General features: G+C 52.1%; 113 protein-coding genes (2 of these 113 cut by a window edge). 58 read left to right on the top strand and 55 right to left on the bottom strand.

Annotated elements, in window-relative coordinates; translation table 11 throughout:
• The 5 genes from DXV75_RS12610 to DXV75_RS12590 form a co-directional block, all read left to right on the top strand.
• Window positions 1-85, top strand: the final stretch of a protein-coding gene (locus tag DXV75_RS12610) for a M23 family metallopeptidase (RefSeq protein ID WP_245953206.1). Its footprint begins 710 nt before the window's first position; 85 of the gene's 795 nt are visible here — the last part of the coding sequence; its start codon lies off the left edge, out of view; it ends in the stop codon at window positions 83-85.
• A gap of 189 nt (window positions 86-274) precedes the next feature.
• Window positions 275-715 (top strand): type II 3-dehydroquinate dehydratase, encoded by a 441-nt coding sequence (gene aroQ / locus DXV75_RS12605; protein ID WP_115593769.1) that lies wholly within the window; start codon window positions 275-277, stop codon window positions 713-715.
• 12 nt (window positions 716-727) lie between these two features.
• Window positions 728-1,183, top strand: a complete 456-nt coding sequence (gene accB, locus DXV75_RS12600) for an acetyl-CoA carboxylase biotin carboxyl carrier protein (protein ID WP_115593768.1) — start codon at window positions 728-730, stop codon at window positions 1,181-1,183.
• Between the two features lie 14 nt (window positions 1,184-1,197).
• Complete coding sequence (gene accC, locus DXV75_RS12595; protein ID WP_115593767.1) at window positions 1,198-2,541, top strand: acetyl-CoA carboxylase biotin carboxylase subunit; 1,344 nt, start codon at window positions 1,198-1,200, stop codon at window positions 2,539-2,541.
• A 321-nt stretch (window positions 2,542-2,862) separates the two neighbouring features.
• Window positions 2,863-3,954, top strand: coding sequence for a Gfo/Idh/MocA family protein (locus DXV75_RS12590; protein ID WP_115593766.1), 1,092 nt, complete (start codon window positions 2,863-2,865; stop codon window positions 3,952-3,954).
• Here DXV75_RS12590 and DXV75_RS12585 read toward each other — a convergent pair.
• Window positions 3,951-6,080: an exonuclease domain-containing protein gene (locus DXV75_RS12585; RefSeq protein ID WP_115593765.1), complete on the bottom strand. Its 2,130-nt coding sequence runs from the start codon at window positions 6,078-6,080 to the stop codon at window positions 3,951-3,953. The two genes, DXV75_RS12590 and DXV75_RS12585, sit on opposite strands and share 4 nt — an antisense overlap.
• Before the next feature lie 177 nt (window positions 6,081-6,257).
• Between DXV75_RS12585 and DXV75_RS12580 the strand changes: the two genes are divergently transcribed.
• The 10 genes from DXV75_RS12580 (at window position 6,258) to DXV75_RS12535 (ending at window position 15,650) form a co-directional block, all read left to right on the top strand.
• Window positions 6,258-6,449: a zinc ribbon domain-containing protein gene (locus DXV75_RS12580; RefSeq protein WP_115593764.1), complete on the top strand. Its 192-nt coding sequence runs from the start codon at window positions 6,258-6,260 to the stop codon at window positions 6,447-6,449.
• 261 nt (window positions 6,450-6,710) lie between these two features.
• Window positions 6,711-7,004 carry a high-potential iron-sulfur protein gene (locus tag DXV75_RS12575; protein ID WP_115593763.1) on the top strand — a complete coding sequence of 98 codons (294 nt, stop codon included), beginning with the start codon at window positions 6,711-6,713 and terminating at the stop codon, window positions 7,002-7,004.
• A 210-nt stretch (window positions 7,005-7,214) separates the two neighbouring features.
• On the top strand, window positions 7,215-8,096 hold the full coding sequence (prmA, locus tag DXV75_RS12570) for a 50S ribosomal protein L11 methyltransferase (protein ID WP_115593762.1): 882 nt from the start codon (window positions 7,215-7,217) through the stop codon (window positions 8,094-8,096).
• Between the two features lie 205 nt (window positions 8,097-8,301).
• Window positions 8,302-9,300 carry a tRNA dihydrouridine synthase DusB gene (dusB, locus tag DXV75_RS12565; RefSeq protein ID WP_115593761.1) on the top strand — a complete coding sequence of 333 codons (999 nt, stop codon included), beginning with the start codon at window positions 8,302-8,304 and terminating at the stop codon, window positions 9,298-9,300.
• 33 nt (window positions 9,301-9,333) lie between these two features.
• Entirely contained in the window at window positions 9,334-9,627 is a 294-nt protein-coding gene (gene fis, locus DXV75_RS12560; protein ID WP_018982332.1) for a DNA-binding transcriptional regulator Fis, read from the top strand.
• 79 nt (window positions 9,628-9,706) lie between these two features.
• The gene (gene purH, locus DXV75_RS12555; protein WP_115593760.1) at window positions 9,707-11,305 is read left to right on the top strand and encodes a bifunctional phosphoribosylaminoimidazolecarboxamide formyltransferase/IMP cyclohydrolase; all 1,599 of its coding nucleotides are present in this window, start codon (window positions 9,707-9,709) and stop codon (window positions 11,303-11,305) included.
• Window positions 11,306-11,448: 143 nt separating this feature from the next.
• The gene (locus DXV75_RS12550) at window positions 11,449-12,261 is read left to right on the top strand and encodes a class I SAM-dependent methyltransferase (RefSeq protein ID WP_115593794.1); all 813 of its coding nucleotides are present in this window, start codon (window positions 11,449-11,451) and stop codon (window positions 12,259-12,261) included.
• A 17-nt stretch (window positions 12,262-12,278) separates the two neighbouring features.
• Window positions 12,279-13,571 carry a phosphoribosylamine--glycine ligase gene (purD, locus tag DXV75_RS12545; RefSeq protein WP_115593759.1) on the top strand — a complete coding sequence of 431 codons (1,293 nt, stop codon included), beginning with the start codon at window positions 12,279-12,281 and terminating at the stop codon, window positions 13,569-13,571.
• 85 nt (window positions 13,572-13,656) lie between these two features.
• A complete protein-coding gene (locus tag DXV75_RS12540) occupies window positions 13,657-14,649 on the top strand; it encodes an ion transporter (protein WP_245953202.1) in 993 nt (330 codons plus the stop codon).
• Between the two features lie 98 nt (window positions 14,650-14,747).
• Window positions 14,748-15,650 (top strand): phosphoribulokinase, encoded by a 903-nt coding sequence (locus DXV75_RS12535; RefSeq protein WP_115593758.1) that lies wholly within the window; start codon window positions 14,748-14,750, stop codon window positions 15,648-15,650.
• 3 nt (window positions 15,651-15,653) lie between these two features.
• On the opposite strand, the gene DXV75_RS12530 is transcribed toward DXV75_RS12535, so the two are convergent.
• A complete protein-coding gene (locus tag DXV75_RS12530; protein WP_115593757.1) occupies window positions 15,654-16,337 on the bottom strand; it encodes a hypothetical protein in 684 nt (227 codons plus the stop codon).
• 91 nt (window positions 16,338-16,428) lie between these two features.
• Window positions 16,429-16,605, bottom strand: coding sequence for a hypothetical protein (locus DXV75_RS17120; RefSeq protein WP_181898418.1), 177 nt, complete (start codon window positions 16,603-16,605; stop codon window positions 16,429-16,431).
• A gap of 45 nt (window positions 16,606-16,650) precedes the next feature.
• Here DXV75_RS17120 and DXV75_RS12525 point away from each other — a divergent pair, with 45 nt between their 5' ends.
• From DXV75_RS12525 to envZ, 3 genes are all read left to right on the top strand, one after another.
• Window positions 16,651-17,721 carry an ArsB/NhaD family transporter gene (locus tag DXV75_RS12525; protein ID WP_115593756.1) on the top strand — a complete coding sequence of 357 codons (1,071 nt, stop codon included), beginning with the start codon at window positions 16,651-16,653 and terminating at the stop codon, window positions 17,719-17,721.
• A 98-nt stretch (window positions 17,722-17,819) separates the two neighbouring features.
• Window positions 17,820-18,545, top strand: coding sequence for an osmolarity response regulator transcription factor OmpR (gene ompR, locus DXV75_RS12520; protein WP_115593755.1), 726 nt, complete (start codon window positions 17,820-17,822; stop codon window positions 18,543-18,545).
• A 20-nt stretch (window positions 18,546-18,565) separates the two neighbouring features.
• On the top strand, window positions 18,566-19,888 hold the full coding sequence (gene envZ, locus DXV75_RS12515; protein ID WP_115593754.1) for a two-component system sensor histidine kinase EnvZ: 1,323 nt from the start codon (window positions 18,566-18,568) through the stop codon (window positions 19,886-19,888).
• Window positions 19,889-19,909: 21 nt separating this feature from the next.
• Here the strand turns inward: envZ and DXV75_RS12510 are convergent, their stop codons facing one another.
• The 4 genes from DXV75_RS12510 to DXV75_RS12495 all read right to left on the bottom strand — a co-directional run bounded on the left by DXV75_RS12510 (window position 19,910) and on the right by DXV75_RS12495 (window position 24,431).
• A complete protein-coding gene (locus DXV75_RS12510) occupies window positions 19,910-21,076 on the bottom strand; it encodes an MFS transporter (RefSeq protein ID WP_115593753.1) in 1,167 nt (388 codons plus the stop codon).
• A gap of 207 nt (window positions 21,077-21,283) precedes the next feature.
• On the bottom strand, window positions 21,284-22,858 hold the full coding sequence (locus tag DXV75_RS12505; RefSeq protein ID WP_245953201.1) for a phosphoenolpyruvate carboxykinase: 1,575 nt from the start codon (window positions 22,856-22,858) through the stop codon (window positions 21,284-21,286).
• A gap of 242 nt (window positions 22,859-23,100) precedes the next feature.
• Window positions 23,101-24,000, bottom strand: coding sequence for an Hsp33 family molecular chaperone HslO (gene hslO / locus DXV75_RS12500; protein WP_115593752.1), 900 nt, complete (start codon window positions 23,998-24,000; stop codon window positions 23,101-23,103).
• Window positions 24,001-24,026: 26 nt separating this feature from the next.
• Entirely contained in the window at window positions 24,027-24,431 is a 405-nt protein-coding gene (locus DXV75_RS12495) for an RNA-binding S4 domain-containing protein (RefSeq protein ID WP_115593751.1), read from the bottom strand.
• Between the two features lie 126 nt (window positions 24,432-24,557).
• Here DXV75_RS12495 and gspC point away from each other — a divergent pair, with 126 nt between their 5' ends.
• From gspC to DXV75_RS12435, 12 genes are read left to right on the top strand one after another with little or no spacing between them, the layout of a single operon-like run.
• Complete coding sequence (gspC, locus tag DXV75_RS12490) at window positions 24,558-25,484, top strand: type II secretion system protein GspC (protein ID WP_115593750.1); 927 nt, start codon at window positions 24,558-24,560, stop codon at window positions 25,482-25,484.
• Between the two features lie 22 nt (window positions 25,485-25,506).
• Complete coding sequence (gene gspD / locus DXV75_RS12485; protein ID WP_115593749.1) at window positions 25,507-27,549, top strand: type II secretion system secretin GspD; 2,043 nt, start codon at window positions 25,507-25,509, stop codon at window positions 27,547-27,549.
• A gap of 2 nt (window positions 27,550-27,551) precedes the next feature.
• Entirely contained in the window at window positions 27,552-29,117 is a 1,566-nt protein-coding gene (gene gspE / locus DXV75_RS12480; RefSeq protein WP_115593748.1) for a type II secretion system ATPase GspE, read from the top strand.
• A gap of 3 nt (window positions 29,118-29,120) precedes the next feature.
• Window positions 29,121-30,341, top strand: a complete 1,221-nt coding sequence (gene gspF, locus DXV75_RS12475) for a type II secretion system inner membrane protein GspF (RefSeq protein ID WP_115593747.1) — start codon at window positions 29,121-29,123, stop codon at window positions 30,339-30,341.
• Window positions 30,341-30,775: a type II secretion system major pseudopilin GspG gene (gene gspG, locus DXV75_RS12470; RefSeq protein WP_115593746.1), complete on the top strand. Its 435-nt coding sequence runs from the start codon at window positions 30,341-30,343 to the stop codon at window positions 30,773-30,775. The genes gspF and gspG overlap by 1 nt, the downstream gene beginning before the upstream one ends.
• Window positions 30,776-30,804: 29 nt before the next feature.
• A complete protein-coding gene (gspH, locus tag DXV75_RS12465; RefSeq protein ID WP_281268919.1) occupies window positions 30,805-31,434 on the top strand; it encodes a type II secretion system minor pseudopilin GspH in 630 nt (209 codons plus the stop codon).
• Complete coding sequence (gene gspI / locus DXV75_RS12460; protein WP_281268918.1) at window positions 31,431-31,826, top strand: type II secretion system minor pseudopilin GspI; 396 nt, start codon at window positions 31,431-31,433, stop codon at window positions 31,824-31,826. Before gspH ends, gspI begins: the two co-directional genes overlap by 4 nt.
• A complete protein-coding gene (gene gspJ / locus DXV75_RS12455; RefSeq protein WP_115593744.1) occupies window positions 31,826-32,464 on the top strand; it encodes a type II secretion system minor pseudopilin GspJ in 639 nt (212 codons plus the stop codon). The genes gspI and gspJ overlap by 1 nt, the downstream gene beginning before the upstream one ends.
• A complete protein-coding gene (gene gspK, locus DXV75_RS12450) occupies window positions 32,461-33,444 on the top strand; it encodes a type II secretion system minor pseudopilin GspK (protein ID WP_281268917.1) in 984 nt (327 codons plus the stop codon). The genes gspJ and gspK overlap by 4 nt, the downstream gene beginning before the upstream one ends.
• A complete protein-coding gene (gspL, locus tag DXV75_RS12445; protein WP_115593743.1) occupies window positions 33,444-34,643 on the top strand; it encodes a type II secretion system protein GspL in 1,200 nt (399 codons plus the stop codon). The genes gspK and gspL overlap by 1 nt, the downstream gene beginning before the upstream one ends.
• Window positions 34,640-35,119 carry a type II secretion system protein GspM gene (gspM, locus tag DXV75_RS12440; protein ID WP_115593742.1) on the top strand — a complete coding sequence of 160 codons (480 nt, stop codon included), beginning with the start codon at window positions 34,640-34,642 and terminating at the stop codon, window positions 35,117-35,119. The genes gspL and gspM overlap by 4 nt, the downstream gene beginning before the upstream one ends.
• Window positions 35,116-35,871: a type II secretion system protein N gene (locus DXV75_RS12435; protein ID WP_115593741.1), complete on the top strand. Its 756-nt coding sequence runs from the start codon at window positions 35,116-35,118 to the stop codon at window positions 35,869-35,871. Before gspM ends, DXV75_RS12435 begins: the two co-directional genes overlap by 4 nt.
• A gap of 55 nt (window positions 35,872-35,926) precedes the next feature.
• On the opposite strand, the gene yjjX is transcribed toward DXV75_RS12435, so the two are convergent.
• Together yjjX and yrfG are read right to left on the bottom strand one after the other, a co-directional pair.
• A complete protein-coding gene (gene yjjX, locus DXV75_RS12430) occupies window positions 35,927-36,484 on the bottom strand; it encodes an inosine/xanthosine triphosphatase (protein WP_115593740.1) in 558 nt (185 codons plus the stop codon).
• Window positions 36,484-37,176, bottom strand: a complete 693-nt coding sequence (yrfG, locus tag DXV75_RS12425; RefSeq protein WP_115593739.1) for a GMP/IMP nucleotidase — start codon at window positions 37,174-37,176, stop codon at window positions 36,484-36,486. The genes yjjX and yrfG overlap by 1 nt, the downstream gene beginning before the upstream one ends.
• Before the next feature lie 70 nt (window positions 37,177-37,246).
• Here yrfG and nudE point away from each other — a divergent pair, with 70 nt between their 5' ends.
• From nudE to DXV75_RS12410, 3 genes are read left to right on the top strand one after another with little or no spacing between them, the layout of a single operon-like run.
• Window positions 37,247-37,810, top strand: coding sequence for an ADP compounds hydrolase NudE (gene nudE / locus DXV75_RS12420; RefSeq protein ID WP_115593738.1), 564 nt, complete (start codon window positions 37,247-37,249; stop codon window positions 37,808-37,810).
• Between the two features lie 4 nt (window positions 37,811-37,814).
• Complete coding sequence (gene cysQ, locus DXV75_RS12415; RefSeq protein WP_115593737.1) at window positions 37,815-38,642, top strand: 3'(2'),5'-bisphosphate nucleotidase CysQ; 828 nt, start codon at window positions 37,815-37,817, stop codon at window positions 38,640-38,642.
• A 4-nt stretch (window positions 38,643-38,646) separates the two neighbouring features.
• Window positions 38,647-39,216 (top strand): YceI family protein, encoded by a 570-nt coding sequence (locus DXV75_RS12410; protein WP_115593736.1) that lies wholly within the window; start codon window positions 38,647-38,649, stop codon window positions 39,214-39,216.
• Window positions 39,217-39,279: 63 nt separating this feature from the next.
• Here the strand turns inward: DXV75_RS12410 and mdoH are convergent, their stop codons facing one another.
• Window positions 39,280-41,244 (bottom strand): glucans biosynthesis glucosyltransferase MdoH, encoded by a 1,965-nt coding sequence (gene mdoH / locus DXV75_RS12405; RefSeq protein WP_115593735.1) that lies wholly within the window; start codon window positions 41,242-41,244, stop codon window positions 39,280-39,282.
• The gene (locus DXV75_RS12400) at window positions 41,225-42,859 is read right to left on the bottom strand and encodes an OpgD/OpgG family glucan biosynthesis protein (RefSeq protein ID WP_245953200.1); all 1,635 of its coding nucleotides are present in this window, start codon (window positions 42,857-42,859) and stop codon (window positions 41,225-41,227) included. The genes mdoH and DXV75_RS12400 overlap by 20 nt, the downstream gene beginning before the upstream one ends.
• A 410-nt stretch (window positions 42,860-43,269) precedes the next feature.
• Between DXV75_RS12400 and DXV75_RS12390 the strand changes: the two genes are divergently transcribed.
• Window positions 43,270-43,719 (top strand): outer membrane beta-barrel protein, encoded by a 450-nt coding sequence (locus DXV75_RS12390; RefSeq protein ID WP_115593733.1) that lies wholly within the window; start codon window positions 43,270-43,272, stop codon window positions 43,717-43,719.
• 56 nt (window positions 43,720-43,775) lie between these two features.
• Here the strand turns inward: DXV75_RS12390 and DXV75_RS12385 are convergent, their stop codons facing one another.
• From DXV75_RS12385 to DXV75_RS12370, 4 genes are read right to left on the bottom strand one after another with little or no spacing between them, the layout of a single operon-like run.
• Window positions 43,776-44,000, bottom strand: a complete 225-nt coding sequence (locus DXV75_RS12385; protein WP_115593732.1) for a YheU family protein — start codon at window positions 43,998-44,000, stop codon at window positions 43,776-43,778.
• A gap of 9 nt (window positions 44,001-44,009) precedes the next feature.
• Window positions 44,010-45,014 (bottom strand): hydrolase, encoded by a 1,005-nt coding sequence (locus DXV75_RS12380; RefSeq protein ID WP_115593731.1) that lies wholly within the window; start codon window positions 45,012-45,014, stop codon window positions 44,010-44,012.
• Between the two features lie 43 nt (window positions 45,015-45,057).
• The gene (locus DXV75_RS12375) at window positions 45,058-45,522 is read right to left on the bottom strand and encodes a TIGR02444 family protein (protein ID WP_115593730.1); all 465 of its coding nucleotides are present in this window, start codon (window positions 45,520-45,522) and stop codon (window positions 45,058-45,060) included.
• On the bottom strand, window positions 45,500-47,407 hold the full coding sequence (locus DXV75_RS12370) for an ATP-binding cassette domain-containing protein (protein WP_115593788.1): 1,908 nt from the start codon (window positions 47,405-47,407) through the stop codon (window positions 45,500-45,502). The genes DXV75_RS12375 and DXV75_RS12370 overlap by 23 nt, the downstream gene beginning before the upstream one ends.
• 144 nt (window positions 47,408-47,551) lie before the next feature.
• On the opposite strand from DXV75_RS12370, the gene DXV75_RS12365 reads away from it, so the two are divergent.
• Window positions 47,552-47,758: a YheV family putative zinc ribbon protein gene (locus DXV75_RS12365; protein WP_115593729.1), complete on the top strand. Its 207-nt coding sequence runs from the start codon at window positions 47,552-47,554 to the stop codon at window positions 47,756-47,758.
• A gap of 50 nt (window positions 47,759-47,808) precedes the next feature.
• Here the strand turns inward: DXV75_RS12365 and DXV75_RS12360 are convergent, their stop codons facing one another.
• A complete protein-coding gene (locus DXV75_RS12360; protein WP_115593728.1) occupies window positions 47,809-48,042 on the bottom strand; it encodes a SlyX family protein in 234 nt (77 codons plus the stop codon).
• Window positions 48,035-49,030, bottom strand: a complete 996-nt coding sequence (locus tag DXV75_RS12355) for a WD40 repeat domain-containing protein (protein ID WP_115593787.1) — start codon at window positions 49,028-49,030, stop codon at window positions 48,035-48,037. Before DXV75_RS12355 ends, DXV75_RS12360 begins: the two co-directional genes overlap by 8 nt.
• Before the next feature lie 142 nt (window positions 49,031-49,172).
• Between DXV75_RS12355 and fkpA the strand changes: the two genes are divergently transcribed.
• Entirely contained in the window at window positions 49,173-49,961 is a 789-nt protein-coding gene (gene fkpA / locus DXV75_RS12350; protein WP_115593727.1) for an FKBP-type peptidyl-prolyl cis-trans isomerase, read from the top strand.
• 280 nt (window positions 49,962-50,241) lie between these two features.
• Here fkpA and DXV75_RS12345 read toward each other — a convergent pair whose 3' ends face one another.
• The 3 genes from DXV75_RS12345 to DXV75_RS12335 form a co-directional block, all read right to left on the bottom strand.
• The gene (locus tag DXV75_RS12345) at window positions 50,242-50,505 is read right to left on the bottom strand and encodes a hypothetical protein (RefSeq protein ID WP_147291830.1); all 264 of its coding nucleotides are present in this window, start codon (window positions 50,503-50,505) and stop codon (window positions 50,242-50,244) included.
• Window positions 50,506-50,697: 192 nt separating this feature from the next.
• Window positions 50,698-51,189, bottom strand: coding sequence for a transcription elongation factor GreB (gene greB, locus DXV75_RS12340; protein WP_115593725.1), 492 nt, complete (start codon window positions 51,187-51,189; stop codon window positions 50,698-50,700).
• 77 nt (window positions 51,190-51,266) lie between these two features.
• Window positions 51,267-51,752 carry a hypothetical protein gene (locus DXV75_RS12335; RefSeq protein ID WP_115593724.1) on the bottom strand — a complete coding sequence of 162 codons (486 nt, stop codon included), beginning with the start codon at window positions 51,750-51,752 and terminating at the stop codon, window positions 51,267-51,269.
• Window positions 51,753-52,005: 253 nt separating this feature from the next.
• Here DXV75_RS12335 and DXV75_RS12330 point away from each other — a divergent pair, with 253 nt between their 5' ends.
• A complete protein-coding gene (locus DXV75_RS12330; protein ID WP_115593723.1) occupies window positions 52,006-54,321 on the top strand; it encodes a Tex family protein in 2,316 nt (771 codons plus the stop codon).
• A 10-nt stretch (window positions 54,322-54,331) separates the two neighbouring features.
• Here DXV75_RS12330 and DXV75_RS12325 read toward each other — a convergent pair whose 3' ends face one another.
• The 4 genes from DXV75_RS12325 to bioH all read right to left on the bottom strand — a co-directional run bounded on the left by DXV75_RS12325 (window position 54,332) and on the right by bioH (window position 56,909).
• Window positions 54,332-55,240 carry a putative metalloprotease CJM1_0395 family protein gene (locus DXV75_RS12325; RefSeq protein WP_115593722.1) on the bottom strand — a complete coding sequence of 303 codons (909 nt, stop codon included), beginning with the start codon at window positions 55,238-55,240 and terminating at the stop codon, window positions 54,332-54,334.
• Window positions 55,241-55,244: 4 nt separating this feature from the next.
• The gene (locus tag DXV75_RS12320) at window positions 55,245-55,577 is read right to left on the bottom strand and encodes a hypothetical protein (RefSeq protein ID WP_115593721.1); all 333 of its coding nucleotides are present in this window, start codon (window positions 55,575-55,577) and stop codon (window positions 55,245-55,247) included.
• A 97-nt stretch (window positions 55,578-55,674) separates the two neighbouring features.
• Window positions 55,675-56,076, bottom strand: coding sequence for a hypothetical protein (locus DXV75_RS12315; protein ID WP_115593720.1), 402 nt, complete (start codon window positions 56,074-56,076; stop codon window positions 55,675-55,677).
• Between the two features lie 38 nt (window positions 56,077-56,114).
• Complete coding sequence (gene bioH / locus DXV75_RS12310) at window positions 56,115-56,909, bottom strand: pimeloyl-ACP methyl ester esterase BioH (RefSeq protein ID WP_281268916.1); 795 nt, start codon at window positions 56,907-56,909, stop codon at window positions 56,115-56,117.
• Window positions 56,910-56,968: 59 nt separating this feature from the next.
• On the opposite strand from bioH, the gene DXV75_RS12305 reads away from it, so the two are divergent.
• Window positions 56,969-57,673: a ComF family protein gene (locus DXV75_RS12305; RefSeq protein WP_115593718.1), complete on the top strand. Its 705-nt coding sequence runs from the start codon at window positions 56,969-56,971 to the stop codon at window positions 57,671-57,673.
• Here the strand turns inward: DXV75_RS12305 and DXV75_RS12300 are convergent, their stop codons facing one another.
• On the bottom strand, window positions 57,674-60,232 hold the full coding sequence (locus DXV75_RS12300; RefSeq protein WP_245953199.1) for a M14 metallopeptidase family protein: 2,559 nt from the start codon (window positions 60,230-60,232) through the stop codon (window positions 57,674-57,676).
• A 212-nt stretch (window positions 60,233-60,444) separates the two neighbouring features.
• On the opposite strand from DXV75_RS12300, the gene nfuA reads away from it, so the two are divergent.
• Window positions 60,445-61,023 (top strand): Fe-S biogenesis protein NfuA, encoded by a 579-nt coding sequence (gene nfuA / locus DXV75_RS12295; RefSeq protein ID WP_115593717.1) that lies wholly within the window; start codon window positions 60,445-60,447, stop codon window positions 61,021-61,023.
• The gene (locus tag DXV75_RS17235) at window positions 60,983-61,321 is read left to right on the top strand and encodes a hypothetical protein (protein ID WP_245953208.1); all 339 of its coding nucleotides are present in this window, start codon (window positions 60,983-60,985) and stop codon (window positions 61,319-61,321) included. Before nfuA ends, DXV75_RS17235 begins: the two co-directional genes overlap by 41 nt.
• Here DXV75_RS17235 and DXV75_RS12285 read toward each other — a convergent pair.
• Window positions 61,290-62,612, bottom strand: a complete 1,323-nt coding sequence (locus tag DXV75_RS12285; RefSeq protein WP_245953198.1) for an MATE family efflux transporter — start codon at window positions 62,610-62,612, stop codon at window positions 61,290-61,292. The two genes, DXV75_RS17235 and DXV75_RS12285, sit on opposite strands and share 32 nt — an antisense overlap.
• Window positions 62,613-62,648: 36 nt before the next feature.
• Here DXV75_RS12285 and DXV75_RS12280 point away from each other — a divergent pair, with 36 nt between their 5' ends.
• Window positions 62,649-63,737 carry a polysaccharide deacetylase family protein gene (locus DXV75_RS12280; protein WP_245953197.1) on the top strand — a complete coding sequence of 363 codons (1,089 nt, stop codon included), beginning with the start codon at window positions 62,649-62,651 and terminating at the stop codon, window positions 63,735-63,737.
• Window positions 63,738-63,758: 21 nt separating this feature from the next.
• Here the strand turns inward: DXV75_RS12280 and DXV75_RS12275 are convergent, their stop codons facing one another.
• From DXV75_RS12275 to DXV75_RS12250, 6 genes are read right to left on the bottom strand one after another with little or no spacing between them, the layout of a single operon-like run.
• Entirely contained in the window at window positions 63,759-64,361 is a 603-nt protein-coding gene (locus DXV75_RS12275; protein WP_115593716.1) for a GNAT family N-acetyltransferase, read from the bottom strand.
• A gap of 14 nt (window positions 64,362-64,375) precedes the next feature.
• A complete protein-coding gene (locus tag DXV75_RS12270; RefSeq protein WP_115593715.1) occupies window positions 64,376-65,020 on the bottom strand; it encodes an SCO family protein in 645 nt (214 codons plus the stop codon).
• Window positions 65,017-65,937, bottom strand: a complete 921-nt coding sequence (cyoE, locus tag DXV75_RS12265; RefSeq protein WP_115593714.1) for a heme o synthase — start codon at window positions 65,935-65,937, stop codon at window positions 65,017-65,019. The genes DXV75_RS12270 and cyoE overlap by 4 nt, the downstream gene beginning before the upstream one ends.
• Window positions 65,930-66,916: a COX15/CtaA family protein gene (locus DXV75_RS12260; RefSeq protein ID WP_115593713.1), complete on the bottom strand. Its 987-nt coding sequence runs from the start codon at window positions 66,914-66,916 to the stop codon at window positions 65,930-65,932. Before DXV75_RS12260 ends, cyoE begins: the two co-directional genes overlap by 8 nt.
• Window positions 66,917-66,920: 4 nt before the next feature.
• Window positions 66,921-67,490 carry a hypothetical protein gene (locus DXV75_RS12255; RefSeq protein ID WP_115593712.1) on the bottom strand — a complete coding sequence of 190 codons (570 nt, stop codon included), beginning with the start codon at window positions 67,488-67,490 and terminating at the stop codon, window positions 66,921-66,923.
• A complete protein-coding gene (locus DXV75_RS12250; RefSeq protein ID WP_115593711.1) occupies window positions 67,465-68,202 on the bottom strand; it encodes an SURF1 family protein in 738 nt (245 codons plus the stop codon). Before DXV75_RS12250 ends, DXV75_RS12255 begins: the two co-directional genes overlap by 26 nt.
• 27 nt (window positions 68,203-68,229) lie before the next feature.
• Between DXV75_RS12250 and DXV75_RS12245 the strand changes: the two genes are divergently transcribed.
• Window positions 68,230-68,439 carry a DUF2909 domain-containing protein gene (locus DXV75_RS12245; RefSeq protein ID WP_115593710.1) on the top strand — a complete coding sequence of 70 codons (210 nt, stop codon included), beginning with the start codon at window positions 68,230-68,232 and terminating at the stop codon, window positions 68,437-68,439.
• 14 nt (window positions 68,440-68,453) lie between these two features.
• Here DXV75_RS12245 and DXV75_RS12240 read toward each other — a convergent pair whose 3' ends face one another.
• The 5 genes from DXV75_RS12240 to lexA all read right to left on the bottom strand — a co-directional run bounded on the left by DXV75_RS12240 (window position 68,454) and on the right by lexA (window position 73,773).
• Window positions 68,454-69,332 (bottom strand): cytochrome c oxidase subunit 3, encoded by an 879-nt coding sequence (locus DXV75_RS12240; RefSeq protein WP_425451708.1) that lies wholly within the window; start codon window positions 69,330-69,332, stop codon window positions 68,454-68,456.
• A gap of 28 nt (window positions 69,333-69,360) precedes the next feature.
• Window positions 69,361-69,951 (bottom strand): cytochrome c oxidase assembly protein, encoded by a 591-nt coding sequence (locus tag DXV75_RS12235; protein WP_115593708.1) that lies wholly within the window; start codon window positions 69,949-69,951, stop codon window positions 69,361-69,363.
• Between the two features lie 9 nt (window positions 69,952-69,960).
• Window positions 69,961-71,568: a cytochrome c oxidase subunit I gene (gene ctaD, locus DXV75_RS12230; protein ID WP_115593707.1), complete on the bottom strand. Its 1,608-nt coding sequence runs from the start codon at window positions 71,566-71,568 to the stop codon at window positions 69,961-69,963.
• A 9-nt stretch (window positions 71,569-71,577) separates the two neighbouring features.
• Window positions 71,578-72,699, bottom strand: a complete 1,122-nt coding sequence (gene coxB / locus DXV75_RS12225; protein WP_115593782.1) for a cytochrome c oxidase subunit II — start codon at window positions 72,697-72,699, stop codon at window positions 71,578-71,580.
• Between the two features lie 447 nt (window positions 72,700-73,146).
• Window positions 73,147-73,773, bottom strand: coding sequence for a transcriptional repressor LexA (lexA, locus tag DXV75_RS12220; protein WP_115593706.1), 627 nt, complete (start codon window positions 73,771-73,773; stop codon window positions 73,147-73,149).
• A 151-nt stretch (window positions 73,774-73,924) separates the two neighbouring features.
• On the opposite strand from lexA, the gene DXV75_RS12215 reads away from it, so the two are divergent.
• Together DXV75_RS12215 and plsB are read left to right on the top strand one after the other, a co-directional pair.
• Entirely contained in the window at window positions 73,925-74,395 is a 471-nt protein-coding gene (locus DXV75_RS12215) for a GNAT family N-acetyltransferase (RefSeq protein ID WP_245953196.1), read from the top strand.
• Between the two features lie 115 nt (window positions 74,396-74,510).
• Entirely contained in the window at window positions 74,511-76,955 is a 2,445-nt protein-coding gene (gene plsB, locus DXV75_RS12210) for a glycerol-3-phosphate 1-O-acyltransferase PlsB (protein WP_115593705.1), read from the top strand.
• Window positions 76,956-77,045: 90 nt separating this feature from the next.
• Here the strand turns inward: plsB and ilvA are convergent, their stop codons facing one another.
• From ilvA to DXV75_RS12195, 3 genes are read right to left on the bottom strand one after another with little or no spacing between them, the layout of a single operon-like run.
• Window positions 77,046-78,575 (bottom strand): threonine ammonia-lyase, biosynthetic, encoded by a 1,530-nt coding sequence (gene ilvA / locus DXV75_RS12205; protein ID WP_115593704.1) that lies wholly within the window; start codon window positions 78,573-78,575, stop codon window positions 77,046-77,048.
• A complete protein-coding gene (gene ilvD / locus DXV75_RS12200) occupies window positions 78,572-80,419 on the bottom strand; it encodes a dihydroxy-acid dehydratase (protein ID WP_115593703.1) in 1,848 nt (615 codons plus the stop codon). Before ilvD ends, ilvA begins: the two co-directional genes overlap by 4 nt.
• Window positions 80,420-80,440: 21 nt before the next feature.
• Complete coding sequence (locus DXV75_RS12195; RefSeq protein ID WP_115593702.1) at window positions 80,441-81,373, bottom strand: branched-chain amino acid transaminase; 933 nt, start codon at window positions 81,371-81,373, stop codon at window positions 80,441-80,443.
• A 498-nt stretch (window positions 81,374-81,871) separates the two neighbouring features.
• Here DXV75_RS12195 and DXV75_RS12190 point away from each other — a divergent pair, with 498 nt between their 5' ends.
• Entirely contained in the window at window positions 81,872-83,389 is a 1,518-nt protein-coding gene (locus DXV75_RS12190) for a YifB family Mg chelatase-like AAA ATPase (RefSeq protein WP_115593701.1), read from the top strand.
• On the opposite strand, the gene ilvY is transcribed toward DXV75_RS12190, so the two are convergent.
• The gene (gene ilvY / locus DXV75_RS12185; protein ID WP_115593780.1) at window positions 83,371-84,234 is read right to left on the bottom strand and encodes an HTH-type transcriptional activator IlvY; all 864 of its coding nucleotides are present in this window, start codon (window positions 84,232-84,234) and stop codon (window positions 83,371-83,373) included. The genes DXV75_RS12190 and ilvY overlap by 19 nt on opposite strands.
• 152 nt (window positions 84,235-84,386) lie before the next feature.
• On the opposite strand from ilvY, the gene ilvC reads away from it, so the two are divergent.
• Window positions 84,387-85,865, top strand: coding sequence for a ketol-acid reductoisomerase (gene ilvC / locus DXV75_RS12180; RefSeq protein ID WP_115593700.1), 1,479 nt, complete (start codon window positions 84,387-84,389; stop codon window positions 85,863-85,865).
• Between the two features lie 497 nt (window positions 85,866-86,362).
• Complete coding sequence (locus DXV75_RS12175; RefSeq protein ID WP_115593699.1) at window positions 86,363-86,695, top strand: hypothetical protein; 333 nt, start codon at window positions 86,363-86,365, stop codon at window positions 86,693-86,695.
• A gap of 34 nt (window positions 86,696-86,729) precedes the next feature.
• Here the strand turns inward: DXV75_RS12175 and DXV75_RS12170 are convergent, their stop codons facing one another.
• The 3 genes from DXV75_RS12170 to DXV75_RS12160 form a co-directional block, all read right to left on the bottom strand.
• The gene (locus DXV75_RS12170; RefSeq protein WP_115593779.1) at window positions 86,730-87,962 is read right to left on the bottom strand and encodes a multidrug effflux MFS transporter; all 1,233 of its coding nucleotides are present in this window, start codon (window positions 87,960-87,962) and stop codon (window positions 86,730-86,732) included.
• A 200-nt stretch (window positions 87,963-88,162) separates the two neighbouring features.
• Window positions 88,163-90,049 (bottom strand): alpha/beta hydrolase family protein, encoded by a 1,887-nt coding sequence (locus DXV75_RS12165; protein WP_245953195.1) that lies wholly within the window; start codon window positions 90,047-90,049, stop codon window positions 88,163-88,165.
• 126 nt (window positions 90,050-90,175) lie between these two features.
• Window positions 90,176-92,173, bottom strand: coding sequence for an alpha/beta hydrolase family protein (locus DXV75_RS12160; RefSeq protein ID WP_115593697.1), 1,998 nt, complete (start codon window positions 92,171-92,173; stop codon window positions 90,176-90,178).
• Between the two features lie 241 nt (window positions 92,174-92,414).
• Between DXV75_RS12160 and DXV75_RS12155 the strand changes: the two genes are divergently transcribed.
• Together DXV75_RS12155 and DXV75_RS12150 are read left to right on the top strand one after the other, a co-directional pair.
• On the top strand, window positions 92,415-94,175 hold the full coding sequence (locus DXV75_RS12155) for an autotransporter assembly complex protein TamA (RefSeq protein ID WP_245953194.1): 1,761 nt from the start codon (window positions 92,415-92,417) through the stop codon (window positions 94,173-94,175).
• Window positions 94,172-97,891: a translocation/assembly module TamB domain-containing protein gene (locus DXV75_RS12150; protein WP_115593695.1), complete on the top strand. Its 3,720-nt coding sequence runs from the start codon at window positions 94,172-94,174 to the stop codon at window positions 97,889-97,891. The genes DXV75_RS12155 and DXV75_RS12150 overlap by 4 nt, the downstream gene beginning before the upstream one ends.
• Window positions 97,892-97,924: 33 nt before the next feature.
• Here DXV75_RS12150 and DXV75_RS12145 read toward each other — a convergent pair whose 3' ends face one another.
• The 3 genes from DXV75_RS12145 to proB form a co-directional block, all read right to left on the bottom strand.
• Window positions 97,925-98,857 carry a D-2-hydroxyacid dehydrogenase gene (locus tag DXV75_RS12145; protein WP_115593694.1) on the bottom strand — a complete coding sequence of 311 codons (933 nt, stop codon included), beginning with the start codon at window positions 98,855-98,857 and terminating at the stop codon, window positions 97,925-97,927.
• The gene (locus DXV75_RS12140; protein ID WP_115593693.1) at window positions 98,858-99,295 is read right to left on the bottom strand and encodes an acyl-CoA thioesterase; all 438 of its coding nucleotides are present in this window, start codon (window positions 99,293-99,295) and stop codon (window positions 98,858-98,860) included. It lies immediately after the preceding gene.
• A 68-nt stretch (window positions 99,296-99,363) separates the two neighbouring features.
• Window positions 99,364-100,500 (bottom strand): glutamate 5-kinase, encoded by a 1,137-nt coding sequence (gene proB / locus DXV75_RS12135; RefSeq protein ID WP_115593692.1) that lies wholly within the window; start codon window positions 100,498-100,500, stop codon window positions 99,364-99,366.
• A gap of 242 nt (window positions 100,501-100,742) precedes the next feature.
• On the opposite strand from proB, the gene DXV75_RS12130 reads away from it, so the two are divergent.
• The 6 genes from DXV75_RS12130 (at window position 100,743) to DXV75_RS12105 (ending at window position 106,997) form a co-directional block, all read left to right on the top strand.
• A complete protein-coding gene (locus tag DXV75_RS12130; RefSeq protein ID WP_115593691.1) occupies window positions 100,743-103,208 on the top strand; it encodes a M1 family metallopeptidase in 2,466 nt (821 codons plus the stop codon).
• Entirely contained in the window at window positions 103,198-103,734 is a 537-nt protein-coding gene (locus tag DXV75_RS12125) for a DUF6702 family protein (RefSeq protein ID WP_181898416.1), read from the top strand. The genes DXV75_RS12130 and DXV75_RS12125 overlap by 11 nt, the downstream gene beginning before the upstream one ends.
• Before the next feature lie 75 nt (window positions 103,735-103,809).
• On the top strand, window positions 103,810-104,082 hold the full coding sequence (locus DXV75_RS12120) for a hypothetical protein (protein ID WP_115593690.1): 273 nt from the start codon (window positions 103,810-103,812) through the stop codon (window positions 104,080-104,082).
• An 8-nt stretch (window positions 104,083-104,090) separates the two neighbouring features.
• Complete coding sequence (locus tag DXV75_RS12115) at window positions 104,091-105,404, top strand: ABC1 kinase family protein (RefSeq protein WP_115593689.1); 1,314 nt, start codon at window positions 104,091-104,093, stop codon at window positions 105,402-105,404.
• 173 nt (window positions 105,405-105,577) lie between these two features.
• Complete coding sequence (locus DXV75_RS12110) at window positions 105,578-106,429, top strand: DUF3014 domain-containing protein (RefSeq protein ID WP_115593688.1); 852 nt, start codon at window positions 105,578-105,580, stop codon at window positions 106,427-106,429.
• Window positions 106,416-106,997 (top strand): DUF1285 domain-containing protein, encoded by a 582-nt coding sequence (locus tag DXV75_RS12105; protein WP_115593687.1) that lies wholly within the window; start codon window positions 106,416-106,418, stop codon window positions 106,995-106,997. The genes DXV75_RS12110 and DXV75_RS12105 overlap by 14 nt, the downstream gene beginning before the upstream one ends.
• Here DXV75_RS12105 and DXV75_RS12100 read toward each other — a convergent pair.
• The 4 genes from DXV75_RS12100 to rph form a co-directional block, all read right to left on the bottom strand.
• Entirely contained in the window at window positions 106,989-108,536 is a 1,548-nt protein-coding gene (locus DXV75_RS12100; protein WP_115593686.1) for a methyl-accepting chemotaxis protein, read from the bottom strand. The two genes, DXV75_RS12105 and DXV75_RS12100, sit on opposite strands and share 9 nt — an antisense overlap.
• 275 nt (window positions 108,537-108,811) lie before the next feature.
• A complete protein-coding gene (gene tusA / locus DXV75_RS12095; RefSeq protein ID WP_115593685.1) occupies window positions 108,812-109,078 on the bottom strand; it encodes a sulfurtransferase TusA in 267 nt (88 codons plus the stop codon).
• Entirely contained in the window at window positions 109,068-109,709 is a 642-nt protein-coding gene (gene pyrE, locus DXV75_RS12090) for an orotate phosphoribosyltransferase (RefSeq protein ID WP_115593684.1), read from the bottom strand. Before pyrE ends, tusA begins: the two co-directional genes overlap by 11 nt.
• A 14-nt stretch (window positions 109,710-109,723) precedes the next feature.
• Window positions 109,724-110,437 carry a ribonuclease PH gene (gene rph / locus DXV75_RS12085; protein ID WP_115593683.1) on the bottom strand — a complete coding sequence of 238 codons (714 nt, stop codon included), beginning with the start codon at window positions 110,435-110,437 and terminating at the stop codon, window positions 109,724-109,726.
• A gap of 292 nt (window positions 110,438-110,729) precedes the next feature.
• Here rph and DXV75_RS12080 point away from each other — a divergent pair, with 292 nt between their 5' ends.
• Both DXV75_RS12080 and DXV75_RS12075 read left to right on the top strand, forming a co-directional pair.
• Window positions 110,730-111,593 carry a YicC/YloC family endoribonuclease gene (locus DXV75_RS12080; RefSeq protein ID WP_115593682.1) on the top strand — a complete coding sequence of 288 codons (864 nt, stop codon included), beginning with the start codon at window positions 110,730-110,732 and terminating at the stop codon, window positions 111,591-111,593.
• Between the two features lie 82 nt (window positions 111,594-111,675).
• Window positions 111,676-112,146, top strand: a complete 471-nt coding sequence (locus tag DXV75_RS12075) for a nuclear transport factor 2 family protein (protein WP_115593681.1) — start codon at window positions 111,676-111,678, stop codon at window positions 112,144-112,146.
• A gap of 30 nt (window positions 112,147-112,176) precedes the next feature.
• Here DXV75_RS12075 and DXV75_RS12070 read toward each other — a convergent pair whose 3' ends face one another.
• Window positions 112,177-112,818: a YiaD family glycine zipper/OmpA-like lipoprotein gene (locus tag DXV75_RS12070; RefSeq protein ID WP_115593680.1), complete on the bottom strand. Its 642-nt coding sequence runs from the start codon at window positions 112,816-112,818 to the stop codon at window positions 112,177-112,179.
• Between the two features lie 200 nt (window positions 112,819-113,018).
• The gene (locus DXV75_RS12065) at window positions 113,019-113,363 is read right to left on the bottom strand and encodes an MGMT family protein (protein WP_115593679.1); all 345 of its coding nucleotides are present in this window, start codon (window positions 113,361-113,363) and stop codon (window positions 113,019-113,021) included.
• Window positions 113,364-113,395: 32 nt separating this feature from the next.
• Between DXV75_RS12065 and DXV75_RS12060 the strand changes: the two genes are divergently transcribed.
• A complete protein-coding gene (locus DXV75_RS12060; RefSeq protein WP_181898415.1) occupies window positions 113,396-113,974 on the top strand; it encodes a tRNA-uridine aminocarboxypropyltransferase in 579 nt (192 codons plus the stop codon).
• Here the strand turns inward: DXV75_RS12060 and DXV75_RS12055 are convergent.
• The gene (locus tag DXV75_RS12055; RefSeq protein WP_115593677.1) at window positions 113,971-114,570 is read right to left on the bottom strand and encodes a glutathione S-transferase family protein; all 600 of its coding nucleotides are present in this window, start codon (window positions 114,568-114,570) and stop codon (window positions 113,971-113,973) included. The two genes, DXV75_RS12060 and DXV75_RS12055, sit on opposite strands and share 4 nt — an antisense overlap.
• A 53-nt stretch (window positions 114,571-114,623) precedes the next feature.
• A protein-coding gene (locus tag DXV75_RS12050) for a hypothetical protein (RefSeq protein ID WP_115593676.1) crosses the window boundary here: on the bottom strand, window positions 114,624-115,343 show its 3' portion. Its footprint extends 228 nt past the window's final position; only the last 720 of its 948 coding nucleotides appear in the window; its start codon lies off the right edge, out of view — the gene reads right to left on this strand; the stop codon is at window positions 114,624-114,626.

Raw genomic sequence — 115,343 nt, 5'->3', positions numbered from 1 at the left:
TTCGCTGCCGCATTTGCATTTTGGCGTTTATCGGGCCAAACCCAATGGCAGCTACGAATCAGTAGCGTTCGATTTCACCAAATAGGCCTTAAGAACTTTGCGGCGAAATCCCCTGATTAGACCAGTATTTTGCTGCTAAATAGATTTCAATCGCTATAATCGGGCAATAAATCGAAAAGTCACGGTGCGAACTGGCTTTTTTTCGTGCAACTGCATGCATTTTTTGTTGAAATGACATTTAACCCTACAGTTACCGGAAGATAGCAGCATTTTAATGAATATTTTGTTACTGAATGGCCCTAACCTGAATATGTTAGGCAAGCGCGAACCGGCGACCTACGGTCACCAAACGCTCAACGACATCGTTGACCAACTGAGCCAGTGTGCTCAGCAACAGGGTGTCACGTTAACGCATTTTCAGTCTAATGCTGAGCACGCTCTGATCGATCGCATCCATGAATCCATGGGCAGTATCGATGCCATCATCATTAACCCCGGTGCTTTCACGCACACCAGTGTAGCACTGCGTGACGCGTTGTTAAGCGTTTCGATTCCTTTTTTTGAAGTGCATTTGTCGAACGTTCACGCCCGTGAGCCGTTCCGACATCATTCATATTTATCTGACGTTGCGGCTGGCATCATTGTTGGTGTAGGTGCCTTGGGCTACCAACTGGCGCTGACCGCAGCAATCCAATTACACAAACCGAACAGCTAACAGAGACCTATCATGGATATCAGAAAAATTAAAAAACTCATCGAACTGGTAGAAGAGTCCGGCATTGCCGAACTGGAGATCACAGAGGGTGAGGAGTCAGTTCGAATTCACCGTGGTCCTTCTGCTGCATCAGCACCTCTCAACTACAGCTTTGCGGCACCCGCAGCTCCTGCCCCGGTAGCGGCTCCGGCTCCGGCTGCGCCTGCTGAACCGGCCGCACCAACAGTGCCAGCCGGGCATACCGTGAAGTCGCCAATGGTAGGGACTTTCTACCGTTCATCTTCACCCACATCCAAACCGTTCGTTGATGTCGGCCAGCGCGTTAAAGTGGGTGACACCCTGTGTATTGTTGAAGCCATGAAAATGATGAACCAGATCGAGTCTGACAAAGACGGGGTCATCAAGGAAATTCTGGTCGAAAATCAGGATCCGGTAGAGTTTGATCAGCCTCTTTTCATCATTGAATAAGCGAGCAGAGGGTTATGTTAGATAAGGTTCTTATTGCTAACCGGGGTGAAATCGCACTGCGAATTTTGCGTGCCTGCAAAGAGTTAGGCATCAAAACCGTCGCGGTTCATTCCACCGCCGACAGAAACCTCAAGCACGTTTTGCTCGCCGATGAATCCATCTGTATTGGCGGCGCTTCGGCTACTGAGAGTTATCTGAATATTCCACGCATCATTGCCGCAGCCGAGGTAACCAACTCAGTTGCCATTCACCCAGGTTACGGATTTTTGTCTGAAAATGCCGCCTTTGCTGACGCAGTAGAGAAGAGCGGCTTTATCTTCATCGGTCCAAAGGCAGAAACCATCAACCTCATGGGTGATAAAGTTTCGGCAATTAATGCCATGAAGAAAGCTGGCGTACCCTGTGTTCCGGGTTCTGACGGGCCACTGACCGACGATGCGGAGCGCAACAAGAGCATTGCCAAGCGCATCGGCTACCCGATTATCGTTAAAGCAGCGGGTGGTGGCGGTGGCCGCGGTATGCGAGTAGTGCGCAGCGAGGAAGAGCTGATCACGGCCATCGAAACCACGCAGGCCGAAGCCGGCGCGGCATTCGGTAACGCGACTGTTTATATGGAAAAATTCCTCGAAAATCCACGCCACGTGGAAATTCAGGTATTGGCTGACGGCCAGGGCAATGCCATCCACCTAGGTGAACGTGACTGCTCAATGCAGCGTCGCCACCAGAAGGTGGTCGAGGAGGCTCCGGCTCCGGGCGTATCCGAACAGATGCGCAATAAAATTGGCGACCGCTGCCGTAAAGCCTGTATTGAAATTGGTTATCGCGGTGCCGGAACGTTTGAGTTCCTGTACGAAAACGGCGAATTCTATTTCATTGAAATGAACACCCGTATTCAGGTGGAGCACCCGGTGTCGGAAATGATCACCGGTGTCGATTTGATCAAGGAGCAATTGCGTATTGCTGCGGGCCAACCACTATCAATTGACCAGTCACAAGTGCAGATTCGCGGTCATGCCATCGAATGCCGAATCAACGCTGAAGATCCGGACACCTTCATTCCAAGCCCCGGTCTGATTGACATGTTTCATTCCCCGGGAGGACTGGGAGTACGTTGGGAATCCCACATCTATGCGGGTTATGCGGTTCCACCGTATTACGATTCGATGATTGGCAAGCTGATTACTTACGGTGATAGCCGCGATGAAGCCATTGCCAGAATGCGCCACGCGCTGGATGAGTTGGTTATTGATGGTATTAAAACCAACATCCCGCTACAGCGCAGAATAATGGCGGATGAAAACTTCTCTGCTGGTGGAACCAACATCCACTATCTGGAGAAAAAACTGGGCATGTCCTGACAATCCCAGACTCGCTGTAACAGAACCCGGATTTTTCCGGGTTTTTTATTGCACGCAAAAAAAAAGCCCATCTCCATGACGGGCTAAACAGCAAGAACGCGTACACACTTATTGGTGCATGATTGATTACGCTCAATTGCGCCACGAGGTTTAAAAAAAATGCATTTTCTTTTTTTCAACGTTTCCTGCCCTTCGACTGGCTTCAACACGGCTAAATTAAACCCTGCGTTGTGGTAACCCAATATTCTCGCCTACGCTGTATAGACTCTCTATTGCATTTTTGGTGTATCCCCGGCCCCTGTTATTATCAAGGAGACTGCCATGCCAGATAACAGCCGACGCCAGTTTCTGTCTTTACTCAGCGCAGGCTTCGCTGCCAGTGCGTTGCCCGGCTGGGCAACCACACCGCCACTTCCTGCACGAAAAATTGGTGTAGCGCTGCTGGGGTTGGGTGGCTACAGCAGCAACCTGTTGGCCCCGGCTTTGGAGCATACCCGTTACTGCGAACTGCGCGGCATTGTTACCGGCAGCCAGGAAAAAATTCCACGCTGGCAGGCCCGTTACGCCATCCCCGACACCAATGTTTACAGCTATGACGATATGCACCGAATTGCTGACAACCCCGACATTGACGTTGTCTATGTGGTGGTGCCAACAGGCTTACATATGCATTACGCTGTAAAAGCGGCTAACGCTGGCAAACATGTGTGGTGCGAAAAACCGATGGCCATGAATACCAGTGAGTGTCAGGCCATCATAGAGGCATGTAAGAAGAATGGGGTTAAACTCTCTGTCGGTTACCGTATGCAGCACGAGCCTAATACCCAATTGATGGCTGGGTACACGAAAAACCAACCGTTCGGCCCCATTAAGGCAGTCAGCAGTTTCGCAGGCTACGGCGGCAATGGATTACCGGCAAACAACTGGAGAATGAAAAAGAATATGGGCGGTGGGGCCCTCTACGATATGGGAGTGTATCCCATCAATGGAGCACGGTTTATTACCGGCCTTGAACCCGTCGCGGTTACAGGCAGACACGAAAAAACCCATGCAGATATTTTCACCGAAGTGGACGAAACCACGTATTTCACCCTCGAATTTGCCAACGGCCTGGTCGCAGATTGCGGCACCAGCGTGGTAAAAAGCTTCAATCGCCTGAGGGTGGATTGCGAGGATGGCTGGTACGAGTTGTCTCCCATGCAATCCTATTCCGGAGTAACGGCCACCAACAGCAATGGGCAGCGTTTTGGCGCCATATCCGGTATGCAGCAAACCCTGCAAATGGACAATGACGCTCTGGCCCTGCTAGGGCAAGGCCCAATCCGGGTGCCGGGAGAGGAGGGCATGAAAGACATTCAACTCGTCAATGCCATATTCCAGTCAGCCAGCAGCGGCCAAAAGGTAACACTCTAACCCGAGGTTTCCTGCTGCTGGGCATACCTGAGCAATTCTGCCGCTGCCAGTGCGTCTGAAAGGGCACGATGGTGGCGTTCCATGCGAATATTAAAATGCGCTGTCAGGTTTGCCAGTGAGTAGGAAGCCAACCCGGGCTCCACACGACGCATTTCTCTTACGGTACATAATTTTGGGCGCCGAAAATCCCGCTCCAGCCGGGCAAACTCCTGTTTAATAAAACCATAATCAAAGTTCACATTGTGCGCCACAAACACACTATCACGGGTGAATTCTTCTATTTCATCGGCTACTTCTGCAAATACGGGAGCGTCTTCCACCAGGCTGTTATCAATGCCCGTAAGGCGGGTTATCGCTGCTGGAATGTGCCGCTGAGGGTTGATCAGGGACTGCCAGCGCGCTACCTCCTGCCCGGCTACCAGTTTGACCATGCCGATTTCGGTAATGCGATGGTACCGGCTCTGCCCTCCGGTGGTCTCAATATCCACCACCACGTAAGGTTGCAGAGGATCGCGCACCCACTCCACCTGAGTCACCTGAACGCAGAACCCGGCCTGCTGAAGCTTTTGAATGCTAACCCACTGATTGCGTCGAATTTGATCACCGGGCGCTTTGATTTCTTCGAACCTGAGCTGCTCGTTTTCCAGTACCATAATATCCGGAAAGCCATCACTCAAACCGTCAAAATCTTCACTCATGGCCTTTAGAATAGTGCTCACAGCGGGGTAGGGCGCGTATTTGAGCAATACCCCGAGCAACTCCAAAAGATCAGAATTCCACATGAACAGGCTGTTGACCTTACCAAAATGCCTGGCCGCCACAGCACTCACATGCCCAAACAGAGCCTCTGCGCTACTGAATTGCTGTAACAGTGCATCAATCTCTTTGCGGTATGACGCGTAAAATCGATTTTCCTTCAGGCACACGGGACGCCGGTCAAATTCGTTGACCAGAGCACTTTTTTCATAAAGTAATGGCCAGAATGTCAGCCCGAACAAACTGCGCCACAGGCGATTTTCAGTGCGCCACGCTGCCACATTACGGCGCCTGTACCATCCAATCACGGCTTGTTCCACGTTGTCGTTCTGGCTGATATCCAGCTGCACTGAACGGCTGGCACTTCGCAGCATGTCTGTCAGCAAGCTGGTGCGCTTTTGGTGGAACTTGCGCTGATAAAAATCTTCTGCAAACACGCTCAGATTCTCTGAATCCGGTGAATCCAGAATGGCCTCCAATGCAACCTTCACCTCATCCCGGTGACCGTCTTTATAGCGCTCGCGGATCCAGCGTTCCCGCGCAGCGTCACTGCCTGACCGCAGCAACAACCCCAAGGCCAGCTCCCGTTGCTCAGACAACAATTTCAGCGCCAGTTTGTACAAAAAACTGCTCCTGAGCATAAAAGCCGCTTGCCCATCTGCTTCAGGAAAGCCCGCACGGGCCAAAGCTTCAAGTTCAGAAAGGTTGAGACAGGGTAAATCGTCAATCCGGGAAGCGTAGTAAAACGCCACTATTGCCTGCTCGTGCGACTCGAATCGAGCCTGGGGCGTGCTGGCATCAGCCCGGGTGCGCATGACGCCCAAATCCCGCATGGAAAACTGGTTTAGCCGGCCACGTGTATGGCCAAAGTACAAAAACAGCAAGAACCTGAGTACATCATCAAAAGCCCGCACGAAAAAACGTTCAGACTGAAATTCCTCCGGCCATCCTTGCTGAACCACCCAGCTTTCCAGGCGGGCTGCCAAGTCAGGTTTTGTTAAGCTCGACAGGCCTTTGGACGGTTCATAGTATGTCAGCAATTCCAGCAAGTCGGCTTTGGTAAGCACGCCCGCTACATCTCTGATGTGCGCCTGTTGCAATGGTGAAAGCCAGCCTGCTTCGCGCAGTTCATCAATATGCTGTTGAGGTTGGTTTATTTCCGCGTAATTAAACTGCTCGCGATTGATGATGGCGTATTTACGGTTGGCTGCGCGGGCAATAATGCATTGGGAATCGTCATTCAGTTTTTGAAATTGCTGAATAAACTGCAATTCCCGCTCACCCAGCAGAGCCTTGCTGGGGCCCTCAAAGAAAGCTAAAAACTCATGAAAATGGGCCAGATAGTAACGCTCAGGAAGAATTTTTTTCATCGTAAGGCCCATTTAACTCAATCAATGACAGTGTATATTTATACAGCTAAATTATTCAAGCCTGAATTGATTGCGCCCCACGCAGGTCATTTTGACCATTTAATCAGCACAGCAACCTGTCAACCAGAATAGAAAGTACTACAGTTAGTACACAAGCGTGAGTTAAAGAGGTGCGTGATGAGTCTGACTCGCCCTATGCTGTTTGATTGCCCTTATTGCATGGCCCATAACGAGGTGGAAGTTGATGAGATGAACGACCTTGGCCAGGCTCAGATTGTGGATTGCCAGGTATGCTGCCAGCCTATTGAACTGAGCGTAGTTGCCCAGGAAGATCGCATCACGATCGTGGCCAGCAGGGAAGATGACTGAAAAGGTAGAATTCGCGGTAACGAAGTGTTCAATCCTCGACCCAGATCAATACCTGCAGTTTAAATGTTGGTAAATTATGGATTTAGCGGTATAAGTAGGCGGTACGAATTCCGTTAGTGGTTTAGGTAAGCCCTGGTGCACGCAAAAAACTGTTAAGGGAATTCGTACTGACCTTATAAACCTGCCTTTTGGCAGGTTTTTGCGTATTAAGGGTACGTTAAAAAAGAATTGTTATCATTCACTAAACAACGGGAGTGAATTATGAAAGCAGTAAATCGCCGGGACTTTCTCAAACTTTCCGGCACCACACTGATTGGTGTCACACTGGGTGGCACCAGCTTGCGTGCGCTGGCACAAGAACAATTACAGGCTGACGATCCAACGGCAAAAGCGTTGCAGTATACCCCTGCTTCCACTGTTGAAGGTTCCACCTGCGGCAACTGCATGTACATTCAGGGAGAGGACGGCGAAGCTCATCGCCCCTGTGCCATTTTCCCTGGCAAACTGGTCAATACCAATGGCTGGTGTAGTGCCTGGGTGAAAAAGCCAGGCTAGCAGGCCATTTTCCATGATCTTAAAACAGGCCCGTGCCCCCATCAGGGCCTGTTGTGTTTTGATTGCGGCAGTTTCATATAGAAGCGAAAAGTCGGGTATCAACTGGCACGGCGCTGTCTTGTGAATAAAGCCAAATCAAACTCGCTTTCCCATCACACTTACCTATAAATTACGTTAAGCTATGCGCGATTTTTATTGCGGACAACGACTATGGCCTGGTTACAACTCAAAATTGACAGCAGCGCAGAGAATGCGGAATCCATTGGCGAAATGCTCAGCGCCAATGGCGCTCAGGCAGTAACCTTTCTGGATGCTAAGGATACCCCAATATACGAACCCAAGCCGGGTGAAGTCATACTTTGGCCGGACACCCAGGTTGTCGGCCTGTTTGACGCCAGCGACGATATGAATGCCATTCTCAGTCGTCTCAGCAAGGCCAAACTGCTGGGTAAAGATTTCCGTTACAAACTCGACCCTCTGGAAGACAAAGACTGGGAACGGGAATGGATGGACAATTTCCACCCCATGCAGTTCGGTGAGCGGTTGTGGATATGCCCCAGCTGGCGCGAGGTGCCGGACCCGGACGCAGTCAATGTAATGCTTGACCCCGGGCTGGCATTCGGAACCGGTACCCACCCGACTACAGCACTGTGTTTACGGTGGCTGGACGGCGAAGATTTGAGTGGCAAAACCGTGGTCGACTTTGGCTGTGGTTCCGGGATCCTGGCGCTGGCTGCGCTTAAACTCGGCGCAGCCAAGGTGATTGGTATTGATATAGATCCTCAGGCGCTGCAGGCTTCAATGGAAAATGCCCGTCGCAACCAGGTGGAAGATCGGTTGAGTGTTTACTTACCCGAAGATCAACCCAGCCTGGAAGCGGATGTGGTAATGGCCAATATTCTTTCCGGCCCGTTGCTGGAACTTCGCCCTGTGATCCGGGATTATTGCCGGGTTGGAGGCAAACTGGTGATGTCCGGTATCCTCGCAGAACTCACCCCGCGTATTGAAGAAGCCTACGCCCAGGAATTTGAACTCGATCCCAGCGCCATCGATGGAGAGTGGGCAAGGGTATCCGGCACCCGGGCCCGATAACACTTAGGCCCTTGATACCTCGGCAAAAGCTTCTGGCCGCTCCGGCCGGAAGGCGATTTGTTAGCCAGACCCTTACCACGCTGTCAAGCCCTGACGGTTAAATTTTGTGTGATTTTTAGCCTTTTCAAGCATGCAGAAAACACGTACACTTAGCGCCCCATTTCGGGAAAGTGTACAAAATCTGCGCAACTGTTGGCTGTAAAGTATGCGAATTGGACCTTACATCCTGGAAAACAATTTGATGCTTGCGCCCATGGCAGGTGTGACCGATCGCCCATTCAGACAATTATGTCGCCGGATGGGTGCAGGGTTGGTCGTATCTGAAATGCTATCAAGCAACCCAAAGGTCTGGAATACCGCCAAATCCATGCAGCGCATGGATCACAGTGGCGAAGAAGGCATTCGCTCTGTACAGATTGCCGGTGCCGATCCGGAACTGATGGCTCAGGCCGCCCAGTTTAACGTGGCAAACGGCGCTCAGATTATTGACATCAACATGGGTTGCCCGGCCAAGAAAGTGAATAAAAAGCTGGCGGGTTCTGCATTGCTGCAATATCCAGAACTGGTTGAGTCCATTGTCAAAGCGGTAGTCGCCGCCGTTGACGTTCCGGTTACGCTAAAAATTCGCACCGGATGGGACCAGGATAATCGCAATGGGGTCGACATTGCCCGCATTGCACAGGAAAACGGCATACAGTCTCTGGCGGTTCATGGCCGAACCCGGGCCTGTATGTACAACGGGGAAGCGGAATACGACACCATTCGGGCCATTAAGGCCGCAGTAACCATTCCGGTGGTTGCCAATGGTGATATCACTTCCCCGCAAAAAGCACTTCAGGTGCTTAGCTATACGGGCGCCGACGGCATCATGATTGGCCGCGGCGCCCAGGGTAATCCCTGGATATTCAAACAAATCCAGCACTATCTGGATACGGGTGAACATTTGGGTGAACCGCCTCTGGCTGAGCAACATGAGGTATTGCATGAGCATGTGGCAAACGTGCACGCCTTTTACGGTGTACCTTCCGGCGTAAGAATTGCCCGGAAACACGTAGGCTGGTATCTCTCGGAGCACGATAAGGATCGTCAGTTTCGAAAAACGTTCAATGGCATCGAGGAGGCTTCCGATCAGCTCCGCGCCCTGGACGATTATTTTCAAGCGCTGCAATCGCGGGAAACCCGACAGATTTCTCCAGCAGCATAGTGATGACTACTAACTAAAGAGCAAGTAAGTATTATGTTCGATCAAAATGTGACTTCACCTTTTACCACTACTGTTACCACTCCTTCACAAACTCAGGCTCAAAAGCCTCTGCGTGATTCCGTTAAGCAAGCTGTGAACAAATATCTGAAGCAGCTTGACAACGCAAACATCGACAACCTGTACGAGTTGGTACTGGCAGAAGTTGAAGCGCCGTTGCTGGAAGAAGTCATGACTTACACCCGCGGCAACCAAACCCGCGCTGCAATTATGATGGGTATCAACCGTGGTACTCTGCGCAAAAAGCTGAAGCAGTACGGCATGAACTAAAACTTAAAGGGCGTTGCCCTTCGATAAGAGCACCTCTGGGTGCTCTTTTTGTTTCAACCTTTCGTGAAAAAAAACCACTATGCAAACACCGAAACCCATCAAACGCGCGCTGTTAAGTGTTTCCGATAAAACCGGCATTCTGGAATTTGCCCAGGCTCTGCACCAGGCCGGTGTTGAACTTCTGTCGACAGGCGGTACCGCCAAATTGCTCGCCGAAGCCGGCTTGCCGGTGAAGGAAGTGTCTGAGCACACAGGCCACCCCGAAATTATGGATGGCCGGGTAAAAACCCTGCACCCCAAAATTCACGGCGGCATTCTGGGCCGGCGTGGGCTGGACGAAGCGGTGATGGCTGAAAACAACATTGCCCCTATTGATCTGGTTGCCGTCAACCTGTACCCCTTTGCAGCAACCGTAGCGAAAGACGGCTGCACACTGGAAGACGCCATCGAAAACATCGATATTGGCGGCCCTACCATGGTACGTGCAGCAGCCAAAAACCACAAAGACGTCACCATTGTGGTCAATGCCAGTGATTACAGCCGGGTGCTGAATGAAATGCAGGCCAATGGCAATTCTCTGAGTTACCAGACGCGCTTCGACCTGGCGATAAAAGCCTTTGAACATACCGCCGAATACGACGGCATGATTGCCAACTATTTTGGTGCCCGCATCGACTCAGTAGAGTGTGAAGAAGACTGCGAACACCACCACAGCGAGTTTCCGCGCACCTTTAACCTTCAGGTTACTAAGAAGCAGGATCTGCGTTACGGAGAAAACAGCCATCAAAGTGCTGCTTTCTACGTTGAGAACAACATTCAGGAAGCGTCTGTTGCCACTGCCACACAGTTGCAGGGTAAAGAGTTGTCATTCAACAACATTGCCGACACCGATGCAGCACTGGAATGTGTGAAAGAGTTCGATGTTCCGGCCTGTGTTATCGTCAAGCACGCCAACCCCTGTGGTGTGGCTATTGGTGAGAATATTCTGGAAGCTTACGATCGCGCCTACAAAACGGACCCGACTTCAGCTTTCGGCGGTATCATCGCCTTCAACCGTGAACTGGATGCCACCACGGCGCAGGCAATCATTGACCGTCAGTTTGTTGAAGTGATCATTGCCCCTGCTGTCAGTAACGGTGCCATTGAAGTCGTCGCAGCCAAGAAAAACGTGCGTTTGCTGGTATGCGGTGACTGGCAGGGTCAGTTGACCGACGGCTACGACTTCAAGCGGGTTAACGGTGGTTTGCTGGTGCAGGAGCGAGACTTCGGCATGGTGGATATGGACGACCTTCAGGTTGTCAGTGAGCGCCAACCTACGCAACAGGAACTGCAAGACCTGATGTTCTGCTGGAAAGTGGCCAAGTATGTGAAGTCCAACGCCATTGTATACTGCAAAGACGGTATGACCATTGGTGTGGGCGCCGGGCAGATGAGCCGGGTATATTCGGCGAAAATCGCTGGTATCAAAGCCGCCGACGAGAACCTCGAAGTGGCAGGCTCAGTGATGGCTTCCGACGCCTTTTTCCCATTCCGCGATGGCATAGACGCTGCGGCAGCGGCAGGTATCACTGCGGTTATCCAGCCCGGCGGTTCCATGCGCGATGACGAAGTGATTGCCGCTGCCAATGAACACAACATTGCGATGGTGTTCACGGGAATGCGTCATTTCCGCCACTAAAGGTTGAGTGGCAGGAAAGAAAGTTGAGGTTACTGGCGCAATAAAGGCGCTGGATTACGCTTATATCAGCCTGATTACCCGTTAGACTGGTATAAGCTCCAACTTTCATTCCAACCAAAAGGAAGCATGTAATGAACTCTTTGATGCAAAAAGTCGTAACCTTGCTGGGCGCAGCAATGATGACTCTCTCCACCCAGACACTGGCCAGCGATGCCATCAGTGAGGCAGCCGCCTCCGGCAACCGGAGTGCAGAAGCCAAATTGCGGGACGAATACCGGCACCCACAACAAACCCTGCGCTTTTTTGGTATTGAACCAGACATGACAGTGGTGGAAATTTGGCCCGGCGGTGGCTGGTACACCGACATTCTGGCTGAATTGTTGCGAGAGGAAGGTCAGTTAATTGCCGCTCACTTCTTTATTGACGAGTCAGCAAGCAATTATCGTCGCAATGCCTATCAGAAGTTCGAACAAAAGCTCTCCGAGTACGCCCCTTACAAAAACATTAAGCTTACTGCATTTGATCCGGTCAAGGCACTGGAAATCGCTCCCGCCGGTTCGGCTGACGCTGTACTGACTTTCCGCAACGTGCACAACTGGTATATGAATGCCGAAACCAAAGCGCTTGATAACGCATTCAGGGCATTTTATAACGCGTTGAAACCAGGCGGAGTGCTGGGTGTGGTTGACCATGAAATGCCAGAGACTCTGTCTGACGAAGCCATGAAGTCCAGCGGTTACATGAAAAAGTCGCTTATTGTGGCTGCCGCAGAGCAGGCCGGATTTAAACTGGTTGCCGAAAGCCAGGTTAATGCTAACCCATTGGATAATGCGCAACATCCGAAAGGCGTGTGGACATTGCCGCCTTCACTGGATTTGGGCGAGCAGGATCGCGACCAATATCTGGCCATTGGCGAGAGTAATCGTATGACCCTGAAGTTTGTAAAACCCGAGTAACAGAACGGAACGTTTGAATGAACATACTGGTAATTGGCGGCGGTGGCCGCGAACACGCCTTAGCCTGGAAAGCGGCACAGTGTAACGGTGTTAACACCGTATTTGTTGCCCCTGGCAATGCCGGAACGGCCACAGAACCCAAGTTGGAAAACGTCGACATTGGTGTCACCGACATCAAGGGCCTGCTGGCTTTCGCCCAGACCAATCATGTGGCACTGACCATTGTCGGGCCAGAAGCACCGCTGGTTGAAGGCGTTGTCGATGCGTTTGAAGAGGCTGGTGAAATCATTTTCGGCCCCACCCAGGCCGCCGCACAACTCGAAGGTTCCAAGGCTTTTACCAAGGATTTTCTGGCACGCCACAAAATCCCGACGGCGGAATATCAGAATTTCACCGAAATTGAGCCTGCGCTGGCGTACGTGCGAGAAAAAGGCGCTCCTATTGTGGTCAAGGCTGATGGCCTTGCAGCAGGTAAGGGCGTAATTGTTGCGATGACACTTCAGGAAGCTGAAGACGCCATTCGCGACATGCTGGCTGGCAACGCCTTTGGCGACGCTGGCAGCCGGGTTGTGATTGAAGAGTTTCTGGACGGTGAAGAAGCATCATTCATCGTAATGGTGGATGGCAAAAATGTACTGCCTTTTGCAACCAGCCAGGATCACAAACGTGCTGGTAATGGCGATTCCGGGCCCAATACCGGCGGCATGGGCGCGTATTCACCTGCCCCGGTTGTAACGCCAGAAATTCATCAGCGGGTCATGGATGAAGTTATCCTGCCAACTGTGGAAGGCATGGCCGCAGAGGGCAACCCTTACAAGGGCTTTTTGTACGCAGGCCTGATGATCATGGCTGACGGCACACCCAAGGTGATTGAATACAACTGCCGCTTTGGTGATCCGGAGACCCAGCCCATCATGTTGCGTTTGCAATCCGACTTGGTTGCGTTGTGTCAGGCTGCCTGCAAGGGCGAACTGGCTGGCAAAGCCATCGATTTCGACCCACGCGCAGCCGTCGGCGTAGTGCTGGCTGCCGGTGGTTATCCGGGCAATTACAACAAAGGCGATGCCATTGAAGGGCTGGATAAAGCAGCGCAATTGGATGGTAAGGTGTTTCACGCTGGCACTGCGGAAAAAGATGGTCGCGTTGTCACCAGTGGCGGCCGCGTGCTCTGCGCTACCGCTTTGGGCAACAATGTCACCGAAGCCCAGCAAAAAGCCTACGAACTGGTGGGCGCCATCAACTGGCAGGACGTATACTTCCGTACTGACATAGCCTATCGGGCAATCAAGCGGGAAAGCCAGGCAAGCTGATTTAATCCCGTTAGCCAAAAAGCGCAGCCGTGTTTCACCGCTGCGCTTTTTTTGTACTGGCTTTCTTCCTTGCCCGAATCCCCCTATGATGAAATATCAGGTCAGGGAACAGGGCAATACTATGCACCACAACACGCTCAGATCGCGGGTATATCGGATTCTTCGCCCCTATCGGCAGTACACCCAGGGCGAATATATCAGCCGCCTGTTTGACATCATGCTGATCACTCTCATTATCACCAATGCTCTGGCGATGCTGCTGATGACTGTTGAGCCCATCCACCGGCAGTACCGCACTCAACTGCATCAGTTCGAAGTCTTCTCCGTGATCATATTTACCATCGAATATTTTGCCAGAGTGTGGACCTGCGTTGAGGTGGCGCCCAAATCAAGCCGCGAGCGTACCTGGCCTAACTGGAAGCGAAGACTACGTTATATGGTCACCCCGATTGCTATCGTGGATTTGCTCGCCATACTGCCGTTTTATCTGAGTATGTTTGTTGCGGTGGATTTACGCATACTGCGATTGCTGCGACTTACCCGGCTGATTAAGCTCGGCCGCTATTCAACCTCCATGCAGACACTCACCCAGGTGATCCGCGCAGAAGCGCGTACGCTGCTAGCGGCATTGAGCGTACTGATGATCACCATGATATTTGCCGCCACCGGCATCTATTACCTGGAAAAAGACGTTCAGCCTCAAGAGTTCAGCAGCATTCCTGCGGCTATGTGGTGGGCCATGATCACACTGACCACTGTGGGCTACGGTGATGTTGTACCCGTCACCCTGATGGGGCGAATATTTGGTGGTTTGATAACCCTGCTCGGAATTGGCCTTTACGCTCTGCCCGCCGGCATTCTGTCATCCAGCTTCACCGCCCGGGTCCATCTTCGCCAGGAGCGATTTCGTGAGGCCGCAAGCTCCGCCATTGCAGACGGCGACTTGTCTGAACGGGACTTTGAACACCTGGAAAAAATTCGCGGTTTACTCGACATGGACCAGGAAGAAGCCAAATTAATCATAAGGTTGCTTCAACATCGCCACAGCCAAGGCGAGACGGGGGACACAGACACCTGAGCCCCACCATTCCACTGGTCGGCACTATTACATCGCTTGATTATTCCTTCACGGCAGCTTATAACTAGGGGTCCTATTCATCCCCCTAAAGAGCATCCATGTCGGTTAAACATCCCATTATTGCCATAACGGGTTCGTCTGGTGCGGGCACCACAACGACCACCAATGCCATCCGGCATATCTTTCGCAACCTTAGCGTGGACGCAGCGGTAGTTGGGGGAGACAGCTTTCATCGTTTCACCCGCCCTGAAATGGAAGTTGAAATTCGAAAAGCGCAGGAGCAAGGCCGCCACATCAGTTATTTTGGCCCCAGGGCCAACGACTTTGATCTGCTTGAAAATCTGTTTCAGGAATACGGTCAGTCCGGTCAGGGGAAATTTCGCCAGTACCTGCATACCTTTGACGACGCTGTCCCATTTAACCAGATGCCTGGTACATTTACGCCCTGGCAGGATTTGCCGCAAAATACCGACTTACTGTTTTATGAAGGCCTGCACGGCGGAGTAAAAACGGAAGAAAACGATGTCGCCAAACACGTTGATTTGCTGGTTGGCATGGTGCCCATTGTCAATCTGGAATGGATCCAGAAAATCGTGCGCGACACGACTGACCGCGGCCATTCCCGTGAAGCGGTCATGAGCAGCATTGTACGCGGGCTGGACGATTACTTTCATTACATCACCCCCCAGTTTTCCCGCACTCACGTGAATTTTCAGCGCGTACCCACCGTAGACACCTCAAATCCGTTCAGTGCCCGGGAGATACCTTCCCAGGATGAAAGCTTTGTCGTGGTGCGGTTTCGCCGTGAAATGAAAAACGTAGATTACCCTTACCTGTTGCAGATGATCGACGGCGCTTTTATGTCTCGCATCAATACTCTGGTGGTACCGGGAGGCAAAATGGGGCTGGCTATGGAGCTGATCCTTACACCGCTTATTGAAGAGCTGCTGGACAAAAAACGCCGCGCCGGGCACCAGATGGACTGGGTAATAGAGAAGTAAGATTCAACCCTGGGGCTGCTGCATCTCGGCTTTTATGGCGTCCGTCAGGAGCGCACTCAGGTGTTCATATTTACGATTTAAAATGTGATAGCCGTTGACCTGGTGCAAGTTGACGTGACTGAATGACACCTGCATTTCAGGCGGAGTATTACCTTCAATGGAAACCAGTGCGTAATCGTATCTTCCCTGGGAAAACATGCCATACACACTTTGCACATTTTCAATGGTCACCAGATTCGCCTGAAGTTCATCCTGTTTATCAGCCGGCCAGTACTTAAGCTGGGCATTGGTGGCAATAACCGTGTTTTCCGGGTTACTCAGAACCTCTGGTGTACAGGGAGCTGGCTGTTTGCACAGCAGCATCACCTGTGCCGTCAGTAAGGGCGGCTCGAGTATCACTGCATCGCCACACTCAGACGCTGTGGCCGCTGAGCGCATTAATTCTGCGTCAATATTACCTTTCTCCAGCTCCAGCAATGATCGCTGCGAAGACACAATCGCGACAAACTGAATATCGAAACCCAGCCGCTGGTAACTTCGCTCAATAAGGCTTCGATACTTTTCAATCTGATAGTGGGGATAATAGCCGATTCGCAGTGTCGTGTCGGAACAATGTGCCATTGCCGGCCACAATGCCAGAGCAAACAGAAGAAGCTTCACTTTCCCAAAGAAATAACGCGTGTTCATACAACAAACCAGACTACATAACAGGTTTCAGCAAATTGCGCCCCCGGATTCGATTGAATGCAGACCGCAATAGAAATTGAGATGGCACAGATTATCCGCCCCGTATAAATCGCTCACAGGCGCTCGCGACCCAACCCGGATCATCCGATTGCGGATTATGCCACATTTTCAGGATATCCGGGGCAATAAACGCCCATACTGCATGACTTTCCTTAAACGCAACCCGGGCGCTGACTGCGGCGAACCAGGCCTGGATAATTCTGTTCATTCAGGCTCATCGCGGGCCAGAAACCGATGTGGTCCAGCAACATTGATGCACAGCATAACGGAAATCTCCACCCTATGGCTGTTCCTGGTCGCCGCTATGACGTTTGTGGCGTACCTCAATCGCAAAGGCTTTATCCAGAACATGCTTAACGTACTGATACCCAAACGTATCGGCCTCAAGCCACTGCTGTTTTTGTGTGCAGTTTTCTGCTTTTGTTTTTCCTCATTGGCCGACAACATTACCGCCACCCTGGTATGTATTGCCCTGGCTCTGTCCCTCGGCCTGCCGTTCAATCACACCATGCGTTTTGCGGTACTGGTGGTCTTTGCAGTCAACTCCGGCGGCGTTTCTCTCATTACCGGTGACGTTACCACGCTGATGATTTTCATGAACGACAAAGTCACAATCACCCAACTGCTGTGGTTGTTGCTGCCGTCATTTACCGCAGTAATGATTCTGGCAACCATGCTGAGCGTGGGCATGAAAGGCGTTGTGCGGATCCGCAACCAGAAGCACCCCGTCCAGTCGGTTGATACAGTCATTGCCGCCATTTTTCTGTTCACCATCGTGGCCACCCTGATCGGAAATGTGCTGTACGCCATTCCCCCCATGCTCAGCTTTCTGGCTGGCATGGCAATAATGTTTCTGGTTGCTACCCTGATGGGCGAAGAACAGGACCAGGACCCCATACTCGACTACATCCGCTATATCGAGTTTGATACCCTGCTGTTTTTCCTGGTGGTGCTGCTACTGGTAGGAATGCTGGACCACATTGACGTACTGCACTCAATACTGGTGGTGTACGAACTGTTTTCACCTGCCACCGCCAATTTCCTGATGGGGGTAATCTCAGCTGGCATCGACAATGTGCCGCTCACCGCAGCATTGCTGAAAGCCGACATAGAGATGACCACGGTTCAGTGGATGTCGTTCACTTATGCCGTAGGCGTGGGCGGCTCCCTGCTGGTTATCGGCTCAGCGGCGGGCATAGTCGCCATGAGCAAGGTCAAAGGCCTGACATTTGCCCGTTACGGCAAGTACTCTTTGCTTCTGCTAATTGCCTACACCTGTGGATACGCCATGGTGATTGGCCTGTCCCGGGAGCCGTTTGGCTGAAATCATTTGTAACATTCCAAAGGCCTGCGAAACGCATCGGTTCTTTTGAATCTGAATTGAACTGGTTATAGTGCTTAAAAAAAGCATGAGTAAAGGGTATGGGTCAGGAAACCTCAAAAATTCTGGTAGTCGATGATGATATGCGGTTACGCAGTTTGCTGGAACGCTATCTGGTAGAGCAGGGCTTTCAGGTTCGGGCTGCGGCCAACTCGGAACAGATGGACCGCTTGCTGGAAAGGGAAAATTTTCATCTGATGGTGCTCGATCTGATGTTACCCGGAGAAGATGGATTGTCGATTTGTCGCCGATTGCGTCGTTCCGGAAACGAGATGCCCATCATCATGCTGACGGCCAAGGGTGACGAAGTCGATCGCATTATTGGTTTGGAAATGGGGGCTGATGACTACCTGCCCAAACCATTTAACCCCAGGGAGCTTCTGGCCCGTGCCAAAGCGGTATTGCGAAGACAAACTTCTGAAGCCCCGGGTGCACCGTCAAAAGACGAACAGATTGTGGAATTTGGCAGTTACCGGCTGAATCTGGCAACCCGGGAGATGTTTGCCAACGGTGAACCCATGACCCTGACCAGTGGTGAATTTGCCGTTCTCAAGTCACTGGTAAGTCACCCTCGTGAGCCACTATCCCGCGACAAACTGATGAACCTGGCCCGCGGGCGGGATTACAGTGCACTGGAACGCAGTATTGATGTGCAGGTTTCCCGCTTGCGACGAATGCTGGAAAAAGACCCAACCAACCCCCGTTATATCCAGACCGTTTGGGGCTTGGGTTATGTATTTGTGCCTGACGGAGAGGAAACGGCCTGATCCGTTCAGGCCGCGTATTCATGCGAATTTTTCCAAAAAGCGCCTTTGGGCAGACAGTATTGTTGATTGGGGTACTGCTGCTGATCAACCAGGTTGTATCCTACCTTTCCGTCACCTACTATTTTATTCGCCCCAGCTATCAGCAAATCAACAGTTTACTGGCCACCCAGGCCCAAAGCCTGCTGGCTAACGGCATGCTGGCTCCAGATGACCCCAGACTGCCTGCGTTCACCAAACGGACACAGGTGCAGGTGCTGACGGAAGAGGATGCCTTGCACAGCGGGCTGCAAAACGCCACTTACTACGGATTCATTTCTTCGCAGGTTTCGCAGCAGCTTGGGCAACAGGCTGATGTCCGCATAAGCACTCCTGCTCCCGGTGTTGAAAGCCGCCCTTATCAGGTCTGGATAGAGCTGGCCGATTATCCGGGTGCCTGGATTTCAATCCCAATCAATGGCCTGAGTGAAGCCAACATCTCTCCGCTGACCATGTATCTGATGGTCATCGGTATTCTGAGCGTTGCCGGAGGCTGGCTGTTTGTACGCCGGCTTAACCGGCCACTGCAGGCACTGCAAAAGGCCGCATTGCAGGTTGGCCGGGGCAGGATACCGCCACCGCTTCCCGAACAGGGCACCAGTGAAATCATCGAGGTAACCCGGGCCTTTAACCGCATGAATCAGGGTATTCAGCAACTGGAGCATGACCGCACCCTGATGACGGCCGGCATATCCCATGATCTGCGCACCCCGCTGACCCGCATCCGCCTGGCCACCGAAATGCTGCCAGACGGCCACGACTGGATTAAGGAAGGGATCGTGAATGACATTGAGGACATGAATGCCATCATTGACCAGTTTATCGATTACGCCCGTCAGCACGGTACGGAGCACTGGCAGAAAACTGACCTCAACCAGATTATTTGTGACCTTGCTCAGGCCCGCCATGTTGAAGAAAGCCATCATATTGATCTTCATCTTAAAGACTTACCCGAAGTGCTCTTGGGAAGGGTGGCCATCAAACGGGTTCTGGATAATCTGATTGAAAACGCGTTTCGCTATGGCAGTGATCACATACTGATCACCAGCTTTTACGACCACGCAAAAAGGCGAATTTATTGCCGGGTGCAGGACCATGGACAGGGTATACCAGCGGAACAGCTCGAACAGGCGTTCATGCCTTTCACCCAGGGCGACAAGGCGAGAGGCTCGTCCGGCTCAGGTCTGGGGCTGGCGATTTGCAAAAAAATTATCGAAACGCACAACGGTAAAATTGAACTTCGCAACCACCCAAAAGGGGGCTTGGTAGCGGAATTCTGGTTGCCGCTTGCGCCGCAAAACCCATGATTGCCATTGAAGTAAAGCCGGCTAAAGGGCTTTAAGCTCCCGGCTGTAAAGCCACGCTGTCAGCATCAGAATACCGCCACCAATGGGTATTACCCAATAGGCCTGGGTAATAGGCGCGTAGTTGGCCCAAAGCCCAATACTGAAAGAGGCGGTCTGCACTCCAAGCGAGTTGCCGATTATCGACACGCCCGACAACACCGGCCCCTTTTCAGAATCGATGTTCATCGCGGCCGACAGCACCAGAGGGTATAAGCCACCCAAACCAAGGCCAAAAAGCAGATTGCTCACACCAAGCATCAACATGGTTTCACTGGTTGCAATTCCCCAGGTTCCGATACCGGACATGACGGCCATGATTACCGTTAATCGATGCAAACTGAAAATGCGCAGGAAATAGGCAAATACCAGCCGGCTCACAACCATCCCTGCGGTAAAACAGGCGAGTAGATTGCGTGCGGTTTCACCATCAACGCCCCTGCCGAGCTGAGCATAGGTAACAAACCAGTTTGCGTTGCCAAATTCAACCGCGCCATACCCGAAACTTACCAAAGCCAGCAAAACAAACACCGGACGGCGCAGCACCTCCTTGTAGGAAAGGCTTCGCTTTACCTCACGTGGCTGTGTGGCAACCATTGCCCGGCTGCGCATAGCAGCAAAAAAAGTATAAACCGCCAACAATGCCATAAAAATGGTCAGCAGCCGGATAGGCCAGCGCCAACCAGGCAGATAAAAATACACCAGAGTCACGTAAAAAGAGGCCGCCAGGGTTCCGAGGCTGAACATAAAGTCCATGATCCCCATCATGGCAAAACGCTTTTCAACATAGAGCCTTGCAATCAGCGTGTGACCAATAGTGATGATGCAGGAACTCACCACGCCAACCAGAAAAATCACCGCCAACAGCGAAACCCAGTGTTGCATGGCGGAGAATATAAGCAGCAATACTGCGTCTATGCTGGTCAGAACCGCCAGTAAGGCCAAAAAATCGAAACGGCTGACGTACTTGCCGCCGACAACAGCACCAAGCACGGTTCCCAATGAGAATAAGGTAAAGAGCGCACCGCTGACGACTTTATTCATGCCCAAATCGGCAGCGATGTCTGACAACAAAATGCCCCAAAGTAAAAACAGCATGCCGAACAGAAAAAATCCGGCAAAAATAACTATGGTGATTGGGCGGCGGTTCATAGGTTGCTCACAGAAAACATTCATTGCGAAAGCTAAATTCTGCAGCCGACGCTTTCTTTTTTCAGACGGGAAACAGCGCTCGTCTGAACTGACAAGCACAAATGAAAGCCCTGGCTGCAGTCAACCAGAGCAATTAAGCACAAAAATGTTCAGACTCACAAGTTTTTCCCGCCTGTTGAGCTCACACTGGCCGCAATACGGAAGAACTCAGTTGTCGTTCAGGCGCTGCGGGCCAGCCGCCTCAATAACTTCGTTTACGTTATAGCGGGCAAAATTGCGCTGAAACTCTTCCGTCATTTGCTGTAGGGCACAGTCATAGTCCTTACCGGATTGCCAGGTATCCCTGGGCACCAGTAATCGACTTTCAACTCCGGGAACCGCAACCGGAACATCAAGATTCAACCCGTCAATATGGCGGGTTTTAACACCTTCCAGTTTGCCTGAAACAATCGCGTCGATAACGGCACGGGTAAGCGGAATATCAAAACGCTTCCCAACTCCATATGGGCCTCCCGTCCAGCCGGTGTTGACCAGGTACACCCGTGAACCGAATTCCCGCACCCGTTGCATCAGCAATTCAGCATACACGCTGGCCGCTCGCGGAAAAAACGGCGCACCAAAGCAGGTAGAAAAGGTGGACTCAATGGCGGCACTGCTGCCTATTTCTGTCGATCCGACTTTGGCGGTGTAGCCACTTAAAAAATGGTAAGCCGCAGCCTGCTCACTCAATAAGGAAACCGGCGGAAGCACTCCACGCACGTCACAGGTTAGAAAGATCACCGCCCCTGGCTCCCCAGCAAGATTCTCCTCCACCCGTTTTTCAATATGTTTGAGGGGGTAAGCCGCACGGGCATTTTCCGTCAGACGGGTATCGGCATAATCCGGCTGACGCTGGCAATCCAGCACCACATTCTCCAGAATGGCGCCAAACCGGATGGCATCCCAAATCACAGGTTCATTGGTGCGGGACAAGTCGATGCACTTGGCATAGCAGCCACCTTCAAGGTTAAACACGCTGCCACTGGCCCAACCGTGCTCGTCATCGCCAATCAGGTAACGGTTAGGATCTGCCGACAAGGTGGTTTTGCCAGTGCCTGACAAGCCAAAAAACAGTGTAACATCGCCGCTTTCACCCACATTCGCGGAACAATGCATGGGCAGAACGCCATGTTCGGGCAACAGAAAATTCTGCACCGAGAACATGGCCTTTTTCATTTCGCCTGCGTAACGCATACCAGCCAGCAACACCCGGCGTTTGGCGAAACTGATGATCACAGCACCGTCGCTGTGAGTCCCATCCCGATCCGGATCACAGCTAAATCCCGCAACGTTGAGAATATCCCATTCAGCCCGCCCGCCTGGATTGTAGACCTCTGGGACAATAAACATATTGCGGGCAAACAATTGCTGCCAGGCGGTTTGGGTGCGCACCCGCACCGGCAGGGCAAATCGCGGGTCTGCTCCCACCTGAAGGTGGGATAGATATTGGGGTTTACCCTGAAGATACGCTTCAACCCTCTGCCACAGAGCATCAAATCGCTTCGAATCAAAAGGCTGATTTACCTTGCCCCAGTCAATGTCGCCCTGGGTTTCAGGTTCGAGAACAATAAACCTGTCCGCCGGAGAGCGACCGGTTCGGTGACCGGTCTCAACCACCAGGGCGCCATTGTCGGCCAGCCTCCCTTCCTGATTGAGCAACGCCAGTTCGATAAGCTGCGCTGCGCACAAATCCGTGTGAATCTCAGGCACTACTGCGTTATACACTGCGGTGGATGCCATCATCTGAGCCCCCCTTTCAATTAGCCTCAGCCAGTCAGCTGTTGTGGCCGGATGGGAAAGAGGCTGTGTGTCTTTCCCGCTCCCTTAAGTATAGAGTTGTGAAAAGAGAGCGTTATCATCGATGATGATAATCGACATTTTTATTGATCTGGATGGGGTATTTTATTCTGAAGGCTGCACAGGCAGCCCTTCAGAATGTTGATAAAGTCACGCTTTCAGGCTTTACACTGTGCAGACTGGAGCATCTACTGATTGGCCGGAGTGCTGCCGAAATGGCCACCATGAATGGCTTCCACGTCAATCGCATCAAAACGGTATTCGGTGTGGCAATACTGGCAACTCATCTTAATCGCGCCTTCTTCTTCGATGATATGCAGCAGCTCGGCTTTATCAACGTTGCGCAGCGCTTCTGCACTGCGTTCACGAGAGCAACTGCAGGCAAAGCGAATGGTCTGAGGATCGTACAGTTCAACGTTTTCCTGATGATAGAGCCGATAGAGAATATCGTTCACCGGTAAGCTGAACATTTCTTCCTCAGTCAGGGTTTCGGTAAGTTTGCACAAATGATCAAACTCCGGATTACCGTTTGCCTTAGTGGATTCGGCCGAAGTTGGCAACACCTGCAGTAGCATGCCTGCTGCCCGGGCCCTTTCCGGATCGCTGAGGTCGGTCATTAGCATAACCTTGGTCGACAACTGCTCCGACTGCTCAAAATACCCTTCCAGGCATTCGGCCAGGGTTGGCTTGTCGAGAGCCACCACGCCCTGGTAACGCTCGCCGTCCTGGGGAGTGATGGTGATCACCAGCACCGCTTTAGCAACCAAGTCGGTGAAATTTTGTGGCAATACCGGCAGTGACTCATCCCAACGCGCCACGCCGCGCAGGGTTTGCTCGTGCGTAGCGTGAATGACCGCGTATTTCACTGGCCCTTCGCTCTGAATCTGCAGGCCTATCTCACCTTTGAATTTAAGAATGGCCGTCAACAGACAGGTGGCAGCGGCCATTTCACTCAGCAACCCCTGAATCTGCGGAGGGTATTCATAACTGTGCACGATGTGCTGAAGGCTGTCTTCCAGGCGCACCAATTCGCCGCGCACATTGGCCTGATTAAAAACATAACGATTTAACTGATCGAACCCATTCATGATTAAATATCCTGTTGCTGACGGGGTTATTGTTGCTTAAAGCGGATAATCTGGCGACGCTGCTTTTTATCCGGCTTGTGCTCAGGCTTAGGGCTGTGAAACGCACTAAGCTGCCTGGCCTGGCGATTCTCTTCCCGCTTTTGTTCACTGGCTTCGGTTTCCCGATAGAGCTGTTGCGCCAGCGGCGCGCTCAGGCGTTTGTCTGCCAAAGCCAGTACCTCAACTTCCTTGATATCCCAGCCGGAAGGTATTCGGATCATTGCACCGACCTCAACATTTCGTCCCGGCTTAGATCGCACTCCGTTGTAATGCACCTTTCCCGCCTGCACCATTTCCCGTGCCAGCGCGCGGGTTTTAAAAAATCGCGCCGCCCACAACCATTTGTCGAGACGGGGTAATTCCTGAGTTTTACTGGGGTTCTGACTGGCCATGTAATAATTTTGTAACTCTTTGGTTTTAGTGTTGTGACCGCCGCCTTGACTAGGCTATCATGGAGCAGCTAACGTGCGGACGCACTTAACTATTCAACTATAAATAGCGGTTCCAGACCTGGCAGCATGACACTCGACAAACTCAACTCCCACTCGCTGGTGCAAATCTTCAACCGGCACCAAAAACAACTCAACCTGCTTGTTGTCGTTTTGTTGAGCCTGTATTTGATCGCGTTCGTCGCTCAGCTTATCTGGAGAATTATACCTGAACCATCGCTGTCTGCGACACCAACTACCTCATCAAGGCCTCCGGCACAAACAGCTCCCTCGCAAAGTGGGGTCAACCTGACCCGTTTGCAACAGCTGAATCTGTTTGGTGAAGTCAACGCACAAATTATTGTTGAAGCACCTCCGGTAACAGACGCGCCGGAAACAAAGTTAAATTTAACCCTGGCCGGCGTTGTTGCCAGTACCATCCAGAATGCCGGGGCCGCGATCATTGAAAATCGGGGGTCGCAGGCCACTTACGGATTGGGCGAAAAGATTGAAGGTACCAACGCAACACTGGATCAGGTGCTAAGCGACAGGGTGATTATTAAAAATGGCACCCGTCACGAAACCTTGATGCTGGAAGGTGTGGACTACAATGACCCCAAGCGGCGCCAGACACAAACCGCCTCCCGAAGCCGCCCAGAGCCAGAGCCATTGCGCCCGGCCAGGCGTTTAAGTGAGGATGCGGTGGAAGCCACTGAGGCTATTCGCCGTCAGCCGGCCAATTTTACCGACTATTTTTCCATTTCCCCCAAAACCCAGGACGGTCAGCTGCAAGGCTACCAAATCAAACCGGGCAAGGATCCGGCGCTGTTTGAGTCGGCGGGCCTGGTGGCGGGAGACGTAGTGGTTCAAATTAACGGATATGATTTAACCGATACCCAACAGTCAGTGGACGCCATGAACGAATTGCGCAATTCGCAGACCATAGAACTGACCATTACCCGTGAAGGTGAATACCTCACCATTTATCTGGACATTCCGGTCCCCGATACAGAATAAGAACTGACAGGATGAAAGAGATATGAGGCAAGCTGCCCAAAAATTGTTTTCTCAGATAGCCACCGCGGCCTGTGCCGCGCTGCTCAGTGCATCTGTGGCTGCAGCCGAATACATGCCTAACTTCAAAGACACCGACATCAATGAGTTCATTACCATTGTCGGCAAGAATCTTGAAAAAACCATTATTGTAGACCCGAATGTGCGGGGCAAAATCAGCGTTCGCAGCTATGACATGCTGAACGAAGACCAGTATTACCAGTTTTTCCTTAACGTACTGGCAGTATACGACTTTGCCGTTGTGGAAATGCCCAATGGTATTTTGAAGGTGGTGCGCTCAAAAGACGCCAAAACCTCCAACATCCCTGTGGTAGAAGGCTCGCTGCTGGACGGCGACGAAATGATCACCCGCGTAGTGCCGGTATACAACGTACCCGTGCGTGAACTGGCACCGATTTTACGCCAGCTGAACGATCAGGCCGGTGGCGGCAACGTGGTCAGCCATGACCCTTCCAACGTAATGATGCTGACCGGCCGCGCTGCGGTGGTAAACCGCCTGGTGGAAATTATCGAGCGGGTTGACCGCGCCGGTGACGAAGAAGTCGACATCGTGAAGCTGCGTTACGCCTCTGCTTCTGAAATGGTACGCATCGTCGAGAGCATTAACAAATCCCAGGGCAAAGCCAACACCGGGGCCAAATCCGACCCTCGGGTGGTGGCCGATGACCGCACCAATTCGGTGATTGTCAGCGGCGATGAAAAAGCCCGTCAGCGTATCATCAACCTTATCCAGCGTATGGATCAGGAACTGCAGACCAGCGGCAATACACGGGTGGTATTCCTGAATTACGCCAAAGCGGAAGACCTGGTTAAAGTACTCCAAGGGGTTTCGGCCAGCATTCAGGCCGAAGAGCAGGGTGCCAATACAAATGGAGCACGCCGTGGCGGCAACCGCGAGGTCAGCATTGACGCCCACGAGGCCTCAAACTCGGTAGTCATTACCGCCGAACCCGACATGATGCGTTCTCTGGAAGAGGTGATTCGCCAGCTGGATGTACGTCGCGCCCAGGTGCAGGTAGAAGCCCTGATTGTGGAAGTGTTCGAAGGTGACGGTGCCACGCTGGGTGTGCAGTGGATTTCTGAGGATGGGGGCGGTACCCAGTTCAACAACGGGGTGATCCCGGTTGGCGCATTGGGCGTGGCGTTGCGCCAGGCAGAAGATCGCGTAGTTACCCGCTCCACCACCTCAGCGAATGGCGTACCAGTGGAGACTCAGGAAACTATAGAGGGCGACCTGACACCGCTAGCCACCCTGCTGGGTGGTGCCAACGGCCTGATTGCCGGCATTATAGAAGATGGCTGGGGTGCGGTGGTACAGGCGGTGAGCACGGATACCAACTCCAATGTATTGGCCACACCGCATTTGACTACCATGGACAACGAGGAAGCCTTTTTCATCGTTGGCCAGGAAGTGCCAATCATTACCGGCACCACCACGGGCTCCAATAATTCCAACCCGTTCCAGACCGTCGACCGCCAGGAAGTGGGCATCAAGCTGAAAGTGACGCCACAGATCAACGAAGGCGACGCGGTTCAGTTAACCATAGAGCAGGAAGTCTCCAGCGTCAGCGGTGCCACCTCGGTGGATATCTCCATCAACAAGCGTGAAATCAAAACCACAGTGATTGTGGATGACGGCGGCACCATCGTTCTGGGCGGCCTGATTGACGAAGACATTCAGGAAAGTGTGTCCAAAGTGCCGTTACTTGGCGATATCCCGATTCTCGGCCATTTGTTTAAAACCACCTCCACCAGCAAGCGTAAACGCAACCTGATGGTGTTCCTGAAACCCAGCATAGTTCGCGACGGCGTGACCATGAACGAAATCAGCCATCGCAAATACAACTACATTCGCGCCCAACAGCTCAAGCGCCAGCAGGAAGGCATACCGCTAATGCCATTTACCGAAAGCCCCTCCATGCCGGAGTGGGATGATGCCCTGACGCTGCCTCCTTCATTCGAGGAGTACCTGACGGAAAAAGAGAAGCTGGAACAGGGTAACGACTAGTTATGGCCGAGCAAACCGAACACCTGCAGTCTGCCGCACTGGAAGCCCAGGAGGAAGCGCTGGAAGCCATCGTCGGTGATGACGAAGAACAGCACGGTGGTCCGCGCCAGCTGGGTTTCAGTTTTGCCAAGCGCAATCACATTTTGCTGGAAACCAACGAAACACCGGCCGTTTTGTATTACACCAGCGAAACACCGTTTTCGGTATTCGCCGAAGTTCGCCGTTTTTTTGCCGAGCCCTTTTCGGTTAAAGAAATCCCGGTCGACCGTTTTGAACACCTGCTGACCCAGGCATTTCAGCGGGACTCTTCAGCCGCCAAGCAGTTGATGGAAGATTTGGGCAACGAAAGCGACCTGTTTGCTCTTGCCGACGAATTGCCCGACACCGAAGATTTGCTCGACAGCGAAGACGATGCCCCCATCATCAAGCTGATCAACGCCATGCTCGGTGAAGCCATCAAAGAAGGCGCTTCGGACATTCACATTGAAACCTTCGAAAACCAGCTGGTGGTGCGCTTTCGGGTTGACGGCGTATTACGCGAGATCCTGCGTCCGAATCGCAAGCTTTCATCCATGCTGGTGTCACGCATTAAGGTAATGGCGAAACTCGACATCGCCGAAAAACGAGTGCCCCAGGACGGCCGCATCACTCTTCGGATCGCCGGACGTGCTGTGGATGTACGGGTTTCCACCATGCCATCCAGCCACGGTGAACGGGTGGTGCTGCGTTTGCTCGATAAGAACAATGCACGCCTGAACCTCGAAGATCTCGGTATGACCAAGGTGAACCGGGACCACTTTTCAGCATTGATCCGCAAGCCCCACGGCATCATTCTGGTCACCGGGCCAACCGGCTCCGGCAAAAGTACTACCCTGTATGCGGGCTTAACGGAAATCAACTCCAAAGACCGTAACATTCTTACGGTGGAAGACCCCATCGAATTTGACTTACAGGGCATTGGCCAGACTCAGGTCAACCCCCGTGTGGACATGACTTTTGCCCGCGGGCTTCGGGCGATTCTGCGGCAGGATCCTGATGTAGTAATGGTGGGCGAAATCCGCGACGTGGAAACCGCCCAGATTGCGGTACAGGCCAGTTTGACCGGTCACCTGGTGCTGTCTACCCTGCACACCAACACCGCAGCCGGTGCCATCACCCGACTGGAAGATATGGGCATAGAGCCGTTTTTGCTGTCCTCCAGTTTGTTGGCGGTGTTGTCCCAAAGACTGGTACGAACCCTTTGCCCGGACTGCAAAAAAGTGCATTCCCCAACGCAGCAGGAGCTGCAAGTCCTTGGCATCACTGAAGCAATGTCACCGCCTGTGATTTATGCCGCCCACGGCTGTGCAGCCTGTAATCAGACCGGTTACCGCGGCCGTACCGGTATTCACGAATTGCTGATGGTAGACCAGCCTGTACGGGAAATGATGCACGAAGGGCACGGAGAACAGGCGATAGAAAAATACATTCGCACCACCACCCCCAGCATCCGCGAAGATGGCTGCCACAAGGTTCTGGCCGGAATCACTTCGCTGGAAGAAGTGCTTCGCGTTACCCGGGAGGACTAGCGAATGGCGGCATTTGCTTATAAGGCGGTAAACGCCCGTGGGCGCAATACCAGCGGCGTACTGGAAGGGGACAACCCTCGCCAGGTGCGTCAGCAGTTGCGCGAGCAGGGCCTTATTCCTCTTGAAGTGGAGCAGGTATCCGAGCGCACCAGTGCCAACCGCTCCGGTTTCAGCCTGTTCAAACCAAGAATTTCGGCGTCGGATCTGGCACTGCTGACGCGCCAGCTTGCCACTCTGGTAGAATCTGCCCTTCCTATTGAAGAGGCACTGCTTGCGGTTGCTGAACAATGCGAAAAGCCACGCCAGAAAAACATGATGATGGCGGTGCGCTCAAAAGTGGTTGAAGGGCACGGTTTAGCCGATGCACTGTCCGAGTTCCCCAGTGTGTTTGATGAACTCTACCGCGCCATGGTGGCGGCCGGAGAAAAGTCCGGCCACCTGGACACGGTACTCAACCGCCTGGCGGATTACACTGAGCGCCGCCAGCAAACCCGCAGCCAGATCATTCAGGCGATGATTTACCCCTCCCTGATGATGTTTTTTGCCCTGGGCATTGTATTGCTGCTACTCACGGTCGTGGTCCCCAAAATCGTCGGCCAGTTTGATCATATGGGCCAGGATCTGCCTGCTATCACTCAGTTGCTGATCAGCGTCAGCACTTGGCTACAAGATTACGGGCTGTTTTTATTCATGGTTATTGTGATACTGGCAATCATTTTCCATCAACTCGTTCAGCAGCCAGCCATGAAACTGAAGTACCACCAGGCACTGCTCAAAATGCCTCTTGTTGGCCGGGTGACACGAGGCTTGAATACCGCCCGCTTCGCCCGCACTTTAAGTATTCTGACGGCCAGCGCGGTACCGTTACTGGAAGCCATGCGCATTTCCAGCGACGTGTTGGAAAACCAGCATATCAAGAACCAGGTTTCTGACGCAGCAGTGAATGTCAAAGAAGGCAGTAGCCTGCGGGCGGCGCTGGATAAGACCCAAATGTTTCCGCCCATGATGATGCACATGATCGCCTCGGGTGAAAAATCCGGCGAACTGCAACAGATGCTGGCACGCGCCGCCGATAACCAGGATAGGGAATTTGAGGCGCTGATTGGTGTCTCACTTAAGGTGTTTGAACCAATGTTGATCGTTTCAATGGCTGGCATTGTGCTGTTCATTGTTATGGCGATCCTTCAGCCAATTTTAGCTTTAAACGATATGGTGAATATGTAATGAAAACTCTCAACCGTGCCTCCGGCTTCAGCTTAATCGAAGTAATGGTTGTGCTGCTGATCATCGGCATTATGGCGTCGATGGTTGCACCACAGATTTTGGGTAATCAGGAAGAAGCGCAACTGAAGAAGGCCGCCGTTGACATTCAACAGCTTGAAAGTGCGCTGGAAATGTACAAGTTACGCAACAACACCTTCCCAACAACCGAACAGGGTCTGGATGCTCTTGTGAGCGCTCCAACCATCGACCCCATTCCACGCAATTACCCCTCTGACGGATTTATCAAGCGCCTGCCCGAAGATCCGTGGGGCAACCCCTACACCCTGATCAGCCCCGGAGAACTGGGTAAAGTGGATATTTTCTCCAGTGGCCCCGATGGCCAGCCCGGTACTGATGACGACATTGGCAACTGGAACGTCAACGAATACCTGTAATTCGGAGGTTGTGAGCCAGGAGGCCATCTTTGTCTGAACAACGCCGCGCAACACACAGGCCCGAAGCCGGCTTTACGCTGCTTGAGGTGATGCTGGTCCTGTTGTTGATGGGCCTTGCAGCCGGCTATGTGGTGTTCAATGCATTTGGTGTCAGCCAGGTTGATCAGTTAGAGCAGCAGGCCCGCAGGCTACAGGTCATCGTCGATATGGCCAGCGATTACGCGGTTCTGAACCAGCGGGAACTTGGCCTTCGTTTTGAAGAAAAGGACAACAGCTATTTTTTCGTCTATCTGGACGAAGACGACAAGTGGCAACGGGTGGAAGACGAACTGTATCAGGCCCAGACACTGCCCGAGCCATTCACGTTTACCCTCAACCTTGACGACTTGCCCTGGGAAGAGGAAGAGCAACTGTTCGATCGGGAACTGTTTGACGAAAACCTCAGTGTGTCCGAGGATGCCGTGGAGATAGGCAATGAAGAAGACAAGCCAATTCCGCCTCCGCAGGTACTGATCATGTCCAGTGGGGAGATCACTCCCTTCCAGCTGATATTCAATTACGAGCCTGGGTTTGGGGATGACGATCCGGCGTACTTTGTTCTTAGCAACCAGGACATGCCCCCACTGGCTCTGGAAGGTCCGCTGGAGCAACCAGAGTGATAACCTCAGGAATAAGACTCAGTCGTGGCATGACGTTACTGGAAGTCATGGTAGCTCTGCTGATTTTCGCGCTTACCGGAACCGCGGTTCTGAAAGCCGCGTCGAATCACCTCAACAGTGTCGGTCAGGTAGAGCAAATCACTTTTGCCACCTGGGTAGCCAATAATCGTCTTAATGAACTGAAACTCACAAATCAGTGGCCGCCCAAAAATAATCTCAAGGGCAGCATGCAAATGGCTGACCGCACCTGGTACTGGCAACAAACGGTAAAAAAAACCAATGACGACGACTTAAGAGCCATCGACATCATCGTAGGTTTGGACGAACGCTATGAGTCCACCCTGACAACCGTTACTACCTACGTGGCAAAGCCATCGGAGGGCAAAGGGTGATGCCAGCGAACAAGCGAGTTCGGGGATTTACACTGATTGAAATCCTGGTCGCCATGGCCATTTTCACCCTCATTGGGTTAGCCGCAACCGGCGTACTCACGTCTGTAATTGACAGCAACGAATTATCAGAAGAGCGCTTCGAAAAGCTGCAACACCTGCAGCGGGCCATGATGACCATTGAACGCGACATTCAACAGGCCGTGCCACGCCCCGTGCGCCTGAACGCCGAAAAAACCGACGTGGTTATGCGCGGTGGGCAACTGGACGACAGTGAAGACGACGGCATAGCCTTTGTGCGCAGTGGCTGGAATAACCCGCAAATGATGCTGCCGCGAAGTACGTTACAGTTTGTCGCTTACCGCCTGCAGGACGAAAAACTTGAGCGGGTTTACAGCAATTATGTAGACAACGTTGTTGGTTACGAGCCCAAGGTTCGGGTATTGCTGGACGGCGTCAGCGAGTTCAAGGTGGAATTCATGGCCCCGGCCAGTACGGACTCCAACGACCGGGACAACGAACCAGACTGGACCGACAGTTACACCGGCAGCGTTCTGCCCAAAGCCGTGGCATTTGAATTTGTCAGCCAGGACTTTGGCCGCATTCGAAGGGTATTCGCGCTTTCCGGAGCCCAGCTGTGAGCCAGGTAAAACGCCAGCAGGGCGTCGCTCTTCTGATTGTGCTGATGATTGTTGCGCTGGTATCGATCCTCGCTACCGAGATGGGTGCCCGTCTGCAATTGCAGGTTAAGCGTACGCTCAATATCAAGGACAACAATCAGGCCTACTGGTATGCAATGGGAGCCGAGGCATTTGCCAGAAAGTCCATCCGCACTCTATTGGACAATAACGACGATAAGATTTCCCTGGACCAGCCCTGGAATGAAGAAGTGACCTACCCTCTGGATGGGGGCGGCATTCAGGCGCAACTCGAAGACATGCAGAGCTGCTTCAACCTGAATGCCATTTTGCAGGGCGATGCCAGCCAACAAAACCAGCAGGCTACATTCGCAATGGATGCATTCCACCGCATGTTGCTCGAATCAGGCCTTGAAATTGACAGTTACACCGCCGATACAGTGCGCGACAGCCTCGCAGACTGGATAGATGACGACGACAGTATGCGACCTTATGGTGCCGAAGACAGCGAATATGAATCACGGCAGCATCCATACCTTGCAGCCAACGGTTTGATGTCGTCACAATCTGAATTTCGCCTCGTTAATGGTGTGGAACCTTCCTGGATGAATGAGTTGTTGCCACTGATCTGCGTCATCCCCGGAATAGATGCCATGAGCATAAACGTCAACACCATCACCTCGGAACGTGCGGCATTGCTCGCCGGGGTCACAGGGCTCACGCTTCAGCAGGCGCAGAGTGTGATTTCCAGCCGCCCACAGGACGGCTGGAGCGACGTAAACGATTTTCTGTCTGAGCCAGCAATTGATGCCCTGCAACTGCAGCAATCCCAACGTGACTGGTTTAGTATTAACTCAGAATATTTTATCCTGCACACCAAGACCCGATACAATGATGCCACCTTCACCCTTAGCACTGTGTTTCATGCGCCAAAGGGGCAGGAAGTGAACATTCTCAGACGTGAGTTCGGAGGAGTAGATTAATGGAACAACTGCTGGTCAGGCTGGGCTCCCGCCACGCTGACCCCATTCACTGGCTGGTATGGTCCAGTACAGAACAGGAAATCATTGCTTCCGGTGAACTCACCGATGCTGGCCAGTTATCCACACTTTCGGAGCGCGCGGGTCAGCGACCGGTCATCGCCCTAGCCCCCACTTCAGACATCCTGCTCAAATGGGTCCAGCTGCCTCCCCGTGCCGGGCGAAAAGTATTGTCTGCAGTCCCGTTTATGCTGGAAGACGAGCTGGCACTGGACATCTCCCAGCAATTCTTTGCCATGGGGCCCCGAGTGGGCGACCGTCAGGCGGTTGCCGTAGTTGCCCATGCGCAGCTTACGCAATGGCGCGACTGGCTCTCTGATGCCAACCTCAATTGCCAGACGCTGCTCCCCGATGTCCTCGCGGTTCCTCAAAATCCGGCAGGCTGGTCGGCTCTCAAACTGGGTGAACAATGGCTGCTTAGGGAAGATGAGTGGAAAGGCCTGCAGGGCGAACCTTTGTGGGTGATTCCCGCACTGACTCACCTCGCCCGGCAGCAGGAAACTCCTTTGGCGGTGGTTAATTATTCGGAAACTCCGCTTAGCGAGGTTCCTAATCTGCAAATCGAACAGGCTCCGCTGGAACTGCCCATGCTGGTGCTGGCAAAAGAAGCCAGCCAGGCTGGCTTCAACCTGTTTCAGGGTGAATACAAGGTAAAGCACAAAAAAACCGGGCACTGGCAGCAATGGCGGATGGCCGCCGTGCTCGCGGCGCTCGCGCTTACCACCAGCCTGGTCGACAAAGGCGTCAGCTTGTATCAGCTCAAATCCAACAATGCCGAGCTCAGCAACCGGATAGATGAAACCGTGCAGGCCGGATTTCCTCGCATTGGTGTTTATCGCGACGTACGCCGTAAACTGCAATCGGAAATGGCAAAACTCGAGCAGGGGGGAGGCAATGCATCAATGTTGGTGATGCTTGAACAGCTTACTCCAGCCTTTGCAGCTTCAGACGTTAAGCCGCAAACGTTGCGTTTCGACTCCGATCGGACTGAAATTCGAATTCAGGCCCTTGGCCGTAATTTTGAAGCTCTGGAACAATTTCGACGCCAGGCAGAGAGTGCCGGCTTTGTGGTCGAGCAAGGCGCCATTAACAACCGTGACAATGGCGTGGTTGGCAGTGTTGCGATAAGGAGCCAATCATGAACGCAGTTATGGAAAAATATCGCGCACTGACCGAGCGTGAACAGCATCTGGTGTTGGTCTCGGCAGTCTTCGTGGTGATCGCACTGTTCTACTGGGGAGTGTGGACACCTTTGAACCAAAGTCTGGACCAGCAACGTGAACTGCTCTCCAATCAACAATCCCTGCTGGTGTGGGTACAGGAACGGGTCAACCGCGCCCAGCAGTTGCGGCGTTCTGGCTCATCCAGACCGGGCTTTAACGGGTCGCTGCCCCAGGCAGTCAACAGCACCACGAACCGCTTCAACATTGTCATAGCCCGCATGCAGCCCCAGGGCGACGAACTGCAGGTTATGGTAGAAGATGCACCGTTTAATGATGTGTTGTCCTGGCTGCAGGCGCTGGAAGCCATGGGCATTACCATTCTGCAGGCCGATTTTGCTGAAGCCAATGTATCAGGGCACATAAAAATCAGACGTTTACAGTTAGGAAAATCATGAAGTTACGCTTAGGTTGGGCTGCGGGCACAGTTGCTGCGCTGATCTTCTTCCTGTTGAAATATTTACCCGCCAGCCAGGTGCTCGGTCGCGTTGACTTGCCCCGCAATATGGCCATTTCCGGCGTATCCGGCACCATTTGGAACGGTCAGGCCGAACTGGTTTCAGTGTCTGGCCTGTCGGTAACCCCCCTGAACTGGGAAATTCACCCTTTGGCGCTGCTGGTTGGCCGGGTGAGTGCAGACATCAGAGGTGGAAATTTACGCGAATCCGGGCAGGTGGCCTTTCAGGGGCCTCTGAGTATCAGCCTGTTTGACCTTCAATCTGTAAAAGCTGAGGATTTCCTGCTGTTTTTGCCGGTAGACCGTGTTTTGGCCAAAGTCCGTTTACCGTTGCCGGTTAATGCCGGAGGGAGAATTCGCCTCAAACTGGATGCCCTGGAGTTTGGCCCGGAATGCGAACAGTTAATTGGCAGCGGTGACTGGCTCAATGCCACGGTAGCAGGCACCCAGGGGCCGATTGATTTTGGTAGTTACAATGCGCAGCTAACTTGCAGCGAAGGCAAGATTGCTTTGCAGGTTAAAGAGCCCAACAAGCTGGGCCTGACCCTCAACGCCACAGTCAGCGCCGATTTGGCAGACATTAGCGCACAAGGCCAGTTCAAGCTGGATCCCAGCCTGCCACGGGAAGTGCATGACGCAGCAATGCTGTTCAGTCGCCCCGAAGCTGACGGCTACACCCGGTTCAAACTCTAGTCCGGCCAGCAGGCCGGCTGATTCCCGCGGGTTCGAACCCGGAAGTTGCCACCACTCAGCACGGATGTTTTTCCTGAGGATACAAATCGGGATGCATAAATTTCGCCATCGCCAGCGTGAGCGCCAGTTCGTAGACGCTCTGGCGGGTAGCCAGGTGATTGGTGAGCAGCCCGATGGCCCCACCTTTTTGCTTGATGTTGTGAGTCTTAAAGGCTTCGTCCATTACATCCCCCAACTCCTGGCCATTTTTGAGCGCCCGGTAAAATGGTTCCGGCAGAGGTAAATTGGCACTGCGCCCGACAGACCATTGCCCTTGATGACATATCGCGACGTAGGCAAAAGTGGCCGGGCCGTCTTCAAATTCGTCCACGCCCCCTTCTAAAGCCACATACCATGTATCCGAAGCGCTACCTGCAGCGCTCTGTTCAATGCAGGCCTTCACCCGGTTCACCGCTCCGCTGCGGGTTTCTGCCTCACTCATGGGCTGGGCGGCAACGCCGCTGGGCACATCAATACCCACTACACTGTCGAAGGGCTGCTCCATGCATCGGCTTATCGCTTCGCGTGCTGCACCAATCTTGACCGGATTTTTTGAACCGACAATGCACCTCATCACACTACTCCACTGCCTGCAGGATTAGCCCGAATCACGTCTGTCAAATCCCGGTAATCGCTGACGGCCGGAAACTCAGTAATGCTGCGTTCAGGCTGCTTGCTGTCGGGGTTGGTCACGGCAAGCAGATGTGCGATGCCAAACGTCTTTGCCGCCTGCAAAATGGTCAGGCTGTCATCCACAAACAGGGTTCGGGCAGGGTTAAACCTCAAGTGTTGCTGCAACTGCCGCCACAATGACTGGGACTCTTTGGTAACGCCGAATTCATGCGTAGAGATGAGCGTGTCGATGTGTTTATCGAGACGGGTGTGCTCAACTTTCAGCGACAGGCTGTCCGGATGAGCATTGGTCACCAGCACCACCTCGCGGCCACTTTCATGCAGGGCATCCAGGAATGGCAGGGTATCATCACGCAAGGCAATCAAATGCTCAATTTCCCGCTTGGCCGCCACAATATCCATATCCAGTTCTCTGGCCCAGTAGTCCAGACAGTACCATTCAATTTGCCCCGCCACCCGGTCGTACTGCGCCAGCATTTCAGCGCGACAGGTTTCAATATCCCTGCCGTGCTTGCGGGCTAATTTGGCAGGCAAATGGTCGAGCCAGAAATGGTTATCAAAATGCAGGTCAAGCAGGGTTCCGTCCATATCCAGCAGGACGGTATCGATTTCATTCCAGGGCAGAAATGGCAAGCGATTTTCCTTATAATACATTAAGCTTTAGGATTGGAAGTGATGATAGCGAAAGTTGTAGCGAATAAACATGAGTAAAATAGATCCGGCCAAGCCGTTACCCCTGATCCATCGAAGAGAAATAGTGGCGCAAAGCCGTCTGTTCAAAGTGGAAAGGCTGGATCTGGAATTCTCCAATGGTGCTACCCGTCAGTTTGAACGCATGGCTGGCCACAGTCGCGGGGCGGTCATGATAGTGCCGATGCTCGATGCTCACACTCTGGTACTGGTGCGCGAATACGCCGCTGGCACCCATTCCTACCAACTCGGGTTTCCCAAAGGCCTGATTGACCCTGGCGAATCGCCGTTGCAGGCCGCCAACCGCGAATTGCAGGAAGAAGCCGGCTACGCGGCCCGCGAACTGCAAGAAATTCACTCCGTAAGTATGGCCCCGACCTTTTTCAACTCGCACATGTCGATTGTGATGGCCCGGGACCTCTATTCCAGTCATTTGCCCGGTGATGAGCCTGAACCGCTGGAGGTTGTCACCTGGCCCCTAGAGCAAGCAGACGCCCTGCTGGCACGGGAAGATTTTATTGAAGCCCGTTGCATTGCTGCACTGTTTCTCGCACAAAAGTGGTTGAAGGAGCAATAACCCCATGCCCGACGCAGAAGTAGACGAATTACTGCAACTCGCCAAACGTGTTGCTGTAGAAGCCGGTCAGGCCGTTCTGGCTATATATGACAAGGGCGACTTCGAAAGTTACCAGAAAGACGACGACTCCCCGGTTACCAGCGCGGATTATCTCGCCAATGACATCATCAATCAAAGGCTTAGGGAAGCCACTCCTGACATACCCATCCTGTCGGAAGAAAACCAGCACGCCAGTCTGGCAGAACGCCAAACCTGGGACCGCTACTGGCTGATTGACCCTATCGACGGCACTCAGGAATTTATCGCCCGCAGCGGCGACTTTGCAGTGAATATAGCCTTAATCGAGCACAATGAACCTGTGATTGGGGTGATATTCTGGCCACCCGGGCAAAGCCTGTATTACGCCAGCAAAGGGCAGGGAGCTTACAAGGAAAGCCCGGGGGAAAACAGGCGGATCCACGTTCGCAAACTGCAGGACCCCCGGCAAAGTACGGTGATGATTGCCATTAGCCGGCGACAGGCACGCAGTAAAGTTATGAACCGCCTGTGTGCAAAACGGGTTTATCAGACCCTGCCGCTTGGCAGCTGCTCGCTAAAAGCCTGTTTCATTGCCGAGGGCAAGGCGGATGTGTTTATGCGCCTTGGTATCACCGGCGAGTGGGATACCGGCGCATGCCAGTGCATAGTCAGCGAAGCGGGGGGGCAAATCCTGGCGGCTGACTTTGAACCTCTGACCTACAATCAACGGAACTCGCTGGAAAACCCGGATTTCGTGGTGATGGGGGACCAACGGGTGCCCTGGCGCGACATCATTCAATATCACAAGGAATAACCCCATGTTTTTAAGAACCGTTTTGGCCGTATCCGGATTATGTGCAATGCCAGCCCTGGCTGCCTGGCAGTTGGATAAAAGTGCATCCAGCCTGCATTTCCTGACCACTAAAAACGCCCAGGTAACGGAAATTCATCAATTTACCGCCCTGAATGGATCGGTGTCTGATTCCGGCCAGTTAAGCGTGGAAGTGCCGTTGGCTTCGGTAAATACGTCGATCGAAATTCGTGACACACGCATGAAAGAACTGCTGTTTGACGTTGCGAACTTTCCGGTTGCGACCTTCACTGCGCAAGTACCGGAGAGCCTGCTCCGCACTCAAGCCGGCCAGACCTTGCAAGGCACGGTTGAGGGCAAGCTTACCCTGCATGGCACTGCAGCACCGGCCAGTTTCGAAGTTATCGTAAACCGGGTTGATGATGATACGCTGAGCGTAACGACGGTTTCTCCAACGCTGGTACAGGCCAAAGATTTCGCATTGGAAGAAGGCGTTGCAGCACTGCAAAAGATCGCGGGCCTCGATAGCATTACTCTTGCAGTTCCGGTGACCTTCTCGGTAACCTTCACCCGCTGAATGCTCAATCATCCAGATCAAAAAGCCCCGGGTTTACCGGGGCCTTTTGCATTAAAACCGAATTCAGGCAGCCGGAACCGCCAGAGGCCGCATAGGCAGGGGTTGCTGGTTTAGCTCCTGTATCTGCATAGGGTGCCAGTTTTCCTGCGGCAGTGCTGGCACAATGGCCTGCTGATGGCCAAGAGCAAAATTCTTCATCCCTACCCGCACACGCTTGAGTGCCATGTCTTCCCGGATCTCCTGCCCAATCACAAATATGCCAGCGCGTTTACTCCACACCCCGAGCATTTTACTGCTGCTCAGGCAAATCAGAGGAGCAGCCAGGGTCATCCCCAGCAGGACTGGCAACAACCACATAAACAGGGACGGTGTGTAATACCAGGTGGTTACACCCCACGCAACCGCAAGGCAACTCATGATCCGGGTTCGCTTCAGCGCCACTGTCCAAGGGACCATGCGCCCTTCACGGGCCTGTGCTTCCCACTTCACCTGATGACCGATAAATACGCTGATCACAAAAAAGCTGTGATAAAACATCATCAGAGGAGCAATCAGCACGGCCATAAGCACTTCCACCAGCGCCCCTTTTAGCAGCGCAAAAGTGCCACCAAATTCCTGCCTGCGCTGAATCAGCGCCAGCACGATGCCAAGCAGTTTAGGCATAAACAGCAAGGCCGCCGTCCCCCACATGGTCACCACCATCATATCCTGACGGGCAATTTGCCAGGTGGGAAACAACTGGTACTCGGAGGTAAAGAACTGCGGCACCGTACTGGCACGGATAAGGGCATCCACGGTTCCCAGCGCCAGCATCACGAACAGGATCAGCGATGAAATGTAGGCAAATGCGCCGAACAGGAAATGCATGCGACTGGTGGTTTTCAGACCTTTTACCCCCAGCAGACCCAAATGCTGAATGTTTCCCTGCACCCATCGACGGTCCCTCACAGCATAATCCACCAGATTACTCGGTACTTCCTCGTAGCTGCCATCGGTGTCAGTCAACAGAAAGCATTGCCACCCCGCCCGGCGCAACAGAGCCGCTTCAACGAAATCATGGCTGAGGATTTCACCGCCGAACGGTGCGCGACCATCCAGCGTGGGCAAGCCACAATGCTGCATAAAGGGCTGAATGCGAACAATGGCATTGTGGCCCCAATAGTTGGCACTGTCGGTTTGCCAGAATGACAGTCCGGTCGCCAGCATGGGGCTATACAGATGCGCAGCAAACTGTACAAAGCGCCCAAAGAAAGTATCCTGACGCACCGGCATAGGAATAGTCTGGATGAGGGCCGTATCCGGATTGGCTTCAATGCGCTTTGCCAGATCCAGCATACGCTCACCAGACATTACGCTGTCGGCGTCCAGCACTATCATGGATTCGTAGTGTGCGCCCCAGCGCTGACAAAAATCGGTCAGGTTCCCTACCTTACGGCCGGTATTCTGCTCCCGGCGGCGATAGAACACCTGGCTGGCGTAGTCACCCAAACGATTCGTCAGGCGTTGCCATGCCTTTAATTCCGCCTCTGCCAATTCAGCATCACGGGTATCACTAAGCATAAAGAAATCGAATTGACCACGGTATGCACTGGCCATGATTTCACGCACACAAGCTTCAAACCCAACCATAATCCGCTGGGTATCTTCGTTGTACACTGGCATAACAATGGCGTGACGCTGTTGCACCGGCGCCTCGACATCAGATTTAGCCAGCGTGCGACGCAAACTCAGGGGATCAATATTCAGGAGCTGAAACACAAATCCGACGACAGCGGTCCAAAAGGCCATAGACAACCAGCTGAACAGCATAAGACACAGCCCCAACTGCGCAATTTCCAGTTCGGTCAGGCCGTTGGGCCGAAAAATCTCATACAGGCTCCAGCCTGCCAACCCTGCTGTGGGAACAGCCAGCAAGGCCATAAAAAACAAACGTGCACGCTCACCCACCGCTGTCATTTTGCTCGCAGGGGCTGGTACCGAATGACGGGCGACCGGAATGATCGGTGCACTATTTCGGTTGATAGACATAATTCCAAACCTCGCTGATTTGATGCTCTTGGTGATTGATATACAACCGCATATCGACGGTTTCTTTGCCCTTGGGCACGACCACAAATGTGGCCCGGAGCTGACGGTCACCGTCCACCGGGTACAGGCGGGCCTGTTGCACGATGGCGTTACTGGCGTTAAGAGTCAGATTCAGGGCGTCCGCGGAGATATCCATGCCTTGGGGTTTAATGTAATCGACAACAAAACGCCGCGCCCCGGCCTCGCCTTTGGCCTTTTCACCCGGCAGTTGGGTGCTGCCCTGAGTGGTACGCACTACCGTAGCCAGTGCAACCGGCAACGGGTTCCTTTCCACCGTAGTCAGGGTGTACTCAAAGTAGCGACTTTGCCCGGCAGAAAACGGCTCTGATGGCACCCAATAGGCCACGATGTTGTCGTTAGTTTCGGAGTTGGTAGGGATTTCCACCACTTCCAGGCGCCCTTGCTCAAATCCGGCTTTCGGGCTAACCCAAAGCCCCGGGCGCAAATGATAATTGGCCTCTGCGTCCAGATAGCTGGCAAAATCAACATCACGCTGCAGCATGCCAAAACCCTGCGGGCTATCGTCGCTCAATGAGGTGATTTGCAGCCGCTGAGGGTTAGTCAGTGGGCGCCAGACTTGTTCACCGCTCCTGGTAACCATCAGTACACCATCGCTGTCGTGAACTTCCGGGCGGTAGTCATCCGGACGTAATGCAGAATTTTCACCGTACAGAAACATACTGGTGAAAGGCGCCACACCGAGTTTGCGCACATCTTCACGCGCAAACAACCAGCTTTTCACCTGCATTTGGGTATCTGAACCTGGCTGAATGACAAACTTGTACGCACCCGCAACTGACGGGCTTTCCAGACGCGCGTACACTGTGATCGGCCCGCCTTCTTCAGGTTCAATCAACCAGAATTTGGTGAAATGAGGAAATTCCTCACCTTCCGGTAGCCCGGTATCAATGGCCAACCCCCGGGCAGATAAACCATAAACATGATTCATGCCTACAAGGCGAAAATACGAAGCCCCGAGAAACACCGCAAATTCGTCTTTGTACTGCTGGTTTTTTATCGGGTAATGAATACGGAAACCCGCAAACCCGGAGTGTTCGTCGGTCAGCCCCGCCAGATGTTCCGCATTGGTGTCATAACGAAACATGCCGGAATCAAACGGCAGCACCGTTTCCGCGTTGTCACTGCCAACGGTAACCACAGTCACCGGCAGGGTGTACAAAAAACCGGGATGGAAAAACTGGATCTCGTAGTCGTTCTCGTCGTGCCAGAGACTGCGCTGCGCGTCGAAACGAATTGCCCGGTAGGCCTGATAATCCATGGACTTCAGCTTCGGATTCAGATCATGATCGTCAGTAATGTAATCGGCTTCCGCTGAAGCGCGGGCATCGGCAATAACCGAGCGTAAGATAGGCTTGGATTCAGCCGGCAAATTTGCGTCGTCTACCTGCACAGCGCCTGCATGGGCCACATACAACAGCGTGCCCACTATAGCCGTCAGAAACGACGAAATTCGGCGCATACGGGAAAAAGGCTTCGCTACGGGTCTGCCCGCAGTAGGAAGTTTATCGCCCGGTTGCATCGCGCTTGTCAGCATCAATTAAGCTCCTCGAAAATTGTTGCAAACGCTAGTGCAAAAGCCGATCCAACTGATTAAAAACGCCCCGCGAATATTTTTTTATTCATACAACACAAATAGTTATACGATTAAAAATTTATGCCAACTGCGCAATCTGGTTATTTCAGGCGCTCGCCAGCGCCCTGTCAGAAAGGGAAAACTGTTGGTTTTAAGCGACACTTTTAACTTCCTACTCATAATGCAGCGCCCCCCAAAAAGGGAAATTCGCGCAATTTCCACTCAGCACGCCGCCAATAAAAATTTCATTTTTCAATAAATTCAATTATTTACATTCATTTGGAAATTTCATATTCACAGAATGGCAAATGAGTGAGGTTTAGTGGGCCTAAATGAACGAATTTGTGGGCAGTATGGCGCAATAATGGCTACTGCCCAGGGGGTGGGACGACGGTAACAGTTTTGAGCCGGATGGCCTGGTAATCGGCAGCAAATATCTGCTCAACTCTCAGGTATACCTCAACGGGGAGTTCGCATTTTTTGAACAAGGTACTATGGACATTAATACCCTGACCCTGGCTGCCAGATATCGACTTCCCCTGAATACCACCACCGATGGTTACGCCGGAGCCAACTTCGAACGCTTTGATACCGATGGTGGGGACGATAACGGCATCAGCCTCAATGCCGGGATCCGGTCCATGGTAATGCCTAACATCGAACTGGGTGGTGAAGTGAGTTACTACAACCTGGACGACAGCGACATGGGTATTAAACTGTCAGGCAAATACTACATCAATCACCGGTGGGCCGTAGGTGCCAGCTTTGAGATGATCGATGATCGGGATGTGATGCAGGCAACAGCCCGCTACGTGTTTTGACGGGCATGCGATGGGCGGCATAACCGCTCATCGCGCACCCCTTTTGAATACGTTAACTATTCAGCTCCACCTGGCTCCCTTGCGGGCCTGATATCCACACTGTCATGCAATTCCGAATACATCAGTACTGCCTCCCCACTTTCCAGGTGGTCCAGTACCTGCTGCACTTTCTGTTCAAAAGTCGCTTCCCACTCTCCGTAGTCCGTACCTTCCCTCAACACAAAAGACTCGGCAATCGCTCTGAGCGTTTGTTTTTCCAATGCGTGTGGCGGAATGATCACATCAACCTCCTACTGATCCGTTGGCAGGTAATTACAAAAAAACGATTTCACCCGCGCATGCAGCCAGGTTTCAGGGCTAAAAATACTGCCCTGCATAAACCCGACATGCCCGCCTGTATCGCTCAGTTCAATGGTCACATCGGGCGCCAGCGCAGACTCTTCCGGAATGATTAAATGATTCATAAAGGGGTCATCAATGCTGTGCAACACCAGCGTCGGGCACCGTATGGCGCTGAGGAAATGAAACGCACTGCACTTTTCATAGTAATCATCGGCGTCAACAAATCCGTGTAGTGGTGCCGTAACGCAGTCGTCAAACTGGCGAAAATTCACAATACCATCCACCTCATTAGCAGAGAGCTGCAACAGTGGGCGATAATCGATTATCGCCATTTTCTGCTGAAGGGTGCACTTCATGCTTTTGAGTAAATAGGCCTGATAGATTCTTGAAAAGCCTTGGTCAATGCTGATGGCACACTCAGCCAGTTTCAATGGTGCTGACACTGATACCGCTGCCTGCAGCCAGTGCTGGGCAGGGTTTTCACCCAGTAGTTTGAGCAGCATATTGCCACCAAGGGAAAATCCTACCGCTACTTTGGGAACGTCAGGGTATCTCTGATGCAGTGTTTCAAGCACAAACGCCGGGTCGCCGGTTTCCCCGGAATGATACGCTCTTGGCAAACGATTCAACTCTCCACTGCAACCACGAAAATGCATCAGCACCACCTGCCAGCCGGCACCGCTCAGTCTGCCCATCATGTCATTGGCATAATGCGAGCGTATGCTGCCTTCCAGGCCGTGAAACATAACAACCAACCCCGTCATTTTTTCAGGCGCTGGCCCCCAGGCAAGATCAACAAAGTCGCCGTCCGGTAACGCCAAACGCTCCATTTGATAGGTCAGCGGTAAACGTCGCTGAACAAATCGCGGCCACATCGTCTGAACATGCCGGTTGCGCGCCCATCTCGGGGCCTCAAAGGCACTTTTTATTATTTTTCCATGTGTTAAATGCATAATTTTTTAAATGGCGCCGGGAGTTTTACTGAGCCCGCCGGAACTACCGAATGTTGATTGCCTGTTTTAATCTGTCCAGCGCCGTTTTATGATCGCGTAACGCAAACAGGTGAATAAACCCCGCTGCAGACGGGTTAAACGCCGTTTGGCTGGCGGTGGCAACTGGCAGCGCATTGAATACCTCCACCAGGCATTGTTGCTGCGCCGACTCAAGCTGCAACTCCTCATCTTTAAGTGACTGGTAACGGCTGCTGCCTTTGGCCTCTCGCCGAACCTGGCGATGTTCCTTCAACTCAGCCTCGTGCTTGCTGATAGCCTGGGCCAGCGTCTGCCACTGTGGCAGGGTTAACATCACCCGGCGCTTCATACACCAGCACAGCAGCAACAACATGTTGATGTTTACGCCGTATTCGTCCTGCAGGCTCAATGCAAGGGCTTCAAATCCCGGTTGGGCATACCAGTCAAGGCTGAATTGCCAGAAGGTTTCAGCCGTCAATTTCGGATTCATATTGGGCCTTGGCGTGTTCCAGCGACTCCTGGGCGGCAAGCCACTCCATTTCGTGTTCTTCCAGCAGTGCTTTCCATTCGCTCTGCTCCTTCAGATACTGCATCAGCTCGGCTTTGTTTATGTCTTCATACAATTCCGGGCGGGCCAGTTCATTTTCCAGCACGGTCAGTTTGCTGTTTAGCTGATCCATGGCTTTTTCATGTTTATCGATGGCCTTTTTAAGTGGTGCTACCGACTGACGAAACTCCGCTTCACGCCGCTTTTCCGCCTTGCGATCCGGTTTTGGCCTCGAATCCAAAACCTCAGACGGCGCGCTTTGCTGTTTCAGGATCCAGTCGCGATAATCGTCCAGGTCTCCGGCAAATGGCTCAACCTTGCCACTGTCGACCAGATAGAAATCTTCACACGCAGAGGACAGCAAATAGCGGTCGTGCGAAACCAGCACCATGGCCCCTTCAAACCCCTGCAAAGCCAGGTTCAGCGCATGTCGCATTTCCAAATCTAGGTGGTTGGTTGGTTCGTCGAGTAACAACAGGTTGGGCTTTTGATACACAATCAGCGCGAGGACCAGACGGGCCTTTTCACCGCCTGACATGGGGGCCACTTCCGCCACAGCCTGATCGCCATGGAATCCAAAACCGCCCAGATAATCTCTCAATTGCTGTTCGGTGGCTTTGCTATCGAGCCGCTGCAGATGCAGTAAAGCTGACGCCTTTGGGTCCAGTGTTTCCAGCTGATGCTGGGCAAAATACCCGACATTCAACCCTTTCGCCGCTGAAAAGTGGCCCTGCATGGGCGCATGCACACCGGCGAGTAATTTAATCAGGGTCGACTTGCCCTGGCCATTTCGCCCCAGCAAACCGATACGGCTGCCTGGCACCAGATTCAGTTTGACCTGTTTGAGGATCACGTTACTGCCGTATCCCAGTTGAATATCGTCCATTTGGATCAATGGGTTAGGCAATCCGGTTGGTGGTGCGAAATCGAAACTGAATTCACTGGCGATGTGGGCGGGCAACAGGGCTTCCATTTTCTCCAGCTGTTTGATGCGGCTTTGTGCCTGTTTGGCTTTGCTGGCCTTGGCTTTGAACCGGGTAATAAACGATTCAAGGTGGGCAATTTTGTCCTGTTGCTTCTGATATTCTATGTTCTGTTGGCGTATGCGCTCGGCACGCTGTGTTTCATACGCCGAATAGTTTCCGCTGTAGGTGATCAGCTTTTGTGACTCGACACTGATAATATGGCTGACCGTGTTGTCGATAAAGGCCTTGTCGTGTGAGATCAGCAGCAGGGTACCGGTATAGCGCTGCAGCCACTTTTCCAGCCATATCACGGCGTCTAAATCCAGATGGTTGGTGGGTTCATCGAGCAACAATAAATCCGACGGGCACAAAAGTGCCTGGGCCAGGTTCAGACGCATTCTCCAACCACCGGAGAAATCGGTAACCGGCGCCGACAATTGCGCAGTAGAAAAGCCCAAACCGGCTAGAATGGTTGCCGCCCGAGCCTCCACATCGTAGGCCCTGGCCTGATGCAACTGGTCATGCAACTGCCCCATCTTCTCACCGTCATGAGCCTGCTCTGCCTGCTGAAGCGCATTTTGCAACTGACGCAAATGGCGGTCACCGTCTATCACATAATCGATTGCCCCCCGATCAACGGCGGGTGTTTCCTGTGCAACGCTAACAATACGCCAGTGGCCCGGTACTTGTGAATCCCCGGCATCCAGCGACAACTCACCCCGCAAAAGAGCAAACAGAGAGGACTTCCCACACCCGTTACTGCCGATAAGCGCAGCTTTCTGACCAGGATTTACCTGCGCTGAAGCCTGCTCCAGCAGCACTTTTGTTCCCCGCATCAATGTGACATCAGTTAGCTTGATCATGTCCTGCAATACTTTGAAATGACAACGGCGCATGATAGCAAACTCAGACCTGACTCGCCCAGCCTATTGCAGAAGCAACCAGTATCCAATCAACCGTGCAAATGAGGTATACTTCGAGCGTTAACATTACCACCTTCGTGAATTATGCAAAAACGAACCAAACGCCGCTTTATCGCCGGGGCTACCTGCCCAAAATGCAAAGCCACTGACACCATCATGTTATTTTTTGAAAATAACGTGGAAAAGCTGGAATGCGTAAAATGCGGTTATGCCGAATCGCAAACAGAACAGCCTGTTGCCTCTGCAACCCGCCAGAATGAAAACGTTATTGGGGTGTTTAAACCTGAGTAATTTGCAAATCCCGCATCCGCCATGAAATGCGGGGGCTTTGCTGGCAACTCTTAATAGTGAGGCGGCGGGGTCTCTTCTGATTGCTTGGCAATACCAGAAGGCTGCATGGCTTTGACTTTATCCATAACGTGGCGCAGCTGGCGCTCCAATTTTTCGATCTGATGCTGCTGGCTGGTCAGCGCGTCGTTGAGCAGTTCAATGGTGTGCTCCTGGAATGCAACCTTGGTTTGCAAATCTTCAATTGCCTGTTCACAGTATTGAACGGCTTGGGCGGGATCAGTCATCGGGTAATGTCCACAATTCGGCCAACCCGCTGCTGCTTTCGGACAGGATTTTGTCGCTTCCTACAAATCCTACCCCGTAAACTACAGCCGTGGGCGGCGATTTATTCTTTCTGGCGGCAACCCGCCATTCTCCAACCAGTTCGCCGGATTCCACGTCCCACAGGTTCATTCGGCGGGCAGGCGAGCCCGTTAGCAGATAACGGCCATCTTCGGAAAACACGGCGTCGGTAAATATTTTCTGCCGCGCAATATACTTTAAATTACTTACCGGCGCACCGGTTTGTACATTCCATATTTGAGATTTGCGCGTACTGTCTGTGGTAAAGGCATACCGCCCTTTGTCGTCTATGGCAACCAGGGTTACCCGGCTTCCATGGGCGAAAGTATGGATGATTTGGCCCGTGTCGGTGCTCCACAAATAGGCCATATAATCATTACCGCCGCTGAGGGCGTACTTCCCATTGGGCGAAATATCAATGCTGTTGATCTTCTCCTGATGGCCCAGAAATTCAAGCCGTCGGCCGGAGGAGGGCTCAAAATACATGATTTTTCCGTTCGAGCGCCCAACCAATATTCCTTCGCCTCTGTTAGAAACCGCAACGTCACGTATCGTCGACTCGTCGATACGCCAGAAACCTATCGGCTCACCACTTTCCAGGCTCCATAACGCAAACGCTTCACGATCAGAAGTAACCACATAGCGACTGTCGGATGATATGTGGACCTGTACCACCAGATTGCTGCCGTCTCCCTGGTGGCTCCACTGGTATAAAGGCTTAGTGTGATTGGTATGCCACACATTAATGCCATTGTTCACTCCGGATACCACTGAGTACTGTCCGTCGGCCGAAACATCCGCCGCGAATGCCCCTTCTTCTGCGTGTTGCCAGCGCGCAACGGGGGTTGTGTCAGGAACGGAGCAACCGGCAACACTTGCCAATAACACACTGAAAGGTAAGATTCTTTTGAACAAAATGTTATGAATCATGTCAAATGGGTTTCGCTTTACCACTGCTGGGTTTACCATAGCATGGAACCTGAATTCTGAGTATGGTGTCAGCGCTGCCTCTTAGGGTTTATCTGTTAGCGGCTGATCACAATACACAATCATCAAATAATGGAGATGTCATATGCAAAAGTCGCTCATCGCTTTGTCGACGATCGCAGCACTGGGGTTGTTTGCCTGCCAGCCCAAAACTACGGAATCAACGTCTGAACAACCCGTCGCAGAAACCTCTGGCGAGGGAGTAGCCGCCGACAAGATGACTGACGCGCAAAAGCAAGCTTACGCCATGGGTGCCAGTATGGGGCTGTTCGTAAACAGCCGCGCCGAACAACAGGCCGAACTGGGCGAGGCACTGGATCGCGAAGCATTGAAACAGGGCTTTGAAGATGGTCTGGCCGATACTCTGAAGTTCAGCCAGCAGGAAATCCAGCAGTTTGCACAGCAGGGTGAACAGGCTTTGCGGGCAAAACAGCAGGAAATGGCTGATGCTGCTGCTGAAAAGAATATCGCAGAGGGTAAGGCCTATCTGGAGGAAAATGGTCAGCGCGAAGGCGTGAAAACCACCGAATCCGGCCTGCAGTACGAAGTGCTGGAAACCGGTGACGGCCTTTCTCCCCAAGCCACTGACACGGTTAAAGTGCACTATCGTGGCACTTTACTGGACGGTACCGAGTTTGACTCTTCATACGCGCGCGGCGAACCGGCTGTATTTCCATTGAACCGGGTTATTCCGGGATGGACTGAAGGTGTTCAGCTGATGAACGAAGGTGCCAAGTTCCGTTTCTACATTCCGTCCGAACTGGCTTACGGCCCGCGTTCCACCGGTAAGATCACGCCAAATTCCACGCTGATTTTTGACGTGAAGCTCATTGAAGTAGTGCCGCAGGAAGAAGAAGCCGCACCTCAGGAATAACTTTCTGAACTAACAAAAGAGAAAGCCGACGAATTAACGTCGGCTTTCGTATTTGTGAGTCAGCGTGATCCTTGCCTACCTTATCCCTACGTGCATGTCGCCTGTTATGGTGCAAGCGCGTGCCCAAATCGTTATTCGGGCCATTCGTTTATGCTTTGGTAACTCCGAATTGTCACTTCCTATTATAGCGCACAGAAGGCGCTACTTCGGATCAATTTGGACTAAAAGCCCAACTGATATAGCGTTTCGCTTTATACCCTGACGCCACAGATAGCCGAGGCTAACTGAACAGTTGTTTGCGACGTGCGGGCCGGGTTCGCAATGTGGCGCATTGCCGCAGAATAACGTGCCCGACTTTATAGAGAATCAGCCCGCCGACAAGATAGCAAGCAGTCCGCAGACTGTCGATGCGTATCAGGACATCCAGCAAACCGACCACCACAAGCATGATTCCGGTCAGGAACAGCATAAAACCAATGAGTGTTGCTGCGGTAGCTCCCGCAGTTGGAGAATGCACATCTGTGTGGGGTTGAACCTTGCGCATGTGAGAGAACTCGCTAAGCGAATGAACGGTTAAAATTTGTGGGATGTTAACTATGACCACCTCATGCCTCACCTGTTCATTTTTTATACTACAAAGAACCCCCGATGAACAGTCCGATGTGTTGACTTTGTTGGCTTGTGTTAGCTGGCAAAGCGGGATCCCAGGCTTCGGAGCACTGGGAACATAGAAGGATTAGGCCTGTTTGAACGCCTGGCGGTATTCAATGTGGTTGATGTACCAATCACGGGTTCCGGCCGGGGTGGTCACGGTACACACATCATCCACCTCTTTTTTTAGCAGCGCCCGGGCCATGGGGGAGTCAATGGAAATGCAGTCTTTCTGATCGCCGTAAATTTCTTCCGGTCCGACAATGCGAAACCGCTTGGTATCTCCAGCTTCATTTTCAATTTCAACCCAGGCACCGAAGAATACCTTACCTTCCTGCTCGGGGGCGTAATGCACCACCTTCAATTCAGGCAGAAGCTTGCGCAAATAACGCACACGGCGATCGATTTGCCGCAGTAAACGTTTGTTGTAGGTGTAGTCGGCATTCTCCGAGCGGTCGCCGAGACTGGCAGCCCAACTGACTATCTTGGTAATTTCCGGGCGCTTCTCAAACCAAAGATGATCGTGCTCGTCTTTGAGTTTTTTATAACCTTCCGGAGTGACAAGTTTTGTTTTCAAATGTGATCAACCTATGCCAAACATTTTGCCCAGCTGAATATGGTCAAATAGGGCATTCACAAGAGAACCGGCCATAATCAATTACTTCCCACCAGAGCGCGCCATTGCCACTGCGGGTGCGCCAGCCCCAATACCGCTGCGAAGCGCTGGTAATCCTCTTGGCCCATCGCGGAGGCCACGGCCTTGATTAACGAACGCGCCCGCACAGCTTTGGTCTGTAACAAATTCAATCGCCTGTCAGCCTTTTCGTCAAATTCGCTGGCCAGAATCTGTTCAACTTTTTCGCTTGCAGCCCAATGCTCAAGTACATGTTCAATTAGGCGAATGTGTACACCTATCATTCGCTTACTGCCCAGTAAGCGGGAGAACTCAGTATTACGAAGTGTGGCCTCATACTGGGCCTCGGTAACATCCAATGCTGCGATTTGAAGTTGTTTGAGGATACTCTGGTACTGCGCCAGCAGTTTACGATGTGCAGCCGATGCGTAGTCGTGGGCATCAAGCAAGCCCAGGTCATCACACAGAATGTCCAGATTCACCAGTTGTCGCTGCAAAGAGGGCATAGGTTAACCGCAGTAGCCAAATAAAAGAGGCTAAAGCTTTACTCACCGGCAAGTCAAACCTTTATCTTTCGAGCAGGTTATTTTTGCCCTTCGGCAATATGAATTGCCCGACAAATCGGGCTTCTCCCTGATTCAAGGGATGGTATACTTGCGCCACATTTTTTTAAGAACTCTGCATTGTAAAACCGCCGCGAAAATTTAGCCTTATGCGCCAGGCGGGCATTGCCCAAGGATTCAAGTCTCAGAGCCCATTATGATCATAAAGACCCTTGCCGAAGAACTTTCCGTTAATCCCAGTCAGGTAGAAGCCGCTGTTGCCCTGCTGGACGAAGGGGCTACCGTACCCTTTATCGCGCGATACAGAAAAGAAGCCACCCAAGGCCTGGATGATACCCAGTTACGGAATCTGGAACAGCGTTTAACCTATTTGCGGGAACTGGAAGACCGCCGCGGTGTGATCCTCAAATCCATCGAAGAGCAGGGCAAACTGAGTGACGAGCTCAAAACCCAGATCCTGTCTGCAGACAGCAAAACCACACTGGAAGATTTGTACCTTCCTTATAAACCCCGCCGACGCACCAAAGGCCAAATTGCCATTGAGGCTGGTCTGGAGCCTTTGGCGAATGCCCTGTTTAATGATCCGGAGCTGGACCCGGAAGCTTGTGCATCGGACTACATCAGCGCCGAAAAAGGTGTGGCTGACACCAAAGCAGCTCTGGAAGGCGCGCGCTACATCCTGATGGAACGATTTGCCGAAGATGCCGCACTGTTGGCAAAAATCCGCCGGTATTTGAACGAAAATGCTTTTGTCAGCAGTAAAGTTGCCCCCGGTAAAGACCAGGAAGCCATCAAGTACAAAGACTATTTCGATCATCAGGAAAAGCTTAAAACCGTGCCGTCACACCGTGCACTGGCTATGTTCCGCGGGCGCAACGAGGGAATGCTTCACATCCAGCTGTTGGCCGATCCCAACAATGAGGATCCGATGCAGCCTTCATACTGTGAGCACATCATCGCCGAACACTACCAGATCTCGCACCGGAACCGCCCGGCAGACAACTTCCTCAAGCAGGTAGTGCAGTGGGCATGGAAAATCAAAATAGCCCTGCATATGGAAACCGAGCTGTTTGCCACACTGCGTGAACAGGCCGAAGAAGAAGCCATTAGCGTATTTGCCAAAAACCTCAATGACCTGCTGATGGCTGCGCCCGCTGGAGCGAAGACAACAATGGGGCTGGACCCTGGCCTGCGGACCGGGGTTAAGGTTGCGGTTGTCGACGCGACCGGCAAGGTACTGACCACCAATACCATTTTCCCGCATGCGCCGCAAAACCAGTGGGACAAAGCCATGCGCACCCTCGCCAACCTGTGTCAGTTGCACAAAGTAGACCTGATAAGTATTGGCAACGGCACCGGGTCGCGAGAAACCGACAAACTGGTGGCAGACATGATGAAGGCCCACCCGGAGCTGAAGGTTCAGAAGATTATGGTCAGCGAAGCGGGCGCTTCGGTTTACTCCGCATCTGAGCTGGCTTCCAAGGAGTTGCCAGGAATGGACGTTTCGTTGCGTGGCGCGGTATCAATTGCCCGACGCCTGCAGGACCCATTGGCGGAACTGGTAAAAATTGAACCCAAAGCCATAGGCGTAGGCCAGTACCAGCACGACGTCAGCCAGTCCCAACTGGGCAAGTCGCTGGACACAGTAATAGAAGACTGTGTAAATGCAGTAGGTGTAGACCTGAACACTGCATCGCCAGCATTGCTGAGTTATGTATCGGGTTTGAACAAAACCTTGGCTCACAACATCGTTCAGTTTCGTGACGCCAACGGTGCCTTCTCGGACCGCAAAGGTCTGCTAAAAGTTGAACGACTGGGCCCCAAAGCCTTTGAGCAGGCGGCCGGATTCCTGCGTATTGTCAATGGCACTAACCCTTTGGATGCCTCTGCCGTTCACCCGGAGGCCTATCCGGTAGTGGATACCATCGTCGATCGCACCCAGGTGGCGGTAAACGATTTGATCGGCAATTCAGATTTGTTACGCAAACTCGCACCAGAGGACTTTACCAGTGACGAGTTTGGCGTGTTCACCATTAAAGACATCCTCAAGGAACTGGACAAGCCCGGCCGCGACCCCCGCCCGGAATTTAAAACCGCAACCTTCAAGGAAGGTGTTGAAACACTGGCTGACCTTAAAGTTGGTATGATCCTCGAAGGTGTGGTCAGCAATGTCGCCAATTTTGGTGCTTTTGTGGATGTGGGTGTTCACCAGGACGGGTTGGTACACATTTCGGCGATGACTAATAAATTCATCAGTGATCCCCGGGAAGTGGTGAAGGCGGGAGACATCGTTAAAGTCAAAGTGCTGGAAGTGGACGTGGCACGCAAGCGCATATCATTCACTATGCGTCTGGACGACACTCCTGCACCGGCGAAACCCGGAACACCACGAAACGCTAAACCTGGCAACAAGGCCCGCAGCGCTGGCAAAGCCAAACCTGCAGCCTCTTCAGCCAACAGTGCAATGGGCAATGCCTTTGCAGATGCATTCGCCAAAGCAAAACAGAAATAATGGCAGGGCCTCAGGCGCTGGCTGAAAAGCCGGTGTCCTGAGCGTCAGAGACGGACTGATAGAATTGCTGTATACGGTTGATACGCTGCTGAAGGGGGTGACTCTCCATCGCAAGCGTGCGGGTACTCATGCCCTCGGAAACCGCATCGCGCAGCCCCTGAAACGTCCTTCGCGGTGCACTGACACCACCTTCCTGAACAATCTGTTCCAATGAAGGGGGCGCTTGCTCCACATTCCCTTTAACGCCTGCTGCATTGCTCTGGGCACTCTGATCACTGGCCAGCTCTGCCCGGGCCTGATTGGCTTTCTGCATCGCTTCAGAGGCAACTTTCAGATCCTGTACGGAAGGCTCAGCTGGCGCAAGTGCAGCATCACGTACCTGCTGCATTTTACGAATGGTTTGCTCTGGAGTAGGGGCTTCTGATACGTCTATGCTAACCTCACCGCCTACTGCATAACGCTTGCCGTCAGGCCCCATTTCATAATCGTATCTGGGGGTGCCCGCATACTGACCACCAGTATTGGCGTGCGCCTGCTCATGTTGCCTTACTTCGGCATCCCTGGCCTTGAGCTGCTCTATTTTGCGCTGCTCCTGCTGATCTTGCTGACGCTGCTCCGCATCATCACGCCCCGCGCTCTGTTGCTGCCCATTGTCCCTGTTCAGGCCGTCACCTGAAGACGCATCAGGCTGGACTTCGCCTGCCTGATGAGGACGCTCATAGGTCACCGGGTGGGGTGGCTGGCCAGGATTTCGGGCTTTGTCTGACTCAGAGCCAAGGCCTTTACCAGATGCCCCCTGTTCCGGGTTGGATGACTGGGGAATGGTCTCTCGCAGCGCATTATCCCTTCTCGCCGCCTCTGTATTTACGTTAGCGGTCGGGTAGGCCAGGGTTGTGGGTAGTGGCGTAACGAGCGACATGGGATCAGGTCAGGATATCAATGATGGTGCCAACAGTATCGTAGGCCTTATCCATCACTTTGGCGGACGCCTGGGCGTTAACACTGTGTAATTTGAGGGACACCAAATCAGCCATTGGAGAAGATTCCGACGCAGGCAACATCTGACGTATGTTTTGAAGGCCCGACAAGGATGCTTTGGCCAGCACTTGCCCTGGCCCATTTTCCTCGACACTTTGCTGCGCTGTACGCTGGGCAATACTCATCGAAGCCTGGGTCACGCCCTGATAGGCTTTATTCAACCCGAACTGGCTGGATATTATGGCCGAATTGATATGGTTATCAACGACTCCCGACATACTACTACCCCTTTCCTCTCGCGAACAATTATTAACCAATTCAGCTTGAAAGCAAAGCACATATCACATGTTCAACAGATAAACAGGAAAAATTCGCTCACGATGAGGGCTTTCTGGCAATCAGATAACCCTGCAACGAGGTTACCCCTGTGGCCAAATCAGTAAACTCCTGATACGCCAGAGGCACCTCTTCAACACTGCGCTGAAAGGCCTGCTGAACCAGGGCATTCCCCCCAACGCTGCCAACCTGAACACAGCCGAGCTGCTTACTCCACATAAGGCTTCGCCGCATGGCGTCCATCGCCTCAGGGGTGGCCAGTACATTGTGGTCGGTAAAATGGTCCAGCCTGCACCAGTTCGGACTGGGGCGCCGGGCTAACAGGGTGTAGAAACTTTCGCGCCGCTCGCGGGTGGCTTCAAAGTTAATCACGCCCGCAGATTCAATCACAAGTACCGAGCCAACCCAGCGAAAATCAAGCGAACCATGAGCCTTTAGCATTTCTGTTTGCCTCGGTGTGTTCTGCTGCCTGGCAACAGCTAGCGGACGCGGGAGTGCATAAACTGACGAATGATATCCGCCGACTGCTGGGGATGGGATATGAAGGGCGCGTGCGCTGCATGCGGAAGTACCACTGCGTCTGATGACGGATGTAACTGACAAATAGCGTCGATACCGGTGGTGGGAACCAGGCTGTCCAGCCGCCCGTAAAGCCGCAGCGTAGGCTGCCGGATACGCCCTATGTCCTGACGGATGTCCTCGCTGGATAGCAGAGCCAGCCCCTCTTTAAGAGCAACCGCGGAGGGGTCTGGAAAGCGGGTTATCTGGCTGCGGATGGCCTTGATGTCCTGGCGGGCGGTGTCACTGCCCATAGCCTGAATGGCCAGAAATCTCTCCAGTGTCTTACGGTAATTTTTTTCCAGCTGATTCTCAAACTCAGTCAGCAGTTCGGCCGAAATGCCCGGCCAGCCCGGGCCGGCAACAAACCTCGGGGTACTGGCGATGGTAATTAACCCCGCAACCTTCTCACTGATCAGCGCCAGTTTCTGCGCCACCAGCCCTCCCAGAGACCACCCAACCACAACACAATTATGTGGCAGGCATGGGGCGATAACCCCGGCCAGAGACTCCACCGAATAGGGTTCGGGGATAATGCCGTTGTTTTCTCCAAACCCGGGTAAATCAATGGTGGTCAGCCGGTGGTCATTGGTCAGGTAGGGAGCGAACTCCGTAAATACCCCTGAATTCATCCCCCAGCCGTGCAGGAAAACCAGATCCTTTCCTGTACCTTGAGAACGGGTGATTAAGCCATGTAGAACGTTAGAATTAAGCACTCAGAATACCCCCAATGTCGCTCGCGAGAGTTTAGCACAGCTGTTGGAAGGATACGTATATGGCAAAAGCACAAAAATTGTTCACATTGCTGCGCAACAAAGCCAATTTAAGCTGCTGTTTGTGCCACCAAAGCAGCGGCTCGTGGGTCTGCCGGTTTTGCCAGGACGACACCCTGTTCTATGCAGATTCCTCATGGCCCTGCAATTTGCTGTTGCGGCCCGAAATAGCCCGTCATGTGGAACATTCAGCCTATGATAGCCTGCAGTCATGCGGCTGGTACACATGGCCGTTTGATGAACTCATTTGCAGCCTCAAGTTTAATCGTCGCAGTCTCTGTGCGACAGTTCTGGCTGACTGGTTTTGTCAGTTCGCCCTTCAGACTGACACACCACTGCCACAGTGCCTATTACCTGTCCCCATACACTACCGGCGTTATATGAGCCGACACTTCAATCAGTCCACCGAGATTGCACTGTGGCTAAGCCGGTTGCTGGGAATTGCCGTAAACACCCAGTGGGCGAGAAGAATCCGAGGCCGGGATCAGCACAGCCTGGGGCGGCAACAGCGGCTTTTGAACCTGCGCCAGGCCTTCAGGGCAACGCCTGTGTTTGACTATCAACATGTTGCGATTGTCGACGACGTGATCACCACCGGCAGCACAGTTAACGAGCTGGCTCGACAATTAAAGCAGGCCAACCCCAAACTTCACATTTCGGTCTGGGCGATGGCTGTCACGCCTGCCAAGGCAGGCCTGGCCCGCTAATCAACGAATATGTCCGGACTGAAAAATAGCATTACTGAGCAGCTTGTCGGTGCCGTACCAGTATCCCCGGAACATAGGGTTATCCACCAGGCCAACAACCACGCCAAGCCCTTTGATCTGGGCCACTGCGGCGGTACTTCCAGCGATCAGACTGACCAGTTCCGGTGCACTGAAACCCGCCAGCAGCGGCTCGTCGGTGTAGTAAGCTGCAGGGATATAAGGTGAAGCATCCGTTTTTAACACCATGTTACTGGTTTTAAACAGCGGCAGTTTGTCCCCGGAAAAACCATAAAACAATGGATGGGTGACATCGATGTGGGCTTCATAAACCGCCCCGGCAATGATCTTGTTTGCTTCGTACGCATCTTTATCTGCGAATTTCAGGTTTTCCGTTTCAAAGGCTTCATCAATCTTGCTGCCCTTGAGCACCCTGATATCCAACCAGTCCTGTTTAGCAAACAAGCGCAAGGCGGACTTATGACCAATCAGTACCCCGCCTTTGGTCACCCAGGTACCAATGTCGATAAGCGCGCCTTCCGACAGGCCATCGTAGCTGCCACTGGCGAAAATCATGTGGGTGTAATCTGACAGAGCTATCAGAGCCAGGCGATCCTTATCAACAATAGTCACCGGCAGTCCGACTCGGGTGTCTAGATAATGCCAGATCTCACCCACCTCATACTGACTGGTACCCGGGCCACCAATCAACAATATTTTTGGCTGTTCCACCGGCACCATCTGGCGGCTGCCCAGATCAATACCTGCAGAGGTAAGGCCGGTTTTGATTTCAAATACCGGAATGTGCAGAGCCTGAGAAAACTGATTCAGTAACGTAACCAAATCGCCTGGCTGAGAAAGATTACCAGGTATGACTATGGCACCCGATGAAAACTGATGCTCCTCTCCGCTGGCCAGCAACGCAGTAAAACCCGTTCCGGCCGAACGCACTTTGACGCCGGCTTGTAATAAACCTTGCAATAATGCAGGAGCGTAGTAATGCTGCCAGTCAAAAGCATAAGCGTAAGCGCCGGGATTTACAGGCTGAGAATGCGGCTGCAGCCAGTCCTCCGGAATCGCCACCGTCGCCAGACTACGTCCCTGCCGTTTACTCACCGGCATATAGGCGGCATTGAACGCCAACGCTAAATTCCAGTTCGACACATCGTAAAACGTATTGTCTTCAAAGGTTTTTTGGGTAGAAAACAGCGAACGAATCAAGCGGTACTGGGGCTGCTCAAGGGGCACATAAATACTTTTATTAGCCTCAAAACTTCGGCCGTCCTGCGCAAAATTCCGGTTGAGTAGCTGGGCCTGAATCTGATGCTGTTTGAGCAACGTCAACAGGGCATTGAAACGGCCCGGATCCTCATCGAGGCTAACCAGATAGCCGGCGTATTCATCTTTGGCAGCCAGCGCCCGGGTTTCTTTCACAAACTGCCGTTGATATTCGAGAATTGCCGCTTTATTTGCTAACCCTCCTCTGAGGGTACTTAGTGATGTCGTCACATGATTCTGAATGGTCTGCTCAAACGCCAGCGGCCCGTTAACTGTATCCTGCAGGTGCCCCCGACTGCTCGCCTGTTCGAAGAGGATGCCAATGCTACCGTGAGCATCCGGGTAGGTTGACCCCTTGCCAAGATAAAAATCGTCGAAGGCTTCTTCGGTAAAATACAGTTGCCCGGCCGCATCAAAGGCGCTGGCATGAAACTTCGCTATCGCTTCAGTGAGGGTAACGTTGCCGTCGGGAGTCAGCGGATTTTTTCGCGAGCGCACGCCCGGTTGGAAGAAATAGCTGCTGTTGGAGCCCATCTCATGATGGTCGGTCAGAATGTGCGGGCGCCAGTGATGAAACTGTCGAATACGGGCCTGTGATTCCGGATGGGTCAGCAGCAACCAGTCGCGGTTCAAATCAAACCAGTAATGATTGGTTCGCCCGGAAGGCCAGCCTTCCTTGTGCTCGCGATGCTCAGGGTCGGCCACCAGGGTTTTACCTTTATGCATATTTGCCCACTGAGCAAACCGCGCCAGCCCGTCCGGGTTAAACGATGGGTCCAGCAATACAATATTGTCCCTCAACAGCTGTTCAATCTCCGGCCCCTGCGCTGCCGCAAGGTAATACGCCACCACCATGGCAGCGTTGCTGCCTGACGGTTCGTTGCCGTGGATGCTGTAGCCCAGGTAGAAAACCAGGGGGTCGGTGGCGGCAGGGGAGTCGCCGGTCTGGATATTTTCAAGATGTTTTTCACGCATTGAAACCAGCTTACCCTGGTTGCTCTGTGCGGTAATGGTCAGCAGCAAAAGAGGCCGGTTTTCATGGCTGCGCCCGGTTTCTTCAATGCGCACCCGGGGGGACGATTCAGCCAGGCTCTGCATGTACCCGACTAACTGATCGTGGCGAATGTGCCAGGCGCCCACGTTGGCCCCAAGAAAGGCTTCCGGCGTTGGTACAGATGGGTCAAACTGAATGTTTTCAGGCAGGTATTCTGCGATAGGCTTACCACCTCTCTCCTGCGGCAACGGCGAAGCAGCGTGCGCGTGCCCCGCGCTCAGTGCCATCATTAGCAGTATTGGCCGCGTACACCCCACAGAATTCCACGCAAAAACCTTACTTAAGGCTCCGAATAACAACCACATACCCCTCATAACTTTTCCATCCGCTTGGTAATGCCGAGCTTCATCCCGTTGAATGATAATTCAATCAATACTTGACTGTTTTACTCAGGTAAATTTGTTATCATTAGCCCATTAACGACTAATAGCAGGACTTGTTAATGATCACTATATCAGAAGAAGCACAGGCCCACTTTGTAAAATTACTGGAAAAACAAGAGACTGGCACCAACATTCGGGTTTTTGTGGTTAACCCCGGAACCTCTACCGCTGAATGTGGTGTATCGTACTGCCCGCCGGACGCCGTTGAACCCAACGATGTTCGCCTGCCGTTCAACGGTTTTGATGCCGTAGTTGACGAAGAAAGCGCGCCGTATCTTGAAGAAGCGGAAATCGACTTTGTAACCGACCAGATGGGTTCACAACTCACCCTCAAGGCCCCAAATGCCAAAGCTCGTAAAGTGTCTGATGATGCACCACTGGTAGAACGGGTTAACTACATGATCGATTCTGAAATCAATCCGCAACTGGCCAGCCATGGCGGGAAAGTTATGCTCACTGAGATCACTGAAGACGGCTATGCTGTTCTGCAGTTTGGTGGTGGCTGTAATGGCTGTTCCATGGTTGACGTTACATTAAAAGAAGGCATTGAAAAACAAATGCTTGAGCAGTTTGCAGGCGAGCTAAACGGTGTGCGCGATGCCACCGAGCACCAGGCGGGCGAACACTCCTATTACTGAGCCCATGCAACAGAGCCCTGAAGCCTCATCTAAACCCAACCGGTTACCCAGATGGTTGGGTGTTGGCCTTTCACCCCATCAAAGCTGGCAGCGCTTCCTGACCGGGTTGGCGGTGTTTATGGCCGGACTGTCGGGGCTTGTTCTACTCAGCGAACGCCATGCTGTCGCCAACGGGCTGGCGCTTGTGGTATTACTGGGTGGATTTGCGATTGCCATGACCGGCTATGCTGGCATTTTTGTCCAGAGGTTCAGCGGGTTACGGCAACTCAGGGACAAGTCAGTAAATTTCGACGACTGAGCCAGCAGAATGTAGCCCCTAGGCTCAGCCCCCGGGCCAGCAGGAAAGCCAGCAAGGCGTACCACAAAGCAACATTACCCAACTCCCTGGTACTCCACCACACCGGAAAGAACACCACTGCAGCACTGATGAACATGGTGTCGCGCATGGCTTTGGAGCGAGTCAGGCCAACAAACACACCGTCAAATAAAAAGCACCAGTGTGCCAGCAGTGGCAGTGCAACCATCAACGGCAGATAGGCGTATGTCGCTCTTTGCAATTCCTGCATATCCGTCAGCCAGTTCACTATGCGCTCACCCATTGTGAAGAAAAGCACGGCATACAAAATCGCAAACAGTGAAGACCACACTAATCCCTGGTGAGTGTGAGCTCGGATACCGTGTGTTTTTCTGCCCCCACAGGCTTCTGCCACCAAAGCTTCGACGGCATAGGCCACACCATCAAGCCCAAGGGCAATGAGTACAAAAAACTGCATCAGAATGGCATTAACGGCTGCCGAAGTTTCTCCCAAGCGGGCTCCCTGAAGGGTGATAAAGGCAATGCAGGCCTGCAAAATCAAATTTCTGAGCAACATATTACCGTTCAGTTTCAACAGCATTTTACGCGCCACCTGATTGAACCAGCCCCGTTGCGGGCGAACAGATTTGCACCGCCGTAACGCCAGCCACAGTGCCAGAACTGCCATGCAGTACTCGGCGGCAACACTGGCGAGAGCTACACCTTTTACCGACCAGTTCAGGCCCATAACCAGATAGACATCCAGCACTGCGTTTAACAGATTCCCCAATACCTGAATAGCCAGCACATGGCGAGTCATCTGTTGCCCTACCAGCCAACCCACCAGCACAAGGTTAAGCATGGCGGCGGGCGCTCCCCACACCCGAACCTGAAAGTAGCTCACAATATGCCCGGATACCTCGGCTGAACTGTCTGCCAGCGCCAGCCCCGCCTGCAATATCAGCGATTGCACCACCAGCAGAACCAGACCGAGTATCAGGGCCAGGCTACCGGTTTGCATCAGTACCCGTGCAGAAGCCAGCGTGGGATCTTCAGGATCGCCTTTGGCCTGGCCGCTCAACCCAGTGGCTGACATACGCAAGAAGCCGCAAACCCAGTAAATTTGAGTTAGAATCAGTGCTCCGATGGAGGCACCGGCCAGCATCGCTGGGGTATCCATGTGCCCCAATACCGCCGTATCCACCAGCCCAAGCAGGGGAGTGGTAACATTGGCCAGGATCATCGGAAACGCAATGGCGAGCAGTTTTTGGTGCGCATTCCATTCTACAGCCATAAAAATCAGTTGCTTAAATTCAAGTTAGGAGGTTGTGTGCACTATATCAGATCCCATCTGCCCGGCAGCCCGGTTTTTGTCATTTCCTTATTGCTGCTGTGCCTGAGTTTTGTATCGCACGCTTCTCAGACACCACCCAACGGAGCCGTTATCCTGCTCTACCACCACGTTTCTGACTCTACACCTTCGAGCACCAGCGTTAGCCCGCTCCAGTTCGCAGAACACATGAAGTATGTAAATACTCACTACAATGTAAAACCACTTAATGATGTGATACTTGCTCTTCAGAACGGTGAAAAGCTCAACCCAGATACAGTGGTGATCACCTTCGATGACGGCTATCGCAACATTCTGGATAATGCCCACCCCATATTGCGCCAGTACGGATTCCCTTACACCGTATTCATCAACCCAAATGAAATTGGTCAGCGCCATAACCAACTCAGTTGGGAGCAGGTTAATCTCATGCAACAGCAGGGAGTCAGTTTTGCCAATCACACGCTGGACCATCTGCACATGCTTGAGCGAGGGGAAGATGAGCAGGAGGAAGATTGGCTTAATCGAGTGTGGGAAAATGTCGAGCAGGCAGAAGCACAACTGCTGCAGCATACCGGCCACTCACTCAAGTTTCTGGCTTTTCCCTTTGGCGAATACAACCTCGCGCTGGCCGGGAGACTGCGTGAGAAAGGTTACATTGGCTTTGCCCAGCATTCTGGCGCAATTGGTCCGCACAGCGATTTTTCCGCTCTGCCCCGCTTTGCTGCAGCAGGCCCCTATGCAAAACTCGAAACCCTGAAAACCAAAATTGCCAGCTTGCCTATGCCGGTGATCAGCAGTAATTTTCCCGACCCGCAACTGCCAGCCGGCAACCCGGTTCCCGGAAATATTACTCTCACTCTTTCAGGCACAGACCCCGACCTAACACGGGCCAACTGTTATTTTGCAGGCCGGCAAATTACGCCGCAGTCAACCGCCAACACACTGAGCTTCAGCGTGGAATCACGCCTTCGTGCAGGTCGCTCCCGGGTAAATTGTACTGCCCCGTCCAAATCGCAGGGCGGGCGTTATTACTGGTATTCACAGCCGTTTTTTGTGGCGGATAAAGATGGCAAATACCCGGACTGATCCAAGAAAAGGGCACTTGAATCAGCGAATATCTGCCACGGGTTTGGTGCAATGCAAAAACGGGGTTAGCGAAGGAGCGCACTCGAAACCAAGAGAAAGATAAAAAGCCAGTGCGTCTGGGTTATCGGCTTCAACATCGAGCACCAACTCAGATTTCCCCAAGCGGAGCGCTCTGTGCTGCATGGCCGTGATAAGTGAGCGACCAATACCCCGTTGGCGATACGCCTCAGCCACAGCGACATGGCCAATGGCAAGTTGGTGCCCACAGGGGGGAGAGAGCATGCCCGTTAGACGCCGGCTGCGGGCAAGAACATTGAGGGTTTCATTAACGCCGAAAAATTGTTTTATCGAGTTCAGAGTATGCCGGCCAAAACTGGCCGCAAGGCCATCATGCCAGCTGGTCACCACGCCCACTACGTCGTTATGATTGACACAGGCTACCCAATGATTGCGATAACCGTATTGCCCCATACCGAGTTGCCAGGCCGCCATTAAATATTGACCTGTAACCGTAGCGTCACCGTTACCGAAAATTTCGTTCAGCATACGAAAGGCGGACTGCAATATCAGTGAAGTGGCCCCATTGGCATCTTCAGACTGGGCCGGGCGAACGGTTAGCTGCATCGTAAGACAATGCCTTATTCAGCGAGTACCAAGGGTATATCATGCAGAATATGCTGGGTGTCAGCGACCGCTAGCTTACCGGGTTCGAGCGTGGGCTTAAACCGCCCGATCACCTGAGCATTGGGATTGATAAGGGCTACGGACGCACTGTGATCAACCAGATAGTCCGGGTCCTGGGTACTGCCGGCGATGGCATACATCATGCCCATACTGCGCACCAGTGCAAAAAGCTGCGTGTGCTCCCCCGTTACCGCAGTGAATGCAGAATTAAAAAAGCCGATGTATTCAGCCAGGCGCTCGGTGGTATCGCGGTTGGGATCAACGGAGATAAACAACACCTTTACCGGATTATCCGAGTCTATGGCCTCAATTTGCGGGTAGACTGCATTCAGCGCTGCCAGGGTAGTCGGACAAATATCCGGACAATAAGTGTAGCCAAGAAAAACCAGCGTCCAGTGCCCCGTAAGATCTTCACGGGTGAACGCCAGACCATTGTGGTCCTGCAATTCAAAATCGGGCAATGACCGGGGCTCGGGATAGGATTGCAGGTAGGCAAACTTCGACGAAGATGAATCCGGCGGGGCAATGTACACCGCCCCGACAATGCCAACAATCAGGGCCAGTGCGGCAACAATTCCGGTAATGCTTCTTTGCGTCATAGGCTCACAGGTAAGTAATGGTCAACCAACAGAACTACGAATAGTAGCATGAGGTGAAGTATTGAGAACTTAAAGGTTTGCATTGCCGTTTTGTCATTGGCAGCAAACTTCAGTTTCCAGGCGTGACGCAGGAATCCGAAGTTCAACACACTTGAACCAGCCAAATAAATCATTCCGGTCATGCCAACCAGATAGGGCAGCAGGCATACCAGACACAACAATACGGTATAAAGCAGGACCGACGTTTTTGTGAATTCCACCCCGTGAGTCACAGGTAACATGGGCACCTGGGCCCGGGCATAGTCCCGTTCGCGGTGGATAGCCAACGCCCAGAAGTGAGGGGGCGTCCAGGTAAAAATTATCAATACCAGTAACAGCGCATGAGCATGCACTTCGCCGGTGACGGCCGTCCAGCCGAGCAGTGGTGGTGCGGCACCGGCCAACCCGCCAATCACAATATTTTGAGGTGTGGCACGCTTGAGAAACATGGTGTAAACCACCGCATAACCCACCAGACTGGCCAGGGTTAAAAAGGCCGTAAGCCGATTTACCCAGATATCCAGCACCGCGTATCCCGCCAAAGCCAGAATAATGGCAAACACCAAAGCCTGGGTAACCGAAACCTTACCCTTGACCACCGGGCGGTTGACGGTTCGGGCCATTTGGCTGTCGATGCGATGATCCACCACATGGTTTATTACCGCTGCCGCGGAGGACAGCATTCCAATGCCAGTCATTCCCGCAATCAACACATGCCACTGTACCCAGCCCGGTGTCGCCAGACACATGCCCACCAGAGCGGTTAACAGCAACAGTAAAACCACTTTGGGTTTGGTCAGTTCATAATAATCCCGCCAGGACGCAGGGGCTTTCAGAACACCACGATGTTCAACCAAGGAAGTGGCGGTTTTAGACATGAGATACTCCCTGATTTCGTTTGAGGGTAAAGGCGACCCACACCATCACCAGCAACAAGCAGGCTGCAACAGCATTGTGTGCAACGGCAACAGGCAACGGCAAACTAAACATCACATTGGAGATCCCAAGCGCCACCTGGACACACAAAACCACCAAAAGCATTTTACCTGCCGCCTGAAAGGCCGGAGCTGAGCGGCTGGAAATCAACCTCACCGCCAGCCATAGCAAATAAGCAAAGGTTACGAGTGCACCAACACGATGAACGATATGCATGGTCATACGCTCCTGATAATCGTGTGCGCCAAATTCATAATTGTGCGCATCAGGCACACTGAAGGCTCCGGAAAAGTCGAGTTGCGACCACCATTGCCCCTCACACACAGGCAACTCGGTGCAGGCCATGGAAGCGTAATTGGCTGATGTCCAGCCTCCCAGCGCGATTTGCACTACCAGAATCCCCAACCCCAGCAGTGCCAATGAAATTGGAACCGGATTGACTTCAGTCGTTAAAACGCCCGGTGTGATTCTCAGGTACAGCAAAAACAGACAGGACAACACCGCAAACCCACCCAACAAGTGGCCCATCACCACCACAGGTAACAAGTTGAGTGTTACCGTCCACATGCCCAGTGCAGCCTGGAAGCAAACCAGCAGCAACAAAAACACCGGCAGTTTCAGTGGTTGGCCTGTATTGCGGTGTCGCAGCGCGAGTATGCTAATGGCAAGAATGAATAAACCCAGCGTACCGGCAAAGTAACGGTGAATCATTTCATTCCAGGCTTTGTGAGCGTCTACCGGACGTGTCGGAAAGGCTGCTTCAGCACTTGCCAGCTGAGCATCGCTTTGAGGCACAGTAAGATGACCGTAGCAACCCGGCCAATCCGGACACCCGAGCCCAGCGTCAGTCAGGCGGGTATAGGCACCCAGAATAATTACCGTTAGAGCCAGAAAAATGCTTACCAAGACAAGCTTTTTCATATCTTTACCCTATACGTGAAAGCTTAAGCAGCTTTCTCACATCTGCCAGAATATCCCGGCTGGCCATTAATGAGTCCTGTGGACTGGGCTGCACAGGGTAATGGAGCATAGCCTGGTTGAGCGTATCGACCAGATAAATGCCATCGACGGTCTCCGGCTCGAATACCCGGTCGACAACCCCTGATATGACTGTGACGGTTTCAACTCCCCCCAACTCCGTTAGCTTTGCCAGCGCAGCCACATCACTGGAAGGCGTCACAATGACTAAGGGCTGTGCACGATCCGCTTCCCGCCCAAGTGCCAGCCAAACCTGATGAATGCTGTACAGAGCATTCTCACAGGACGGCCCGCATTGTTCAGGCAGGGTATACAGAATGCGCCATTTTGGCGGTAAATCCCGCAGTACTTCAGAGACATCGAGTTGCGGCTGGATAAGCTCGCCTTTGTTGGTCGATGCACGCTCAAACCATTCGTAATCCAAAGCCAGCTTGGCCAACGCCACCGGCAAAATAAAGACACCAAAGACCATCAGCATAGTGAGCCTGGATTTAGGATTTGTATTCGCTTGAGTCATACTGTCGTCCCTTTGAGAAAAATACTAACAAAGCCACAATGGCCGCCGCCATGGCCAACACAAACCATTGAACGGCATAGGCAAAATGTTTTTCCGGCGGCATTACAACCGGCTGCCAGTTGCGCACGAAAGCACTGTCTTTTTGCGCTGAAAGCTGTATCACAACAGGAACCAGTTCCGTCTCCAGCAGCACCTCCAGTTTTGGAAGGTCAAGCTGTTGTATCAGCAACGGAAAAGGATCGGTGGATTGTGCAGTTTCGGAAACCAGCGGATTGCGCTGTGGCACGCTAACCACGCCATGATACATTTGCTCCCCCGGGTCAATGGAGACCACGGGAAGCTGCTGACGGCTCTGAGTTGCCGCCACCCAGCCATAGTTCACCAGCACCTGCCCGTGTTCAAAAACCACCGGTACCAGTACCTCATAACCCACCACTCCGCCCTCGATGCGATTATCGAGAAAGACCAACCGGTTTAGATCGGGTTGCCCCACAAACTGCACCGGTACATCCTGGAGCAAATCGGATTTAAGATTGAGTGCACTCAGGGCTACCCCCTGCTGCCCGGACAACTCTGCTATGCTGTTCAGACGCAGTTCCTTTTGTTGCATGCGCTGCAACTGCCAAAGACCTAACCCCACCATAGTAATAATCGCGGCCAACACTCCGCTAGCCGCCACCGCCGATTTAAGGTAAGTTCGGGTCAGTAACACATTAAAACTCCGACAAAGGCTTTCTGTATGTGGATAAAAATCATTTTAGTGCTCTTGCTCATCTATATGATCTTTAACCTGTTTGCGGCCCTTAAAGTCATGATGGTCGGCAGTAAGGACGGCACACCAATGAGCAAATACATTGGCCGCAGGGTGCTGACCTCTGCAATCATAGTGACTCTGATTCTGATTGCTGTGGCAACCGGGCTCATCACACCCAACCCACGGCCTTACTAGCCCTTTATTCCTGATCACAACACATAGACAAACAGGTACAGCATCACCCAGACCACATCCACAAAATGCCAGTACCAGCTTCCGGCCTGAAACGCGAAGTGATTGTGAGGCGTGAAATGGCCCTTGAGCACGCGGAAAAACATTACGATTAGGATGATGGTCCCCAGAGTAACGTGCATACCGTGAAACCCGGTCAGCATGAAGAAGGTATTGCCATACACACCCGACTGCAGTGTCAGACCCAGTTCGTGATAAGCGTGAATGTATTCCTCGACCTGTAAAACCAAAAATGAGCAGCCCAGGAGGATAGTAGCGCCCAGCATCCATGTAAGTTGCCTACGTTTATTTTGTTCCAGGCCTACATGGGCAAAATGCAGTGTAACCGAAGACACCAGTAGGATAATGGTATTGATGGTGGGTAAGCCCGCAGCCCCCATTTGCTGAGTTGTCGTTCCCCCCGGGGTCGAAATCAGCGGCCACATGGCCTCAAAACCCGGCCACAATACTGCATTGGTCATTTCATTGTTCGAAGCACCGCCCAGCCAGGGCACGGAAATCATTCGGGCGTAAAACAAGGCGCCGAAAAATGCGGCAAAAAACATGACCTCAGAAAAGATGAACCAGCTCATGCCCTGGCGGTAAGAACGACCAAGCTGTGCACTGTGCATGCCTGACATGGACTCATCTATCTGATTTTTAAACCAGCCCACCAGCATTACCAACAGGGTAACAATCCCGGCGATCAACAGATGCTTGCCATAACCGGTCTGATCACGGGTTAACTCAATCACAAAATTGCCTGCTCCAACTGCTATCAGGAACAGAGCTACTGCGCCGACAATGGGCCAGGGGCTTTGTGCGGGTACGTAATACTTCTCATACTGTTGCTGCATACGGTTCTCCATATCCCCGAACACCAGTTCAGCTGCCGCTGGCAGGTGCTTCAGTTAAAAAAGGATTTTTCTGGGTTGCCAGCTCGTCAGCTCTGGCTGTTACGTCATACAATGTGTACTGCACGGTAAAATAGGTAATGTCCTGCGGAAGTTGCGGATCCACATAGAACTGCATTGGCAAGTGAGCTTCTTCCCCCGCTGCCAATGGTTGCTGGTTAAAACAAAAACATTCGGTTTTGTTCAGATATAACGCTGCCTGGCCGGGCGACACAGAAGGGATTGCCTGGGCTACAATGCTTCTTCCCGAAGGATTGCGCACAAAAAATGAGACAGTATTCAATTCGCCAGGGTGCACTTTTACCCGGGTTGTCTGAGCCTGGAATTCCCATGGCATACCGGCATTGGTGCGGGCGATAAATTCCACCGTCACTTCCCGGCTCTGATCTATCGGAATTGAATCATAAACGGCGGCCCGGCTATCAGTTTTGCCATTGATGCCGGTAATGTCACAAAACACGTCGTACAAGGGCACCAGCGCAAAACCGAAACCAAACATGGCCACTACCACCAACAGCAGGCGAATAACCAGAGCACGGTTTTGCCGATGAGTCGCCGTCATATCCAATTCCTACTTCACAACCGGAGGTGTTTCAAATGTGTGGTAAGGCGCAGGGGAGGGGATTTCCCATTCCAGGCCATCGGCCCCTTCCCACACCTGATCACTGACTTTTTCCCCTTGCTTGCGGCAAGCCTTTATCACAACCACCAGGAAGATCAGCTGTGAAAGTCCAAATGCGAAGCCCCCGATACTTATCCATTTATTGAAATCGGCAAATTGCAGGGAATAGTCCGGAATACGTCGCGGCATACCCGCCAACCCAACAAAATGCATAGGGAAGAACAGCACATTGACCGAAACCAGCGAGCACCAGAAATGCCATTTGGCCAGACCGGTATCAAACATACGGCCGGTCCACTTGGGCAACCAGTAATAGACTGCCGCCATAATCGAGAACACCGCACCGGTTACCAGCACATAATGGAAGTGGGCTACCACAAAATATGTATCGTGGTACTGGAAATCTACTGGTGTGATAGCCAGCATCAATCCCGACAACCCCCCAATGGTAAACAGCACAATAAAGGCAATCGCGAACAGCATGGGCACTTCGAAGCTCATTGACCCCCGCCACATGGTGGCAACCCAGTTGAAGACCTTCACTCCGGTAGGCACAGATATCAGCATGGTCGCAAACATGAAAAACATTTCTGCAAACACCGGCATGCCAGTGGTAAACATATGGTGAGCCCACACAATAAATGACAACAGTGCGATGGATGCTGTGGCATACACCATTGAGGCATAGCCAAAAAGTTTTTTGCGGGAAAAAGTAGGAATGATTTGTGAGATGATGCCAAATGCGGGCAGGATCATGATGTACACTTCAGGGTGACCGAAGAACCAGAAAATATGCTGGAACATTACAGGGTCGCCACCGCCTGCGGCATCAAAAAAGCTGGTACCAAAAAACTTGTCGGTCAGTACCATGGTCACCGCTCCCGCCAAAACCGGCATTACGGCAATCAGCAAAAATGCGGTAATCAGCCAGGTCCAGACAAACAGCGGCATTTTCATCCAGGTCATACCGGGTGCACGCATGTTGAATATGGTCACAATGACGTTAATGGCCCCCATGATTGAGGAAATCCCCATAATATGTACGGAGAACACAAATAATCCGGTGCTGTCACTGCTGTAAGTGGTGGACAGCGGAGCGTAGAAAGTCCACCCGAAGGCCGGGCCGCCCCCTTCCATAAACAGGCTGGATAACAAAATCAGGAACGCAAATGGCAGGATCCAAAAGCTCCAGTTGTTCATGCGGGGTAACGCCATATCCGGCGCCCCTATCATCATGGGCACCAGCCAGTTCGCCAACCCGGTAAAGGCCGGCATAACCGCGCCAAATACCATGATAAGGCCATGTACGGTGGTCATCTGATTAAAGAAGTTTGGATCAACAATCTGCAACCCGGGCTGAAACAATTCCGCCCGAATCACCATCGCCATGGCGCCACCAACCAAAAACATGATGAATGCAAACCACAGATAGAGAGTACCAATGTCCTTGTGGTTGGTTGTAAACAGCCAGCGGGTAATACCTTTGGGAATATGGTGTTCGTGATGCTCGTCGTGACCGTGATCGGCAGCGCCCACAATGTCCGTTGCTTTAGTCATGATCGTCTCCTAGTTTCCCGTCGCTACTGCGTTGACGTCTTTGGGTTGCACAAGATCGCCGGTATTGTTACCCCAAGCGTTTCGCTCATAAGTCACCACGGCAGCAATGTCTTTTAGACTCAACATTTTGCCAAATGCCTGCATGGCCGTACCTGCCTTGCCGTTGTATACGATATCGATGTGCGCATTTATGTCCTGAAGTACCATAGGGCTGCCCTTAAGTGCCGGGAAGACTCCGGGTAACCCCTCGCCACTGGGCATATGACAAGCTGCGCAGGTAGCGTTGTATACACGCTCTCCCTCACGCATCATCTCTTCCATCGACATATTCATCGCCAGCAACCGCTGCTCTTCTTCTTTAGCGCGGCGCTGAATGTCCTCCTGCTCCGCCATCCAGGCGTCATATTCCGCAGGCTCTTTCGCAATCACCACAATCGGCATAAACCCGTGATCCTTGCCGCACAGTTCTGCGCACTGCCCGCGGTACACACCGGGTTCATTTACCTTGGTCCAGGCCTCGTTGATGAAGCCCGGATTGGCATCTTTTTTCACCGCAAAATCCGGTACCCACCAAGAATGAATTACGTCGTCGGAGGTAATGAGAAAACGCACTTTTTTCCCGGTCGGGATCACCAAAGGCCGGTCTACTTCCAGCAGATAGTTCTCACCCTTGGAAAACTTATTGGCAATTTGTTCCTGTTGCGTGGCCAGCAATGAATAGTATTCAACATCGCTATCCATATATTTGTAATGCCACTTCCATTGGGAGCCGGTAACCTGGACTGTCAGATCAGGCTGAGTGGTGTCTTCCATGGCTATCAGGGTTTTTGCTGCCGGAACGGCCATAAAAATCAGAATTAAAAAAGGTACAACCGTCCAGGCAATTTCCACTTTGACGTTTTCGTGGAAGTTTGCGGGCTTTGCACCGCGGGATTTACGATGCAAATACATGGAGATAAACATGGCACCAAAAACCACCACTGCAATCACCACGCAGATAGAAAACATCAGCATGTGCAGGTCATATACCTGACCGCTGATATCCGTTACGCCCCGTCTCAGGTTCAGGGCACCCCCATCCTCCGTCGTTTGCACCGCGAAGGCGCTCGAAAATATCGAAGTCGCCAACATTGCCAGAACCACAGTTACGCTGCTCGTGAGTCGTTTCACCCAACACCTCCGTAAAGGGTGAGCCATCTGCTGCCCGTGGTAAGTCAGTGACGGCTCAAAACCGATTGTCGTTGTCTGAGATATAGCTTTTTGTAAATGTTAGTATAGATTTTTGTTATTGCCGTGTTAATTGCAGTACAAGAATTGCGCACTTTATTTCAGGAGTCTAGTCTTTTGTTAGAAAAATCAGTGATTTTGTATGTTTTTTAAACAGCCCAGCATCACTATTTGCGATCAAAGTAATTGCAAGAAAAGTGCATTTTGTGCCAACAAATGCACGAGAAGACGACAATTTAGCGGTGATTTTGCGAGGTTTGATTGAAAAGAACGTTCAGGATTACTGGGTGTCACGGCAAAAAAAACGGCCTTACGGCCGTTTTATAAAATTTGAGCAGGGATCCCCCAAAGTTACATCCAGTCGGCGTTACGAATAACGCCGACTGCGATGCCTTCAATGGAGAACGGCTGCGACGCCAAATCCACTTTGATGGTAGAAAATTCCTCGTTTTCCGCATGCAGTAATACTTCACGGCCCCGTTTTTCGAGACGCTTTACGGTTACATCTTCGTCAACCCGGGCTACTACAACCTGCCCATTATGCACATCGGTTGTACGGTGAACGGCTAGCAGGTCCCCGTCCAGAATGCCAATATCCCGCATACTCATACCGTTTACCCGCAGCAAAAAATCAGCATGCGGGCGAAACAAATCAGGATCAACTTTGTAGTGCGCTTCAACGTGTTCCTGCGCAAGAATAGGCTCACCGGCGGCAACCCGTCCAATCAGAGGCAACCCCTGATCTTCGTCATTCTGGGCATCCAGCTCGACATTCAGTTTGATCCCCCTGGACGTTCCGGGCAAAATTTCAATCACACCTTTACGAGCCAGTGCCTTGAGGTGCTCTTCGGCTGCATTGGCGGATTTAAACCCCAACTGACGGGCGATTTCCGCGCGGGTGGGCGGCATGCCGGTATCCTGCATGGTGGACTTTATCAGTTCGAGCACTTCTGTTTGTCGGGGAGTTAGTGGACGCATAACCAGCCTGTTTTTCTATACAGTTCCTGGCAGTATATACAGTTGAAGCCAAATCGCAAGGATTTGCTGAGAGACAGGCAAAATCTCTGGATAGCCCGGCGTGCTGCCGATAAACTTTGCTGACCCGGCTGTTACCAAACCATGTTACCCGATGATTTTTAGAGATTTTAGCCCAGAACTCAGTGACCATTTCGAACGCATCAATCGCCAGTGGATTGAAAGCATGTTTGAACTGGAACCTATTGATGAGCAGGTCATATGCCACCCGCAGGAATACATTATCAACCGGGGAGGGTACATCTGGTTCGCAGAATTACCGCCGGCAGGTATCGTTGGCACCTGTGCCCTGATGAAAAAGGCCGAGGGTGTATTTGAACTCACGAAAATGGGTGTAAGCGAACATGCCCGCGGGTTAAATGTGGGCAAACATTTGCTTGCACACGTGCTGGAGCGTGCAGAAACGATTGCTTATGACACCCTGTTTTTACTCACCAACACCAAATGCGAGGCGGCCATTCATATTTATGAAAAGCTCGGCTTCGTTCACGACGCTCAAATAATGCAACATTACGGTTGTGCCTACGAGCGATGTAACGTCGCTATGCGATTTGTCAAAAAATAGCGCTTGTTACCACAAGTCACCGGTTACAGCGCGTTTTATGTGCTTAACTGAAGAGGGAATCGCACTGCATGTGTGGTAAACTTCGCCGGATTAAATTACACAGGATTTTCATTACATGTCGTGGATGCGCAAAACACTGTTGTCCGTGTTTCATTATCCCGTTAGATGGCTGGTAAAACCCCACAGCATTCCTGCTGATGTTGAAAGCGAACTGGGAATCGATAAGAAACGTCCAATTATCTATTTGTTACCCAGTAACTCGGTCACCGACCAGTTGGCTCTGCGTATGGCCACTGAGAAGCTGAGTTTACCCAGCCCGACCGAAGAACTGGAACTTGGCGGCAAGCAATATCCTACCAGTCTTTTTTTGCGCAAAACCCAGCCCATATTTGCCTCCAAGGCGTCCGGTACCCACATTGAAGAAGTGTTTTCGGAATTGTTTCATCTGCACCGGGATCACCCAGATCTGGACGTTCAGGTAGTGCCCGTGTTTGTGTCCTGGGGCCGGGCTCCCGGCGGCGGCAAACCCGGGATCGCCGACTTAATCGCAGATAAAGCTGCGCCCAGCTGGCTGCGCAAGCTTTTTATAGTGTTGTTCTTGGGCCGCGACAATTTCATCAGCTTCAGTAAAGCCGTTTCCGCCAGTTCGATGTCGAACCAACACGGCTCAGATCGCCAAATTGCCCAGAAACTGGTTCGTGTGGCAAGTACTCACTTTCACAGAAAGCGCCAGAGTATGACCGGCCCAACTCTGCTGGAAAGGCAGGAACTGTATAACTCGGTACTGGGTTCCAAAAGTGTAAGAAGAGCCATAGGCGAAGAAGCCAGCCATAAGAACGCATCAACCGAAGAAACCAGAGCCAAGGCCAAAAAATACATCGACGAAATCGCCGCAGACTACCGGGAGGGCCTGATTCGCTTCGGCGATCGGTTGCTGACCCGCATCTGGAACAAAATATACAACGGCATCAGTGTCGGTCACGCCGAGCGTATTCGGGAACTGGCCAACAATGGGCATGAAATCGTTTATGTGCCATGCCATCGCAGCCACATGGATTATCTGCTGCTAACGTACGTTATTTACCACGAAGGCATGGTCACCCCACATATTGCGGCAGGCATCAATTTGAATTTCTGGCCGGTCGGGAAAATATTCCGCTGTGGCGGGGCGTTCTTTCTGCGCCGCAGTTTTGCCGGTAACAAACTTTACACTGCGGTATTCAGGGAGTATCTGGAGCTGCTGTTCAACAAAGGTTATTCCGTTAAATATTACCCGGAAGGGGGGCGCAGCCGCACTGGCCGGCTTATCCCGCCCAAAACCGGCATGCTGGCCATGACCCTGCAAGCCATTTTGAAAGGTGTGAACCGGCCGGTCAGCATAGTGCCGGTTTACATCGGCTACGAAAACGTGATGGAAGTAAAAAGCTACCTGAGCGAATTGAAAGGCACGGGCAAAAAGAAAGAGTCCAACCTGCAGGTGTTTTCTGCCATTCGCAAACTGAAAAACTACGGCCATGGGTATGTGAACTTCGGAGAACCCATCCAGGTCAATCAATTCCTCGAAAAGTCTGTCCCCAACTGGCGCGAAAGCCTGCCCGATGATCATGACAAAAAACCCGGTTGGCTAACCCCAACAGTTAACGAGCTGGCCAATCAGGTTATGCTGCGTATCAACCGTTCGGCAGCCATTAATGGTATGGCACTGACATCGTTGTGTATGTTGTCGTCCAAAACCCACACCATGAGCCGGTCTGAACTGACCCAGGCCATCGCGGACTACACCTCATTGCTACGCCAGTGTCCATACAGCAAGGACATGACCATTCCGGATGAAAGCGCAGAGTCGCTGCTTGAATCAACCCTAAAACTGAATCGTTTTGATGTAAACGAAGACGGGTTTGGCAGCCTTATTCGCCCTCAGCCTGATTCCGATGTGTATCTGACCTATTACCGCAACAATATTCTGCATCTGTTTGCGTTACCTGGTGTAATCATGGCGGCTGTATTTGCTCACAAGGGGATGGAAAAAACCGCCATTTTACAGCTGGTTGCAGCCTTGTACCCGCTGCTACAGCGCGAACTTTTCATGTATAAGAGCCAAGATGAAGCCCTGGCCTACACCGCACAGTTAATTGATGCCCTAACCGAAATGGGCCTGCTCAAACAGCGCGATACTTTGGTAGCTCCGCCGGATACCCAGGACAAAACCTTCCACAGTGCCTGGCTGCTGAGCCGCTGTATGCAGGAAACTTTTCAGCGTTATGCTGTGGTGCTAACCATTATTGAGCAGGAAAGGGTGATCAGCCGCAGCCAGCTGGAAAAAACCAGCCGCACAGTAGCAGAGCGATTGTCCGCGCTTTATGGCATGAGTTCACCTGAGTTCTACGATAAGAATGTACTGGGCAGTTTCATCAACGCATTGCGTGAGAATCACTGGCTGGATTCAACACCAGACGGCAGCCTGAAGTACTCTGAGGAAAGCGACGCTCTGCGCCAGGATGTGATGGCGCTGGTGTGGCCGGAAATTGTACAGCACCTTAAAAATGTGGAACTGCATTAAACGCAGCGCGTAATTTGCAGTTTGTAAAAGTGAAACGGGGCCCTGTGGCCCCGTTTTACTTTTTGTTGATTCCGCCAGCAATCAAAACCCTTACGACAAAAAGAACCGATACGCTGGGTTCTCTGTCACATCAGTGCACTGATAGTTCAGTGCTTCAAGGTGCTGGTTGAACGCCTCCCGGCTTTGCGGCGGAATATCAAACCCTGCCAGTACCAAACCTTCGGCAGCACCATGATTGCGATAATGGAACAGGGTAATGTTCCAGCGTTCACCCAATGTGTTGAGGAAATTCAGCAATGCCCCTGGGTATTCCGGAAATTCAAACGCAAAAACGGTTTCATTCAACAGCGTTGGAGGGCGCCCGCCCACCATATGCCGCACGTGCAGCTTGGCCAGCTCATTGTCTGAAAGATCAAAACTTTCGTAACCCTGGCCAGTCAGACTCTCGCGCAATTCGGTAAACTCCGGTTTGCCACCTTTGAGTTTTACGCCGACAAAAATGTGAGCCTCGTTCTCATTGGCATACCGGTAGTTGAATTCGGTAATGGCTTTGCCACCCAAACAATCGCAAAACTGCTTGAACGCGCCCGGTCGTTCGGGAATCTTCACCGCAAACACCGCTTCTTTCTGCTCACCCAATTCACAACGCTCTGAAACGTAACGCAAGGTATGAAAGTTGATATTGGCACCGCATAAAATGCCGGCCACTTTCTGGCCTTTAAGATCATTGTGCTTGGAATATTTGCGAATGGCAGCGACCGACAGTGCTCCGGCAGGTTCGGCAATCACCCGGGTGTCATCGAAAATGTCCTTGATGGCAGCACAGATTTCATCATTAGAAACCGTCATCACCTCATCCACAAAGCGATTGCACAGTCGGAAGGTCTCCTGCCCCATAATTTTCACTGCCACGCCATCGGCGAAAATGCCGACTGTCGGCAACGCTACCGGCTCACCGGCTTGCCTGGCAGCAGCGAAGCAAGCCGACTCTTCCGATTCCACCGCAACAATTTTGATCTCTGGCCTGAGCTGTTTGAGATACACCGCAATACCGGCAGCCAGACCACCACCGCCAACGGCCACAAACACCACATCAAGTTTGGGGTTTTGCTCCAGCAGCTCACGGGCCACAGTGCCTTGCCCGGCAATCACATCCGGGTCATCAAACGGCGGTACAAAAGTGTAACCGTGGGCTTCACTGAGCTGGCGGGCATGGCCGGCGGCCTGGTCAAAACTGGTGCCATGCAAAACCACATTGACGTGCTTGCCGCCAAAGCGTCGCACCGCTTCAATCTTGATGTCCGGAGTGGTTTCCGGCATTACAATGGTGGCCTGAATTCCTTTCATCCGCGCCCCATAGGCCACGCCCTGAGCATGGTTGCCTGCAGAAGCAGCAATCACTCCGGCGGCGGCCTGCTCTGGCGTCAGGGTGCACAGGCGGTTGTAGGCTCCGCGCAATTTGAAAGATTTGACCGGCTGTTGATCTTCCCGCTTAAGGTAAACTTCTGTTTCCAGTTCCTGTGAAAAACGGGACATCAGCACCAGTTCGCTGCTAACCGCAACGTCGTAAACCGGTGCCAGCAGAACTTTCTTTAAGTAGTCGTGATCGCTTACGCTCATAAATCTTCCAGTTTCGACGGGTCACGCACCGCGCCTTTGTCTGCGCTGGTAGCCAGCATGGCAAAGGTTTTCAGTGACAACGATACTTCACGCTGACGATCTTTCGGACGCCATGGGCGCGCACTGGCTTCCATCGCAGCACGGCGACGGGCCATTTCATCATCGCTGATGTCTACGTTAATAGTACGGTTAGGTATATCGATCACAATGGTATCGCCTTCTTCCACCAGCCCGATGCCACCGCCACTGGCCGCTTCCGGTGAACAGTGACCGATAGACAGGCCGCTGGTACCGCCGGAAAAACGCCCGTCTGTAATCAGAGCACAGGATTTGCCCAGGCCCTTGGATTTGAGGTAAGACGTGGGGTAAAGCATTTCCTGCATACCCGGGCCACCCTTCGGCCCCTCGTAACGAATGATCACCACATCACCGGCCTGAATTTGGTCTGCCAGAATACCGGCAACCGCGTCATCCTGGCTCTCGAAAATTCGCGCACGGCCAGTGAAACGCAGAATCGATTCATCCACACCAGCGGTTTTAACAATGCATCCGTCCTCAGCCAGGTTGCCATACAGCACCGCCAGTCCGCCGTCCTGGCTGTAAGCGTGTTCTTTATCGCGTATACAGCCGGTTTGGCGATCGCTGTCCGCATCCGGCCAGCGACAATCCTGGCTGAACGCTTTCGTAGTGCGAATTCCGGCGGGGCCGGCACGGAAAAAGATGTCCGCCTTAGGGTTATCGCGGGTGATATCCCACTCGGAAATCACTGCACCCAATGTGCTGCCCAGTACATGGGGCACATCGTCATGCAACAATCCGGCTTTGTTCAGTTCGTTAAGGATCCCCATAACACCGCCAGCCCGGTGTACGTCTTCCATATGATACAGCGGCGTAGATGGTGCCACCTTGCACAGGTGTGGTACCTGACGGGACAGACGATCGATATCTGACATGGTAAATGGCACTTCACCTTCCATGGCTGCGGCGAGCAAATGCAGAATGGTGTTGGTGGAGCCTCCCATGGCAATGTCCAGACTCATGGCGTTTTCAAACGCCCTGAAATTGGCAATATTGCGGGGCAGGGCAGTCTCATCTTCGTTACCGTACCAGCGCTGACACAGCTCCACCACCAGCTCACCGGCCTGCTTGAACAGGCCTTCGCGGTCCGCATGGGTTGCCAGCAATGAGCCATTGCCCGGCAGAGACAGGCCCAGTGCTTCGGTCAGACAGTTCATGGAGTTGGCCGTAAACATACCGGAGCAGGAACCGCAGGTCGGGCAGGCAGAACGTTCAATTTCATTGGTGTCGGCGTCGCTGACTCTGTCATCGGCTGCGGCCACCATGGCATCAACCAGATCCAGCTTGATCAGCTGATCAGACAGCTTGGTTTTACCCGCTTCCATCGGGCCGCCAGAGACAAACACTACCGGTATGTTCAGGCGCATGGCCGCCATCAGCATCCCAGGGGTGATTTTGTCGCAGTTGGAAATGCACACCAGTGCATCAGCACAGTGGGCATTAACCATGTATTCCACCGAGTCGGCGATAATTTCCCGCGAGGGTAGGCTGTACAGCATACCGCTGTGCCCCATGGCAATGCCGTCATCTACCGCAATGGTATTGAACTCCTTGGCAACACCACCAGCGGCTTCCACACTGCGGGCCACCAGTTGCCCCATGTCCTTAAGGTGCACATGCCCAGGTACGAACTGAGTGAATGAGTTGGCTACGGCAATAATGGGCTTACCAAAATCCGAGTCCTTCATTCCGGTGGCGCGCCACAACGCGCGGGCACCGGCCATGTTTCTTCCTTGGGTGGTGGTTGCAGATCGTAACTTGGGCATAATACTTTCCAAAAATTCAGATTACTTATAAACCGGGGTCAACCAGTTCCACTTGTCTGGCGTGCTGCCGTTGAACAGGCCGAAGAACATGTCTTGCACCTGCTTGGTAATGGGACCGCGGGAACCGCTGCCAACCTGGATACCGTCCACACTGCGTACCGGGGTAACTTCCGCAGCAGTGCCACACATAAAGACTTCATCGGCCAGATACATGGCTTCACGGGCAATGTTCTCTTCGCGGATCTCGTAGCCCATTTCCTTGAGCAAGGTGATTACGGTGTCGCGGGTAATCCCCGGCAGAATGGCCGCTGTTTTCGGTGTGGTACTGACCACCCCATTGCGGATAATGAAAATGTTTTCGCCAGCACCTTCACTGATAAAGCCGTTGCGATCCAGAGCAATACCTTCGCCGTAACCATGACGGCGGGCTTCCATCGAAATCAGCTGGGATGACAGGTAGTTACCACCCGCCTTCGCGCCGGTAGGCATGGTGTTGGCAGCCAGGCGGTTCCAGGAAGAAATGCCGGCATCCACACCGTTTTTCAGAGCTTCTTCACCCAGATAAGCGCCCCACTCAAAGGCCGCGATGGTCACTTCAGTTTCAGTTCCGAACGGCACCTGCAGGCCCATACCTATGTCGCCATAAAATGCAATTGGACGAATGTAGGCGGACTTAAGGTTGTTTTCACGGATGATGTCTACGGTCGCCTGATTGATTTCTTCCAGACTGTAAGGGATGGTCATCCGGTAAATTTTCGCTGAATCGAACAGACGGCGGTTGTGCTCGTTCAATCGAAACACACAGGTTCCTTTGTCCGGTGTATTGTAAGCACGGATCCCTTCAAACACGGAAGAGCCGTAATGAATGGCATGGGTCATCACATGCACAGTGGCTTCTTTCCAAGGGACGATTTTGCCGTTAAACCAAATATATTCAGCAAGTTGCTTAGCCATGTTTAATCCTTAAAAAAGCAGGAGTCATTTACTCCCAAGGCTGCCTGTTAATGGCAGGTTAATTATCTGGACGAATCATACATGACCCGAGGGCAACGCCCAACAGCGTATCGAATCGATTGCACAGCAAAATTGACACTGGCGTTCAAATCCAAAAACAGTTTTGGTAGATCCGGGCATACGAAATCTCCAGGATTTCAAACCGGCATAAAGGAGGCCGCAACACGCAGCTTATGACAGGTAAACACCTGTAAATGATTGTTCGGAAGTGGTTCAAGTTCGGGCAGCCCTTGCCCGGCATTTATCGGCTGGCTGACCGTTCAATGCGCTTGAGGGTAAACTAATATCACGAATGCGTGCGGCTGATCAAGTTATTTGCCTGTACCGGTTTCTAATCGAACGCTAACCTGAGGGCACCGATTTCCTGACACTGAAGCCAGTTATCCACATAAAACGCTGAGGTTATGCTGTGCAAGGAGAATTCAGGGAGAGCAAGTCATGGCGGTGGCCAAAATACTGACCCGGGCAGGTGAAGGTATAACAGCCCCTCAGGTTAGGGTAGAAGTGCACCTCGCAAATGGCCTGCCGGCTTTTCATCTGGTGGGCATGGCGGAAACCAGTGTTAAGGAAGCGAGGGAGCGGGTACGCAGTGCCCTGATCAACAGTGGGTTTGAATTCCCGGCCCGACGTATTACGGTAAATCTTGCCCCTGCAACCATCCCGAAATACGGTGGCCGTTACGACCTGCCCATTGCACTGGGGATCCTGGCTGCAACCCAGGTTATCAATCCCGCCTCATTGCAACAGGCTGAATTTGTAGGCGAGCTGGGTCTGACCGGCGATATGCGCGCCGTCCGCGGGCTTATTCCGGTGGCCCTGGCGGCCCGCGCTCAAAAACGTGCGCTGTATTTTCCACAAGGAAATCGGGCCGAACTGGATTTGGTCGACAGGGCCACTCACTATGCCGCCGGTTCTCTGGTAGATATCGTCAATCACCTTAACGGGGTCAGCCCGCTTACTTCTGAGTGCAGTGACATTAGTTCTCCCCCCTCAGAGGTATTGCCCAAATGGGACGACATTATTGGTCAGTCAATGCCCAAGCGGGCATTGACCATCGCAGCGGCGGGGTCTCACCATTTGCTGTTTGTTGGCCCTCCCGGCACAGGAAAAAGTTTGCTTGCCAGTCGGCTGATTGATTTGTTGCCACCACTTTCCACCGAAGAAGCATTGGAAGTAGCAGCCCTGTACTCTTTAAAAGGGCAAGCCCCTGACCTGCAACACATGTATCGCAGACCATTTCGCAGCCCACACCACACCAGTTCCGCTGTTGCACTCACCGGTGGTGGCACCATTCCCACACCCGGCGAAATATCCCTGGCGCACAAAGGTGTGCTATTTCTTGATGAACTTCCGGAATTCGGCCGTAAAACGCTGGATGTACTTCGGGAACCGCTGGAAACCGGTAGCATTCATATTGCCCGGGTCAACGCGCAGGCCCAGTTTCCCGCGCAATTTCAACTCATCGCGGCGCTCAACCCCAGCCCCACCGGTGAAGTGGAAGACGGGCGCAGCACGCCGCAACAGGTGCAGCGTTACCTCAGCCGATTATCTGGCCCATTGCTGGACCGCATGGATTTGCAAGTGGAAGTCCTCCGTCTTGGCGAATATCCCATAGCTACTGCAAAACCTGAAGGGGAAAAGGATTCCGCTCTTAGGGCCAGACAAGCCATTGAATTGGCACGCACCATTCAGCTGAACCGCCAGGCTAAGCTCAACCACTTACTGTGCCCTCAGGAACTGGCTGACGTATGCCGGCTTTCTGATGCGGATTTGCGTTTTCTGCAACAGGCGGCGGAACGCCTGAAGCTCTCGATGCGCGCCTTCCATCGTACACTGAAAGTGGCCAGAACCATTGCCGATTTGGAGCAATCCATTGCAGTAGGCAGGGTACACCTGAGCGAAGCGTTGAGTTATCGCGCACTGGACACACTGGTACGTCAGCTCAGTTCCAACTGAAGCAATGCATTGATCAATGGCTCCTGGCGACGCTTTTGCAGGCAACACAAACCAATATCATAGGGCTCAATGTCATTGACCGGAATGGTGCTGACGTTCGCCGCCAAGCTTGAATGGTCCAAAACCACCTGGGGCACAAAACCGACACCGCAGCCCAGCGCAACCATGCTGACAATGGCTTCGTTACCGGCAACCGTAGCATACACATTTGGCCGTATGCCATGTTCCGCAAACCAGTGGTGGACTACCCGGCGGGAGGGGCCGGACTCGGGCAGGATCACCCGGTGTTTGCGCCAGTCCAGCTGATCGATATGAGATAAACGCCATTCTTTCGGAGCAATCAGGCGTAACGGTATTTTGTCCAGGCTGGAGAAAAACATGTCGGTGGGAAAATCCGGTGCCAGTATGGCAATGGCCACGTCGCACTGCTGTTGCTTGACTTTGTCGATGGCCAGCCCCGGATCGCCGGTTACCAGATGAATGTCTACTCCCGGATAGCGTTGCCGGAACCGCTGCAGTACCGCTGGCAAATGGCTTTGACTGGCCGTGACCGAGCAGTAAAGACGAATTTCGCCCTGCAAAGCCTGACTGTCATTCTTAAGTTCCTGCTGCAATGCCTGCCAGTCACTCAGCACCTGAGTCGAAAAATCCAGCAGCTTGTGCCCGCCGTGGGTTAGCGCCACTTTGCGGTTGTCGCGTTTAAACAGCACACAACCACATTCGTCTTCGAGACGCTGGATCACTCTGCTGAGCGTAGACGGCGACACATACATGGCATCAGCGGTATCACCAAAATGCAGGCTGGTAGCCAGGTGGTTAAACAATTGCAGGCTGCGTATATCCATAATCATTTCACTTTTTGCAATATTATTTTGCAAATATATCATTTTTCAAAACAAAAGAGATCCGATAATCTGCCCGCAAGTCGTCATGACGAGGTCTTTAACGCCACGGCTGGTGTTAAACACGACTAGCTAAATGATGTTCGGAATTTTTTATGGCTAATTATTTTAATACCCTATCTTTGCGCCAACAGCTTGACCAATTGGGTCGCTGTCGTTTCATGCAGCGCAGTGAATTTGCTGATGGCTGTCAGCACTTGAAAGGCAAGAAAATTGTTATTGTTGGTTGCGGTGCCCAAGGTCTGAACCAGGGTTTGAATATGCGCGATTCCGGCTTGGATGTGTCTTATGCACTTCGCCAGGCTGCTATTGATGAAAAGCGTGATTCTTACGTACGTGCTACCAGCAATGGCTTTACTGTAGGCACTTATCAGGAACTCATCCCGAGCGCCGATTTGGTCTATAACCTGACTCCGGACAAGCAACACGCCAGCGTGGTAGAAGCGGTCATGCCGCTGATGAAGCAGGGCGCTGCACTGGGCTATTCCCACGGTTTTAATATTGTTGAAGAGGGTCAGCAGATCCGCGCCGACATCACCGTGGTTATGTGCGCTCCCAAGTGCCCCGGCACCGAAGTGCGTGAAGAATACAAGCGCGGGTTCGGTGTACCAACTCTGATTGCCGTGCACCCCGAAAATGATCCGAACGGTGAAGGCTGGGACATCGCCAAGGCGCTGGCCAGTGCAACCGGTGGTGATCGCGCAGGGGTATTGGAATCTTCCTTCGTTGCCGAAGTGAAATCTGACCTGATGGGCGAGCAAACCATCCTGTGTGGAATGCAGCAAGCGGCCGCGATTCTGGCTTTTGAAAAAATGACCGCAAACGATATCGAGCCTGCTTACGCCGGTGCGCTGATCCAGTATGGTCTGGAGACCATCACTGAAGCGCTGAAAATTGGTGGCGTGACCAACATGATGGATCGCCTGTCCAATCCGGCAAAACTAAAAGCGCATGCATTGTCAGAAGAGCTGAAATCTCTGCTGCGCCCATTGTTTGAAAAACACCAGGACGACATCATCAGCGGTGAATTCAGCCGTACCATGATGGAAGACTGGGCCAATGGCGATGCGAACCTGCTGAAATGGCGCGCTGAAACCGGTGAAAGTGGCTTTGAGAACGCGCCGGTTTACGAAGGCGAGATCAGTGAACAGGAATTCTTCGACCACGGCATTCTGTTAGTCGCCATGATCAAAGCGGGTGTGGAACTGGCATTTGACGTGATGGTTGAAGCGGGCATCCTGCCAGAGTCGGCTTATTACGAATCTCTGCATGAAACACCGTTAATTTCCAATACCATCGCCCGTAAGCGTTTGTATGAAATGAACGTGGTGATTTCCGACACTGCAGAGTACGGTAACTATTTGTTTGCCAACGCGGCCGTTCCCCTGTTGCGTGAAAAATTCATGCCTGGCATTGATACCAGCGTGATCGGACGCGGATTGGCCTCCACTTCCAACCAGGTCGAAAACAAACAACTGGTGGATGTAAACGAAGCCATTCGTACTCACGGCGTAGAACAAATTGGTAAAGTTCTGCGTGGTTACATGACCGATATGAAAGCCATTATTGGCTAACAACGATTTCTGTCGTTAGGTGCTTAACCAAGCCCTCTTGCCCGACCAATTTGGTCGGGCTTTTTTATGCCATTAATATCAATACTACACCTATACAGATATAAAAAAACTGCCCCTGGCGCTAATTAAATACACATAAAAAATATTATGTTTTTCAGTAAATAAGCTAAGCTTTGAAAGTTATTTACATTGGTAGGCGCAGCTTTTTTGAAAATTAGGTAAGAAAAAAACAGCTTGTGTAGCCAAATTGAAACACTTAATCGGGCAATTACAGCCGTTTTTGAAATGCGAAAGCTCGGAGACCATAAATAACACCAATTGACCATATCTAGCTCAACGGGCCCGTACACCTTTAAAAATACTGATTGCGTGAGCAACTGTGAAATTCTTTGTGTAAAAATACTGGCACAATTTTGTTTATAAAATATACAACGGCGTGAAATTTGCTTTACTGCAACTCCAGCCCCAAATTTACTCTTTAATGAAAAGGATTGTTCATGCGAGCAGGCATCTCTCGCTTTACCCAAATTGGCGAATGGATATTTGAAGTAAAAATGGTCCGGGCGTTAAGAGTTTCAGAATACGGCCAACCCTATTCCGGTGTCGCTACTATCTCAATCAACGGAGACAATGTTTACATCGACACCCAACTCACCCGAAACAACGAGGAACTCAGCCGTGAAGATTGTATGGCGTTCTACGAGTTCTGTCGTCAGCTCGAAATGAAACAGATTCACTACGATCGGGTAAAACAGGGAATGCGCTGGCCCAGAGTTGTGGACGTTGAGGAAAACCAGTCTCCCAGACCACGCATTCAGCTGGTTAAGTAGAATTCATCCGGAAAGCAATGAAACTTTTGCGAGCTTACTGAGCTTCACGCTGTTTGGCGTGCTCGGCGTAACGTACCGAAATCCATGTCAGTGCAAAGAAAACCAGAAATCCAAGGCCTATTGGGTAAAGGTTATCATCCAGAAAATGGTCTATGAGCAAGGATATTGGCACTGCAAACAAACTTGACAGGGAACCGATGATGGCGGCGCCCAGCCCAGCCATGCTGCCCAGAGGTTGCATGGCCATGGCATTAAGATTTCCAAACAGAATACCAATAAAGAAAAAGCCCACAAACATCACAGGTACCGTGACTAACAGGGGAGGCAATCCGTCATAGGCCAACAAAAGTAGGTTAAATACCACTGCAAACCCGATGCAACCAATTGACGCTACATCGCACAATTTACTCATTCCAAAACGCATGACCATTTTGCCGTTGAAGTACGAGGCCAGACCTATTGAGAACGCCAGGGTTGCGAAGATATAAGGAAACCACTCACCTGCACCATAGAAACCCTGAAATATGGTTTGTGACGCACTAAGATACGCCAGAAACGCACCGAAATTGAACCCCATACCCAGGGTGTAGCCCATAACAGAGCCGTGGGTAAGTATGTATCCCGAAGAACGAAGAAACTGCCCTGGAGAAAAAGGCTGACGCCGTGACACCGGCAGTGTTTCCGGTTGCCGGGAGAAAAACCAGATCCCCGTAAGCAAAGAAACCAACAAAAACAGCGTGAATATGTGCTGCCAGGAAAACATTATCAGCACTGCCTGGCCAATCATTGGAGCCAGCATGGGTACCAGAATAAACACCATCATAATGAAAGACATTACTCTGGCCATGGCATCGCCAACGTATAAGTCCCTGATGATCGCAAGCGCCGCAATTCGCGGACCAGACACTCCAAAAGCCTGTATCAAACGCCCGGCTAGCATGGTATTCATATCATCGGCAACCATACACACCAAGGTGCCGATGGCAAATATACACAAGCCCAACAGTATTGCTTCACGCCTTCCCCGGCTGTCACAATAAGGGCCGAAACACAGCTGCCCCAGTGCCATTCCCGCGAAAAAAATCGACACTATTAAATGCGCGTCGTTGGCAGACGCTGCATGCATGGCTTCACCTATCTGGTCCAGTGCTGGCAGCATGGCATCAATACTTAACGCCACCAGTGAAGTCATCAGTGCCATCAGGGCGACAAATTCCTTCTGCCCAAGAGTCGGTGTGGCGTGGGTGGTTTGAGATGATTTTGACATTAAAGCGGTTACCGCTGCTAATTTGAATTCTGCAAACAAACGGAAACTGGCGCAGAGTCAAAAATTGGAAAGGCGGTATTGTAACTGAAAGTTGCAAAAGCCCGTATACTCGATGAATTAAATTTGTGTGTTGTGCGATAGCCTGTAGGCAAAATCAGGGCGACCTGTCTGACAGGTCGCCAATCACGGTGCTCTGCTACTCAGAGGGTGAGATACTGGCTTAGAAATGCATCCATCTCAGCAAATGCCTTGTGGCGGTTTTTCTGAATCGAAAGATAGTGATCGCCGGATTCCAGCTCCACATACTTGAAAGTTTTGTTGTAGTCTTCGAGCTCATTGGCCATTCTTCGGCTTTGCTCCACATGCACAGATCGGTCTTCGTCACCATGTATAAGTAAAATTGGTGTCTTAATTTTTTCAACGAAAGTAATCGGCGAACGAGCGTCAAGATCGTCGTCGTCATCGCCAATCTGATTTTCAACAAACTCCTCGTTAGCAAAGCCCCGGGAGCGATAAAGCAACATATCGAGTTCACTGACGCCAGCAAAGCTCACAGCACAGGTAAACAAATCCGGCGTTTTCACCGTTGCCATCATTGCAGCATAGCCACCGTAGCTGGCACCGACGATACACATTTTCTCAGGATTGGCGTAACCCTCGTCAATCATCCAATTAGCGGCATCCGTGATGTCATCCTGCATTTCCAACCCCCAACCTTTCATCTGGGCCTGCGAAAATTCGTATCCGTAACCAGAAGACCCTCGAAAGTTTGGCCGGAAAACGGCATAACCCCGATTTGAAAAATAAGCGGTCCAATAATCAAAACCACCGTAGTCCCGCGCTCCGGGGCCGCCATGAGGGTGAATAATGGTGGGGAAAGGCGCTTCTCCCGTTGTGGGAAGCGTCAGGTACCCTTCAATCTCTACACCATCCCGCGCCTGGTAACGCAAACGCTTATGCTTTGGCAATGAAGCCATATCCAATTCGGAATACAAGGTAAACAGCCCTTTCAGAGCTCCAGTTTTGCGGTCACCCAGAAAATACTGACCCGGATTCGTGTCTGACTCCGCGAAAAGAATGTAGGTCTGTTCATCTTCGCTGAAGCTGATCAATGTGGTACTCACATCTGGCAACGCTTTGCTCAGCGCCTTCTGAAACTTCTGACGCGTATCCTGCCAGTGATACTCACCATTTTCGGCCCTGGAATGGTAAATGCCTATGGCATCACGGGTTTTGGATGAGTAGATAAGCCCGCCGTCCACGTCAGCACCTTCATCATGAAGCACTTCAGTATGGGTGTTGTCGGCAAGATTGAGTTTGTAAAGTGTTCGATAATTCCCTTTGTAGGCCTTGTAGTAAAGAATGTTTGAGTCTGCTGCAAAGCCCAGAGGTGTTATCGGTTTGTCTTTCATAGCATTGAATGCAAACAAGGTTCGCCACTCGTCCTCCTCCCTCAACAATACGCGGCTTTCACCTGATTCATAGTCCAGGCTGACACCAATGCGAACATTCCCCTGCTGATCGGCAATCCAATCCCGGATATTCAGTTTACCGCGGATCAATCGGCTCATTTTGGCGTTGTTGATGTTAACTTTATACACAGTGGGCAGCAGTGGGGCATCGATATCCACAGCCAGCAGAATATGGTCAGGGTCATCCGGTAGCCAGCTGATCACATTATCCTGAAATTGTGGTGTATGGAATGCGTCACGGGTTGGGTCCTGCAACCGGCGCCAGTCAATCAGATTGAGTGGTTTTGTCGCTTGCTCATCGAAGTTCAGACTATACAGCCTAGTCTCGTAGTAGCGCAGATGATCTTGTTTGGACTCATAGCGGACGGAAACAACCAGACGCTCATCATTAGCCCACCGAAACCAGTTGATTTTAACTTTTTGATTGTCTGACGCCAGCAAACCATACAGTTTGCCTTCGCTCATATCGAATGTTTTCAGCAAGGTGACTTCGTCTTTACCGTAAAAATTCTGTAAAAAAGCCAGACGTGTTCCTGAAGGAGACAACTTTGGCTGCTGAAATTCAGGTAAATTACTGAAAACCTCAACTGGCGTGTTGGCCACTTCTTCAGCCATGCACGGACTACTCATCATCAGTAATATCAGCAAAGATTTTATTGCTTTAGTCCAAAAACTTCCCATACTTCATCCCTTTTATAAAGTTGCTAAGTAAAGCTTACCTGCTCACCCAATTCCTTTAGTCTACTCAACCCTTGCGTTTTTATTCTCAGCCACATCAACATGCGAGTGACCCAGATACAGCCCGAGAAACGCATCCATCTCAGCAAACACTTTATGCCGATTTCGCTGAATCGAAAGATAGTGATCGCCGGATTCAAGCTCCACATACTTAAAAGGTTTCTTAAGATCTTCCAGTTCTTCAGCCATCTCACGGCTTTGTTCCACGTGAACTACGCGATCTTCCTCACCGTGCAACAACAAAATTGGTGTTTTGATACCTGCAACATGACTGATGGGTGAGCGCTTTTCCAGGTCATCGTCATCGTCACCGATTTGATTTTTCACAAACTCTTCATTGGTAAACGAGCGACTGCGATAAACTACCCGCTCCAAATCACTCACTCCGGCAAAGCTTACTGCGCAGCTAAATAACTCCGGAGTTTTCACCGTTGCCATCATTGCTGCGTAGCCGCCATAACTGGCACCGACGATGCACATTTTCTCTGGATTGGCGTACCCTTGACCTATCATCCACTGAGCAGCATCGGTAATGTCATCCTGCATTTGTAGCCCCCAACCGCGCATCTGTGCCTGAGAAAATTCATATCCATAGCCTGAGGAACCACGAAAATTTGGCCTCAGCACGGCATAGCCCCTGCTGGAAAAAAAGGCCGTCCAGTAGTCAAACCCGCTGTAATCCCTTGCTCCCGGGCCTCCATGGGGATGAATAATGGTAGGAAAAGGTGCCTGACCGGTTTTCGGCAGCGTTAAATAGCCTTCAATTTCTAACCCATCCCGCGAGGAATATCGCACCAATTTGTGCTCTGCCAAGTCTGCAGGGTCCACATCTGGATATTGGTTAAACAACGGCTCCAGAGAACCTTTAGACCTGTCACCATACAAATAACCTCCTGGGTTACTGTCTGATTCAATGCCCAAAATGTATTTCTGCTCGTCGTCACTGAAGCTAACCAGAGCATTATGAAAATCCGGTAACGCTTCGTTAAGCCCCCGAAGCAAAGGCCCATGATGGTCTATCCAGAAGTGCTTGCCATCTTCAGCCCCAGAATGGTAAATACCTATTGCCTCACCGGTTTTGGTGGAGTAAATCAACCCGCCGTCAATATCTGCCTCTGGGTCATGGTACACCTCGGTATGAATACCCGTCGCCAGATTCAGGGTGTACAGAGTTTTATAATCGCCCTTGTAAGCCTTGTAGTACAAAACATTGGGGTCTAAATCGAAGCCAAGCGGAAATATTGGTTTGTCGTGCATGGCATTGTATTCAAACAATGTATGCCAATCGTTTTCATCATTTAGCAGCACACGGGTTTCACCGGTTTCGTTATCCTGTGAAATACCAATTCGCACATTGCCCTGCCGATCGGCCAGCCAGTCCCGCACTTTGCGTTTTCCCCACAGCAGGCGCTTCATATTGCCTTTGTACACGTTCACCTTATACACAGACGGCTGCAGAGGTGTATCGACATCAATTGCCATGAGGATGTGTTCGGGGTCATCGGGTAACCAGTGAACGACGGTATCCTGAAATTGGGGAGTGTGTGCTGCGCTGCGCTTAGTGGCGCTCAATCTGCGCGGGTCGACCAAATTGATAGCATCGCTGCCTTTGTCATTCCAGTTCAGACTGTAGAGCCTGGTTTCATAGAAACGCACATGCCTCACTCGTGATTCATAACGGGCAGACACCACCAGCCGTTCATCATTAACCCAGCGAAACCAGTTAATTTTTACTTTCTCATTATCGGATTTCAGCAATCCAAAAAATTTGTCCTGGGAAAAGTCATAGGTTGTCAAAACTGAAACTGCGTCATCGCCAGAATAGTTTTGAATGAACGCAACCCGCTCACCAGAGGGAGATAATTTTGGAGATTGATATTTTGGTAAGGCGCTAAACGCTTCTGATGGAATTTGAGCATTGTCCTCAGCCTGTACTGAGGTTATCACCAGCACAACCAAACCTGCCCAAATTAACGGGTTCCTAAATAAAAATCCTTTCATACTGCTTCCCTGAATTTACATCCTGTAACGATGAAATACTGCCTCGCATCGCATCTCGGTGTTCCACCTTTCGATTCGATAATATAATGACGCCAGGGAAATGCCAATCCTGTAATGGTACAGTTGTTATCCGCACAGCAGTGGGTAATTTATCAGTTTCCCCAATACTTTACGCTTCGGCTATACTGCGCTACCTAACACAGAAGGAATTCAGGGATTGTTTCAGAGCTCAGCTCACGCAGTGACAAGGTTTGCAAACATCAGCTACCTGCTTGCCCTGGTAACGCTAATACTGCTGTGCGCGCGAAATACATGGGCCATTGAATTCACTGTTGACGGCGTTGAAGCGGACAACATTCGTGAAAACATTGAGTTGCACCTTAAAAACCTGAATGTGGATAACGATCTGCTGAACAACCCGTTCTGGCAGAACGAAATTCGCATGACCGTAGCCAAAGCCGCCGAACCCTTTGGTTACTACAACAGTTACACCAACGTCTCTCAACAATCCGAAACCCGGTTAGCCCTTACCGTGTATCTGGGTACGCCATTAAAGGTTGCCAATGTAACCCGGGAAATTATTGGTAACGGCAGGGAAGACCCTGTTTTCAGGGATAAATTCAACGCCTTTCCGCTCAAACCTGGGGACATAATGTTGCAACCCAGGTATGAAGCGTTTAAAACATCCATGTTCAACCACGCATTATCAAATGGCTATTTTGATTTTTTTTGGCAAGCCACCCGGCTCGATCTGGTAAGAGAAACCCGCGAAGCCAATATTTTGCTGATTGCCCAAAGTGGCCCTCGCTATCAGTTTGGCGCACTCAAATTCGTTGGCGACGACAAAGCGCGGGCAATCATCAACCGCCTGCGCCCATTTTCCGAGGGCGAGTTATACAGTTCAGAACAACTAACCGAATTTAACCGCAGGCTCCTCCAGTCAGGCTACTTTTCCCGCATTATTGCCCGCCCGGTGGTTAGCGAAGCCGACAACCTGAAAGTTCCCATTGAAGTCAGTATCCAGCACAAACCAAGAGATACCTTCAATGTAGGTCTGGGCGCTGCAACCGATACCGGCCCCCGTATACGGTTACGCTGGGACCGGCCGTGGGTGAACTCCCGTGGTCACTCCGTTTCCTCCGAGCTGTTTCTGTCCAAACCGGAACAATCGCTGGTTTTTGATTACCGAATTCCAATGCAGAATGTCACCAGTGATTACCTGAGTTTTCAGGCCGGCTATCAGTTTATTGAATACTCAAACACCAGTACTGAAAGCGAAACCTTATCGCTTTCCGCCCACCGATTCTGGCAAAAGGAAGGATCCCCCTGGCAGCAGGATGGATCGCTCACCTACTTAAGAGAAAATTACAAACAGGGCCTGGATCCCGAACAAACTACCCAATTGGTGATGCCCGGCTATGCACTCACCTACCTGGATAAAAATCACCCGCTGTTTATTGACCGCGGTACCTACTTCCAGGCATTCGTTCAGGCCGGTCAGGAAGGTTTCGGATCTGACATTGACTTTGCAAAAGCGACTGTAGAAACCCGGATGGTACGAACATCAGCACCTCACCGTTTTATCCTGCGGGCAGAACTGGGCGCTATTGATACCAATGATTTTTCCAGAGTCCCTTCCTCTTTGCGCTTCTTCGCCGGGGGCGACCAAAGTATCCGCGGTTTTCAGTACCGCGACATATCACCCACAGACAGCGTATTCAACCCCATCACTGGTGAATATGTAGAAGAATCCATTGGGGCCCGCTACCTGATCACGTCCAGCATTGAATACGGTTACCGGGTAGCTGAAAAATGGCAGGTGGCCTTGTTTGCCGATGCCGGGACGGCAACCAACCATTTTGAGGAAGATGTCGCGGTTGGCCTCGGCAGCGGCTTTAACTGGTCATCTCCCATCGGCCCAGTGCGGGTTTACGTAGCAAGAGGCTTTTCCGAGCTGGAGAATAGCTGGCGGCTACACATCATTCTGGGGCCTGAGCTATGAGAAAAAGGTCCATTTTGATTGCCCTGGGTACACCTTTTATTGTGTTGTTTGGGCTCATTGTGTTTATTCTTACGCCTCTGAGTGCGCCGCTGTTTAAGTACGCCGCAAATAAAGTGGTCCCTGGCCTTAACATAGAGCAACTTACCGGCACAATCCTGTCGGATATTAACGTAACCGGGCTAAGCTGGCAGAACGCGCAATGGCAGGTTGATGTGTCGCAAGGAACCGTAAATCTCGGTTGGCGATGCGTTCTGGACACTGCAATTTGCTTCCAGACCTTTTCGATATCCGGCCTTGCGGTAACCCAGCTTGGTGCCGCTCAGACGAACGAGGAACCCGCCACTCCCACTCCATTAACGCTGCCCATCCCAATTCGCGTACAAGGCTTACGGTTAGAAAATTTCCGTCTCACCATGCCTGCTGCCTCCGTTGAGCTGGCAGAATTTTCGACCCAAATCTTTGCGCATCAAAAAATTCGATTGGTTGATTCCCAGTTGCACAATGCCGTCATTCGGCTGCCGGCCGCTTCGGAAGCTCAGGCCGATGCCGTGCCGGTAAGTTATGCACTTTCGTACACCGCACCTCAGCTTCCGGTTGTTCAGATGCCGATGGGGGTGGAATTATCCGGCCTCAGTGTTCAGCCACTCATCATCTACAAGGGCTCAGAGTTACAGAAAATCAAACGCATTGGTCTGGCTCAGCTCGGATTTGAGAAAAGTCAGTTGGTTGCCGAAGGTTTATTTGTGAACCATGAAAAGGGCAATATCGATACGGACATAGCGGTGGAGTTTTTCCCTCCATACCCCCTTATGGTGAAGGCTCGGGGCACAGTTTTGTTGCCTGACAGCAACCAGCAGTCCGCCCGCATAGACGCCTCTGGCTCACTTGAGGCCCTGCAACTGAATGTGACCGCGACCGGTCATTACACAGCAACGCTTGAAGCTCAGGCCAACGTTCTCTCTGACACCTTACCGTTACAGATAAAAGCAGACTGGCCAGAACAACCGCTTCCCACACAGGAAGGCAGCAGCCTTCACGCAGGCTCTCTGGAATTGTCCGGCAAAATGGGAGGTTACCACCTGCACGGGCAAGGCGGGGCAACATTGGCTGAGATTGGCCCCGTACCCGCTATTGTGGATATAACCCTGAATCCAACTGACATAACCGTTAACGAAGCCAAAATCGACGTGCTCGGTGGCTCAATCACCAATACGGGTACACTTTACCTCAACGAAACAGCGAGTTGGACCGGTAAAACCCAGGTAAGCGGCATCAACAGTACGGCCAGGCTGAAAAACGGCCCTACAAATATCAACGGTCAGTTTACAAGTCTGATGCGAATGACTGACAGCGGTCCGGAAATGAGCCTCTCAGAACTGTCCCTAACCGCAATGCAGTCCGGGGCTCCTCTGAGTGTTGCGGGGGCTGCGGTGTATTCTTCCGCCAATGATCTGATGGTCGCCAATCTCGGCATCCACCAGCAGGACAACACACTAAACCTGGTTGGGCAGCTACTAAACCAGCGCTATCTGAATGCGAGACTGAACATTGATATGCCCCAACTGAGCACCTTGCATCCAGAATTCAGCGGCCGTATTAAGGGTTCCATTAATGCCCAGGGTCCCTGGCAGGATCCCCAATCCACTGCCGACTTGCAGATTTTTGATCTGCAAGCGACGCCTCAGTTCAACGAGTTTATGGCGTCTCAGGGCCCAATCAACGGGGAAGTGGCGCTGGAAGGCTCTTTCAGTTCTCACCAGCTTGCGCTGAGCATTTCTGTACCGCAGCATCAGGCCGACCTGACCGTCAGTGGTAACTGGCAACAAAACCGCTGGCAGGGAAAAGTCCAAAGCAGCAACGTTAAGTTACTCAACACACAATGGGCGCTCGAATCCCCGTTTGACCTGACCATAAAGCCTCAACCCATTGAAGCCAACATAGCTCAACACTGCTGGGCATCTCGACGGGATGGTGAATTGTGCATTGAGGGCATTTCCGTTGCTGGCGGTCAAACAAACTGGCAGCTTCAGGCCAGCGCTCTGCCGCTTGGGCTGTGGCTGCATGAACTTCAGCCAGCCTTGCTGCCGGAAGCGCCTGATACCACCCTCAGCTTTAACAGCACAGGGCAGGTTGGCCCCAAAAAGCCGCCACAAGGGCAATTTTCGATGCAGGCTTCCGCCACCACGTGGAAACTGGGAAAAGAGCAGAACGTTGTTATAAGCACCGCTCCCATTCGGAGCGAGGGCGTGTTTCAGCAAGGCAAAGTGTCAGCCTCGGCTGAACTGCTCAGCCCTGAACTGGGAGGGATACGCGCCCGCATTACTGCAGATACCGGGCAGCCCGAGATTGGTCTCAATGGCAATTTGTTGTTCGACAACCTGAATCTCAAACCTCTGCAGCCAGTATCAAAAGCCATTCGCAATCTTACCGGTGCATTTAACGGCGATCTTAACATTAGCGGCACTGTCAGCACCCCTCTTCTGAACGGCACTCTCGCGCTGGACAACGGCGCCATCGACATTCAGAACATGCCGGTGGTTCTTAACGACTGGCATCAGGAAGTTACCTTTTCAGGGCAACAAGCCAGCTTCAACGGCAATTTCCTGTTGGGCGGCGGCAAAGGTACCTTGGGCGGAGAATTCAGCTGGCATTCCGGTGTCATTGCTTCCCTGGCACTGAAAGGCAAACAATTTGAAATTCACCAGCCTCAGTTGCGCATGCAAATATCACCTGACCTGACTGCCAGTATTAATCCCGGTGAAATTAACGTCAATGGCAGCGTTGCCATTCCCTGGGCCAGAGCAGACATCATCCGGCTACCGCAAAATGCGGTATCTCCCTCAAAGGATGTTCATCTTCGTGGCGAACCGCCTGTTGAGGACCCGTTTAGCATAGTAAAAGCCAACATTACTCTGGACATCGACAAGAAAAGAACCGGTGAAGTGAAACTGGACGCTTTTGGGCTTAAGTCCAACCTCCATGGTGCTCTCAAGCTCAGTACGCACCCCGCACTGGTCGGTTATGGCTCGCTGCAGATCCTGGATGGACGCTACCAGGCTTACGGTCAGGACCTGCTTATACAAACCGGCGAAGTGCAGTTCAACGGGCCAATGGATCAACCCTTTTTGCTGGTTGAAGCGGTGCGGGACCCCAAGAAAACCGATGACGATGTGGTTGCGGGCGTACGAATTGACGGGCCGGCAGACAGCGCTGGTGTAAACCTGTTTTGCGAACCCAGTATGGATCAAAGCGCCTGCCTGTCATACCTGTTAAACGGCCGGGGCCCCAGTGGCAACACCGGTGACACCAATTACAGCGCATTATTGCTGGGCTTCGGTTTATCCCGCACCGACTCACTGACTTCGCAGGTTGGCAACGCGCTAGGCATTCAGGATCTCAGTGTAGGTACAACCTCCGGAGCAGGAGGAGAGGCTTTTGTGTCAGTGACCGGGCGCATCAACGACAGATTGTCGATGGAATACAACTTTGACACCGGGATCGGCGGTACCGACAGCACGGATTCGGTCATCCGACGTCGACAGCAACCGCCGGATATGGCCCTGCGATACGATCTCTACACAAGGCTGTTTCTGGAAGCGGCACAAACAACGATTGAAGAACAGACCGAGTTCGCGCTGGACCTGTACTACGAGTTTTTCCTTGGCGAAGACGATGCCAATGAAGAACCGGATGACACGCCCGAGAACGAAAACTGAACCCTGTCCAAATCCTGGCAGATCAAACTGGCCTCAGGTGCAATTAAGAAAGTCGCGTATATGTCTGGCAGCAATGCTTACCATGCGCTGCCGGGACTCTCGAGCAGCCCAGGCACAGTGGGGAGTGATGATCAGATTCGGCAGCGGTTTGACCAACAGAGGGTGATCCGCTGCTGGCGGCTCTTCACTCAATACGTCCAGCCCCGCACCACCTATTGACCCGTTTTCAAGCGCCCGGCGCAGAGCCATTTCATCAACCAAACCACCGCGAGCTGTATTTATCAGCAATGCCGAAGGTTTCATCATTGCCAGCCGTGGGGCGTTGATCAAATGCCGCGTATGTTCGGTAAGCGGGCAGTGCAAGCTAACCACATCGGCCTCAGGTAACAGGCTGTCCAGGCTTGGCCTGGTGTCTCCGATGGCACCCGGGCGGGCGCTAACAGTCACCTGCATGCCCAGCGCACGCGCCAACTCGGCAAAGCGGGCGCCAAGTGTACCGTGCCCTACGATTACAAGATGTTTTCCGGCCAACTCGATAACCGGGTGCTCCAACAAACAAAAAAACGGTGATTGGGCCCATGCACCAGCCTGAACATCAGTATGGTAATTCACGAACCGGGTTGCCAGATTCAACATCAGCATAAGGGCGTGCTGGGCAACCGAATCGGTGCCGTACCCTTCCACATTGCGCACAGCTATCTGATTTTCGCGGCAATAATTCATGTCCACGTTGTTGGTACCGGTGGCCAGCACACCGATGTAGCGGCATTCCGAAGCCTGGGACAACAACTCACTGTTCAGCACTACTTTATTGGTCAGCACTATCTTCGCGTCTGAGATGCGAGCAAGCGTTTCACCAGGCCGGGTAACCGGATAGACAGTCAGGTCGATTGGCAAGTCGGTGAGTGCTGTAAGATCAAGATCATCAGGCTTAAGCGTATCTGCATCGAGTAACACAGCCTTCATCTAGAAGGATTCCATGATCTCATCTAATGCCTCACGCACCCGAGCAGGAATGGGGATGGCCTTGTCGGTGCTGCGTTCAACAAACACGTGCACAAACTGCCCGTGCGCGACCCGGCGACGTGACTCGCCTGCATACACAGAAAGTCCGTAGGTAACTGAGCTTCGGCCGATTTTTATCACTCTCAGGCCGACATAGATGGTTTCCGGGTACGATGCGGGTGTGATGTACTGGCACTGAGAACTGACCACCAGTGCAATCGCATTGCCATGGTGAATGTTCAGTTGCCCGCGTTCGACCAAAAAACGGTTAACCGCCGTATCGAAAAAACCGTAGTAAACAACATTGTTAATGTGACCATACATGTCGTTGTCCTGCCAGCGGCTGGCAATTTCTACCTGGTAAGGGTAGTCCGCCAAGGAAGGGGTAATATCTGTCATCCGTTAACCTTGAGTGTTGCTACAAAATTTCAGCATACGCTGTTCGTTTATTGGGGTCCACGCCTACCTCACGGTTTCGGAGTGCCCAGCCCCCCCATCAGCACCAGATCATCCCGGTGTACAACCACTTCACCAAAATCGTATCCCAGGACAGAGCGGATCTGCTGGCTCTTAAGCCCCTTGATCTGATGCAAATCCTTGTGATCGTACTGGGCAAGCCCTTTGGCAATAGCTTTGCCCTGGCAGCGGATCTCCACTGCATCCCCACAAGTGAAGTAACCACTCACTGACTCTATACCTGATGGTAAAAGGGAGGCTCCACGCTGCAAAATCGCATTTCTGGCGCCCTCATCAACGTCAATAAAACCCCGTGTTTTCAAAGTGTGTGCCAGCCACAGTCTTCTTGCGGTATTGTTCGACTGACCAGCCGCAAACAGAGTACCCTGCACCCGCCCCTGGGCTAGCGCATCGAAAACCTGACCATTGCGCCCGTTCACAATCAATGTCTGAATGCCACTGCCGGTGCACTTGTCAGCGGCTTCAATTTTTGTACGCATCCCCCCGGTGCCCATTGCGGTGCCAGCCCCCCCTGCCAGGGCATAAATACTCTCATCAATCCTGTCCACTCTGGGGATCAAAGTGGCATCGCTGTGTTTGCGCGGGTCGGCGGTGTATAAGCCATCAATATCCGAACAGATGATTAAGGTATCGGCCTGTGCCACCAGTGCGGTGTAGGCGCCAAGGTTGTCGTTGTCACCGACTTTAAGTTCGTTAACCGCCACCGTATCGTTTTCATTTACGATGGGCAGTGCCTTATGCAGCAGTAGCTCGCGCAGGGTATTCTTGATGTTGACGTAACGGGTTCTGTCATGAAGGTCGTCGGCGGTCAGCAAAACCTGCGCGCAGGGAAAGTCGAAAAAGCGTTGCCAGTTTGCCATCATTTGGGTTTGCCCGATTGCCGCCATGGCCTGTTTTTCGGCTATGGAAGCCCGATGATGGATAGGAATTTTGGCCCTACCTGCCGCCACGCTTCCGGAAGAGACCACAATCACTTCCTTGCCTGCTTCACGGCTGGCAGTAATAAACTCGGCAATAGGCAATAAAAAACGTGCGCTGACATTCACACCGTCCGGCGCTATCAACGCACTGCCGACTTTGATCACCGCGCGTTGCCACGAAAATTCAAGGGCTTGGGATAAACTCATGGGGTTGGAAACTGACTGCTCTGTAAGCCAAAGAATACGACAAGATGACGAATTAACAAACAGTTAATCGCGGCAATAGCCGGGAAATTCTCTCTCAGAAACAGAAGTGTACAACCCGGTTTGCGGTGAAGTCGGGTCAAAACACGCCCAAAGACTGGTCAGGTGCCGGGCAACACTTATAGAATGTTGGGTTTGGTGTCATTCCTTTTGATGCCGGTTGTAAGTTGTATGAAGGAACCAAAATGAGTAAACGTACACTCCGCCTGGCGTGGTTGGTGCCGGTGCTGTCTGTCATGGCACAGATGCCGGCCGCAAACGCCGCAATAAAACAGACCAAAGGCGATTTTGAAGACAAATTTCGTCAGTTGGACGAAAGCCTGCCCACTCCAAACGTATACCGAAATGCAGCCGGCGAACCCGGTCACCAGTACTGGCAGCAGCAGGTCGACTACGTTATCGACGTTAAACTTGACGAAAACAAGCGTCGCATTGAAGCCAGTGAAAGCATCACTTATCACAACAACTCACCGGATACACTGAAGTATCTGTGGATCCAGCTCGATCAGAACATATTCCGCGACGATTCTATGGCCACACTGACCTCTGACTTTGGAGGAATTGGTAACCGGGGGCCGGCAACCCAATCGGCCAGCGGCAGTGAGCCTGCAAAGCTGAGCATGGGTGCCCTGCGCCGTCAGCAGTTTGTTGACGATCATGAGTTGGGTTATCAGATTACCCGAGTTGAAGATCGTTCCGGCAATAAGTTGCATCACGTTATTGTGGGCACGCTGATGCGGGTGGATTTGGCCAAATCCCTGAAGCCAGGCGATGAAGTTGAATTCGACATTGATTTTGCCTTCAACATTGTTGAAGAAGACGCCGTTTCCGCCCGTGCAGGTTACGAGCACTTCCCTGACGATGCCCGTGAAGGCGGTAACGACATTTTCCTGTTAGCCCAATGGTTCCCGCGCCTGGCGGCATACACGGATTATGAAGCCTGGACCAACAAGGAATTCCTGGGCCGTGGTGAATTCACGCTGGAATTCGGTAACTACGAAGTTAACATTACTGTGCCGGCCGACCACATTGTGTCTTCAACCGGTGTGCTGCAAAACCCCAAAGACGTGCTGACCAAAACACAGCGCCAGCGTCTTGAGAAAGCCAAAACAGCTGAGCGCACGGTATTTATCGTAACGCCGGAAGAAGCACTGGAAAACGAAAAAGAAGGCACCAGCAAAACCAAAACCTGGCAGTTTAAAGCCGATAAAGTTCGGGATTTTGCCTGGGCTTCATCGCGTAAATTTATGTGGGATGCCCGCGGCTACGAACAGGGTGGTGACGCTCAGCCGCACGTAATGGCCATGTCATTCTACCCCAAAGAGGGCGGCGAACTCTGGCAGAAGTATTCCACCGAAGCCGTGATCCACACGCTGGACGTTTATTCACGTTTCTCCTTTGACTACCCTTATCCGGTGGCTCAATCGGTTAACGGCCCGGTTGGCGGCATGGAGTACCCAATGATCACCTTCAACGGCCCCCGGACCGAGTTGCAGGACGACGGGTCACGTACTTATTCACTGGCAGAAAAACGCTTCCTGATAGGCGTGGTTATCCACGAAGTTGGCCACATCTACTTCCCGATGACGGTGAACTCTGACGAGCGTCAATGGACCTGGATGGACGAAGGTCTTAACAGCTTCCTGGATGGCGTTGCAGGACGTGAGTGGGATCCGGACATTCCGTGGGGTGTGGAACCCCGTGACGTAGTAGGTTACATGAAATCCTCTTCACAGGTGCCAATCATGACCCAGTCTGATTCGGTACTGCATCTGGGCCCCAATGCCTACACCAAACCGGCTGTAGCCCTGAACATTCTGCGCGAAACCATTCTGGGCCGCGAACTGTTTGATTTTGCATTTAAAGAGTACGCTCAGCGCTGGATGTTCAGGCGTCCGACGCCTTCAGATTTCTTCCGCACCATGGAAGAAGCCTCCGGGGTTGACCTGGACTGGTTCTGGCGCGGTTGGTTCTACACCACCGACCATGTCGACATTTCCATTGACCGCGTTTATAAACTGCGTCTGAACACCGAAGATCCGGACATCGATTTTGCTCGTGAGCGTCAGATTGAACAGGACAAACCGCTGTCGCTAACGGTTGAACGCAACGAACAGGAAGGCCGCAAATTGTGGGTTGACCGATTCGAAGACATTCGTGACTTCTACGATGAAAATGACCAGTTCACGGTTACCAACAAAGAACGCAACGCCTATAAGAGCTTCCTCGATAAACTGGAGCCCTGGGAGCGCACTGCGTTTGAACGTGCGGTTAAAGAAGACAAAAACTATTATGTCATGGATTTCTCCAATGTGGGTGGCCTGGTGATGCCCATCATTGTGGAAATGGAATTTGCCGACGGCAGCAAGGAAATGATGCGCATTCCAGCTGAAATCTGGCGCCGCACGCCCAAGGCTGTGAGCAAACTGGTGATCACCGACAAAGACAAAGAACTGGTCAGTGTTACTGTTGACCCGCGTTGGGAAACTGCCGACGTAGACGTGGAAAACAACCACTATCCGCGCCGCATCATTCCGTCTCGGGTTGAAGCTTACAAGTCCAAGCCTCGCAGTGGTAAAGTTTACCGCGATATCATGCACGACAGCACCACTGAGCTGAAAGCCGACAAAGAGGAAGGTGATGACAACTAAACACAGCCGTGCTTTAGGTCGTCAATGGCAATGGGGCCTCATGGCCCTGCTGCTGGGTTTCGCTGGCCTGGCCAGCGCTCACCAGATAAAAGCAGCCATTACTACCGTGCTGTTTAATCCGCGCACCGAAAACATTGAAGTGATGCATCGCTTCAATCTTCACGATGCGGAACATGCGGTAAAAACGCTGTTTGAAAAGTCCGCCGATATTCTGAAAGATCCGAAAACGCAGAAGGACTTTGCTGAATATGTTACGCAAAGCTTCGCGCTTCTGGATGCAGAGGATCAATCTCTGCCGCTGACGCTGGTGGGTTTTGAAACGGAAGGAAAGTTTTTCTGGGTTTACCAGGAAACCGCTCAACCTCCGGCGCTGGATGGGCTGAAAATTCGCCATGACGCCTTGAGGGAATTGTGGCCTTCACAAATTAATACGCTGAATGTCGAAGGCAACGGGCCTCTGAAAACCCTGACCTTCACAGACAACGTTACTTTGCTTGAGGTCGAGTTCGACGGACAGCACCACTAAAGTCTTAGTGGGCACTGATTGACCAAAACGCCTGTGGTGTTTCATTATTGAAACAACAACCACAGGCGTTTTTGTATGCAAAATACTTCACCCGCCAACACTGGGGCGACCACAAAAAGCATTATCTGGGTGTTGCTCAGTGGGGCCATGGCACTGGCTTTTGCCGTCATGTTGTTCGTCCCAGGCTCAGGTACTGGCAGCGGATGGCTCTCAGTATACGCCATCATGTTGTGGTGCGGACTGTTTGGCGCCAATCTGAGCCATTACTGTGGTAAAAATGGATGGATTGGCTTTGCGATGGGGAGTCTGGCTGGTATGGTGATCCAAATTACTTCGCAATTTGCTTAGGAGCCCGTATGTCAGACGACAAACCGGGTCGTGCCGTCCCCACCGGGCGCTTGTCCCGCGTTGGCCGTCTTGGCGGCTTGGCCGGCCGCATAGCCGGCAATATGGTGAGCCAGGGTGCCAGCCAATGGCTGAAAGGACAACGGCCCAAATTCAGCGATTTGCTTCTCACCCCCGCGAACATCTCCCGCATCGCCGACCAACTCGCCACCATGCGTGGTGCCGCGATGAAAGTAGGCCAGCTGTTGTCGATGGACAGCGGTGACTTCCTTCCCCCGGAGCTGGCTGCCATTCTGGCCCGGTTGCGGCAGGATGCTGAACCCATGCCAAAATCCCAGCTCACCTCAGTGCTTGACTCAGCCTGGGGAGTTAACTGGCAACAACCTCTGCTGTATTTTTCATTTGCACCTGTCGCCGCCGCTTCAATAGGGCAGGTGCACAAAGTGATCACCATGGAAGGCCAGACCCTGGCAGTCAAAGTGCAGTATCCTGGCGTGAAAAAGAGCATCGACAGCGACGTAGATAACGTTGCCAGTCTGATTCGCCTCAGTGGGCTGGTCCCCAAAGAGCTGGATTTATTTCCGATTTTATCCGAAGCCAAACAACAGTTGCACCAGGAAGCCGATTACGTGCGCGAAGCACAAATGTTGACCCGCTACCGTGAGCTACTGGGGCAGAATAAACACTTTGTGTGCCCGGAAGTTTACGCTCCGCTCAGTTGTGAAACCGTTCTGGCCATGGATTATCTCAATGGCGACCCTATTGAATCACTCTCTGATGCACCACAGGAGCAAAAAGATCGGCTCATGGGTGCACTGATGCAACTGTTTTTCCGTGAGGTCTTCGACTTCCAGCTGATTCAGAGCGACCCCAATCTCGCCAACTACCGCTATCAAAGTGATAAGCAGCAAATTGCCTTGCTGGACTTTGGTGCCACCCGCGAAGTGCCCGCCAGCGTTGCCGTCTGTTACCGCCAGTTACTCCAGGCAGCCGCAAACCGAAACCGTGAACAGATGCGGCAGGCAGCCATTGGCCTTGGGCTATTTAGCAACCAGCATTCGGAACTCCAGCAAACACTGGTGGTGGATATGGGAATGATGGCCTGCGAATCCATTCACGCCTCCCAAGGCTATGATTTTGGTACCAGCGATTTAATGCTGCGCCTGCACGAACTGGGGCACGCCCTGACCTTTCAGCACAATTTCTGGCACGCACCACCGCCGGATGCGCTGTTTATCCACCGCAAACTTGGCGGACTGTTCCTGTTAGCCAAAAAGCTGGGGGCCCGCCTGAACATGCGCCAGCTGGCAGAACCCTGGTTGTAGCCACCCCTATTTGCCCCTGGCTGCTCAGGGTTTATGACTTGCTTATGCTGAAAAGTGTTAAAAATGAGGAATTTGAACTCAATAGGGAACAAATATCACGATTGATTTTCAAACAATCATCATCATCTCTGATAGTATGAGTAACAAGGGATTAATTTTTTGGTGGAGAAATTATGAGCGATACCTCGGAAAAGCGTACACTCACCCCCCATCTGGTGATTATCGGCGTCATTGCCATTGTGATACTGGCGGTACTTTTGTGGCCGTCGAAAGAGCCTGAACCCGTTATAGCAACCCCCGAACCGGCAATAGAAGCAGAACCTGCTGTAGCGGAAGAGCCCGAGAGATTTGAACCCGCACCGACCCCGGAACCCGTTGAGATTGATCCCTACGCCGAAGTTGAGCCGTTACCGACAACTCCGGAGCCCGAACCCGAGCCTGTTGATATCAGCGACCAGGCCATTCACGATTCATTACAAAACTTGTCTGAATCTCCGCAAATGGACCGTTTGCTCGCCACAGATGCACTGCTGGAACGCTTTGTTGTCTCTGTAACCAACCTGGCGAATGACGAAATGGCACCGGGCCACCGGCTGTTCAAGGCACCTGAGCAGTCTTTCCGGGTTTACAGCCAGGCCGACAAGGAATGGATTGATGCTGCCAGTTACAAACGTTACTCGCCATACGTTGATCTGTTTGAGTCATTTGATAATCAGGCGCTGATGTCGTTGTTTGAAAAATACGAAAATGACATGCAGAGCAACTACGCAGAAATTGGCGACCCGGACAAAGCCTTCAGTGAAGTGGTTGTAGAAGCCATTGATCAGCTGCTGGATACACCTGAAGTGCCGTTTCCGGTAGAAGTCTATACCGATTCGGTAGCGTACAAGTACGCTGATCCTCGTCTGGAGAAGCTCAGTGCACCCCAGAAACAGTTGTTGCGTACCGGGCCGGACAACATGCGGCGCATAAAGGCAAAGCTGCGGGAAGTCAAAGCTTTGCTCCAAGAACGTGGATCTGACTAGGTTCGAGCACCAGCTTGCGGGTACCGGAGATAAGGGCTCCAGAGCCTTACCTCCGGTAGAGCAGTGGGACCCGCCTTTTTGCGGGAATATCAACCTGGTGATCAAAGCCGATGGGCGCTGGTATTACGACGGCAGCCCAATCGGACGCATTGCGTTGGTAAAGCTGTTTGCTTCAGTGTTAAAGAGAGAGCAGAACCAGTACTTTCTGGTAACGCCCGTTGAGAAGGTTGGCATTGAAGTGGAGGACGTGCCCTTTGTGATAACCCAATGGCACTGTCACAACGAGCTTCTTCAACTCACTACCCAAACCGAAGATGAATTCACTGTAGACGCCGAACATCCGGTCGAACTTCGGCCACCTCCCGATTCACTTAAGGCTCCAGACAGCGTCGCAATTCCCTACGTTAGGGTACGCCGCAACCTTTGGGGCCGACTGCACCAGAACGTTTACTATCAGCTGCTGGAAAAGGCCACCCCCGTAGCCATCTCCAAACACGAAATCTCGTTGCAGCTGCACAGTGGGCAATACCAATTCAGCATTGGCTGCCTTCCCGCGGACTCAGCGTAAAAATGTGTCACTCAATCCGGCCAGACGGCTAATATTCTGGTTGAGAGTACCGGCTGTCTGGGCCATGGAGGCTGCAACACTGGCATTATTTTCCGCAACCTGATTAATGCCGTGAACGTTATGCTCTATCTCGCCGCACATCTGTTCCTGCGAAACAACCGCCTGCATAATTTGCCGGGAATGGGTGTGAATGTCGGCAATCATTGTGTAGATTTCTTCAATGGCCTGGGCTGAGGTATTGGCTTGATCGACACTGGTAAGGGCATTTTCTCGGGTCAAATGCATGGTTTCCACCCACTCTGTAAGGGTAGTGCGCATCAACTGCATGCTCTGTACAATATTACCTGCCGATTCCTGCGTACGAGTAGAAAGCGCCCGAACCTCATCTGCCACCACGGCAAACCCCCTGCCACTTTCGCCTGCCCGGGCAGCCTCAATGGCCGCATTAAGGGCGAGCAGGTTGGTTTGCTCTGCAATGGCTTCAATTTCGCCCATGGTATGAGCAACCTTGTCAGACGCGTCCATGAGGCTGTCTGCGGTAATTGAGGCTTTTTCAACAATACCAGACAACCCTTTAACTGTGTCCCGCCCCAGGAGTATCAATTCCTTCGCTTGACCACACTGTGCATTGGTTTTCTCAATACTGAGCGTTGTATCCTCGGTATTTTTCAGCACGGAGTGACTGGTTGCCGCCATCTTTTCGATTGCCGTGGAAATTTGCCCAACACCTTGCTTTTGCTGTTCGATACCTTTTGTGGTTTGGTTTACGTAACCCAATGTAGTTTGTGCGATGTCTTGCAGATGCCGGGCCGAATCCTGGGTTCGCCCAAGTACGGTGCGCTGCAGCGCACGCTGCAACTCCAGATGAAATTCAAACACACTGGCAGCCCCTTTGCCACAATATACGTAGCGACTGACACTGTCGAAGTCGGCTTTTAGCCGGTTTGCAATGCGGGGGAAATGAACCAGTTCCTCGTGAAAGATCACCAGTGTAGCCAAAGCCAAACCGCCTACGACCAAAGCAGTTGGCCAGCCAAGCCCAACCCAACTGGCCACCAGTACAGCAAAAATGACCGCACTGAACAATCCCAGCATTGACGCCGCTGACCATTCCCGAAGCTTCGACGTTCTACCCTGGTTGATGTCGCTATAGAGTGCACTGGCCCGTTCCACCAATTGCCGCGAAGGCTTAACCCGCACTGACTGGTAACCCACCCTCTGGCCATTTTCAATAATAGGGGTTACACACGCGTCTACCCAATAGTACTTGCCATCCTTACACAGGTTTTTAACCACACCTCTCCAGGATTGCCCTTTCTCCAGATGAGACCACATGTCCTTGAATGCCGCCTTGGGCATATCCGGGTGGCGAACTAGGTTGTGGTTTTTACCCACCAACTCCGCCTCCTGGTACCCTGCAACATCACAAAAGGCGTCATTGGCGTACGTGATCACGCCACGATTGTCGGTGGTGGAAACCAACTCGACACTAGCCGGAAAATCCCGTTCCTGATCGACGATATGCTGCCCTCGTCTCATAAATACCTCTTAATTCATACCTGTGGAAGGAACACAGGTGCAGGAGTCTAATGGAAAAATTAGCGAAAGAAAAACGCCTTCCGGAGCAATACTCTGGCTTGTTAACGGCATAACTGCCCCGTAACTTGAGCCGGGTTTGTGTCATTCTGCGAGGCAGCAAATAACCTGGCGGGATTATTGTGTTTGCGCGGTGGGCCTGCCAGGCCTCTAAATCGGGGCGGTATCAGCAGGTTACGGGCTGTAGGGAGATTACACGCTCGCAAAACCAGGATGCACTATAGCCCTTTTTTTATCAGGAAGCGGTAGGGTAGCGAATCAGTATAGGCTGCCACCAGGGTGTGCTGCATAAATCGGCAGAAACCGGGAATGTCCCTTATGGCCGCTGGGTCGTCGGCGGTCACACAAAGGGTGTCACCGTCGTTCATTTTACGTATTTGTAACCGCACCATCATCACGGGCTCAGGGCAGCGAAGACCCAGGGCATCCAAATGATGCCCTGCTTCCTCAAACACCTGCATAGAGGCTGGTTGCTCAGATGCCATAGGTCTCACGGTAAGCATTGATAGCAACAATACTGGTTTGATGTTCCCCTTCAGCTTTGAGGTATTCAACCACGTCGGCCAGAGTCACAATGGAAACCACATGGGTGTTAAAATCCCGCTCCACTTCCTGGATAGCAGACAAGTCACCCTGCCCACGTTCCTGCCGGTCCAGGGCAATCAACACCCCTGCCAGTGTGGCTTGATTCTGTTCAATTAGCGTCATGGACTCACGAATGGCGGTGCCTGCTGTAATCACATCGTCCACCAGCATAACCCTGCCGCTGAGCGGGCTGCCGACCAGATTTCCACCCTCTCCATGGTCTTTGGCTTCTTTACGGTTAAAACAGTAGGGCACATCCAAATCGTATTTGTCTGCCAGCGCGACTGCTGTCGTCGTAGCGATCGGGATCCCCTTATAGGCGGGGCCGAACAGAACATCAAAATCAATTTTTGCGTCCATTAATGCTGCTGCATAGAACCGCCCCAGCTTGGCCAAATCACCACCGTGGTTGAACAATCCGGCATTAAAGAAGTAGGGGCTCTTACGCCCGGATTTAAGCGTAAATTCACCAAATTTGAGTACGCCACGTGCAATGGCAAATTCAATAAAATCCCGTTGAAATGCTTTCACTGTTTGGGGTCTCCTCAGGCTAGCGCGGCTTTTTGAATGTCAAACAGTTCTCGCAATCCGTGCTTGGCAATGTCCATCAGCTCCTGAAGTTCTTCGAAACTGAAGGGCTCACCCTCTGCCGTTCCCTGTACTTCAATCAGCTTTCCGGTTTCCGTCATTACCACGTTCATATCAGTTTCTGCTTCGGAATCTTCAAGGTATTCCAGATCCGCCACAGGAACCCCCTGGTAAATACCCACAGATAAGGCTGCAATCATGTGTTTTAGCGGGTTGGCTTTAAGAATGCCTTTGCTGCGCATGTACGTCAAAGCATCCACTAAAGCCACACACGCGCCGGTGATGGACGCAGTGCGTGTTCCACCATCGGCCTGAATCACATCGCAATCTACCATAATGGTGTTTTCACCCAACAGCTTGAGGTCAACCGCGGCACGCAGTGAACGGGCGATGAGACGCTGAATTTCCAGTGTACGCCCACCTTGCTTACCCCGACTTGCTTCCCGGTCGCTTCGTGTATGGGTGGCACGGGGTAACATGCTGTACTCTGCGGTGATCCAGCCCTTACCCTGGCCTTTCATAAAGCGTGGCACGCCTTCTTCAACCGTGGCGTTACACAATACCTTGGTATTGCCGAATTCAACCAACACTGACCCTTCTGCATGGCAGGTGTAATTGCGGGTAAGGGTTACAGGGCGGATCTGACTGGCGGTTCTGCCACTAGGACGCATATTTTGGACTCCACAGAGATTGATTCAAGAAAGTTATTGATGAGGCTCACCTGCCTGCATGACCAACCGGCGATTGGGCCGTTGGCTAAACTGAACCGTAGAGTATAACTTACTGATGGGAAGAGTGGAAAACGAAGTTCCCTGAATTACCTCAAATCACCGCTTGTCGCTTTAGGAAGGAAAAGTAAGCTATTATAGAAACAGGAAAGTCTCTGTAGTGTGCATTGGTTAACGCAAAATACGCCCAGCGTAGTTTGGTTGTGCAGAGATTGATAAGCATCAAAGGTGACACGTGATTTATAGTATGACCGCCTTCGCCCGCTGTGAAGACAAGCAGCAGTGGGGAACCGCCGTTTGGGAAATCCGCTCGGTCAATCAGCGCTTTCTGGAAACCTATTTCCGGCTGCCGGAACAATTCCGGGCCCTTGAACCCATTCTCAGAGAACGATTTCGAAAGCGCCTTCAGCGCGGCAAGGTGGAATGCGCATTGCGCTTCTCTGCCGGTGAGCAGTCTTCCGCCAAACTCAGTCTGAATGAGTCCCTGGCCAAGCAGGTTCTTACCGCAGCCGACTGGGTGCAGTCACACGGTCAGTCCACCGGGGTAAACCCATTGGACGTACTGCGTTGGCCAGGAGTGATTGCTGTGGAAGAAACCGATATGGACACACTGCAATCCGCATTGTTGACGGCTTTCGATAGAACACTGGATGACTTTATCGAAGCAAGAGCCACTGAAGGTAAAACCCTAAGAAACCTGATTGAGCAAAGACTCGATGGTATTGAGGCGGAAGTGGCCAAAGTCAGCGCAAAGATGCCGGAAATTATGCAGTGGCAGCGGGAACGCATTCAAAACCGGTTTGAGGAAGCCAAAGTAGAGTTAGACCCGTCGCGTTTTGAGCAAGAGATGATCATGCTCGCTCAAAAAGTGGACGTGGCTGAGGAACTCGACCGACTGGGCTCGCACATCAGTGAAACCCGCAATATTCTGAAAAAAGGCGGTGCCGTCGGGCGCCGACTGGATTTTATGATGCAGGAGTTCAACCGTGAGTCCAACACGCTGGGCTCCAAATCCATCAACAGCGAAATTACCCAGTCGGCGGTAGAAATGAAAGTGCTGATTGAACAGATGCGCGAGCAGATCCAGAATATTGAATAACCCTTAGCTGCGAACGTCTGACCATACAAAGGCCTCGCAAAGCTGCGGGGCTTTTTTCTACCTGTACTATGGAGAAAATGTTGTGCGCATTATAACGATATTATTGTTGATTCTGGGTGGTTTCGCGCATGCCAGTGAACGTGAAAGAGTTGGGGAAACGCTGGATAAGTTACACCAGTATGCAGCTCAGGCAGACTGGCACAGGTATTTTGATTTGTATCATCCTGATGCAACCTTCATTGGCACTGACGCCAGCGAAACCTGGACTATTGGAGAATTTAAGTCTTATGCCAAACCAGTGTTCAACAACGGGAAAGGATGGACGTACGAGCCCCAGAATCGCCACATTTATTTCAGCCCCGATGGCAAGGTGGCCTGGTTTGATGAAATGCTCAGCAACGCATCTTATGGTGTAACCCGGGGAACTGGCGTATTAACCCTCGAAGAGGGAGCATGGAAGATTCGTCAATATCACCTGACCATCCCAATCCCTAACACTCTCGCAACCGACATCGCTGCTGATATCAAAGCCTTCTCCGCAAGCAAACCATAAAAAAGGCCTGTTAAAACAGGCCTTCAAGGATTATACGTCGTTCTGTGTGATGGGCTGAATTTTGAGCTCTACCCGGCGGTTCAATTGACGGTTGGCAGCAGAGGTATTGGCTACCTTTGGCCGATATTCGCCCATGCCCACGGTGGTAATGCGGGTAGGGTGCACATTGAAACTTATCAGAAGATTTTTCACCGATTGCGCCCGGCGCTCTGACAGCGACTGGTTGTAGGCTTCTGCACCGGTGTCGTCGGTGTGCCCTTCAATCAACAACACGGTTTTTTCGTAGTTGTTTACCACGGCAGCCACATCATGCAGTACCGGATTGAAATTGGGGCTGATGGATGAACTGTCGGTCGCGAATGTAATATCGCCCGGCATGATAAGACGCAGGTTATCTCCCTCTCTTTCTACCTGCACACCGGTATCGGCCAACTCTTCACGCAGCGCGGCTTCCTGCTTGTCCATGTAGTTACCAATTGCTCCGCCTGCAATCGCGCCCACCGCTGCGCCCCAGGCATAACGGCTCTTGTCGTTATCACCGGTCGCTTTGCCCAACAACGCGCCAACTACCGCACCTATAGCCGCACCCTTTTGGGTATTGGTGGCTGTGCTGGCACAACCTGCCGTTGTCAGGGCCAGGGTTAGAAGGCCCAGAGTGAGTGTTTTTTTCATAAATACCTCTAAAAAATATTCCGTTTCAGCAGCGGTTGAATAGGTAACAACTCAGAATCCCGCCGACCACAATGCCACCATACCGGGTGAAAGCTGAATACAACCTAAACAAACATCCGGGGCACAAATCTGTGCATTTTATACCTCAGTGGCCTGTGGAACAAAAGCATGACTATTGATACGGGGGTCACTGAACAGGTTCAGTATTTCAGCTTATGCAACAGTTCATATATGTCGGGTTCCCAACGCCACTGTGACATGGCAACACGATTGTTAACGACCGGAATGCCTTCACTCACAAGCCGCTCACGCTGTTCGTTTGCCGAATCAGAGCCCGCAGGGAACGCCAGCTTGCCATCTGCACGAACCACACGGTGCCAGGGTAATGGCTGCTCCTCGGCGGCGAGTCTCAAAGCTCTGCCAACCATTCGCGCACGGCCGGGTAAACCCGCCAAATCAGCTATCTGGCCATAGCTTGCTACCCGCCCTGATGGTATCTGCATCACTGCGTGTTGAATTTGCCGGATGGCTTCCGCTTTAGGCATACTTGTACTCTTGATTATGGCGAGTAATAAAATTGAGAGAATATTGTCTGCGCTGCCGCTACCCGCGGTCAACCTGCGTGTGTGACCACATAAGCAAGTTAACCAGCCCGGTAAAGCTGATTATTCTGCAGCATCCTGATGAAGTGGGACAGGCTAAAAATACCGCTCGCCTGGTGGCGTTGTGTTGCCCTCAGGTCCAGATTTTTGTTGGCCGAAATTCCGATGATTTTGCACAGTGCCGCCAAATCACAGAAAAAACAGAAGCTGGCCTGATTTACCCTTCAGCTCATAGCCTTCCACTGGAGGAACATAAAGAATCGCTTCCGCCTAAAAGGGCAGGAGCGTTAATTTTTCTGGATGCAAGTTGGCGTAAAAGCCGGGCGTTGTGGATGGCCAATCCATGGCTGCATACCTTGCCCCAATGGCACTTCGCGCGGCCCCCACAAAGTCAGTATCGGATCCGCCATACCCGTTTAAAGCACAGCCTCTCTACGATTGAAGCAGTAGCTTACACATTGGCAGAAGGATACCAGATAAATTCAGGCCCCTTGCTGGGGGCCCTGAATGCATTGCAAAGTCACTGGAAAGGCCCAAAAAGCCACCAGCGTTAAACCGCCATTGGCACAAAACCTTTGTGGTCTTTAATCAGACTTATCCAGTTCCGAATGGCAGGGTAACCAATCAAATCAAACCCGCCCTGGTGCGCGACATGGGTATAGGCAAACAGCGAAATATCCGCAAGACTCAATTGATTTCCGACCAGATATAGTGACGACGCCAAACGCTGCTCCATCACTGATAATGCCTTGTGACCACCATCCTGCTTGGACTCATATTCTGATTTGCGTTCATCCGGCAGACCCAGATACAGGTTTATATACCTTGCAACCGCGATATAGGGCTCATGGCTGTATTGCTCAAAAAATTGCCACTGCAGCATTTGCGCTTGATCAAACGCAGAGGATGGTATTAATGAAGAACCGCTGCCAATGTAATTCAGAATGGCATTCGATTCAGCCAGAGTCCTGCCGTCGTCCAGTTCCAGCAGGGGAATTTTTCCGTTAGGGTTTTTATTCAGAAAAGCAGGAGTGCGTGAATCTCCGGCCAGTAAATCGATATCAATCCATTCACAGGATTTTCCCAACAACGCCAGTAAAAGCTGAATTTTATAGCAATTACCAGAACGCTTATCACCGTATATTTGCATGTAACCCTACCATCCACTGGATATTCATAAACCTGAGAAAGAGGGGTATGAAATCACCTGACCCAACAGGCCAGCCCCCATATTCCCAGTATCGCAATTCCCAAAAACCGGTTGTGTCGCTGCTGTCCGTCCTGCAACAACCAGTCTGTTAATTTAGCATAACTTAAAGGCACACAAACCATAGCAGATCCGCTTTGCGCTGACAGGTTTTCACAGCACGGGCGCATGATCCGTGTTTCGGTATCAACCTGGATACCACAACCCACCGGCCATTCTCGCATAGTGGCCACCATATTACACAAAGGGAGAATTAAGTAGCGCAACAGAACGGCGACAAAAAGGGCTATCAGCATACAATCAAACACAGTAACAGCCTGATTTAGCCAGAATGTCGGTAGCAGCAACAAACCGATACCAGCATAAGTCCAGTTCTGCATGCCTAAATACAATACGCGCTTAAAGGCTTTCAATGACAGATCATCCAGGTCTGAGGGCTGCCCAAACTGGTGAATAAGATTGTTTGTTACAGCTGACACCCGCAACCCGAACAGACAAAATGAGAGCCAGAAGCAAAAACCCATAACAATGATAAGAAACGAGTGCAGGGGTAATCCGGAATGTACGGTAGCTTCGCGCCAGCCATATAAAAGGCTTTGTGCTAAAGCGAATCCCGCCGCAAATAGCCAGTGCCGAAACAGTTGTCGTGTAGAGCGAATTCGAAATTGCCTGAATTCGCACAATGCCCGACGATCGAGCAGGTTGCTCATGACAAT

It is taken from the genome of Alteromonas aestuariivivens, assembly GCF_003367475.1.
Taxonomy (GTDB): Bacteria; Pseudomonadota; Gammaproteobacteria; order Enterobacterales; family Alteromonadaceae; genus Alteromonas; species Alteromonas aestuariivivens.
This window is presented reverse-complemented; position numbering and strand designations above follow the sequence as displayed.

Excerpts from the sequence above, each read along its gene's own strand:
- envZ (WP_115593754.1), top strand. The coding sequence starts at position 18,566 with ATGCGAATTTTTCCAAAAAGCGCCTTTGGGCAGACAGTATTGTTGATT.
- DXV75_RS12320 (WP_115593721.1), bottom strand. The coding sequence starts at position 55,577 with ATGTCGGGAGTCGTTGATAACCATATCAATTCGGCCATAATATCCAGC.
- DXV75_RS12330 (WP_115593723.1), top strand. The coding sequence starts at position 52,006 with ATGATCATAAAGACCCTTGCCGAAGAACTTTCCGTTAATCCCAGTCAG.
- nfuA (WP_115593717.1), top strand. The coding sequence starts at position 60,445 with ATGATCACTATATCAGAAGAAGCACAGGCCCACTTTGTAAAATTACTG.
- purD (WP_115593759.1), top strand. The coding sequence starts at position 12,279 with ATGAACATACTGGTAATTGGCGGCGGTGGCCGCGAACACGCCTTAGCC.
- DXV75_RS12365 (WP_115593729.1), top strand. The coding sequence starts at position 47,552 with ATGCAAAAACGAACCAAACGCCGCTTTATCGCCGGGGCTACCTGCCCA.
- DXV75_RS12145 (WP_115593694.1), bottom strand. The coding sequence starts at position 98,857 with ATGAAGGCTGTGTTACTCGATGCAGATACGCTTAAGCCTGATGATCTT.
- DXV75_RS12120 (WP_115593690.1), top strand. The coding sequence starts at position 103,810 with ATGCAAAATACTTCACCCGCCAACACTGGGGCGACCACAAAAAGCATT.
- proB (WP_115593692.1), bottom strand. The coding sequence starts at position 100,500 with ATGAGTTTATCCCAAGCCCTTGAATTTTCGTGGCAACGCGCGGTGATC.
- DXV75_RS12360 (WP_115593728.1), bottom strand. The coding sequence starts at position 48,042 with ATGACTGATCCCGCCCAAGCCGTTCAATACTGTGAACAGGCAATTGAA.
- ompR (WP_115593755.1), top strand. The coding sequence starts at position 17,820 with ATGGGTCAGGAAACCTCAAAAATTCTGGTAGTCGATGATGATATGCGG.
- DXV75_RS12305 (WP_115593718.1), top strand. The coding sequence starts at position 56,969 with ATGGCAAAAGCACAAAAATTGTTCACATTGCTGCGCAACAAAGCCAAT.
- ctaD (WP_115593707.1), bottom strand. The coding sequence starts at position 71,568 with ATGACTAAAGCAACGGACATTGTGGGCGCTGCCGATCACGGTCACGAC.
- DXV75_RS12070 (WP_115593680.1), bottom strand. The coding sequence starts at position 112,818 with ATGAAAAAAACACTCACTCTGGGCCTTCTAACCCTGGCCCTGACAACG.
- DXV75_RS12100 (WP_115593686.1), bottom strand. The coding sequence starts at position 108,536 with ATGAGACGAGGGCAGCATATCGTCGATCAGGAACGGGATTTTCCGGCT.
- DXV75_RS17235 (WP_245953208.1), top strand. The coding sequence starts at position 60,983 with ATGCCACCGAGCACCAGGCGGGCGAACACTCCTATTACTGAGCCCATG.
- aroQ (WP_115593769.1), top strand. The coding sequence starts at position 275 with ATGAATATTTTGTTACTGAATGGCCCTAACCTGAATATGTTAGGCAAG.
- DXV75_RS12535 (WP_115593758.1), top strand. The coding sequence starts at position 14,748 with ATGTCGGTTAAACATCCCATTATTGCCATAACGGGTTCGTCTGGTGCG.
- DXV75_RS12140 (WP_115593693.1), bottom strand. The coding sequence starts at position 99,295 with ATGACAGATATTACCCCTTCCTTGGCGGACTACCCTTACCAGGTAGAA.
- DXV75_RS17120 (WP_181898418.1), bottom strand. The coding sequence starts at position 16,605 with ATGAACAGAATTATCCAGGCCTGGTTCGCCGCAGTCAGCGCCCGGGTT.
- gspC (WP_115593750.1), top strand. The coding sequence starts at position 24,558 with ATGACACTCGACAAACTCAACTCCCACTCGCTGGTGCAAATCTTCAAC.
- DXV75_RS12510 (WP_115593753.1), bottom strand. The coding sequence starts at position 21,076 with ATGAACCGCCGCCCAATCACCATAGTTATTTTTGCCGGATTTTTTCTG.
- DXV75_RS12525 (WP_115593756.1), top strand. The coding sequence starts at position 16,651 with ATGCACAGCATAACGGAAATCTCCACCCTATGGCTGTTCCTGGTCGCC.
- yjjX (WP_115593740.1), bottom strand. The coding sequence starts at position 36,484 with ATGAGGTGCATTGTCGGTTCAAAAAATCCGGTCAAGATTGGTGCAGCA.
- DXV75_RS12175 (WP_115593699.1), top strand. The coding sequence starts at position 86,363 with ATGCGAGCAGGCATCTCTCGCTTTACCCAAATTGGCGAATGGATATTT.
- coxB (WP_115593782.1), bottom strand. The coding sequence starts at position 72,699 with ATGTTGGCGACTTCGATATTTTCGAGCGCCTTCGCGGTGCAAACGACG.
- DXV75_RS12380 (WP_115593731.1), bottom strand. The coding sequence starts at position 45,014 with ATGCATTTAACACATGGAAAAATAATAAAAAGTGCCTTTGAGGCCCCG.
- gspE (WP_115593748.1), top strand. The coding sequence starts at position 27,552 with ATGGCCGAGCAAACCGAACACCTGCAGTCTGCCGCACTGGAAGCCCAG.
- DXV75_RS12325 (WP_115593722.1), bottom strand. The coding sequence starts at position 55,240 with ATGTCGCTCGTTACGCCACTACCCACAACCCTGGCCTACCCGACCGCT.
- gspJ (WP_115593744.1), top strand. The coding sequence starts at position 31,826 with ATGCCAGCGAACAAGCGAGTTCGGGGATTTACACTGATTGAAATCCTG.
- DXV75_RS12130 (WP_115593691.1), top strand. The coding sequence starts at position 100,743 with ATGAGTAAACGTACACTCCGCCTGGCGTGGTTGGTGCCGGTGCTGTCT.
- lexA (WP_115593706.1), bottom strand. The coding sequence starts at position 73,773 with ATGCGTCCACTAACTCCCCGACAAACAGAAGTGCTCGAACTGATAAAG.
- gspF (WP_115593747.1), top strand. The coding sequence starts at position 29,121 with ATGGCGGCATTTGCTTATAAGGCGGTAAACGCCCGTGGGCGCAATACC.
- DXV75_RS12435 (WP_115593741.1), top strand. The coding sequence starts at position 35,116 with ATGAAGTTACGCTTAGGTTGGGCTGCGGGCACAGTTGCTGCGCTGATC.
- DXV75_RS12170 (WP_115593779.1), bottom strand. The coding sequence starts at position 87,962 with ATGTCAAAATCATCTCAAACCACCCACGCCACACCGACTCTTGGGCAG.
- DXV75_RS12245 (WP_115593710.1), top strand. The coding sequence starts at position 68,230 with ATGTGGATAAAAATCATTTTAGTGCTCTTGCTCATCTATATGATCTTT.
- DXV75_RS12590 (WP_115593766.1), top strand. The coding sequence starts at position 2,863 with ATGCCAGATAACAGCCGACGCCAGTTTCTGTCTTTACTCAGCGCAGGC.
- gspL (WP_115593743.1), top strand. The coding sequence starts at position 33,444 with ATGGAACAACTGCTGGTCAGGCTGGGCTCCCGCCACGCTGACCCCATT.
- cyoE (WP_115593714.1), bottom strand. The coding sequence starts at position 65,937 with ATGTCTAAAACCGCCACTTCCTTGGTTGAACATCGTGGTGTTCTGAAA.
- DXV75_RS12270 (WP_115593715.1), bottom strand. The coding sequence starts at position 65,020 with ATGACGCAAAGAAGCATTACCGGAATTGTTGCCGCACTGGCCCTGATT.
- DXV75_RS12335 (WP_115593724.1), bottom strand. The coding sequence starts at position 51,752 with ATGCCCTCTTTGCAGCGACAACTGGTGAATCTGGACATTCTGTGTGAT.
- plsB (WP_115593705.1), top strand. The coding sequence starts at position 74,511 with ATGTCGTGGATGCGCAAAACACTGTTGTCCGTGTTTCATTATCCCGTT.
- DXV75_RS12065 (WP_115593679.1), bottom strand. The coding sequence starts at position 113,363 with ATGCCTAAAGCGGAAGCCATCCGGCAAATTCAACACGCAGTGATGCAG.
- DXV75_RS12550 (WP_115593794.1), top strand. The coding sequence starts at position 11,449 with ATGCAAAAAGTCGTAACCTTGCTGGGCGCAGCAATGATGACTCTCTCC.
- DXV75_RS12495 (WP_115593751.1), bottom strand. The coding sequence starts at position 24,431 with ATGGCCAGTCAGAACCCCAGTAAAACTCAGGAATTACCCCGTCTCGAC.
- ilvD (WP_115593703.1), bottom strand. The coding sequence starts at position 80,419 with ATGCCCAAGTTACGATCTGCAACCACCACCCAAGGAAGAAACATGGCC.
- fkpA (WP_115593727.1), top strand. The coding sequence starts at position 49,173 with ATGCAAAAGTCGCTCATCGCTTTGTCGACGATCGCAGCACTGGGGTTG.
- DXV75_RS12255 (WP_115593712.1), bottom strand. The coding sequence starts at position 67,490 with ATGACTCAAGCGAATACAAATCCTAAATCCAGGCTCACTATGCTGATG.
- hslO (WP_115593752.1), bottom strand. The coding sequence starts at position 24,000 with ATGAATGGGTTCGATCAGTTAAATCGTTATGTTTTTAATCAGGCCAAT.
- DXV75_RS12190 (WP_115593701.1), top strand. The coding sequence starts at position 81,872 with ATGGCGGTGGCCAAAATACTGACCCGGGCAGGTGAAGGTATAACAGCC.
- DXV75_RS12400 (WP_245953200.1), bottom strand. The coding sequence starts at position 42,859 with ATGCTGACAAGCGCGATGCAACCGGGCGATAAACTTCCTACTGCGGGC.
- cysQ (WP_115593737.1), top strand. The coding sequence starts at position 37,815 with ATGCCCGACGCAGAAGTAGACGAATTACTGCAACTCGCCAAACGTGTT.
- DXV75_RS12275 (WP_115593716.1), bottom strand. The coding sequence starts at position 64,361 with ATGCAGCTAACCGTTCGCCCGGCCCAGTCTGAAGATGCCAATGGGGCC.
- gspG (WP_115593746.1), top strand. The coding sequence starts at position 30,341 with ATGAAAACTCTCAACCGTGCCTCCGGCTTCAGCTTAATCGAAGTAATG.
- rph (WP_115593683.1), bottom strand. The coding sequence starts at position 110,437 with ATGCGTCCTAGTGGCAGAACCGCCAGTCAGATCCGCCCTGTAACCCTT.
- DXV75_RS12345 (WP_147291830.1), bottom strand. The coding sequence starts at position 50,505 with ATGCGCAAGGTTCAACCCCACACAGATGTGCATTCTCCAACTGCGGGA.
- DXV75_RS12370 (WP_115593788.1), bottom strand. The coding sequence starts at position 47,407 with ATGATCAAGCTAACTGATGTCACATTGATGCGGGGAACAAAAGTGCTG.
- DXV75_RS12530 (WP_115593757.1), bottom strand. The coding sequence starts at position 16,337 with ATGAACACGCGTTATTTCTTTGGGAAAGTGAAGCTTCTTCTGTTTGCT.
- dusB (WP_115593761.1), top strand. The coding sequence starts at position 8,302 with ATGCGAATTGGACCTTACATCCTGGAAAACAATTTGATGCTTGCGCCC.
- DXV75_RS12300 (WP_245953199.1), bottom strand. The coding sequence starts at position 60,232 with ATGATGGCACTGAGCGCGGGGCACGCGCACGCTGCTTCGCCGTTGCCG.
- fis (WP_018982332.1), top strand. The coding sequence starts at position 9,334 with ATGTTCGATCAAAATGTGACTTCACCTTTTACCACTACTGTTACCACT.
- prmA (WP_115593762.1), top strand. The coding sequence starts at position 7,215 with ATGGCCTGGTTACAACTCAAAATTGACAGCAGCGCAGAGAATGCGGAA.
- DXV75_RS12580 (WP_115593764.1), top strand. The coding sequence starts at position 6,258 with ATGAGTCTGACTCGCCCTATGCTGTTTGATTGCCCTTATTGCATGGCC.
- DXV75_RS12235 (WP_115593708.1), bottom strand. The coding sequence starts at position 69,951 with ATGACGGCGACTCATCGGCAAAACCGTGCTCTGGTTATTCGCCTGCTG.
- DXV75_RS12355 (WP_115593787.1), bottom strand. The coding sequence starts at position 49,030 with ATGATTCATAACATTTTGTTCAAAAGAATCTTACCTTTCAGTGTGTTA.
- DXV75_RS12165 (WP_245953195.1), bottom strand. The coding sequence starts at position 90,049 with ATGGCTGAAGAAGTGGCCAACACGCCAGTTGAGGTTTTCAGTAATTTA.
- tusA (WP_115593685.1), bottom strand. The coding sequence starts at position 109,078 with ATGGCATCTGAGCAACCAGCCTCTATGCAGGTGTTTGAGGAAGCAGGG.
- DXV75_RS12315 (WP_115593720.1), bottom strand. The coding sequence starts at position 56,076 with ATGCTAAAGGCTCATGGTTCGCTTGATTTTCGCTGGGTTGGCTCGGTA.
- ilvC (WP_115593700.1), top strand. The coding sequence starts at position 84,387 with ATGGCTAATTATTTTAATACCCTATCTTTGCGCCAACAGCTTGACCAA.
- purH (WP_115593760.1), top strand. The coding sequence starts at position 9,707 with ATGCAAACACCGAAACCCATCAAACGCGCGCTGTTAAGTGTTTCCGAT.
- DXV75_RS12260 (WP_115593713.1), bottom strand. The coding sequence starts at position 66,916 with ATGAAAAAGCTTGTCTTGGTAAGCATTTTTCTGGCTCTAACGGTAATT.
- DXV75_RS12240 (WP_425451708.1), bottom strand. The coding sequence starts at position 69,332 with ATGCAGCAACAGTATGAGAAGTATTACGTACCCGCACAAAGCCCCTGG.
- DXV75_RS12125 (WP_181898416.1), top strand. The coding sequence starts at position 103,198 with ATGACAACTAAACACAGCCGTGCTTTAGGTCGTCAATGGCAATGGGGC.
- DXV75_RS12110 (WP_115593688.1), top strand. The coding sequence starts at position 105,578 with ATGAGCGATACCTCGGAAAAGCGTACACTCACCCCCCATCTGGTGATT.
- DXV75_RS12285 (WP_245953198.1), bottom strand. The coding sequence starts at position 62,612 with ATGGCTGTAGAATGGAATGCGCACCAAAAACTGCTCGCCATTGCGTTT.
- gspM (WP_115593742.1), top strand. The coding sequence starts at position 34,640 with ATGAACGCAGTTATGGAAAAATATCGCGCACTGACCGAGCGTGAACAG.
- gspD (WP_115593749.1), top strand. The coding sequence starts at position 25,507 with ATGAGGCAAGCTGCCCAAAAATTGTTTTCTCAGATAGCCACCGCGGCC.
- DXV75_RS12375 (WP_115593730.1), bottom strand. The coding sequence starts at position 45,522 with ATGAATCCGAAATTGACGGCTGAAACCTTCTGGCAATTCAGCCTTGAC.
- accB (WP_115593768.1), top strand. The coding sequence starts at position 728 with ATGGATATCAGAAAAATTAAAAAACTCATCGAACTGGTAGAAGAGTCC.
- DXV75_RS12585 (WP_115593765.1), bottom strand. The coding sequence starts at position 6,080 with ATGAAAAAAATTCTTCCTGAGCGTTACTATCTGGCCCATTTTCATGAG.
- DXV75_RS12540 (WP_245953202.1), top strand. The coding sequence starts at position 13,657 with ATGATGAAATATCAGGTCAGGGAACAGGGCAATACTATGCACCACAAC.
- DXV75_RS12115 (WP_115593689.1), top strand. The coding sequence starts at position 104,091 with ATGTCAGACGACAAACCGGGTCGTGCCGTCCCCACCGGGCGCTTGTCC.
- accC (WP_115593767.1), top strand. The coding sequence starts at position 1,198 with ATGTTAGATAAGGTTCTTATTGCTAACCGGGGTGAAATCGCACTGCGA.
- DXV75_RS12150 (WP_115593695.1), top strand. The coding sequence starts at position 94,172 with ATGAGAAAAAGGTCCATTTTGATTGCCCTGGGTACACCTTTTATTGTG.
- DXV75_RS12505 (WP_245953201.1), bottom strand. The coding sequence starts at position 22,858 with ATGATGGCATCCACCGCAGTGTATAACGCAGTAGTGCCTGAGATTCAC.
- ilvY (WP_115593780.1), bottom strand. The coding sequence starts at position 84,234 with ATGGATATACGCAGCCTGCAATTGTTTAACCACCTGGCTACCAGCCTG.
- mdoH (WP_115593735.1), bottom strand. The coding sequence starts at position 41,244 with ATGTCTATCAACCGAAATAGTGCACCGATCATTCCGGTCGCCCGTCAT.
- DXV75_RS12055 (WP_115593677.1), bottom strand. The coding sequence starts at position 114,570 with ATGCAAATATACGGTGATAAGCGTTCTGGTAATTGCTATAAAATTCAG.
- nudE (WP_115593738.1), top strand. The coding sequence starts at position 37,247 with ATGAGTAAAATAGATCCGGCCAAGCCGTTACCCCTGATCCATCGAAGA.
- DXV75_RS12195 (WP_115593702.1), bottom strand. The coding sequence starts at position 81,373 with ATGGCTAAGCAACTTGCTGAATATATTTGGTTTAACGGCAAAATCGTC.
- DXV75_RS12160 (WP_115593697.1), bottom strand. The coding sequence starts at position 92,173 with ATGAAAGGATTTTTATTTAGGAACCCGTTAATTTGGGCAGGTTTGGTT.
- DXV75_RS12215 (WP_245953196.1), top strand. The coding sequence starts at position 73,925 with ATGATTTTTAGAGATTTTAGCCCAGAACTCAGTGACCATTTCGAACGC.
- ilvA (WP_115593704.1), bottom strand. The coding sequence starts at position 78,575 with ATGAGCGTAAGCGATCACGACTACTTAAAGAAAGTTCTGCTGGCACCG.
- DXV75_RS12575 (WP_115593763.1), top strand. The coding sequence starts at position 6,711 with ATGAAAGCAGTAAATCGCCGGGACTTTCTCAAACTTTCCGGCACCACA.
- DXV75_RS12410 (WP_115593736.1), top strand. The coding sequence starts at position 38,647 with ATGTTTTTAAGAACCGTTTTGGCCGTATCCGGATTATGTGCAATGCCA.